Genomic DNA, 114,099 nt, shown 5'->3' on the forward strand with positions numbered 1-114,099 from the left:
ATCCACAAACCCATCGACCTTGGACGGCTCAAATTCGAAGTCCTTGAAAAAATGCGTGGCGATCTTCAAGAACGTGAACGCGTTCAGTTCGCTGCTGGTGGCGGCTGCGCGGGTGGGAGCCTGCAAATCGGCGGCGACATCGGTTGCGGGTTCGGCGGTTTCGTCGGGGGCCTGCAGCAGCTCGGCCGCAGTGGCATCGCGGATCTGGCGGAACTCGCGGTCGGCCAGCTCGAACAGGGCGGACAGCACGTTGATGCGCCGCTTGAGCTGGCCCGGGATGGATTTTTTGTACTTGATCTTGTGGTCCAGCACGCTCCACGAGTCCTGGATGATGGTGCGCACCTGCAGCTCGAAGGGCCACTCGGCATAGGCCGCGTGCTCCGGCAGGTCGCGTTCGGCCACGCTCAGCCGCAGGTCCAGGTGCAGCCCTTTGTAGCCAAAGGACGCCTCGGTGCTTTCCACCGCCGAGACCTTGTCGGTCACGTCGATCACGGCGAAATGGGCGCGCACGATCTGGGCAATCTTCTCCAGCTCGTCTTCATACAGGCACACCACCCGCACGCCAATCAGGTCGGTGATGTAAGTCTCTATGTCGTAGGGGGTGTTGCTCTCTTCCAGCGCCGGACGGTATTTGCGCACGAACTTGCGCACGCATTCGTCCACATCCTTCACGCGGCCCTCCACCTTGGTGATGTCCACGCCGCCCGCCTGGGTTACCACCGCCGCCACCCGCGCGGTCAGCGCTGCACAGGCGTCTTCCAGCGCAACCGCCTGCGCGGTGTACCAGCTGCGAAATTGGGATTCCTCCAGGTCGAAATCGAGCGATGCCATGCCAGGCCTTTGTGGTGGGTATTGCCAGGGTTGATACGGGAAGTGGGTGCGGGCGCATAGCCCTTGGCCCAGCGGGTGCGAGCATAAACGGCATGCAGGGACCCGGCCTGTGCAGTTTGCGCGCAAATGCCCCTTTTCGGCGCAGGACAGATGCTCATAATGAGGCAGCACCGCCGGTGCACGATGCCGGTGCATCGAAGTCACACCATCCACCATGACACCTCACCCAGCCCCCGACAACGATGACCTCGCCGCGCCAGGGCAGGCGGCATGGGGGTCTGAAGGGGTTGCGGGCACCAGCAACCACCGCTGGTTGCCCGTGGTGCTGCCCCCACTGATCGCGCTGCTGACCCTGGGGCTGACCTTCCTGTACTGGCAGAGCGAAGAAAAGAACACAAGGACCAAGCGCGAGCAGAACTTTGAGGTGGCGGCCGACCAGATTGCCTACAACCTCAAGGACCGCATGGCGACCTACGAGGTGGTGTTGCGCGGCGTCAAGGGCTACTTTGAGGGCTCGGAGCGCATCGATCGCGAGGAGTTTCAGGCCTATGTGAGCGCGCTGCAGCTGCAGGCAACCCGTCCTGGGCTGCAGGGGGTGTCGCTGATTCTGCAGTTTCCTGGCAAGGCGCTCGCTGCCCACCTGGAGGACATGCGCCAGCGCGGTTTTGACCAATATGCAGTGCGACCGCCCGGCGAGCGCGAGTGGCTGGCACCCATCACCCACATCGAGCCGCTGGAGGGCCCCAACCTCAAGGCGCTGGGACTGGATGTGTTGACCATTCCCCCCGCCAAGGAGGCGCTGGACCGGGCCCGTGACACCGGAGCGCTGGCGTTGTCCGGGCGACTGACCCTGATGCAAAACGCTGCCCCTGGGCTGGTCATGTACATGCCCCTGTACCGCGCCGACGCTGACAACAGCAAGGTGGAAGGGCGTCGGCAGGGACTGGCGGGCTGGGTGTCCGCTCCGTTTCGCATGGAGGACGTGATCCATGGCATGTCCCGGGAGTTTGACGCGGACATCGGCCTGCAGATCACCGACAGCACCCCGGACGCGGGTGCGGCATCCCCCGGCACCGGACCAGGAGATGCCGGTGCCGGAGCGGGCGCGCTGCTGTTCAGCAACCTGAAGACACCGGCCCAAGGCGCTGGCGCCCCGGCGTTGCAAGCGCGGCGCGAGCTGGAGCTGGGCGGGCGCCGCTGGACCTTGCACATGGCCCCACTACCGGGCTTTGCGCAGCGCTTTCAGGACGATGCACACCACCCGGTGGCGCTTTTGGGCACGGTGCTGAGCCTGATCCTTGCGTGGTTCACCTGGCTGCTGGCCACGGGGCGCGAGCGTGCGGTGGCACTGGCGCGCGACATGACGGCCGAACTGCGCGCCACCCGGGATGACCTGGAGAGCACGCTCAGCGCCATTCCTGATCTGTTGTTCGAACTGGGGCTGGACGGCTGCATCCACCACTACCGGTCGGCACGATCGGGAGAGCTGGCTGTGCCGCCAGAGATGTTTCTGGGCCGCCTGCTGCGCGATGTGGTCCCCCCCGAAGCCGCCGCCGGCTGCCATGCGGCGCTGCAAGCGGCCCACCAGACCGGGTACTCGTCAGGCCACCAGTTCCGGCTGGAGCTGGGCGGGGTGACCCACTGGTTTGAGTTGTCGATTGCGCGCAAGGAGAGCGCCGCCCCGGGCGACGAACCTCGGTTCATCGCGCTGTCGCGCGACATCACCGAACGCAAGCAGGCCGAGGCGCGGTCACACCAGCTGGCGTACTTTGACGCGCTCACCGGCCTGCCCAACCGGCGCATGCTGCTGGACCGCATGGAACACGCACTGGCCAATGCCCGGAAGGCCGCCCAGGTGGGGGCGGTGCTCTACATCGACCTGGACAACTTCAAGCAGATCAACGATGCACGGGGCCACACGGTGGGCGACATGCTGCTCATGCAGGTGGCCCAGCGGCTCACGCAGCTGCAACGCCCGGGCGACACCGTGGCGCGCCTGGGTGGGGACGAGTTTGTGGTGCTGGTGCACAACGTGGCGTCGGACATGGAGTCCGCCGGGCGCGCTGCGCTGCTGGTGGCCGAGGAGATGCGCGCCGCACTGGAAGCGCCTTACACCATCGACACCCACCTCTACAGCACCACCGGCAGCATCGGCATCACGCTCTTCCCCAAGCGGGGCGAGGGTGTGGAAGACCTTCTGCGGGAGGCCGACACGGCCATGTACCGCGCCAAGGACCTGGGTCGCAACCGCATCCGCTTTTACGAAGCCGCGATGCAGGCCGACGTGCAGGAGCGCCTGGCGCTGGAGCAGGACCTGAAAAAAGCGCAAACCTTGGGCCAGTTGGCCGCCTTTGTGCAAAACCAGGTGGACGCTGCGGGCAACGTCGTGGGCGGCGAGCTGCTGATGCGCTGGGACCACCCCGTGCGCGGCAATGTCCCGCCCAGCCGCTTCATCCCCATCGCCGAGGCCTCGGGCCTCATCCTGCGCATGGGCGACTGGATGATCCAGCAGGCCTGTGAGACCCTGGCACGCTTGCAGGTGGCAGGGCACGCGCTATCGCTGTCCGTCAACGTGAGCGAGCGGCAGTTCCGCCAGGACGACTTTGTGGAGCGCGTGCGCCACATCCTGGCCCACACCGGCGCCAACCCGGCCCATCTGATCCTGGAGGTAACCGAAAGCCTGCTCATCGAAGACCTGGACGACACCATCGCCCGCATGACCGAGATCGTGCAGCTGGGCGTGCGTTTCTCCATCGACGACTTTGGCACCGGCTATTCGAGCCTGGCCTACCTCAAGCGGCTCCCGCTCTACGAGCTCAAGATCGACAAGAGCTTTGTGGACGACACGCCCGACGACCCCAATGACACGGCCATCGTGCAGTCCATCATCTCGGTGGCCCGCCATCTCAACCTGCGCGTGGTGGCCGAGGGGGTGGAGACACGCGCACAGGCCGACTTTCTGGTCGAAAGCCAGTGCGAGTGCCTGCAGGGCTACCTCTTCGGACGGCCCGAGCCGCTGGCGGCCTGGGTGGGGCGGCTGACTAAGTAGTCACGGAGTCCAGTGTTGCGGGTTCAGCGCTGGGCTCCGACGCTCCACTGGCATAGGCCTGCATCGCCAACGCATGCACTTCCCGCGCGGGGCGGTCCTTGAGCAGATGGTTGCTCCACACCTGGCGCCAGATGCGGGCGCCGGGCAGGCTGTGGCGCAGGCCCAGCATGTGGCGGGCGATGTGGGGCCAGGGGGTGCCGTGCTGTGCGGCCTCACGCTCCATGTATTCCACCATCGCCAGCTCCACTTCCTCTCGGGTCAGGGGGCAGGGGGCGCCGCCGTAGTAGAGCTGGTCCCAGCGCGCCAGCCACCAGGGGTTGTGGTACGCCTCGCGGCCGATCATCACGCCGTCCAGGTGTTGCAGCTGTTCCTGCACCACCGCGTCGGCGGTGATACCGCCGTTGATGGCGATGGTGAACTGCGGAAACTCGGCCTTGAGGCGGTGGACCACCTCGTAGCGCAGCGGCGGGATGTCGCGGTTTTCCTTGGGGGAGAGGCCCTGCAGCCACGCGTTGCGCGCATGCACGATGAACACGGTGCACCCGGCCTCGGCCACAGTGCCGACGAAGTCGCGCACAAAGCCGTAGTCCTCCACCTTGTCGATGCCGATGCGGTGCTTGACGGTGACGGGCACGCTGACCACGTCCTTCATGGCCTTGACGCCGTCGGCCACCAGCTGGGGGGCCTTCATCAGGCTGGCGCCAAAGGCACCGCGCTGTACGCGGTCGCTGGGGCAACCGCAGTTCAGGTTGATTTCGTCGTAGCCCCATTCCTCACCCAGTCTGGCGGCCTGGGCGAGCTTGTCGGGCTCGTTGCCGCCCAGCTGCAGGGCTACGGGGTGCTCTTCGGCGTTGAAGCGCAGGTGGCGCTCGGTGCCGCCATACAGGATGCCGCCCGCGTTCACCATCTCGGTGTACAGCAGCGTCTGGCGCGTAAGCAGCCGGTGAAAGTAACGGCAGTGGCGGTCAGTCCAGTCCATCATGGGGGCGACGGACATGCGCCAGGGGCTCAGGGTGGTTTCCACGGGCAAACAGCGAAGGCGGGGAGGGGAATGTTCTGCAGCAGAACGCCCCTCTGGTCGGGGGCGCTGCGGGGCTGCAGGTGCGAAACCTGCATTATCCCACTGGCTGCGTGATGGGCGCCAGCGGAGGGTTTTGGGTCAGAACGGGCGCAGGTGCTAGTGCCGATTGTTCCGGGTGCTATCAATAGAGGAGTGCTGGAGGTGGCGGTTGTCGGCCCGCAGGGTGCCTGTGCCCAGTCGCCAGCGCATTCTCACTCGTTCTATCCCAGGTCCTGCAACCCGTATTTCCGCACGATCGCGGCCCGCTGGCGCGGGTCGATGTTGATGTGGGCGGCGTTGCGCCCCACCTGGGCCAGCAGGCGCGGGTCCATCACGCGGCGCCACAGGGGCGGCACATAGGCCAGCGTGAACATGCCGAAGTAGCCGAGGGGCAGCTGCGGCACATCGTCAAAGTGCCGCAGAGACTGGTAGCGGCGCAGCGGGTGCGCGTGGTGGTCGGAGTGCCGCTGCAGATGGAACAGGGCCCAGTTGGAGAACACGTGGTTGCTGTTCCACGAATGCTGGGGGCGGCAGGGTTCGTAGCGGCCGCTGGCGTCCTTTTGCCGCAGCAGCCCGTAGTGCTCGACATAGTTGGCCGAGGTGAGCTGAAAGTTGGCCCAGAACGATGCCAGCAGCAAAAACGGCAGGATGACCACGCCCAGCCACAGCGCCAGCCCTGTCCACAGCAGCACCGTGATGAGCGCTGGCTGCAGGATCTCGTTGTGCCACGACAGCAGCGGCAGGTGCTGGCGGGCCAGGCGGTCTTTTTCCAGCGCCCAGGCGCGGCGTGCGGCGCCGGGCATCTCGCGCAGCACAAAGCGGTAGATGGACTCGCCCATGCGCGACGAGGCTGGGTCGGCCGGGGTGGCCACATCGCGGTGGTGGCCCCGGTTGTGTTCGATGAAGAAGTGCCCATACGCCGTGGGCGCCAGCACCAGCTTGGCCAGCCAGCGCTCCAGCGGCGTGTTCTTGTGGCCCAGCTCGTGCCCCAGATTGATGCAGAACCCGCCCACCGTGCCCGTGGTCAGCACCATCGCCAGCACGCCATGCCAGGGCAGGGGCTGCGTGGCCACCCACCAGGCGCTGAAGATGAAGGCCGCCCATAGCACCGGCACCAGCAGGAAGGTGATGCGGCGGTAGTAGCGGTCGTTTTCCAGTGCAGGCACGGCGGATTCGGGCGGGTTGCTCTGGTCCACGCCCAGCATCCCGTCGAGCAACGGGGCGACGAGGTAGAAAAACGCCACCGGCGCCCACAGCACCAGCGGTTCGCCGGTCCATGCCATCAGTGCCGGGCCTACGCCCACGGTGCAGGGCACCACCAGGGACAGCAGCCATGCGTACCGCTTGCGGTCGCGGTAGGGCGGGGTGGTGGGCAATAGGGTTGGCAGCATGGGGCGGCAGCGACAACGCGGACCTGCTGGTGGTGCATTCTGGACCGGTGGAGATCCAACGCCAGTTTTATTTGGCGTGGCGCCTTTACTCCGGCACTTGGAGCAAAAATGGCTGGTAGCGCTAGTGTTGATTGTCCTGATTGCTATGAAATTGGGAGTAATCTGCAGGGGCGCATGCAAGCGGCGGCGGCTCCACTTTGCCTTGCGTCAAGGCGGGACATTGGCACCATCAGCGATACTCGCGGCGCTCTCGATGCCTGTGGAGCCAAGCACCCACTGCCTGTGTCAGCGCCCCGGGCTCCGTTCTGTCACCCGTTTTCCCATGCACCACACCATTTTTGACACGCCGGTTGTCAACACGCTCCTGCGCGCTTTTTCCCGCTTCACCCTGCGCATCACCGGCTGGAAGGTCGAGGGCGCCTTGCCAGCCCATGCCGCCAAAAGCGTGCTGATCGCCGCACCCCACACCAGCAACTGGGACTTGCCGTACACGCTGATGCTGGCGTTCTCGCTGCGCCTGCGCGTGTACTGGATGGGCAAGCACAGCCTGTTCAAGGCGCCGTTTGGCGGGGTGATGCGCTGGCTCGGGGGCATCCCGGTGGACCGCAGCCAGGCCAACAACCTGGTCGCCAACTCGGCCCAGGCCATGCGCGATGCCGACGGACCCATGCAGCTCATCGTGCCGCCCGAGGGCACGCGGGGCAAGACGCGGCACTGGAAGACGGGCTTTTACTTCATCGCCCAGCAGGCGGGCGTGCCCATCGTGCTCGCGTTTGTGGACTATGGCCGCAAGGTCGGCGGCCTGGGCCCGGTGTTTGAGCCCACGGGCGATGTGGATCGTGACATGGCGCGCATCAAGGCGTTTTATGCGCCGATCCGGGGCAAGAATCCGACGCAGTTCGAGGCCTGATTCACTGGTTGTAAAAATAGCCACTATCGCTTGATAAATAAGCGCTGGTAGCTTCAGTATCCATAGCATTCAGCGTTTGATTTTGAGCGCGCTGGTGGCTTTTGGCGCAGCGTACGCCAGGGCTGCCGAGCAAGGGCCCCCCCGCCGCGCTGGCAGCGTCCCCCGTCCCGAATCGCGCAGCGAGCCGAGAAAAGGGGGAAGCGGCGTAAGCCGCTCAGGGGGATGTCACCCTACCTGTCGTCGGTCGATCTTGCGGCTGAGCACGATGCTGGTCTGCGTCTGGTGCACGCCCTCCAGCTGGCCGACCTTGTCTAGCAGGGTGTCGAGCTGCTCGTGGCTGGCGCAGCGTAAGAACACCAGGTAGTCAAACGGTCCGCTCACGGCCGACACCTCTTCAACCTCGGGCATGGCCTCCAGCGCGCGCAGCACGGCGGGTGCTGCCTTGGGCAGCAGGCTGATGCTGCACCAGGCCCGCACGGTGGTGGCGTCAAGCCGTGTACCCAGCCGCACCCCGTAGCCAGCCACCACACCCGAACGTTCCAGCCGCGCGATCCGCGCCACCACGGTGGTGCGGGCCAGGCCAAGCTTGCGCGCCAGCGTGGCCGTGCCTTCGCGCGCATTGGCCTGCAGCAGGCTGAGCAGTTGCCGGTCGGTGTCATCCAGGGCCTGGGTCATGCGCATTTCCTCAATAAGTCATAACGCCCATCATATTCGCCGTTATGGCAAATCAAAGAGCAGCTTTCGACGTTTTGAGCACTACACATTGACAGCGCTGTTGCCTAGCATCAAGGCATCCACAACACCTCTCCGCCATGTGCGGAGAGCACTACCGGGAGCACTGCCATGACCACCTTCGACATTTCCTCGCACTCCACCTCACGCCGCCCCATCACCATCCTGGGGGCGGGCCACATCGGCTTTGCCATGGCGCTCTTGCTGCAGCGGTCGGGCGACTACGACATCCTGGTGGTGGACCGCGACCCGGTGCGGCTGGCCGAGGTGGCAACTCTGGGTATTTCCACCCGATTGGCCACAGACGACGCGAGCCTGCAGGCCGCCATTGACGGCCGTTTTGCCGTGCTGAACGCATTGCCGTTCCATCGCGCCGTGCCCGTGGCCACGTCGTGTGCACGCGCAGGTGTGCATTACTTTGACCTGACCGAGGACGTGGCCAGCACCCAGGCCATCCGCGCCCTGGCCGCCAAGGCCCGCCGCGTGCTCATGCCGCAATGTGGCCTCGCCCCGGGCTTCATCGGCATCGTGGGCAATGACCTGGCCCGGCGTTTTGACGCGCTGCACACGCTGCGCATGCGCGTGGGGGCGCTGCCCCGCTACCCACAGGGTGCCCTGCGCTACAACCTGACCTGGAGTACCGAGGGGCTCATCAACGAGTACTGCAACCCCTGCGAAGCCATTGTGGACGGCGTGCGCACCACGGTGCCCGCGCTGGAGGGGCTGGAAACCTTTGCGCTGGACGGCGTGGAGTACGAGGCCTTCAACACCTCGGGCGGGCTGGGCACGCTGACAGAAACCTTGGCGGGCAAGGCGCGGCAGGTGGACTACCAGTCCATCCGCTACCCGGGCCACAACGCCATCCTCAAGCTGTTGCTCAATGACCTGCGTCTGCGGGACCGGCGCGATCTGCTCAAGGACATTCTGGAAACCGCCATCCCCACCACGGACCAGGATGTGATCGTGGTGTTTGCCACCGCATCAGGCCTCAAGGGCAGGCGGCTGGTGCAGGACTCGTACTCGGCCCGTATCGTGGGCACGCAAGTGGCTGGGCACACGCTGAGCGCCATCCAGCTCACCACGGCCGCAGGCATCTGCACGGCGCTGGACCTGGTGGCGCAAGGCAAGTTGCCGCCGCAGGGCTTTGTCGGGCAGGAGTCCGTGGCGCTTGCGGACTTTCTGGCCAACCGCTTTGGTTCCGCCTACGCCCGGGAGGGCGAGCTGGTGTTGTAAGGAGCAAGCCGGGGCTCAGCGCCCCGGCTTCTGGTACATGCCCTCAATGGCTTCGGCAAAGTGCGCCATAAGGTTGTTGCGCTTGAGCTTGAGCGTGGGCGTCATGAAGGTGTTTTCAATCGTCCAAGGCGTGAGCGTCAGGTGCACCGTGCGCGGCACGGCATAGCGGGCAAAGCTGGCGGTGTTCTTTTCGATGCGCGCCAGCACAGCACGGTGCACGCTGGGGTGGTTCAGGCTGTCAGCGGCCTGGGGGTTCAGACCCAGGTCAGCGGCCAGCCGCTGCCACTCGCCCGGGTTCAGCACGGCCACACAGGCGATGAAGGGGCGGTTTTCGCCCACCACAAAGGCCTGCTCCAGCAGCGGGTCGGCCAGCAGGGCCAGCTCCAGGTCGCCCGGCGGGATCTTTTCGCCGGTGGATGTGACGATGATTTCCTTGATGCGGCCCTTGATGTAGATGCGGCCGTTCACGATGTCGGCCTGGTCGCCGGTGCCCAGCCAGCCGTCGGTGCTCAGGATGCGTGCGGTGTCTTCGGGGCGCTTCCAGTAGCCCTTCATCACGATGGGGCCGCGCACCTGCAGCTCGTGGTTGTCGCCGATACGCACTTCCACACCGGGCAGGGCCTTGCCCACACAGGCGGGGTCGTTGTCGTCCAGTGCGTTGACCGACACCACCGGTGCGGTCTCGGTCATGCCGTAGCCCTGCACCAGCGGCAGGCCCAGGCCCAAGAAGCATTTGGCAATGGTGGGCGACAGCGGTGCGCCGCCGCTCACCGCCACGCGCACGCGGCCACCAAACTGGGCCAGCAGCGGCTTGGCGACCAGCGCCTGCAGCAGGGGCCAGGGCAGGGCGGCCATCCAGCCTGCGGCCTGGCCTTCGCTGGCTGCCGGGGCGGGCAGGCTTTGCACGGCACAGAAGCGGGCCCAGCCCTTGTTCTGCGCGGCTTCGTACAGCTGCATCTTCCAGGGCGTGGGCGAGAGTTTTTCGAGCAGCTTGGCGTGGATGCGTTCGTAGATGCGCGGCACCGACACCAGCACGGTGGGTCGCACGGTCTTCAGGTCCTCGGCCAGTTGCGCCACCGAGCGTGCATAGGCCACGCAGCTGCCCGCCGCAATCGGCAGGTAGTAGCCGCCTGTGCGCTCGAAGGTGTGCGACAGCGGAAGGAATGACAGGAACACGTCGTCCACTGTGGGTGCAATGCGGTCGAGCACCGCCTTCACATCGCTGACCACGTTGCGGTGGGTCAGCATCACGCCCTTGGGTTTGCCGGTGGTGCCGGAGGTGTAGACGATGGCCGCCAGGTCGTCTGCACCGGGTGGTGTGGGCGCTGGGGCTGCACCGGCCCCCGCCAGCCACTGCGTTAGCGAGCCCACGGCGGGGCCATCGACCGAAGCGGCGGTGGGCGCGAAGGTTGAAGTGTCGTCGTCGGTGATCACCACCGCCCGCAGGGCCGGGAACGGCGTGCCCACGGCGCGGATCTTTTCCCACTGCTCGGCCTGGCCCACGATGAGCATCGAGGCTTCGCAGTCGGCCAGAATGTAGGCAATGCTGCCGGGGTTGTCGATGGCGTGCAGGGGCACGGGCGCGCAGCCCGTGGCCAGCGTGGCCTGGTCGGCGCACATGGCGTGCAGGCCATTGGGCAGCAGGATGGCCACGCGGGCGGCAGGGGGCAGTTGCAGCGCAACCAGGGCTTGCGTCCAGGTTGCGATGCGCCCTGCGGCTTGCTCCCAGGTCAGGCTCATCCAGGATTGGGTGGTGGGGTCGAAGGCGCGGTACGCCTCGGCATTTGGGGTGCGGGCAGCGCGGTAGGCGAGGAGCTGGGGCAGCGTTTGCACGCTGGCGATATCGGAGGGGATGGGAGACATGGAACCTGCGGTGAAGGCTGTGCGCGCCAAAGGCGCAAAGCCTCAGTGAAAACCCGCAGAATCATACCGATCGAACCTGCTGGAAACCCACGCGCCGAGACCTCTTATGTTGCAAATGGTGCGTTCCGATTTTCGGAATGCTCCGCGCCTGTGCTTTGGCGCAGCCCTCTGCCAGAGCCCGTACATTGGCGCGCTGCGGGGCGGGTCGCTGTGCTTTCTCCGCAGTGCGTTGGGTGACGCCAAGGGGTTAGGGCGCACCCCGGAGCCGGGCTGCCGAAGAGCATTCGCACGATGCGCGGGCTGATTGCAAGCCGGGTCGGCCACAATGTCCCACCTTCCGCCGATATGAAAAGGGGAGGCCACCTCGTCGTTCACCACCCCGCCGCAAACCGCCATTTCGCCCCCGCCGCCATGGATCCCGTCACCATCTTCATTGTTGCCACGCTGATGATGCTGGCCAACGGGTGGGTGCTGGGCCTGATGCGCAAGAGCTTCCCTGTGGCCTTGCGCAACTGCACCGAAACCTGGCGCATCGCTACGCTGCTGCTGGCCGGCAGTGCCGTGATGTACGCGTCGCGCGACCAGATGCCTCTGGGGCTGGCGTCGCCGCTGGCCAACGGGCTGGTGCTGCTGGGGTGCACGGGTTACTGGCGTGCGCTAAGGCAGTTTTATGGCTTGCCGGATCTGCGCTGGATGTTGGCCCCGGCTGCGGTGGGCATCCTGGGAATACTCTGGTTCGCGGTGCTCCGGCCGGACACGCGCATGCGTGTGTTCATTCTTTCGACCTGCTGCGTGTTCTTGCTGCTGGCAAGCTTTGTGTTGCTGGTGTCGCAGAAATCACCCGATGGTGCGCACAGCCGCCGTGTGATGGCAAGCCTGTTTGCCTTTGTGGTGGGGTTCACAGTGTTTCGGGCGGCTTATTTTTTGGGGCGTGGCATCAGTCCGTCCTTTGACATCACGGGCGATGGGGCCTGGATCAACATGGCCAGCCCCATGATCACCGCATTGCTGCCGGTGGTGGGGACGACGGCCTTTTTGCTCATGTGCTCCGAACGCATTGGCCGCCAGTGGGAGCTGGCAGCCTCCACCGACTACCTCACGGGCCTTCCCAACCGCCGCACGCTGGTCACGGTGGGGGAGCGGCGATTTGCCGAGAGGCCGCAGCAGGCAAGCGGTCTGGCCCTGGCTGTGATCGATATCGATCACTTCAAGGCCATCAACGACTGCCATGGACATGAAGTGGGGGATGTGGCGCTGCGGCATGTGGCCGTGCACCTGCGCACAGCATGCCGAGGCAGCGATCTGGCGGCACGCCATGGTGGCGAGGAGTTTGTGGTGCTATGGGAGGGGCTGGACACTACAGCCGCCCTGATGGCCGGTGAGCGCCTGCGTGCACTGGTGGCCGGGGAGCCTCTGAATGCGGGCGGGGTGTTCATCCCCATGACCATTTCCATGGGGGTGGCCGCGGCAAACGCAGGGGACCGGAGTTTTCACGACCTGCTGCGCCGGGCCGACGAGGCGCTCTATGCCGCCAAGGCCGGTGGGCGCAACCGCGTGGAGCAGGCCAAGAACTGAGCCGACACAGCTTAAGCCCGCGACAAGCGGGCTTGTGCTGGCGGCTTCCAATCAGGTCGCCGCTTCCAGCCCCTGCGCAAAATGCGCCTGCATGGCCTTCACCGTGCCCTTGGCATCGCGCCCCACCATCGCAGCCAGGATGGCGCGGTGTTCGCCCAGCGAATCCTCGATGCGCCCCTGCTTGAACAACGAGTTGTGCCGGTTGAGCTTCATAACCTTGCGCAGATCGGCCACCATCTGGCTGCGCCAGCGGTTGTCGGCCATCTCCAGCAAGCACATGTGAAAGCGTTCGTTGACGGCGAAGAATTTTTCGCGATCAGCCACGGCGGCTTCCAGCTCGGCGTGCAGGTCCTGCAGCGTTTTCAACTGCGCCTCGGTGGCGTGTTCGGCCACCACACCGGCGGCGTCGCTCTCGAGCAGGCTGAGCAGGTGGTACACGTCGCGCAGGTCTTTTTCGCTCATCTCCGTCACATAGGCGCCACGGCGCACTTTCATCGTGACCAAGCCTTCAGCGGCCAGCACCTTCAGCGCCTCGCGCAGGGGGGTGCGGCTGATGCCGAATTCCTCGGCAATCTTGAGTTCGTCAATCCAGCTGCCCGGCTCCAGTTCGCGCCGGAAGATGCGCTGGCGCAATTGCTCGGCCACTTCTTCGTAGAGCGCACGGGGAGTGAGGGTGAGGGCAGACATGGAGTGGATTGTAAGCTGGGCGGAATATTTTGAATCAATAATTATGAATGATGTAAACTCGCCACCACACCAGTGCACCTGTGCGGTCACCGCCTGTGCGCTGTGTTGGACGCCCCAACGCCATCTTCGGAGTAGCTTTTGCCATGAGTGACAACCCCACCAACAACGCCCCAGAGTTCGCCGCGTCTTCGCTGGAAGCCTGGGCCAAGGCCGCAGCCAAGTCGGCGCCGGGGGGCGATGTCAGCGCCCTCAACTGGGTCACGCCCGATGGCATCACCGTCAAGCCGCTGTACACCGCCGAAGACACGGCCAGCCTGCCGTACGCCAACACGCTGCCGGGTTTTGAACCCTACCTGCGCGGCCCCCAGGCCACCATGTATGCCGTGCGGCCCTGGACGATCCGCCAGTACGCTGGTTTTTCGACCGCTGAAGAATCCAATGCGTTCTACCGGAAGGCCCTGGCTGCAGGCGGGCAGGGCGTGAGTGTGGCGTTCGACCTGGCCACCCACCGGGGTTACGACAGCGACCACCCCCGCGTGACGGGCGATGTGGGCAAGGCCGGGGTGGCAATCGACTCGGTCGAGGACATGAAGATCCTGTTCGACCAGATCCCGCTGGACAAGGTCAGCGTATCGATGACCATGAACGGCGCGGTGTTGCCCGTGCTGGCGGGCTATGTGGTGGCGGCAGAAGAGCAGGGCGTCTCGCAAGACAAGCTCTCCGGAACCATTCAGAACGACATTCTGAAAGAGTTCATGGTGCGCAACACCTACATCTACCCGCCCAAGCCGTCGATGAAGATCATTGGCGACATCATCGAGTACACGGCCAAGAACATGCCGAAGTTCAACTCGATCTCGATCAGCGGCTACCACATGCAGGAAGCCGGGGCCAACCAGGCACTGGAGCTGGCCTTCACACTGGCCGATGGCAAGGAGTATGTGAAGACTGCCATCGCCAAGGGCATGGACGTGGACGAGTTCGCCGGGCGCCTGTCGTTCTTCTGGGCGATTGGCATGAACTTCTATCTCGAAGTCGCCAAGATGCGCGCCGCGCGCCTGCTGTGGTGCCGCATCATGAAGGCCACGGGCGCCAAGAACCCCAAGAGCCTCATGCTGCGCACGCACTGCCAGACCTCGGGCTGGAGCCTCACCGAGCAGGACCCCTACAACAACGTGGTGCGCACCACCATCGAGGCCATGGCGGCCGTGTTTGGCGGCACGCAGAGCCTGCACACCAACAGCTTTGACGAAGCCATTGCGCTGCCCACCGAGTTCAGCGCCCGCATTGCGCGCAACACGCAGCTCATCATCCAGGAAGAGACCCACATCACCAACGTGATCGACCCCTGGGCTGGCAGCTACATGATGGAAAAGCTGACCCAGGACATGGCCGACGCGGCCTGGAAGATCATCGAAGAGGTCGAGGCGATGGGTGGCATGACCCAGGCCGTGGACAGCGGCTGGGCCAAGCTCAAGATCGAAGCTGCTGCCGCCGAGAAGCAGGCGCGCATCGACAGTGGCAAGGACGTGATCGTGGGCGTCAACAAGTACAAGCTGGCGAAGGAAGACCCGGTCGACATCCTGCAGATCGACAACATGAAGGTGCGCGACGGCCAGATCGCTCGCCTGCAAAAAATCCGTGCAACGCGCGATGCCGCCAAGGTGCAGGCAGCGCTGGATGCGTTGACCGCCGCTGCAGAGAGTGGCGAGGGCAACCTGCTCGATTTGTCCATCCAGGCTGTGCGTCTGCGTGCCACCGTGGGCGAGATCAGCGATGCGCTGGAGAACGTTTTTGGGCGCCACCGCGCCGATACACAAAAGGTGACCGGTGTGTACGCAGCTGCCTATGACTCGGCCGAAGGCTGGGACAAACTCAAGACCGAAATCAACGCCTTTGCCGAAGAACAAGGCCGCCGCCCCCGCGTGATGATCGCCAAACTGGGTCAGGACGGCCACGACCGGGGCGCCAAGGTGGTGGCCACCGCGTTTGCTGACCTGGGCTTTGACGTGGACATGGGCCCGCTATTCCAGACCCCCGAGGAATGCGCTCGCCAGGCCATCGAAAACGACGTGCACGCCGTGGGCGTGAGCACGCTGGCTGCAGGCCACAAGACGCTGGTGCCCGCCATCATTCAGTCGCTCAAGGACCAGGGTGCGGACGACATCATCGTGTTCGTGGGCGGGGTGATCCCGGCGCAGGACTACGACTTCTTGTACGAGTCGGGCGTCAAGGGCGTGTACGGCCCCGGCACGCCGATTCCAGCCAGCGCCAAGGATGTGCTGGAGCAGATTCGCAAGGCGGTGGCGTGACACCTGCGGCGCTTCTTGACGGGGTGGTGCAGGGCACGGCGGCGGTGCAACGCCGCGCCATGTCCAAAGCCATCACGCTGCTCGAATCAACGCGGGTGGACCACCGCGCCCAGGCCGACGAGCTGCTGACCCAGCTGCTCCCGCACACCGGCAAGGCCTTCCGCCTGGGCATCAGCGGCGTGCCCGGCGTGGGCAAGTCCACCTTCATCGAAGCCCTGGGCCTTTACCTGATCGGTCAGGGTCACCGCGTGGCCGTGCTCACCATCGACCCCTCCAGCACCGTCTCGGGCGGCTCCATCCTGGGCGACAAGACGCGCATGGAACACCTGTCGGTGCACGAAAAGGCCTACATCCGCCCCAGCCCGTCGAGCGGCACGCTGGGCGGAGTCGCAGAGAAGACCCGCGAGGCCATGCTGGTCTGCGAGGCCGCAGGCTACGACGTGGTGATCGTCGAAACCGTGGGCGTGGGCCAGAACGAGATCGCGGTGGCGGGCATGACAGACATGTTTGTGCTGATGCAGCTGCCCAACGCGGGCGACGACCTGCAGGCCATCAAGAAGGGCGTGATGGAGATTGCCGACCTGGTGGTCATCAACAAGGCCGACATCGACAAGAACGCCGCCACGCGCGCCGAGGCGCAGATCACCTCCAGCCTGCGCCTGCTCAGCCAACACGGCAACCCCGAGAACGCTCACCACGACGAAACGCTGTGGCACCCGAAAGTAGTGCAAATCAGCGCGCTGCTGGGCCAGGGCGTAGACAGCTTCTGGGCCGCCGTCACGCAGTTCCGCCAGCTGCAATCCGCCAACGGCCGCCTGGCCACGCGGCGCGAGAAGCAGGCGCTGTCCTGGATGTGGGAGCGCATCGACGCGGGCCTCAAGCTCGCGTTTCGCCAGCACCCGCAGGTGCGCGAGCTGCTGCCCCAGATGCAGGCCGATGTGGCCGCGGGGCGCATTGCAGCATCCACTGCAGCACGAAATCTGCTGCTAGCGCAATCCCATCAAGCGCAAGCAGCTATCAAATAAATAGTAGACACCAACCCATTCACCAAAGGACGACCATGCAAGACATCCTGGATCAACTGGAGAAAAAGCGTGCGCTGGCACGCCTGGGCGGCGGGCAAAAGCGCATTGATGCGCAGCACGCCAAGGGCAAGCTCACGGCGCGCGAGCGCATCGAGCTGCTGCTGGACGACGGCACGTTCGAGGAATGGGACATGTTCGTCGAGCACCGCTGCACCGACTTTGGCATGGAGGACAACAAGATCCCCGGCGACGGTGTGGTGACGGGCTACGGCATGATCAACGGCCGCCTGGTGTTTGTTTTCAGCCAGGACTTCACCGTGTTCGGCGGCGCACTCAGCGAGACGCACGCCGAGAAGATCTGCAAGGTGATGGACCAGGCCATGAAGGTCGGCGCGCCTGTCATCGGCCTCAATGACTCGGGCGGTGCCCGCATCCAGGAAGGTGTGGCGTCCCTCGGCGGCTATGCCGACGTGTTCCAGAAGAACGTGCTGGCCAGCGGCGTGATTCCGCAGATCAGCATGATCATGGGCCCCAGCGCCGGTGGCGCCGTGTACTCGCCCGCCATGACGGACTTCATCTTCATGGTCAAGGATTCGAGCTACATGTTCGTCACCGGCCCCGAAGTGGTGAAGACCGTGACGCACGAAGAAGTGACGGCCGAAGAGCTGGGCGGCGCCGTGACGCACACCACCAAGAGCGGTGTGGCCGACATGGCGTTTGAGAACGACGTGGAGGCGCTGATGATGCTGCGCCGCCTGTACAACTACCTGCCGCTCAACAACCGCGAAAAAGCCCCGGTGCGCCCCAGCAACGACCCGGCTGACCGCATGGACCTGAGCCTGGACACCCTGGTGCCCGAGAACCCCAACAAGCCCTACGACATGAAGGAGCTGATCCTCAAGACGGTGGACGATGGGGACTTCTTCGAGCTGCAGCCCGAGTACGCCAAGAACATCCTCATCGGCTTTGCCCGCATGGAAGGCCAGACCGTGGGCATCGTGGCCAACCAGCCGCTGGTGCTGGCGGGCTGCCTGGACATCAAGTCGAGCATCAAGGCCGCGCGTTTTGTGCGCTTTTGCGATGCGTTCAACATCCCCGTGGTCACGTTTGTGGACGTTCCCGGCTTCATGCCCGGCACCAGCCAGGAGTACGGCGGCATCATCAAGCACGGCGCCAAGCTGCTGTACGCGTATGCCGAGTGCACCGTGCCCAAGATCACCGTCATCACCCGAAAGGCCTACGGCGGTGCGTACGACGTGATGAGCTCCAAGCACCTGCGCGGCGACGTGAACCTGGCCTGGCCCAACGCTGAAATTGCGGTGATGGGCGCCAAGGGCGCGGTGGAGATCATCTTCCGCGAGGACAAGAACGACCCCGTGAAGCTGGCTGCGCGCGAGGCCGAATACAAGCAGCGTTTTGCCAACCCGTTTGTGGCCGGTGCTCGCGGCTTTATCGACGACGTGATCCTGCCGCACGAGACACGCAAGCGCATCTGCCGCTCATTGGTGATGCTGCGCGACAAAAAGCTCGAAAACCCGTGGCGCAAGCACGGCAACATCCCACTGTGAGCGGACAAGGAGCATAAGAACATGTTTACGAAAATCCTGATCGCCAACCGTGGCGAAATCGCCTGCCGCGTCATCGCTACTGCCCACAAGATGGGCATCAAGACCGTCGCCGTCTACTCCGACGCCGACAAGGAAGCCCGCCACGTCAAGCTGGCCGACGAGGCCGTGCACATTGGCGCCGCGCCCTCGCGCGAGTCCTACCTCCTGGCCGACAAGATCATTGCGGCCTGCAAGCAGACCGGTGCGCAGGCCGTGCACCCCGGCTATGGCTTCCTCTCCGAGAACGAAGCCTTCGCCAAACGCTGCGAAGACGAAGGCATTGCCTTCATCGGCCCCAAGGCGCATTCGATTGCGGCCATGGGCGACAAGATCGCGTCCAAGAAGCTCGCCAACGAGGCCAAGGTCAACACGATTCCTGGCTACAACGACGCCATCTCGGGTCCCGAGCAGGCGGTGGAGATCGCCAAAGGCATTGGCTACCCCGTGATGATCAAGGCCTCGGCCGGCGGCGGCGGCAAGGGCCTGCGCGTGGCGTTCAACGACAAGGAAGCGTTTGAAGGCTTTGCCAGCTGCCAGAACGAGGCCCGCAACAGCTTTGGCGACGACCGCATCTTCATTGAGAAGTTCGTGCAGGAGCCGCGCCACATTGAGATCCAGGTGCTGGGCGACAGCCACGGCAACGTGATCTACCTGAACGAGCGCGAGTGCTCCATCCAGCGCCGCCATCAGAAGGTGATCGAAGAGGCACCATCGCCCTTCATCAGCGACGCCACCCGCAAGGCCATGGGCGAGCAAGCGGTGCAACTGGCCAAGGCCGTGAAGTACCAGAGCGCGGGCACGGTGGAGTTCGTGGTCGGCAAGGACCAGGACTTCTACTTCCTGGAGATGAACACCCGCCTGCAGGTGGAGCACCCGGTGACGGAATGCATCACCGGCCTGGACCTTGTGGAGCTGATGATCCGCGTGGCCGCAGGCGAGAAGCTGCCTTTGAGCCAAGCCGATGTGAAGCGCGACGGCTGGGCCATTGAGTGCCGCATCAACGCCGAAGACCCGTTCCGCAATTTCCTGCCGTCCACCGGCCGCCTGGTGCGCTTCCAGCCGCCGGAGGAGTCGATGTTCCAGTCCGATACGACCAAAAAATTGGGCGTGCGGGTGGACACGGGCGTGTACGAGGGCGGCGAGATCCCCATGTACTACGACTCGATGATCGCCAAGCTCATCGTGCACGGCACGGACCGCAACGATGCGATTGCCAAGATGCGCGCGGCGCTGAACGGCTTTGTGATTCGCGGTATCAGCAGCAACATCCCGTTCCAGGCCGCGTTGCTGGCGCACCCCAAGTTCGTGACGGGCGACTTCAACACCGGCTTCATCGCCGAGAACTACGGCAAGGGCTTCCACGCCGAAGACGTGCCGCACAGCGACCCGCTGTTCCTGGTGGCGCTGGCCGCGTTCATGAACCGCCGCTACCGTGCACGCGCCTCCGGCATCAGCGGCCAGCTGGCAGGCCACGAGGTGAAGGTGGGCGAGCAGTTTGTGGTGGTCACGCTGGGCGCCGAAGGGCAGAACCAGCACCACGAGGTGACGGTGTCCGACTTTGAAGACAAATCGGGCTCCAGCGCAATCAGCGTGGGCGGTAATAGCTATCAGATCAGTAGCACCGCCACGCTGGGCCAGATCCGCGTGCAGGGCGCATGCAACGGCCAGGGCTTCACGGCCCAGGTGGAACGCGGCGTGGGCAAGAACCCGCTGGCGCTGCGCATTGCGCACAACGGCACGCAGATCGATGCACTGGTGCTGTCGCCGCTGGGCGCGCGGCTGCACAAGCTCATGCCCTTCAAGGCGCCGCCAGATCTGTCCAAGTTCCTGCTCTCGCCCATGCCCGGCCTTCTGGTCGATGTGGCGGTGCAGCCCGGCCAGAAGGTGCAGGCCGGTGAAAAGCTGGCGGTGATCGAAGCCATGAAGATGGAGAACATCCTCTTTGCCGCCCAAGATGGTGTGGTGGGCAAGATCACGGCGGGCAAGGGTGAGTCGCTGGCGGTGGACCAGGTGATCCTGGAATTCCAGTGATCCCAAGGGCCCTACAACCCATCCGGAGGGGCCTTGCGCCCCTTTTTTAGTCTTTTTGGCCGCTAGCGCTAGAAGAATATGCGCTGGTAGCCATCAAATCAGGAGTAATCATGAGCACAACCCCACGCCCCTTCAAGGTCCTGGGCATCCAGCAGGTGGCCATTGGCGGCACCGACAAGCAGCGGATGAAGACGCTGTGGGTGGACATGCTGGGCCTCGAACAGACCGGCACTTTCCAGAGCGAGCGCGAAAACGTCGATGAAGACATCCTGGCCATGGGCAAAGGCGCCTTCAAGGTTGAGGTGGACATCATGCAGCCGCTGGACATCGACAAGAAGCCGGCCGTGCACACCACGCCGCTCAACCACATCGGCCTGTGGATCGATGACTTGCCCAAGGCGGTGGAATGGCTCACGGCCAAAGGCGTGCGTTTTGCGCCCGGCGGCATCCGCAAGGGGGCGGCGGGCTACGACATCACGTTTTTGCACCCCAAGAGCAATGACGAGTTTCCAATTGCGGGCGAAGGCGTGTTGATCGAACTGGTGCAGGCACCGGCGGATGTGATCGCCGCGCTGGGCTGAACCCCAACACCACCGCAGCCCGCTGTCGCCCCCATGGTTTCGCTCCCGCGTACGTTGCTGGCCGGCGCCAAGGTGAGCGCCTTGCTGGTCCTCGCACTGTCAGGGCAGGGCGGTGGGGCTGCAGGTGGCACGGGCGCCTATCCGCTCGACTGGGGCCGGCCGGGGGAAACCCTGCAGTACCGGTCCTGCGGCTGCGCGGACCGCTGCTGGGTGGCGGAAGTGAAACACCAGCGGTCCCGCAAGATGCTGGCCTCCCTGCGTTGTGACTGCGAGCGCCTGTTCGGTCGCGTCGGCAGTCGCGGCGCTGAGGTGGAGCACAGTTCGAGCTGTTCTGCCATCGACGACGCAGACAACAAGCCCCGCGCCATCCGCGAGGCGCTGGAGCAGATGCTGGGACGCTGAACAGCGCGGCGTCCATGACCTGGGGCGTCATGGTCACCGGACCCGGCGGGGGCTACAACGGCGGCACCTTGTCTTTGGTGTCGCCTGCCCATGCAAAAAATCGCTTCTCTGGCCTTGCTGCTCGCGGGTGCCATTCACCTGATTCCCTTGATCGACGTGCTCGGCGCAGAGTACTTGGCCAGACTCTACGGCGTGGCCCCTTCCGATCCGAACACGCTCATCCTGCTGCGGCACCGTGCCGTGCTGTTCGGCATCGTGGGTGGGCTCTGCCTGATGGCGGCGTTCAAGCCCGGCTACCAGTGGTTGGGCTTGCTTGTTGGCGCGGTCAGCACCCTTTCTTTCCTGCTGCTTGCATGGCTCACCGGTGGCTTCAATGCGCATTTGCAGCGCGTGGTGGTGGCTGATGGCCTGGCCCTGGTGTGCCTGATGGCGGGCGCTGGGGCCTTGACCTGGTCTGGCCGGGGTGCAACGAGCGGCTAACTTTCATGAACGTCGGAGCCTCCGAGGTGGCACGGGCTGCAAGATAGAAGCCAAAGCCGCCGGTTGTCAGCGCGTTGCGTAGGCGGTTTTGGTGGTGGTTTCAACGTGCTCTCTAAAGTGGTCAACAGTCGGCTTTTTTGCGGTTCTCGCACAGCGAGATGCCGGCCGTTGAGCACCGGAAAATAGTGGCACCTTTTGTGACCATGTTGAGAGCAGTTGTGCCGAAATCTCCTTCAAAATCATGGTGATAGCAATGCAGAGCGGTGCTCCGGAAGACTCTGGAGTGGCGCCTTGTGTGATCACTGACGCAATGCCTGGTGCTTGCAGCAGCAGGCTCTTGAAAGGACCCCACCCATGGCCAACGCAACCCTCTCCGCCCCGCAGCCCATCCAGGTCCATCGCCCCGTCCCTGCGCCGGTTGTGCAGGGAGAATGGTCGGTGGAGGCCATTCAGGCGCTGCTCGACAAGCCCCTGATGGACTTGCTGTTCGAGGCACAAACCGTGCACCGCCTGCATTGGCCTGCGGGCGACATCGAGCTGGCCACGCTGCTGTCGGTCAAGACCGGCGGCTGCCCAGAAAACTGCGGCTATTGCCCGCAGGCGGCTGAGTTCGACACCGGGGTAAAGGCCGACAAGCTCATGGAGGTGAATGAGGTGGTGCGCGCCGCCCAGGCCGCCAAGGACGCGGGCGCCACGCGCTTTTGCATGGGGGCCGCCTGGCGTGCGCCCAAAGACCGCGACATTGAAAAAGTCAGCGCCCTGATTGGCGCGGTGAAGGGCCTGGGCCTGCAGACCTGCGCCACGCTGGGAATGCTCGAATCGCACCAGGCGCAGGCGCTGAAAGACGCCGGACTGGACTACTACAACCACAACCTGGACACGGCCCCCGAGTACTACACCGACGTGGTCAGCACCCGCGCCTACCAGGACCGGCTGGACACGCTGCAGAATGTGCGCAGCGCAGGCATCAGCGTGTGCTGCGGCGGCATCGTGGGCATGGGCGAAGCGCCCGTGCACCGTGCGGGCCTGATTGCGCAGCTGGCCAACCTGCAGCCGTACCCTGAGTCGGTGCCCATCAACAGCCTGGTGCGCGTGCCTGGAACGCCTTTGGCCGACAGCGAGCCCATCGACCCGTTCGACTTTGTGCGCGTGATTGCCGTGGCCCGCATCACCATGCCCAAGGCGCGCGTGCGCCTGTCGGCGGGGCGCCAGCAACTGGGTGACGCCGTGCAGGCGCTGTGCTTCATGGCCGGGGCCAATTCCATCTTTTATGGCGACAAGCTGCTGGTGACGGGCAACCCCGACGTGGAGGCCGATGTGCAACTGCTGGCCAAGCTGGGGCTGAACGGCCACCGCACAACGACCACCACCCTGGACGGGCACAGCCACAGCGCTTGATGCCCCCGGCGCGGCGGCGTGCTTCTGCAGGAGCCCGCTGCGGCGCCACCGAATGCCGTGCCTCAGTGCTGCGCTACGGTAAGGCGCGGGGCACTGCCATTCAGAGCGGCTCTTCGCGCGAGGTCAGTTCGATGCGCTCCATGGGCAGATCGGCGGCCAGGCGGTCCACCTGGGCCAGCCGTGCAGGCTCGGCATCGGCAAACTGCTGGGCAATGCGCCGGAACTCCTCGGACAGGGTCAGGAAGGCGTCGACCATGTCGGGGTCGAAGTGGCTCCCCCGGCCGTCGCGAATGATCTCTACCGCCTGCTCGTGGGAGTACGCGGGCTTGTAGACGCGTTCGGAAATCAGTGCGTCGTACACGTCGGCCACGGCCATCAGCCGCGCTGACAGTGGAATGGTGTTGCCCACCAGGCCTTCGGGGTAGCCCGAGCCGTCCCATTTCTCCTGGTGGCTGTAGGCGATCTCCTTGGCATACCGGAAAAACGGGTTGTCCTGTGTGGTCCCCGTCTCGGCCGCGATGATGGCGTCGCGCCCCAGCGTGGTGTGCGTCTTCATGATCTCGAACTCTTCCGGCGTGAGCTTGCCGGGCTTGAGCAGGATGCGGTCGGGGATGCCCACCTTGCCGATGTCGTGCAACGGGGCGGACTTGAAGATGGTCTCGATGGCGGCGTCGGTCAGCTCGTCCTTGAAGCGCGGGTGGTTTTGCAGGTGGCGGGCCAGCGCTTCCATGTAGTGCTGCGTGCGCCGGATGTGGTTGCCCGTTTCGTTGTCGCGCGTTTCGGCCAGCGAGGCCATGGCGCGGATCGTGGCGTCCTGCAGCTCGGCCATCGCCCGGGTGCGGTTGGCGACCTCCTGCTCCAGAAAGTGGTTGTGCTGGGCCAGGAAGTCGCGCGCGCGCTTGAGCTGCAGGTGGTTGCGCACCCGGGCCATCACGATGGCCGGGTTGATGGGTTTGGTGATGTAGTCCACCGCACCCAGCTCCAGGCCAATGCTTTCGTCATCGGCCGCGCTCATGGCGGTGAGGAAGATGACAGGGATGTCTTCAGTGTCGGGGTTGAACTGCAGGCGGCGCAGCACCTCGTAGCCATCCATGTCCGGCATCATGATGTCCAGCAGGATCAGGTCGGGCTTGCTGTCGCCCGCCACGATCTGCAGGGCGCGCTCGCCACTGGGCGCAAGCTTGACCTTGTAGTCGGTGCGCAGGAGGTCGCTCATCAGCGAGAGGTTGTCGGGCGTGTCGTCTACGACCAGCACCGTGCATTTGCCGCTGGGTGCGAATGGGCTATTCATGGACCGGGTCCTCCTTGTTGTCATTGTGCGCCTCGGGGGCCTGGCGCAGTATGGCCAGTGCCTCCACAAAGTCGTAGCTGTCCAGCGACCGCTTCATCTGGCCATATGCCGGCCCCAGCAGGGCCTGCAGGGTGGGCGTGGATTGCCTGAAGATTTCGATGGCGTCGGAATCGTCGTCGGACAGCAGTGCTTCAAGCTGCGCCACCAGCGCATGCGCAGCGGAGGCGTCGATCTGCGGGCCAGGCGCAGCGTCCGTGCCCGCAACCTCCTCTGCGGGCAGGGCCTGCTGCAGCGCAGTGACCAGCGCCTGGCAAGCCGCTTCCACGGGCTCCAGCAGTGGCTCTGCCAGCTCGGGCGAGGCCTTCTGGGCGATGGCTTCTTCCGCACGCTGTGCCAGGGCTGCCAGTGCGGTGGCGCCAATGGTGCCGGCCGTGCCTTTGAGCGTGTGCATGGCGCGCTGGGCCTCGTCGTGTAGCCCGGCAGCCAGGGCAGTACGGGTGGCTTGGACCGCCTGCGCTTGCCCCGCCACAAACTTGCGCAGCAGGCCTTCGTAGGCAGGCCGTTTGTCCAGCACACGCCGCAGGCCGGCGGTCACGTCGAGCCCTGGGATGCGGCGCAGTGCGTCATCGGTGGGAAGCGCAGCTGTGGAGTGGGGCGCTGTGTCGGAGTTGGAAGGGGCGCTAGCTGGCTGCCCCTGAAGGTCTCCGCCTTCGCGGTCAGCCTCGTCCGCACCGGTGGATCGGGGTGCAATCCATTGCAGCAGGGCAGCAAACAGTTCGTCCGGGTCGATGGGTTTGGCCAGGTGACCGTTCATGCCCGCTTCCAGGCACAGGTCACGGTCGCGGCTCATGGCGTTGGCCGTCATGGCCAGCACGGGCAGCTGGGCCCAGGACGGGTTCTGGCGCAGGTGCCTGGTGGCGGTCAGGCCGTCCATCACGGGCATTTGCATGTCCATCAGTACCAGGTCGTAGGGGGCTTGGGCGAGCATGTCCAGCGCCACCTGTCCGTTCTGGGCCACATCCACCACCAGGCCAGCGCCGCTCAGCAGCTCGGCGCCCACCTGCTGGTTCAGGTCGTTGTCATCCACCAGCAGCACCCGTGCGCCAGCAATGGCGGAAAGGTGCGCAGCGCGCCGGGGTGTTTGTGTGCCACGCCCGTCGGACGACCGGACCTGCCCGCCCAGCGCCTGCATGGCGGCATCAAAAAGTTGCGAGGGGCTGACGGGTTTGGACAGCATCAGCTGCAGCCCGGCGCGTTCCAGTTCGCTTTGCACATCGTCGCGGCCTGCTGCGGTCACGATGACCGTGAGTGGCGGGTGCTGCAGGCGGGCAAGTGCGCGGTGGGTGTCAAACCCGTCCATGCCGGGCATCTTCCAGTCCACGAATGCGATCTCGCAGGGGCGACCGGCCTGTTCGGCGGCGCGGGCCCGGGTTACCGCCTCCTCGCCGGAAGAGGCCGTGGTGACGGCAAAGCTCATGCGGGCCAGCATCTCGCCCAGGATATGCCGGGCCTGCTCGCTGTCGTCCACCACCAAGACATGCCGCCCGCGCAGGTCGGGGGTGGGCAGCAGGGGGGCATGACTGGGGTTGCCCAGCCCGAGACGGGCGGTAAACCAGAAGGTGCTGCCCACCCCCGGCTGGCTTTGTACTCCCACTTCGCCGCCCATCAAGCCGGCCAGCTTCTTGGAAATGGCCAGCCCCAGCCCGGTGCCACCGTATTTGCGCGTAGTAGATGTGTCGGCCTGTTCGAACGAGCGAAACAGCCGCAACTGCTGCTCAGAGGTCAGGCCGATGCCGGTGTCTTGCACCTCAAAACGCAGCAGGACTCCGGTGTCGTCGCGCGACGTTTCGGTGACGCGCACGATGATTTCGCCCTTGTCGGTGAACTTGACGGCGTTGTTGGCGTAGTTGACCAGGATCTGCCCCAGGCGCAACGGGTCGCCGCGCAGGTCGTCGGGCAGGGCCGGGTCCACATCGAACAGCAGCTCCAGACCCTTGTGCGCGCATTTGTCGCTGACCAGGTTGGCCACGTTGTCCAGCACGCCGCGCAGGTCAAAGTCCACCACCTCCACTTCGAGCTTGCCCGCTTCGATCTTGCTGAAGTCCAGGATGTCGTTGATCAGGCCAAGCAGATGCTGGCCGGAGCGCTGGATCTTTTCGACATAGTCGCGCTGGCGCGGTGTGAGGTCGGTGCCCAGGGCCAGGTGGCTCATGCCGATCACCGCGTTCATGGGGGTGCGGATCTCGTGGCTCATGTTGGCCAGGAAGTCCGACTTCATCTGCGAGGCGTCCTCCGCACGGGCGCGGGCAATCTCCAGCTCGTCCTCATGTTCGCGCAGGGCTGCGTTGACTTTTTGCAGCTCCACGGTGCGCTCGGCCACGCGCGCTTCCAGCACCTCCTCGTTGCGCTTGAGGGCATCGACCAGCTCGTTCTGCGCCGCCATGGCCTGGGCCGTGGCCTTTTCGCGCTGAAGGAACTGCCGCGCCATCGCAAAAGCGAGCAAAAAGGTGAGCAGGGCCTGGAATGCAGTGAGCCCGGTGGTCAGCAAAGTCTGGTGTTTGACCTCGGCGTTGCGCGAGTCGCCCAGCAGGGCCGACACGCGCGACGCACTGAGCGACAGCTCTTGCACCGTTTCACGCAGGCCGTCCAGCTCGGTGCGCAGGCGCCGCATGTTGGTCTGGCTGGAGAGGGCATCCACACTGGCGCCAAAGTAGCTGTCGCCCGCCGCCACAAACCGCTGCAGGGCGGCCAGCGCATTGCTGTAGATGGGCTCGTCCTGCATCAGCGTGCGCGAGGTGCCGCTTTCCAAGGCGCTGAATCGGCTCAGGAACAGGTCATACCGCAGCTCCAGCCGGTCCATGGTGATGCTGGTGGGGTCCAGCTCGAACTGGTGCAGCGCATGGTCCAGCTTTTCATATTCCACATTGAGCTGCAAGAACGACCACAGCGCATTCACATCGCCGCGCCGCATGACGGCCTCCACACTGCGGTACTGGCTGTACTGCACCGCCGCAATAGCGACATAGGCCAACACCAGCCCGGCAATGATGAGCCGCAGGATGTGTTGGCTGCGCAGCATAGATGGGGCGGGAAGCGGGGAGGGCGGCTACCGGATGTGCAGTGCGTTGAGCTGCCAGGCCGCCCGGTTGTAGTACAGCTCGCTGCGCAGCTCGGCCTTGGTATCAAACGGGTACACGATGAACAGCGGGCCTTTTTCGCGGATGGGCATGGGCCGGTTGTTCATCAGGCGCGCCACGATCACGTCATGCCGCGTGGCGTCGTCTGCCGGAATCTCGGTCTTGTAGTCATTCAGGGCCACGGCAGTGATCTTGGTGCCCTTGGCTCCCACCGCCGCCAGCACATCGCGCAGCAGGGGGCCAGTGAACGTGACAGCGCTGGGGTACCAGGGTGTCTGGGTGGAGAAGCTGTGCTGCGGCAGCTTCTCCAGCATCTTCATGTCGAACTGCGCCTGCGGGCCCCGGTTGGTCTGCGTGATGGCGCCGTGGATGGTGAGGATGACAGGGCCGGTGGGTGGCTCCAGCGCCTGCACGTTGCTCGCGGCCAGCAAGGCCGCGCCAATGACCCCTGCGGCCCATGCCTTGGACAACACCCGTTCCAACCCATGACGACGATGAGATTGCATGGACACCCCCTCCTGTTTTGGTAACAGTCTCGCGGATAGATGCCCAAAATGTAAACCGATTTATCGCCGCCAGTCTGACGGACGGTACGCCGGGGTGTCGAGCGCGCGACGGCGGCGGACGGATGGCAGGGTTGCTGCGTCAGGCTGCGGCGGGTGCGCTGGCGGCGGCCATGGTGTCCCAGGCCTTCAGGGCCTCGGCCGTGTACATGAGTGCCGGGCCGCCGCCCATGTAAACGCACACGGCCAGCATCTCTTCCAGCTCTGCGCGGGTGGCACCGAGCTTTTGCAGTGCCTTGACATGAAAACCGATGCACCCGGAGCAGCGCTGGGTGACGCCAATGGCCAGGGCAATCAGCTCCTTGTGCTTGCTGGTCAACGCACCTTCCGCCATCGAGGCCTGCGCAAGCTGCGCAAAGCCCCGCATGGCGTCAGGCTGGGCCTTTCGGAAGGTAGCCAGGCTTTCGTTGATGCCCTGGATCAGGCTGGTGTGGTCGAACGTACTCATGGAATGGTTCCTTGCTGGGGCCTTGAGGGCACCGGACTCTGCGTGTGTCGGCGCCTGTCGGCGGCTTATTTCTTCATGGGACAGGTGTTGATGCCAAGCAGCGTGTAAGCCGGGCAGAAGCGGAACAGGCCGGTGGCCAGTGGCACCACGCCCAGCCATCCCCACCAGCCCACCGTCCCGGTGGCAGCCAGTGCGATCAGGACCAGGCCTGCCAAGACGCGCAGCACACGGTCCACGGTTCCTACGTTGATGTTCATGATGATTTCCTTGCTCTGAGGTTGTGGCCCGGGATGGGCCTGGCTTGCACAAGCGCAGCGAGCGCGTAATGCGCTCGCTGCCCGGTCAGTCGAATGAGGGAGACGCAGGCGCTGCCACGGGCTTGCCCGCCGCCACCCAGGCGTCAAAGCCGCCGGCGATGGACTGCACCTGCAGATAGCCCATGTCGTGCATGGCGCGCGCGGCCAGTGCGGCACGGCCGCTGGTCTTGCAGTACAGCACCACCTTGAGGTCGCGTGCGCTGAGTTCGGGCGTGCTGCTGAGCCGGAACTCCAGCACTCCGCGCGAGGCGTGAATTGCGCCGGGGATATGTCCGGCCTGGTACTCGTCGGCCTCCCGCACATCGATCAGCACGTCGGCGGTTCGGATGGCTTCGTCGGCCTGGTTCGGTGGTACCTCTTGCACCAGGGCCTTGGCAGCGGTGACGAGGTCGTGGGCTGTTTTCATGTGTGCGTTCCTGCGGTGGGTGTGGCGGTACGGATGTGGCAGTTGTGTCACAGCGCGTTGACGGGAATCTTGAGATAGGTCACGCCATTGGCTTCCGCTGGCGGCATTTCCCCTGCGCGGATGTTGACCTGCACCGAGGGCAGGATGAGCACGGGCATCTCCAGCGTCGCGTCGCGCTGGGTGCGCAGCGCCACAAAGGCGTCTTCGGTCACCCCGTCATGCACATGGATGTTCTTGGCACGCTGGTCGGCGACGGTGGTTTGCCAGGCCACGGCGCGCCCTGCGGGTGGGTAGTCGTGGCACATGAACAGGCGGGTTTCATCCGGCAGGCTCAGCAGTTTGCGCACCGACTGGTATAGCGTGTGGGCATTGCCCCCGGGAAAGTCGCAGCGCGCTGTGCCCACGTCGGGCATGAACAGGGTGTCGCCCACAAACACAGCGTCACCGACCTGGTAGGCCATGCAAGCGGGGGTGTGACCAGGCACTGCCAGCGCCTGGGCCTCCAGCTGGCCGATGTGGAAGACCTCGTTGTCGTGCAGCAGCTGGTCGAACTGGCTGCCATCGGGGTGGAATCCGGGCTCCAGATGAAACACCTTCTTGAATACGTCCTGCACCTGGGTGATGGACGCACCAATGGCGATTTTTCCACCCAACTTGTCGCGAAGGTAGTGCGCGGCCGACAGGTGGTCCGCATGGGCGTGGGTTTCCAGAATCCATTGCACCGTCAACCCCTGACTCTGTACGAACGCCACGATCTTGTCGGCTGACCGCGTGCGGGTGCGGCCCGACTTCGGATCGTAGTCGAGCACTGAATCGACCACCGCGCAGTGGCCGCCAGGTTGATCGAACACCACATAGGTCACCGTCCAGGTGGCGTCGTCGAAGAAGGCTTCTATCTGGGGTTTCATCGAAGGGCTCCGTTTTTAATTTCGATGCAGATAGTTTATTGACAAATAGATTGTTAGTCAATAGAATATCAACATCGAATTTGAAAAGGAGCGCGCGACCATGCACGCAGAAGCACAAATGGACCTGGAAACCTTGCGCAGGTCCGCCGACAGCGCTTGTCGCTTGATGAAGGTGTTGTCCAACCCCGACCGCCTGCTGCTGCTATGCCAGCTGACGCAGGGTGAAAAGCGTGTGGGTGAACTGGAAGAGTTGGTGGGCATCTCCCAGCCCACCTTGTCGCAGCAGCTGGGCGTATTGCGCGAGGAGGGCCTCGTCAACACGCGCCGTGACGGCAAAAACATCTATTACGAGATCGCCAGCCCCCAGGCCCTGGCGGTGATGAACGTGCTGTTTGAACAATTTTGTGGCCCCGCCCAGGAGAGCAAGCCATGCTGATCGACTGGACCCATTTCACCCCCTGGGCTGCGCTCGCTGGCGGTGTTTTGCTGGGCCTTGCCTCAGCGCTTTTTGTGCTTCTCAACGGGCGCATCCTGGGCATCAGCGGCATTGTGGGAGGGCTGCTGCGCCCCCGCGCGGGTGACATGGGCTGGCGCCTGGCTTTTGTGCTGGGCATGTTGGTGGCGCCTGGCCTTTACTGGCTGGTGGTCGGCCCCACGCAGCCGCGCATTGATGCGAACTGGGGCATGGTGGTGATCGCCGGCCTGCTGGTGGGTGTCGGCACCCGCTACGGATCGGGCTGCACCAGCGGCCACGGCGTGTGCGGACTCTCGCGCATGTCGCCTCGGTCCTTGGTAGCGACGCTGGCCTTCATGGGGGCAGGGTTCGTCACCGTCTTCCTAATCCGGCACGCGCTGGCCTGACCGCACCCCCATTCATCGGAGCATTGATCGCTATGAAAAATCGTATCTCGGAGTTTGTGGTGGGTCTGATCTTCGGGCTGGGCCTGATCGTCTCGGGCATGACCGACCCGGGCAAGGTGCTGGGTTTTCTGGACCTGGCTGGCTTGTGGGACCCATCGCTGGCGTTTGTGATGGGCGGAGCCATTGCGGTGGGCGTCTTTGCCTTCGCCGTAGCCAAGAAGCGGACCACCAGCTTCCTGGGTGGCGCCATGCACCTGCCCACGTCGCATGATATTGACCGCCGTCTGGTGGTTGGAAGCCTCATCTTTGGTGCGGGCTGGGGCATTGCAGGCTTTTGCCCGGGGCCAGCCATCGTTTCGGCGGGTGCAGGCCAGCCCAAAGCCATCGTGTTTGTGATCGCGATGCTGGCGGGCATGTGGCTGTTTGAACTGGCCGAACGCATGTCCCACCGCGCCCCACCTACCCAGACCGGAGCCCGCTGACATGCCGCTGCAGATCATTGCCCTGACCCCCGACTTTGCTGTGTCGCCGCAGCTGGCCACTACGGACTTTGCTGCTTTGGCCCAGCAGGGCTTCAAGACCATCATCAACAACCGGCCCGACGGGGAGGGCGGTGGCGCACAACCCACCAGCCCTGAAATGGAGCGCGCTGCCACAGTGGCCGGGCTGCACTATGTGTATCTGCCCGTGGTCAGTGGCTCCATCACGCCGGAACAGGTGCAGGCCATGCACAAGGTCCTGATCTCGGCCCCCAAGCCCATGTTGGCGTTTTGCCGTTCAGGCGCCCGGTCTGCACAGTTGTTCGGGCTGGCGCAGGACTTGGACGCCGAAGCGTCCTGAACACCCTGGAACCATAATGAACTTCATCCCCGGCTGGGTTCGCAACTACCAGAAGTCCTGGCTCTCCGGCGACATGGTCGCCGGCGTGATCGTGACGGTGATGCTGATCCCGCAGAGTCTGGCCTACGCACTGTTGGCGGGCTTGCCACCCGAGGTGGGCTTGTACGCCAGCATCCTGCCCATCATTGCCTACGCCATGCTGGGCTCCAGCATGACGCTGGCTGTGGGGCCCGTGGCGGTGGCCTCACTCATGACGGCGAGCGCCCTGCAGCCGCTAGCGGCGGCTGGCTCGCCCGACTACGTGGCGCTGGCCATGCTGCTGTCACTCCTGTCAGGAGGCATGTTGCTGCTATTTGGCGCATTGCGGCTGGGCTTCCTGGCCCATTTTCTGAGCCATCCGGTCATCAGCGGGTTTATCTCCGGCTCGGCAGTGCTCATCGCCGTGGGGCAGGTCAAGCACCTGCTGGGGGTAAGGGCCGGCGGTACCAACCTCTTTGACACCGTGGTGCAGCTCGCGCACGCGGCGCCCGGAACCAACCTGGTCACGCTGGGCATTGGTGCGGGCAGCGTGTTGTTTCTCGTGCTGGCGCGCAAGTCTTTGTCCCCTTGGCTGGTCCGCCTGGGCGCCAGCCCTCGGTTGGCAGACATCGCATCCAAACTGGCGCCGATGCTGGCGGTGATGGTGTCCACTGCCTTGGTGGCCGCCATGCGCTGGGACCAGACGGCAGGGGTCAGCATTGTCGGCACGGTGCCCCAGGGCCTGCCACAGCTTGGGCTGCCGGCAGTTTCTATGGCGTCTGTGGGCTCGCTGTGGCTGCCTGCGCTGCTGATCTCGCTGGTGGGCTTTGTGGAAAGTGTGTCGGTAGCGCAATCGCTGGCGCTCAAGCGGCAGCAGCGCATTCAGCCCAACCGGGAGCTGCTGGGCTTGGGAGCGGCCAATGTCGCCAGTGCGCTGTCGGGCGGTTTCCCCGTCACGGGCGGCTTTGCGCGCTCGGTCGTCAATTTTGCCGCCGGAGCCAACACGCCCCTGGCAGGTGTCATTTCTGCCGTGCTGATGGGTGTGGTGATTGCCGCGCTGACCGGGCTGTTTCACTATCTGCCCCATGCCGTACTGGCGGCCACCATCATCGTGGCGGTGGTGTCCCTGATTGACGTAGAGACACTGCGCGAGGCCTGGCATTACGACAAGGCGGATGCCATGGCCCTGCTGGCCACCGCAGGGGGCGTGATCGCTTTGGGCGTGGAAGTCGGCATCCTGACGGGGGTGGCGTTGTCGCTGGGCACGTTGGTGTGGCGCAGCAGCCATCCGCACATTGCGGTTGTGGGGCGCGTGCCAGGCACGGAGCATTTCCGCAACGTGACCCGTCATACGGTGAACACAGAGCCCGGCCTGATTGCCGTGCGGGTGGATGAAAGCCTGAATTTCGCCAACTCGGATGCCTTGCTGGACCGCGTGGAGGAATTGATAGCCAACCAACCAGACACTCGATGTGTGCTTCTTGTGTGCTCAGCCATCAACCAGATCGACACGACTGCGTTGGGCGTACTTACAGACCTGGAGCGAAGTCTGGCTCAGCGAGGGGCGGCGCTGCTGCTAGCCGAGGTGAAAGGTCCTGTACTCGACCGTTTGCGGGGCACGGCACTCAGCCAGCGGCTGGAGGGACGAATCTTTTTGAGTACTCATGCTGCCTTCGAATACGCAAGGCGGACCGGCAGCATGGTTGCTCGGTATGGCGATCCGGCGGCGGCTATCTAGCCAATGCGTAGCCCGTTGCCCCACGGGTTTTCCCCGGGATTTTTTTGAGCCCCGGACGCAACTTTGCATCTATTCTGAAATACGTCGCAAACCTCTTTTCGTTTGAGGGGGCGCATGCAATCACACCGCATTGCACTTGTTTAACAGTGCCCCAGGAGGAACGAGTATGAAGAGGCGAAGTTTTTTGTCCACATTGGGCACCAGCGCCGCCATCAGCGGAATATCGACCATGTCCCACGCCGCGGTTGCTGCTGATGCTGCTTCTTCGGCTGCAAACATCTCCGCTGCGGTCACGATCGACGGGAGCGCCAAGACATCCCGTATTCGTGTACGCCCCGCCGCACGCGGCGGGAAGTATCTTGGACATGATGCGGCAGATCCCAACAATCTCAGCGCACTGATCGCACTGCAAGATCCCCGCACCTCCAAAATCGTGGCCTACGGCTTCGCACAAGCCCCCACGCCACAAAGTGCTGGGCCAGAACAACTGATGAGCCCTGTCAGCCGAAGCCAGCCTTTCCCCAGTGATGAGCACAGCGTAGAGGTACAGCTCCAGGTCCCCGTTCAATCTCCCTCCCAGTTGCGCTTGCTGGTGTTTGGGCCGTTGAAACATCCTGAACAGGCACGCTTGGTGCAGACAGACATCAACCTACTGCCGGGGGTGGACATTGGCATGGGGCCCGAAACTCCCGAGGGAATGGTTATCGAAATCCCCGGGCTCTGTATCAGCAACGTTAGCGCCCAGTGGCAAACCTCGCAGCTCAACTGCACGGCCGAGATCACGATGATGTGCGGATGTCCCATCCACGACCAGCCAGGTTGGTTCTGGCCAGACACCGATTTTTCTATTCAGTTGGTTACCCACATGCAAAGCGGTGCGCAACATTCCTATCTCATGGCCTACGACAAGACAAAGGGGACTGTCAGCACATTCACGGGCAGCTGGGCTAGCCAGGCCCGCAAAGGCGACCGCATACGGCAAGTTTGGGTATATGCCATCCAGCCAAAGCTGGGGAATCTGGGGAAATTTCGAGTTTTTCCTCCGCTGCCGACCAGCCCTGAGCTGCCTCCGGAGGTGCGGGAGATTGTCAAATCGCGAGGCAAAAAGCTTCGGTCTTGATCTATTGGCGCCGATTGACACCGTACAGGGCGGGGCGGCGATAAGCACTTGGGCGACCTAAATTCAGCCGGGTTGCAGCTCCCAACCACAAATGGCTGGCGTACATCACGGAGTTCCAGATTCCGGCTGGGAAGGTTTGCCTGTCGCCGGTCATTGCTTGTTTTTACGGTGTGGTGGTAAGTTGTACCGCTGCAACGATGCCGGACGCACAACCGGTCAACACAATGCTGGAGGCAGCCATCGAGATACTGGCCGACACCACTGGCCAGCGTGTCGACATGGACGTGGAAACGTAAATTTTTTATTTTACATAATATACATCGTATCTAGTATTGATGATGTCATTCCAACGAAGCGCCAATGCGCCGTCGGCTCCGCATCCTGCCCAAGCCGCTACCATCACCGCCCATGAACCTTCCCACCCAAGCACCTTCTACATCGTCCATCCACTTCGGTCATCAGGGCCGCGTCTGCATCGTCACGGGTGGCGCCCAAGGCATTGGCGAGGCCTGCGTCCGCCGCTTTGCTGCCGAAGGCGCCAAGCCGGTGATCGTCGATGTGGACGATGCGCGTGGCCAGGCGCTGGCGCAGGAGCTGGGCGCGCTGTATGTGCGCTGCGATGTGGGCGATAAATCGCAAGTGGATGCACTGGTGGCCCAGACCCTGGCGGCCCATGGGCACATCGACGTTTTGGTGAACAACGCGGGCATCTTTCGCGCGGCAGACTTTCTGGAGGTAACCGAGGCCGACTTTGACGCGGTGCTGCGGGTCAACCTCAAGGGCTCGTTCCTGGTCGGCCAGGCGGTGGCGCGGGCCATGGTGGTATCGGGAGGCGGTTCGATCGTGAACATGAGCTCGGTCAACGGTGTGCTGACCATTCCCAATATCTCCAGCTACAACGTGAGCAAAGGCGGCGTGAACCAGCTCACGCGGGTGATGGCGCTGGCATTGGCCGACAAGAACATCCGCGTGAACGCGGTGGCGCCGGGCACCATCGCCACCGAGCTGGCCGCCAAGGCCGTGCTGACCAGCGATGAGGCCAAGAACAAGATCATGAGCCGCACGCCTATGAAGCGGCTGGGCGAGCCGTCCGAGATTGCCGATGTGGTGGCCTGGCTGGCCAGCGATGCGGCCAGCTATGTGACCGGCGAGATCGTGACTGTGGACGGTGGGCGCATGACGCTCAACTACACCGTGCCGGTCTGACGCACTTCTGACCACTCCTGTTTTGATAGCTGCCAGCGCATGATTCACTAGCGCTAGCAGCTATTTTTTCATCACTTTCAGACCTGTGGCATGCGCTGCAGCAGCCGGGTGGTACTGCGCGGCCAGCCCACCGGACCGAACCAGGCGCCGCCAGCAATCGCCCAGGCGTTGACCAAGCCGTAAAGCACCAGCGCCGCCCCCTGCGCTGCAAACACGGCGGCCAGTCCACCGCCCCAGCGCAGCGCCAGCCAGCCGCCGGTGACGGCCACCGCCAGGCGCACGATGTTGCCGATCACCGGCCAGAGCAGGCGCCCTGCCCCTTGCGAGGCAAAGTACAGCACCAGGCCCAGGCCGAAGAAGCCGTACACGGGGCCAACGGTGCGCAGATACAGCGCACCCGCTTCCAGCATGGCGGGGTCGCTGTTGAACAGGGACAGCCACGCGTTGGGAAAGGCTGCCGCCCACAGGCCAATCGCCTCGGCCATCACAAACGCCATGGCCGCGCCAATCCAGGTGGCGCGCAAGGCGCGCTCGCGCTGGCCAGCGCCGATGCATGTGCCGACCATGGCCACCAGCGGCGCGCCCAGGCCAAACACCAACGGAACCAGCAGGTATTCCAGCCGCGATGCGGTGCCGTAGCCCGCGATGGCCGCTGTGCCAAAACCACCCACCAATGCGGTCGTGACGCCAATCGCCAGATTGGTGGCGACGGTAGACACCGTGCCCACCAGACCCACCCGCAGGATGTCTTTGAACAGCACCCAACGAAACCGGATGTGCGCCAGCGACGGCCGCAGCAGGCTGCGCGGCGACCACAGGTATGCGGCCAGCACGGCGCTGCCGATCAGGTAATACGCCATCAGCGCAATGGCGCCACCGGCAATGCCCAGGCCCGGCATGGGGCCCCAGCCAAAGATGAACAGTGGCGACAGCGGCACCAGTACAAACGCGCCCAGCACCGTGACGTAGGCTGGCACAGCCATGTTGCCCGTGCCCCGGATCACGGCCGACAGCGTGTTGAACAGCCACACCAGAAACGCGCCCGCAAACACCCAGTTGGAATAGACCAGTGCCGCATTCAGTGCGCCGCCCGTGCCGCCCATGCGGGTGTAGAGCCAGCGCCCTCCGCCCACCACGCCCACGGTAAAGACCAGCGAAAACACCGCCGCAATGGCCAGCGCATGCAGCACCAGCGCGTCGGCATCGTCCCGCCGCCTTGCGCCCAGGGCGCGTGCAATGGCCGAAGCAATGCCGCCGCCCATGGCGCCCGCCGAGGTCATCTGCATCAGCATGACGACCGGAAACACCAGCGCCATGCCGGCCAGTGCATCGGTGCCCAGCTGGCCGACAAAGTAGGTCTCGATCAGCCCGACGCCCGCCTGCGCCAGCATCACCAGCACGTTGGGCGCGGCCAGCCGCAGCAAGGTGGGCGCAATGGGCGCCTCCAGCAGCATGCGGGTACGCGGGTTCAGGGCCTCGGTCACATCAGGCCCCTGCCCCACCGGCTGCAGGCCGGCGTGGCACCACGATGCGCACGGTAGACAACTGAAGCACATCGCCGTGCTGGTTGCGGGTCTCGCTGCGCACCGTGACCATGCCTCGGTCGGGCTTGGACTTGGAGGGCTGGATCTGCACCACCTCGCTCACCACATGCAGCACATCGGTGGCGCGTGTGGGCCGAGGCCAGCTCAGTTCGCCCCCCGCACCGATGATGCCGCCCGCAATCGGCAGCCCACTGGTCACTTGCAAGCGCATGGTCACGGCCGCCGTGTGCCAGCCGCTGGCGGCCAGACCGCCAAACAGCGTCTCGCGCGCAGCAGCGTCGTCCAGGTGAAAGGGCTGCGGGTCGAACTGCGCAGCAAAGGTGGTGATCTGCGCTTCGTCCATCGCGTGTTCGCCGCTTTGGAACTGGTCGCCGACAGACAGGTCGTCCAGGTAAATCGGGGACGTGGGGGCTGTCGAAACGTTGCTGGCGGGGGTCTGCGTCATGTCGATGGCTTTCGTGGAGAGAAGGTGGTTGGTCAGGCCGCCGTGGCGGCGGGGCGCGCCACGCGCGCTTCTCGGATCGACAGGTTGACCAGCGCTGCGCCTACGGCCAGCACGATGTCGATGTACCAGACCCAGTCATAGCTGCCGGTGGCCTGGAACACGCTGCCGCCGAGGTAGGCACCCAGGAATCCGCCAATCTGGTGCGACAGCATCACGATGCCGAACAGCATTGCCATGTTGGCCGTGCCAAACATCTTGGCGACCAGACCGGCCGTGGGTGGTACGGTGGACAAGAAGGTGATGCCCATGACGGCGGCAAAGACCAGCACCACGGCCGGCGTCTTGGGAGCAAACAGGAAAATCAGCACCGCCAGACCTCGCGTGGCGTACAGCAGCGACAGCAGCGACTTCATGCGCCAGCGCCCTACCGCCCAGCCCATGGCCAGGCTGCCCACAATGTTGAACAGCCCGATCACCGCCAGCGACCAGCCCCCTACTTCGGGCGCCAACCCGCACGCTGCGATCACGCCGGGCAAGTGCGTGGCCAGGAACGCCACGTGAAAGCCGCACACCAGAAAGCCTGCCGCCAGATACCGGTAGCTCGGTGTGGCCAGGGCCTGGGCAATGGCCTCGCGCGCGGTCAATGCCTTCTGGCCGGATACCGCTGCAGCCTGTGCCGCCAGGGCGTTGGAGTTGCCCTTGAGCACCCACACCGCCGGCAGCGCTAGCAGCACCAGCACGCCCAGCCACTGCATCGCACTGGCCCAGCCCACGGCGGCGGTCAGGCTGATGGCGACGGGCGCCATCAAAAACTGCCCGAACGAGCCGCCCGCGTTGACGATGCCGCTGGCCAGCCCGCGCTTTTGCACAGGCACCAGCCGGGCAGTGGCCGCCATCAGCACAGACGGCCCAGCCATGCCTGCGCCGCCTGCGGCCAACACGCCAATCGCAAAAATCAACCCGGCCGTGGTGGTCATATACGGCGTGATGAAGGTGCCCAGCGCCACCAGCGCCACACCTATCAGGATCACACGACCCGTGCCGATGCGGTCGGCCACAGCCCCGGCAAACGGCTGGGTCAGCCCCCACCACAGTTGGCCAAACGCAAACGCCAGGCTGATGCTGCCGATGCCCAGGCCCGTGGAGGTGTTGAGTGCGGACAGGAACAGACCCATGGTCTGGCGCGTGCCCATGGTCAGCGCAAAGGCGCCTGAGGCCGCCAGCAGCACCAGCCACAGGGCCAGCGGTGCGGCGGGCTTGGTGGCCGTCGCCTGCGGGGTGTGGTTATTCGTCATGCGCAGTCTCCTGCACTGGCAGTGCTGCCAGCAGATCGAGCGAGTCGTCCACCAACGCGTGCAAGGCCATCACGCGTTCCACGCCCAGTGCCTCGTTCAGCGCCAGTTGTGCGGCCTTCCAGTGGCGTTGCGCTTCCGCGCGCTTGTCGCGGCCTGCGTCGGTGATGTGCACCAGGCGGCTGCGTGCGTCCGTGCCCGCCCTCAGCGTCACCCAGCCCGCATCCACCAACGGGCGCAGGTTGCGGGTCAGCGTGGACGCATCCATCTTCATCTCCGTGGCCAGATCACCGGGGCGAATCGGGCCCAGCTTGAGCACATGCGACAGCAGCGAGTACTGCGTGGTCTTGAGTCCACATTTCGCCATTTCGGCGTCGTAGTGGTTGGCCACGCGGCGCATCAGCTGGCGCAGCTTGAAGTTGGTGCAGCCCTGCGGCAGCACAGGGGCCAGGGTGGATGGGTTGGCTTGCATGGATTTGATTGTATCTGCAATAATTGCATATGCAACTCATGCATTTCAACCCCGCCACCAACCAGGACACCCCATGACACAGCACAACCACCTTGAACACTGGCTGGCACAGGAGCGCGACATTCTGGCCACGCTGGATGCAGGCCCCGGCCCGGGCGTGGCCCGCCGCGAGCAGATCGCCCACCTGAACGGCCTGCAGCAGATGCAGGCCATGCTGCGCGGTGAGTTGCCCTACGCGGCCATTGCCAAGACGCTGGACTTCCTGATCGTCGAAGTGGGAGAAGGTACGGCCATCTTCCAGGGCACACCCCGCGCAGAGCACCTGAACCCCATGGGCACGGTGCATGGCGGCTGGTTTGCCACCCTGCTCGACTCCGCCCTGGGCTGCTCCATCCACACGCGCATGGAACCTGGGCGCGGCTACACCACGGCCGAGCTGGGCATCAACCTGGTAAAGGCCATCACGCCCAAGGTACAGCGCGTGCGCGCCGAGGGCCGGGTGATCCACAGCGGGCGCCAGCTGGCCACGGCCGAGGCGCGCCTGGTGGGGCCGGACGGCACGCTGTATGCCCACGCCACCACCACCTGCCTGGTTTTCGATCTGCCTGCACAATCGAAGGGATGAAATTCCTCCACACGATGCTGCGCGTTGGCAACCTTCAACGCTCGATTGATTTCTACACCCAGGTGCTGGGTATGCAACTGCTGCGCCAGTCCGAGAACCCCGAGTACAAATACTCGCTGGCCTTTCTGGGCTTCGAGGGCGGCAACCCCGGCCAGGCCGAGATCGAGTTGACCTACAACTGGGGCGTGGAAAGCTACGACATGGGCACGGCCTACGGCCACATCGCGCTGGGCGTGCACGATGCGTATGCCGCGTGCGAAAAGATCAAGGCCTCGGGTGGCAACGTGACGCGCGAAGCAGGTCCGGTCAAGGGCGGCACCACGGTGATCGCGTTTGTGACCGACCCCGATGGCTACAAGATCGAGTTGATCCAGCGCGCCGAAGGCGCAGGCGGCCAGGGTCTGCGGTAATATTCACTATCAAATAGATAGCTGCTGGCGCATATTCCACTAGCGCATGCGGCCATTTGGCCCAAAAAAACCCGGGAGCACCGGGTTTTTTGTTGGAGAAGCAGGCGGCGCTTACAGGGCGCCCAGCGTCACTTCCACGCGGCGGGCTTCGGCGTTGCTGCCGGTCGCGGTGGTTTCTTCTGGCTTCTTCAGCTCCACCTTGTCTTCGGCCACGCCCAGGGCCTTGAGCGCTTCGGCCACGGCCACTGCGCGCTGCTTGGCCAGTTCTGCATTCAGTGCGGCGTCGCCCGTGGCATCGTGGAAGCCGGAAATGACGGCCTTCTTGCCCTCAGCCACACCCTTGACCACGTCGGCCAGGGCTTCGTTGGCACCCACGGCCAGCTCGGCCTTGGCGGTGGCAAAGTAGAACTTCACCACACCGTTTTCCACGCGCACGCTGGCAATATCTTCTTCCACGGCTACGGCGGGTGCTGCGGGCGTGTTGCTGGCCGCAACGGCGGCAGGCTGGACCGGTGCCTTGGCGCCCAGACGCTTGACCACCACGGTGCCCACGACCACGGAGATCACCAACGCAATCAGTGCAAACAGAAAACCGAGGGCAAAACGTTGTTGGCTATCGTCGTCAGAGCTGGACATGGAAGATCCCTGTAGTGATGAATAAAGTGGTTGGACGGCCAATGCAGGCGTTGCGAAAACAAGGCCCCGGCCGCTTGCAGCAAAGCTTTCGATTGTAGAGTGAAGGCATGACGAATCTGCCCGCCCCACTGCGAGACCCGGCGCCGATGCTGGAGCGTGCCCTTCAGGAATGGGGTGGCCATCAGGACCTGTGGATTTTTGGCTATGGGTCGCTCATCTGGCGGCCGGATTTTGACTACGCCGAGCGCCGCCCGGCCAAGGTCCACGGCTGGCACAGGGCGCTCAAGATGTGGAGCCGTATCAACCGTGGCACGCCCGAGTGCCCGGGACTGGTGTTCGGCATGCTGTCGGGCGGAAGCTGCCGGGGCATGGTGTTCCGCGTGGACAAGGTGCATGCGCGGCAGGTGATGATCAACCTGTGGCAACGCGAGATGGTCACCGCTGTCTACGACCCGCGCTGGCTGGTGTGCCACACGCCCCATGGCCCGGTGCGGGCGCTGGCCTTTACCCTGTCGCGCAAAAGTCCCAACCACACGGGCGAGCTGCCAGACCACGAATACTGCCGCATTTTCGAGCAGGCCTGTGGACGCTACGGCACCACCCGCGACTACGCCCAGGCCACCTACGACGAGTTGCGCAAGCACGGCATCCACGACAGGGCTTTGGCTCGGTTGATCGCGTTGGCCCAAAAAGAGGCATAGTGCACATTTTTCTGGACTCTCGCGTGGTGGCTTGCGAGACTGCGCCTTTGTATCGGGTTCAATCCCGCGTTCATTCATTCGCACCGAGGAGTTTGAGTCATGAATATTCGTTTTGCTTTTGCCCTGTCTTCCCTGGCTGTTGTGGCGCTGGCGGGCTGTGCCTCCCACCTGTCTGGCAACCGCGCTACCGCCAAGCTGGAGCCCACCCGGGGCAACACAGCCACTGGTACGGTGACGTTTGTACAGACCGGCGATGGTGTGCAGGTGTCGGGTGAAATTCGTGGACTCAAACCTGACGCAGAACACGGCTTTCATGTGCATGAAAAGGGCGACTGCTCCAGCGGCGACGGCATGAGCACCGGCGGACATTTCAACCCCACGGCCAAACCGCACGGGTCCCACGGCGCGGGAGAACACCACACCGGTGATCTGCCCAGCCTCAAGGCCGACAAATACGGCGTCGCCGCATTCAGCTTTGTGTCGCGGTCCATCAGCGTGGGCGGCCCCACCACAGACATCGTCGGCAAGGGCCTGATCGTTCACCGCGACCCCGACGACTACAAGACCCAACCCACCGGCAACGCAGGACCACGCCTGGCTTGCGCGGTGATTGCTTCCAAATAAAGCGAAAGCGGCCTTCGCCGCCGTTACCCGCGCGCTGCCAGCAACTGCGCGGCGCGTTCCAGGTCTTGCACGGTGTCTATGTCGGTCACCGTGCCTTCGTCATCCACCTCCACCTGCCGTACCCTGCCCTGCTGCGCCTGCGCGCGCACTACGCTAGCGGCGCCCTGCTCGCCAGTCAGCGCCCGCAAGCTGGACAAGCATGCGGCCGAAAACCCCACAGGGTGACCGCGCTCGCCCTGGTACACCGGCATGACCACGGCGCAGTCCGGGTCCGCCAGCGCGGCGGCGATGGTGCGCAAGGTGTCGGGACGGATCAGCGGCAAATCCCCCGGCAACACCAGCCAACCGGGCGCCTGGGCCGTGGCGCGCACGGCTGCGGCGATCGAATCCCCCATGCCGGGGTGGCCTGCGTCTTCGAGGTGCCAGGGCAGGCCGCTGGCGCGCACGGCATCTAGGGTGTGTTCCAGCACGGTCTTTGCTCCCAGGGGCGCGCGCAGCTTGTGCACCGCACCGCCGGACGCAGCAAAACGCGCTCCCCGGCCCGAGGCCAGCACCAGAACGACGGGGAGCAAAGGCGATACGAGCATGGGGTTCCGCTTGAACAGGTTGCTGGGCCATCAACTGTGGCGTGCAGCGGGCGCGATTCTAGTGCTGCGATGCCGGGCCAGCAGTCTTCAGAACGCGCCACTCGCCACCGTGAAATCCGCATGCTGCGCTGCCAGCCCGTGCAGCATGCTCACCAGCGGCCGCAGGTCATCACGCCGACTGTGCAACGCATAGCCGAGCGACCCCAGCGGCACAGGGCTTGGCAACACCTGCAACACATCCCTGGCGTGCAGGGCTTGCGCCCAGCCCTCGGGCAGCAGGCCAATGCCGCTGCCCTGTGCCAGCAAGCCCACGATGGCGCCCCAGTGGTTGCACACCAATCTGCGCGCGGGGCGTGCATCGGCCTGCCGCAGCCAGTCGTCGATGAGGTGGGTCACCCCCGAGCCTTGCGGCAGCGTTATCAGCGGTTGCGACTGCATCGCATCGGCATCCATCTGGCGCAGGCCGTGCGCCACGCCAGGGCCAGCGCACCAGGCAAAGCGCGCATGCGCCAGCGGCACCGAGGTGAGCGCGCTGCGGCTGGCGGGGCCGGCGATCACGGCCACATCCAGCTCGCCCTTGTCCAACCGCCCTGCCAGGGCAGCGCCCACATCCACGTGCACCGACACCTCCAGTGCCGGGTGCGCCGCCGCCAGGGCTTCCACCAGGCGCGGCAGCCAGGTGATCGCCGTCAGCTCGCCCACCCCCAGGCGGCAGGGGCCGCGCAGGCCGGTGGTGCTACCCATGTCCTGCTGCAAACGGTCTGCCTGCTGCAGCAACGCGCCCGCCAGGGGCAGCAGTCGCGTGCCCGACTCCGTCAAAGCCGCGCGGTGCCCGGCGCGGTCAAAGAGCACCTGACCCAGCGATGCCTCCAGTTCGGCGATCCGCTTAGACAGGGAGGACACCGACAGGTGCACCCGCTCCGCAGCCATGGCAAAGCTGCTGCAGGTGGCGGCCCAGTAGAAGGCTTCGAGCTGCTTAAGGGTCATGTCGTGAATGTATTTTCAATTTGGAGAACAAATTATTAGCAATAAATTCGCTTTCTTGATTATTGCGGTTTCAGGACACTGCTTTCCAGCCCTCGTTAGCTCTTGCCTGGAGTCACGCTATGCCCACCCCCTCCACCACGCCCCAACAGCCCCCCACCAATGCCTGGAGCGCCTTCAACGGAACGCATCGCAGTGGCCGCACGTCCCATCTGCTGTCGCTGGACGACTTTGAAGCCGCTGCCCGCCGCGTGCTACCCCGCCCTATCTTTGGCTACGTCGCCGGGGCGGCGGAAGACAACCTGGCCCTGGACGACAACCGCCAGGCGTTCCGAGAGATCGCCCTCGTCCCCCGCGTGCTGCGCAACGTGGCCCAACGCGACCAGGGCGTAACCCTGTTTGGCCAGCGCTATGCCAGCCCCTTCGGCATCGCGCCCATGGGCATAGCGGCGCTGTCGGCCTACCGGGGCGACATCGTGCTCGCCCGTGCGGCGGCAGCGGCGGGCATCCCGGCCGTGCAAAGCGGCAGCTCGCTCATCCGGCTGGAAGAAGTGATGGCCGCCGCCCCCGGCACTTGGTTCCAGGCCTACCTGCCCGGCACCCCCGAACGCATCGACGCCTTGCTGTGGCGCGTGATTGCGGCAGGCGTACAGACCCTCGTAGTGACAGTGGACATCCCCGTGGCGGGCAACCGCGAGAACAACATCCGCGCGGGCTTCTCCACCCCGCTGCGCCCCAGCCTTCGCCTGGCGTGGGACGGCATGGTGCGCCCGCGCTGGCTGGCAGGCACACTGCTGCGCACGCTGGCACACCACGGCATGCCGCATTTTGAAAACTCGTTTGCCGAGCGCGGCGCGCCCATCCTGTCCTCACGTGTACAGCGCGACTTTGCCGCGCGTGACCACTTTGACTGGAGCCACATCGCCCACATCCGCCGCCAGTGGCGCGGCCCGCTGGTCGTCAAGGGCATCCTCAGCCCGCAGGATGCCGCCCTCGCCCGCCAGCACGGGGTGGACGGCATCATCGTCAGCAACCACGGCGGTCGCCAGCTCGATGGCGCCGTGGCCCCGCTGCGAGTGCTGCCCGCCATTGCCGAGCAGGCTGGCAGCGGCATGACCGTAATGTTGGACGGCGGCATCCGCCGGGGCACCGACGTGATCAAGGCCCTGGCGCTGGGCGCGCAGGCAGTGTTTGTGGGGCGGCCCTTCAACTACGCAGCAGCAGTGGACGGCGAGGCAGGCGTTACAGCGGCCATCGATCTATTGCGCGCCGAGGTGGACCGCAACTTGGCAATGCTGGGCGCCACCTCCTGCGCAGCGCTGGGGCCAGAGCATCTCATGGACCGCCGAGCACCGTAGAGGACTGCGGCGCACGCTTCACTGCGGGTGCCTGATCAAGCTGGGGAGCAAAGTGCAATCAGCGCAGTTTGAAATGAAGTGATGGCAGCGCCGCCAACGCTCCTCTGTCGATCACTTCAAAATTCATAGCTGCCAGCGCTTATCCACAAAGCGCTAGTAGCACTTTTCATTCAATAGGGTTGGTCTGCAGCGTCACGGACAGCCTCAGGCTGATTTCGAACTTTCACTCGACCACCATTGGCAGGCAGTTTTTGACCCGAACCGTTCCGTTTGCCGCGCACTATGGAACTGCCATGGGGGGCCCTTCAGTTAAAGTCCTCGCCCCGCGGGTGATTTTTGGCCGCTTCGTGCACCCCAGTGACTGGGTTTGAAAACAAAATCTGCGACTTTGGGTGGCACCAGGGATCCTCTGAACAAATCACCGCGCCGTGCGCATCTGCGGACTCGGGCGGTCTGCCGCGTTGCAAATGCTCGCAATAGCTACGGCTATTGCTGCGCTTTGCGCCTTGCAGCCCATCCCGATCCACAGCGCACACTTACCGCTCGATTCATGCAGAGGATCCCCAGCTGATTCGGCCAAGCAAACTGCAACTCGCGGAGATAAAAAAATATGCTGCTAATCGATATAGCCGTCGAGCACACTTTGGTGTCTAAAAAGGATGGCGTTCGTCAGGCTTTCTTGCTGCATCCTTTCACTGATACACAGCGCGATTCACTGGGCAAATTCGAGCTCGTTCGCGACGTCAGCCAGCCCGGACTCAAAGACGTGAAACGCTCCACCTTCGTATCGTTTCACCAATTGGCGGAGCTGTATGCAAAAGGCCTGCTCGAAGAATTCGGGTTTTCCGTTCGCATGTGTCCGGGTAAAGGCACCTACCCTGCCAAGCTTCCAGCCAAAAAGATACTGCCCACCAGCATCAAGCCAGGCTCTTCGTTCGATCTGGCGGTGCAAAAGGTGGATATTTCCAAACCGGCCACGCGCGAATTGAAAACGGCCTTGCTTCGCACCAACGTCCAAATTTAAGCGTGACGGCGCTGATTGATAAGGGAGCCGATGTGAATCCAACCATTGCGCATGCTGAACTGATTGCCACATTCAAGCGGGCCGAGGCAGATGCCGCTCACAAGTTCGGACTGATCCAAGCGGCTGCGAACAAGGGCCCCAAGGCGATACAAGCCGCCACAGAAACAGCGGCAAAGGCGGCAAAACGCAGGGACTCTTTTGCGAAAAAGCTGGGCGATCTGGGGGTGAATCTAAAGTATTGAACGCCGCCACGCACATGGCGCAACACCCACCATTGGCGACCGCGCACAACAGGCGATGATTGTCAAAACAATCTCCGCAATCTAAAAGCAGAATTGGCCACGGGTCCTGCCCCGATTTGCATGCTTTCCAAGCACGGCAATTGAAGCGTCTTCATTTTCTGGATTACAAAGGTGTTGAGAGAGATCGGATACCGCTGTAGGCTGATTGCGGACATAGGGCGTCCGCACGCGAATGAGTACTTTCGGCTAAGAGCAGACGTTCACCCATTCATTTAGGAGAAGGCATGGAGCGTTGGCAAGTTATGGAGCGTAGAGTTCTTATTGCAGTAGGCATCGTCTTGATCTCTCTCTCTGCCTGGCTTTTGATGGATGGGGAGAGAGCGTTCTTCGCAATACTGCTGGCTCCCATTATTTTCTGGGTCTTCTGGCAGGCGTTCTTTGAAGACAAGTTAGACTCTAACGAGCCTGTCTCTGGTGCAGAGCGCCTTATGTACGTGACATATCTTTGGGCGAGGCGCCTGCTGATTGGGGGCATTGCATTGGTACTTGCCGCGATGGCCTTCAAGTTGGCGCGAGATGGTATGGGTCTCGCGGCGATTCTTCTCCCCGCAGGGCTTTCCCTGTTTGCAGGCTGGGTTTCCATCTTTGGCGCCGGAAGGGCGAAATCGATGTCCGACGATCTGCAAATCCACCGCCAACGTCACAAGCGCTATCGGAAGCCCTAATGTCGGCTTAGGGCCCGAAACCGTCGGTTTACAAAACCACCCATAGCTGCCGGTGGGTCACTCCCCGCTGGTATGAAGTCCAAACCGCGCTGTCTAGGTTCATGTGCCTGCCTTTGACGAGCTATAGTTTGCCGAGTTAGTACCTGCAGCCTTCGGCGACCCCTCCAACTTGGGACAAGATGAGTCACAACATTCTTCGAGCGATCCTATTCATCGCGTTGATACCGGCCGCACTCAGCGCGCAGCCTAGTTCCGTCTTCTTGTTGGGCGAAGGCCGCGACAACGTCATGCAGAATTGGGAGGTAGCTCGCGAGAAGTGGGACGCACAGCCTAAGTGGACACCGTCGTCAGCCGGGCCACCGCCGCTGTCCGTCGGGAAGGCTGTAGAAGCCAGTGAGTTATGGCTGCGAAAGCGCCACCCTGAACTCACACAACTGGCAGTCAGTCAGATAGATCTGCGGATGCAGTCCGCAGCTGGCTCTGGTACCAAGGACGGTTGGTTTTACCGCGTTGAATTTCAGCCCATAGTCGCAGGAAAAAAGGTCTGGGGCGCAGATCTGGTAGCTGTGGTTCTGTTCGATGGAACGGTCGTCACGCCGAAGTCAGCGCCGCGTACCCCCCCGCGGAATTGATCGGAGGCGTCTATCCATGTGCGTTTTACCCTTCGTTGCAACGGACCGCCTGCTGTGACTGTTGAGCTCAAACATTGAGCGTCCGCTTTCAACTACGGTGACCGACGGCTTCTGGCCGAATTCTGCCCGACGGCGAAGGACGCTATCAGGCCCACGGCAGACACCAAAGCACCTCCAGATAGTGAGAACTAGATTGCAATTCAATCGTGCTGCTCTCTATGGCCCGTCCTAACGCAACTGATCAAGTTGTTCGCGCATTTCTCGAAGCTCACGGATGGCCTCTGCTATGGAGCGAGAAGAGTTGGGTGCCCCCTTGCCATAGAACTTGTTTTGGGTCTCTTCATACGCGGCAAGCAAGGTGTGAATCTCCGCGCACAGCAACTTAACTCCTTGACCCGTCGCCCCTACTTCGATGTCACACATAGCGGCGGCCAAGACTTTATCCAAGTGATGTAGATATCCCGCTCCTAAAACAATCGAGGGGCCATCCTGGCCGCGAATCGAGACGATTGCACCATCCTCGCCCTGATCTAGTACTGCGAGTTCTTCATATTGCTGCAGCATTGAAACCTCCTTGATCCACGACCCGCGAGCATTACGTGAAATGAGTCGTCTGAGCGACAGCTCCTGGCCGAAAGCTGCGTGCCAAAACACAACCAGAGCAATGCTATGGTCGGACACCGACCTGAAGCAGATGGATGGGTCGTAAAAAAAGCGCCGGGCTTTCCCAAACCCGGCGCTCTTATTCCAACAAGCTTTATCAAGCCAGCTTGAACGGCAGCTCGCGTGGCGTCTTGCCCGTGATCTGCGCGATGGCATTGGCAAACGCCGGTGCCAGCGGTGGCAGGCCAGGTTCGCCCATGCCCTTCGGCGGATCGGCGCTGGGCACGATGTGCACCGTCACCTGCGGCATGTCGGTGATGCGGGGCACGGCGTAGTCGCCGAAGTTGCTCTGCTCCACCACACCGTCCTTGAGCGTGATGGCTGCGCCGGGCAGGCAGGTGCCCAGGCCCATCAGCGCGGCGCCTTGTACCTGGGCTTCCACGCTTTTGGGGTTGACCACCAGGTTGCAATGCACGCCGGCCGTGATGCTGTGCAGCTTGGGCGTGCCGTCTTTGACGGAGGCCTCGACCACATAGGCCACCACCGACTCGAACGACTCGTGCACCGCCACGCCCCAGGCGCGGCCGGCGGCCAGCTTCTTCTTGCCGTAGCCCGACTGGGCGACGGCCAGCTGCAGCGCCGCCTTGTGGCGCGGGTGCTTGTCGCCCATCAGGGCCAGGCGGTACGCCACAGGGTCCTGCTTGGTGGTACGGGCCACTTCGTCGATCAGAGTCTCCATGGCGTAGGCCGTGTGGGTAGAACCCACGCTACGCCACCACAGCACCGGCACGTTCACGTCCGGGTGGTGTACCGACAGCTTCATGGGCACGTCGTAGGGCTCTTTCATGCCTTCGATGGCCGTGGCGTCAATGCCGTTCTTGATCATGAAGGCCTCGAACGGCGAGCCCTTGGTGATGGACTGGCCGACGATGGTGTGGTCCCACGCCAGGATCTTGCCCTTGGCGTCAAAGCCGATCTCGGCGCGGTGCACGTGCATGGGGCGGTAGTAGCCGCCCTTGATGTCGTCTTCGCGGCTCCACAGCGTGCGCACGGGCGCGGTGATACCGACGGTGTGGGCCGCCTTGGCCACGCCGCAGGCCTCCACCACGTAGTCGCTGGTGGGGATGGCGCGGCGGCCAAAGCCGCCACCGGCCATCTGCGTGTTGACCTTCACGTTCTGCGGCTGCAGGCCCAGTGTCTTGGCGGCGGCCATCGCGTCCAGGCCGGGCATCTGGGTGCCCATCCACAGTTCGGCCTTGTCGCCGTCCAGCTTCACGGTGCAGTTGAGCGGCTCCATGGGCGCGTGCGCCAGGTACGGGAAGACGAACTCGGCACTGATCTTGTGGGGTGCGCCCGCCAGCGGCGCCATGTCGGCCTGCATGGCCACATTGCCTGGCTTGGCGGCCAGTTCGCGGTACTGCGCCAGCAGCGCGGCGGTGTCGGGCTTGGTGACCGCGCTGGTGTCCCACTCCACCTTGAGGGCGTCGCGCCCCTGCTTGGCGGGCCAGTAGCCGTCGGCCACGATGGCAACGCCCTCGCCGCCCCGGTCGGTGGGCACGCGAAGCACGGCCTTCACGCCCTTGATGGCTTTGGCGGCGCTGTCGTCCAGGGACTTCACCTTGGCGCCAAACACGGGCGGGCGGGCCACCACGGCCGTCAACATGCCGGGCAGGCGCACGTCAATGCCGTAGTCCTGCTGGCCGCTCGACTTGGCCTTGGCATCCAGGCGCCCGGTGGGCTTGCCGATCAGGCGGAATTGCTTGGGGTCCTTGAGTGCGACCTTTTCAGGCACGGGCTGCTTCATGGCGGCTTCGGCCAGTGCACCGTAGCCCAGCTTCTTGCCACCGGGGCCGACCACAAAGCCGTTGCTGGTGCGCAGGGCCGACGCGTCCACGCCCCACTGGGCGGCCGCCGCCGAAACCAGCATGGCCCGGGTGCGCGCGCCCAGCTCGCGGTACTGGGTATACGAGTTCTTGATGGAGTTGGAGCCACCGGTGAGGTGCATTCCAAATGCGGGGTCGGCGTAGGCCGGGTTGGCGTCGCCGTGCACGCTGCGCACCTTGCTCCAGTCGGCATCCAGCTCCTCGGCCAGGATCATGGGCAGGCCGGTTTGCACGCCCTGGCCAAAGTCCAGGCGATTGATGGTGACGGTGACGGTGCCATCGGCATCGATGCGCACAAAGGCAGAGGGCTGTTCGTGCGGCTTGAGGCCAGCGGGGGCCGCAGCGGCTGCGCCCTGTGCAGCAGACACCAGGGGAAACGCGCCCAGCGCAAAGCCCGAGGCAGCCGACACCTTGAGGAAGGTGCGGCGAGCCACACCTTCCGAGGCATCAAAAGCTCCTGAATTCATAGCGCCCTGCGCTTTATCCACTAGCGCTTGGAGGTGTTTTGGCATGAAATGTTGTGCCTGGCCCTGCAGGGCATGGGGTTCGAAGTGCATGGTGGTCTCCTTCAATCAGGCCAGGGTCTTGGCAGCGTCGTGGATGGCGGCGCGGATGCGCACGTAGGTGCCGCAGCGGCACACGTTGCCGGCCATGGCAGCGTCGATGTCGGCGTCGGAGGGCTTATTCTTGCCCTTGAGCAGCGCGGTGGCGCTCATGATCTGGCCGCTCTGGCAGTAGCCGCACTGGGCCACATCGTGCTTGACCCAGGCGGCATGCACGGCCTTGCCCACCTTGTCGTCGGCGGCAATGGCTTCAATGGTGGTGATCTTCTGGCCTGCCGCCGCCGAGATGGGCGTGATGCAGGACCGCACCGGCGAGCCGTTCAGGTGCACGGTGCACGCACCGCACAGCGCCTGGCCGCAGCCAAACTTGGTGCCGGTCATGCCCAGCGTGTCGCGCAGGGCCCAGAGGATGGGGGTGGATTCGTCGGCATCCACGGCCGTGTCTTTGCCGTTGATATTGAGGGTGGGCATCGTGGGACTCCTTGGGGTGAAGGTCAGCGCTCAAAAGCACAGCGCAATCGGTAGGGCGGCGCGGGCAGACATCAAGCCGCTTTGTTGTTTTAAGAGAATAACTATTCGATTAAACCGCAAAATTCGAGTTTCTGCAGCGGCACGATTTACGCCTTGATGGCGTCCCAGCACAGGCCAAACGCCATTTGGTGCACGGCCTCGTCATCGGGCAGCACCTGGGTACGGATCAGGTTGCCGGTCTCCCGCACCGAGCCCACCAGGCTGGCCGTGAGCAGCGGAATGGGCACGGCCTTGAGGATCTCCTGCTGCTGGCCTTCTTCCATCAGCGCAAAAAAGCCCGCCATCAGCCGGGTCGAAAATTCGCGGTTGCCCTGGGTGAACCAGGGCGAGTTGTAGTACTGCTCCTGGAACACCACCTCGGCGTATTGGTCCAGCCGATGGCGCAGCAGATTACCCCAGGCGCGGCGCACCCGTGCGCGGTAGGGCATGCCAGGTTCTATCCCACTCATGATGCGCGCGGCCGTCACGGTCTTGGCATCCTGGTACAGCTGGCTGATCAGTTCGTCCTTGGACGGGTAGTACACGTACAGCGTGCTCGTGGCCACACCCGCTGCCCGGGCAATGTCGGCCAGGGTCAGGCCGCTCAGGCCGCGCTGGGCCACCAGTTCAAAGGTGGCCTGGGCAATGGCGCGCTGTTTCTCGTCATCTTTGGGTTTCATCGGAACCAGGAATATAAGCGAACACAAATTCGATCACCACCAAAGCCCGTGCGCATGACTACGGCGCCATGCCCTAGCGCAAAGCACCATGGTACGGGGGATGCACAATCGTGGCCATGACCACGAACTCCATCGCGGACCTCCGCAAGAGCTACGAGCGCGCCGAACTCAACGAAGACGCCTCGCACGCCGCCCCCCTGCAGCAGTTTGACCAGTGGCTCAAAGAAGCCATCAGCGCCGAAGTGCCCGAGCCCAACGCCATGACCCTGGCCACCGTGGGCAGCGACCTGCGACCCAGCACACGCATCGTGCTCATCAAGGGTTATGACGAGCGCGGCATTGTCTGGTTTACCAACTACGACAGCCGCAAGGGCCGCCAGATTGCGGGCAACCCGTTTGCAGCGCTGCAGTTTCACTGGGTGGAGCTGGAGCGTGTGGTGCGCATCGAAGGCGTGGTGGAGAAGGTCAGCGACGAGGAAAGCGACGAATACTTCAGCAGCCGCCCCCTGGATTCGCGCATCGGCGCCTGGGCCAGCCCCCAAAGCCAGGTCATTTCAGGCCGCAGCGTGCTGGTGGCCAACGCGGCCAAATACGGGGCGCAATTCATGCTGAAACCGCCCCGCCCTCCACACTGGGGCGGCTACCGACTCAAGCCCGACCAGTGGGAGTTCTGGCAGGGGCGCAAGAGCCGTCTGCATGACCGGCTGCGCTACCGCCTCGATGGCAGCGACTGGGTGCGGGAGCGGCTGGCGCCCTGACCTGAACTAGGGCCCTGGGCCGTTAGCTCAGCCCGCCACCCAGCGCGTCACCGCCACAATCACCACCGGCATCGTCACCAGCCCCAGCGCGGTAGACACCGCCACGCTGGCGGTCACCTCTTCTTCTGCCACGCGGTAGCGCTGGGAGAACAAGAAGACGTTGGCCCCCACGGGCAGCGATGCCGCCACGATCATCACGGCCAGCGGCATGCCCGACAGGCCCAGCGCCCAGCCCATGCTGGCCAGCACCAGCGGGTGCACCACACATTTCACCAGCGCAATGCGCAGCGCAGCCTTGAACTGGTGGCCCACCTTGGTGAACGCCAGCGTCACCCCCACCAGCAGCAGCGCAATCGGCCCCAGCGCCTGGCCCAGCAGCTGCAGGGGCTTGCCCACCACCTCGGGCACCACCAGTCCCGTCTGTGCAAACAGCAGACCCGCAATGATGGGCAGCGGCACGGGGTGCACGATGCCGTTGCGGATGGCCTGCAGCACGGTGCGCCACATGGGCTGCTGCACGCCGCCTGGGCGCCCGGCATGTTCGCGTGCAGCCGCCAGCTCGAACACCACCGTGGCCGCAGTCAGCAGGATGAGCGAGTGCACCGAGATCAGGGTGAACAGCGTGACCAGCCCCGCATCGCCAAACACCAGGCCCACCAGCGGCACGCCGATCATCAGCGTGTTGCTGAAGGTGTTGGCCAGCGCCCGGGCGGCGCCCAGTGTGTTGAAGCCCTGCACCGCCAGCGTGGCCGCGTAGACCACGCCAAACGCCACAAAGTAGATGCCCACGGGGCCGAAGTTGAGGTCTTCGATGTGCACCGTGCTCATGGTGCGAAACAGCAGCGCGGGCGTGAGCACCATGAACACCAGGTTGGCCAGGTCCTTGACGGATTCGGCACGAATCCAGCCACGCCGCCCCACATAAAAGCCAATGGCGATGAACAGGATGACGGGGATCAGCGAGGTGAAGACAGGAGAGTTCACGGAGAAAAGCGCGCCAGGTCGGCAAAGGTGGGCGCCGATTGTCTCCCATGATCCCTGTCGACTCGGCGTGCTGCGCCCACCGCACTCCCAATTCTTGCTACATATTCAATAGCTATTAGCGCATATTTCACTAGCGCTTGACGCCGATTTCATTCAATTCCCCGGCCTGGGCCCGCTGGGGGCGTATCTGCCGCGGCGCGGGGCGCATCCTCCGACAGCAGGGCCAGCAGCCCTTGCAGCCCCTCCACCCGGTGGTCGGCCAGAGGCCAGGGTTCGACCCCCGGCCGCACCGTCTGGACGGTGGTGGCCCCCAGGGCGCGCCCGGCCGACAGTTCGGACAAGGGGTTGTCGCCCACCACCAGCATCTGGCGGGGCGCGCAGCCCTCGCGGGCCAGGATCTGCTCAAAAATGGCCTGCTTGCCATGCGCGGCGTCGGTGGGTGGTGCGTCAATCGCGTCGATGAGCACCTGTTCGAACCACGGGCGGATTCCCAGCGCATCGATCTTGCTGTCCTGCAGGCGCCGAAAGCCGCTGGTGACCAGGTAGCGCCGCAGCGGGATGCGGGGCAGCAGTTCGATGTCGGCGTAGCCTCGCAACGGCGCCTTCGCCTCCATCTGGCTGAACTGCTGCCACCCCGCCGCGCGCATCGCGGGCGTGAAATGGTGGCGCTCAGCCACCAGGTCGAACGCGGTGAACCAGCAGGCCTGCAGCGCTTGCTCAAGGGCGTCCGGGCTCAACGCGCCCTGGTTGGCTTGCCGCACAGCCTCGAAAGCGGGCTCGAACAAGGGCCCCACCGCCCGGGCATCCATCAGGCAGTTGTCCAGATCAAAAACAGCAACGGTGTAGTCCAAGGGCATCGCTCATCAAAAAAGTATCAGTGAACGGCGTGGCGCGTGACGGGCAAACGTCGCCCGCCTCATCCGGCCACGACGGACACCCCGTGGTCTGCCAGCGTCAGGCTGACCGGGGCCCCCACATCCAGCGGCAACTCCACCAGGGGCGACACCACAAAAATGGCGCCCAGGGCGCTGGCAAAGGTGTATTCCATGACGCTGCCCAGATAGGTGCAGCGGGTGACCCGCGCGGCCAGGCCCGCCGATGTGGCCGGGCCGATCACCCAGGCCTCAGGCCGCACGGCGATCTTGACCGGGCCTGCGGACAGTGCGGCGGGTGACGGCACACGCAGCGGGCCCAGCTGCGCATACCCGGTGGCTGCATTGCTGCCCGGGCTGGGCGCGTGGTTCTGGGCCGCGAACAGCATGGCCTCGCCCATGAAGCCGGCCACAAACTCGGAGGTCGGTTGCTCGTACAGCGCGCTGGGCACGCCGCTTTGGGCGATGGCGCCCCGGTCCATCACCACGATCTGGTCGCTGACGGCCAGGGCCTCGGACTGGTCGTGGGTGACATAGGCCACGGTGAGCTTCAGGCGCTGTTGCAGGGCCCGGATTTCCTCGCGCATGGAACGGCGCAGGCGGGCGTCCAGGTTGGACAGGGGTTCGTCAAACAGCAGCACGGCAGGCTCCAGCGCCAGCGCGCGGGCCAGGGCCACGCGCTGCTGCTGCCCGCCCGACAACTCGTGCGGCCTGCGCTGGTCCAGACCGTGCAGGCCCACGGTGTCGAGCATGGCACGCGCCTTGTCGCGCACCTGCTGTTTGCCCAGGCCCGACAAATGCAGGCCGTAGACCACGTTGTCGATGACATTCATGTGCGGAAACAGCGCGTAGTTCTGGAACACCAGGCTCACGTTGCGCTGCGCCGGGCCGAGGGGGGTCACGTCATGCCCGTCGATGAAGATGCGGCCCGATGTGGGAGATTCGAGCCCGGCAATCAGGCGCAGCGTGGTCGTCTTGCCGCAGCCCGACGGCCCAAGGATGGTGGTGAGCGTGCCGCGCGGCACGCTGAAGCTGATGTGGTCCACCACCAGCGGGGCGCCGGGCGATGCTCCATACCGCTTGCACACATCCCTGAATTCAATGCCGTGATGGCCCGCAGAGTTCGTCATGGTGCGTACGTTTTGGCGACTGCCATGTCTAAGGCCGATGGGAAGCTCAATGAACGACAACGGGCCCCATGAAACCGGCGCGCCCTGCGCCAGAGCAGCCGAGCAAGGGCCGCCCCGCAGCGAGGGCTGCGTCCCCCAGGGGGGAAGGCGCCGCAGGCGACACAGAGGGGCTTCATATCAACTTTCCCAGGCCACCACGGCATCCACGCCGATGACATGCCCCGCGTCCATGCGGTTGAACAGCGTGACCTGGGCGCCCATCGCCTCGGCAATCTGCCGGCAGATGGACAACCCCAGCCCCACCCCGCCCTTCCCCGCCGAAAACGGCTGGAACAGTCGCTGCCGCACGGCGTCGTCGATGCCGGGGCCCTCGTCCCACACCAGCACCTCGCGCCGCCCGGTGCTGTCGCGCAGCAGCACACCCAGCCGCCCATGGGTGGGCGTGTGGTGGATGGCGTTGGCCAGCAGGTTGCGCATCAGCTCGCCCAGCAGCGCTGCGTCGCCGGGTGCCCACAGCGTGTCAGGGCCCTCCAGCGCAAAGTCGAGCCGTTTGGCCGCAATCAGCGGTGCCAGCTCCATCACGGCCTCGCGGGCAATCGCGTTCAGGTCCACGATGGGCAGCTCGCCCATGCGCTTGAGCTGCTCCACCTTGCTCAGGCTAAGCAACTGGTTGGCCAGGCCCGAGGCGCGGTCCACGGTATGCAGCATCTGCTGCAGCGCATCGCCCACCAGCATGTCACCCGCCATGGCGGCCTGCAGCTGGGTGCGCAGCACGGCCATGGGGGTGCGCAGCTGGTGGGTGGCATCCGCCAGAAAGCGCCGCTGCTCCTCGATCCAGCGGCTCTGACTGTGTTGGAGCTCGGCAAAATGCTGCACGGCCGGAGCGAGTTCCGACGGGCCTTCGTAGATGCGGCCTGCGGTGCCCACAACGTCGCCGCTGGGCGGCCGCATCAGCGACACATCCGCATGCCGCAACCAGCCCGATGCCGCCCGCGCCAGCAGCACCGCCACGGTGGTCATCGCCAGTGCCAGCAGGACCACCCACCACAGGCCCGAGCCACCGCCCAGCAGGCGGCGCGCACCCGGCAGGCGCTCGCCCAGCGGGCGCGCCGCCTGGCGCACCACGGGCGCAGCCACGGCTTGCCCCTCCTTCACCCCGGTGGGCTGGTACAGGGTCACTGCCACCCGCACCAGTTGGTCCCCGACCTGCGCCAGGTAGAAGTGCACGGCACCGGGGTCACGCACCACCTCGGTGGGAGGCACGCGCGGCAGATCGGCGCTGCCAGCCAGGCGTTCGCCGTCCAGATTGCTCTCGCGGTACCAGACACCGGGCACGGGTTGGGCACGCAGGGAGGCGGCGGGCTCTGCTGATAGATCTGCAGGCCAGTGCGCCAGCGCCTGGCGCAAGGCCTCATCTTGTGCGGTGGCGTCATGCTGCACCTGATAGGTCCATTGCACCACGCAGATCACGGCCACCAGCCCCCACAGCGGCACCAGCCAGCCCACCAGCAGCACCCGCTGCAATGAGCCGCCCCGCGGCCGCCAGGGCCGCCGCTGCCACCACCGCAGCGTCACCGGGCCACCCCGCCCTTATCGGACTTGTCGGCTTTGTCCGTCTTGTGGGCGGCCATGCTGTCGGCATCGCACAGCAGGTAACCCACGCCGCGCAAGGTCACGATCTCGGCGTTGGTGCCCACCAGCTTCTTGCGCAGCCGGTGCACCACCACTTCCACCGCGTCGGCTTGCACCTGCTCGTCCGTGTTGGCAAACACCTGGGTGCGCAGCTCTTCCTTGCTGACCACCCGGTCCACGCGCGACATCAGCAGCCGCAGCAGCTCGGACTCCCGCTGCGACAGCTCCAGCGGCAAGGCATCGTTGTAGAACACGCCACTGCCCGGCTCGCGGTATAGCGCCCCGCAGCGCAACTGCCCGTCGCGCCCCACGCGGCGCGTCAGGGCCCGCAGCCGCGCCACCAGCTCATCCAGGTCAAAGGGCTTGGCCAGGTAGTCATCGGCCCCGGCCTCCAGTCCTGCCACCCGGTCCGTGACGGCAGCGCGGGCCGTCAACGCCAGTACCGGTGTGGTGCTGCCGCCATCGCGCAGGCGCCGCAGCACCTCCAGCCCGTCCAGGCCCGGCAGCGACAGGTCGAGCGTGATCACGTCAAACGCGGTGCGCCGCGCAGCCGCCAGGGCCTCCTTGCCATCGGCGCAGCACAACACCTCAAACCCACGGGCCACCAGACTGCGGCTCAGGGCCCCGGCCAGATCAAAATCGTCTTCGACCAACAGCAGTTTCATCCCCCGATCATGCCGCCTGTGGCGGGCTGGGGCCACTGTGCTTCTACGGACAGGCGATGAAAGCGAAGCGAAAGGCGGTGCACACCCCTCCACGGCTGTGCCGCTGTACAGTAATGCGCAGTATTTTCGAAACCGCCTCCATGAGATACCTCCGGAACCAGACAGCGCTGCCAGGCCTTCATCAAAGGACCTTGCAGCTGGTGGCAACCGCACTGGCCTTGTGCACGGTGCTGCCGGCCCAGGCCTCGCAGTCCCTGCGCTGCAATGGATCACTGGTGGGCAAAGGCGACTCTCCCGTGACGCTGCTGCAAAAATGTGGTGACCCCATCTACCGCCAGGGCGTGTGCGTTTCCATGCTGCAGCTGGGCTGGGTGGTGACGCCCTACCGCCCGGGCAGTCCCGCAGCGGTGCTGGCCAACCAGTGTGTGCCCATGGAAGAGTGGACGTACGACCGGGGGCCAGGCACCTTCCTGGGGGTGGTTCGCATCTACAACGGCACGATCGAATCCGTGCGCGACGGCGATCGCAGCAGGTAGCGGGGCGTGCTGGCCCGCCTGTCCAATGCGCTGGAAGGCCCTCAACCCTCAGGAAGCCGCGGCGATGACGATGCTGGATTCGTCAAAAACCGCCGTGGCTTGCTGGCCCGCTCGAACCTTGGCTCCTTCAGCGGCAAAGCCCACCAGCTGGATGCCGCTGGGCAGCTGTAGCACCACCTCGGGGGCGGCGCCGCGAGCGACGCTCCGCACCACCCCGGCCATGGCATTGCCTGCGGGACTGCCAGGGGCCGGGGCCACCTGAACCGCCGTCGCCTTGCACAGCGCCAGCACACCAACCCCTGCCTTCAAACCCAGCAACTGGGCGCTGACCCGCGTGATGGACGCATGCAGCGCCTGCCCATCCGCCAGCAGCAGCTGCACACGCACCTGCCCTCCCACGGCCCGCACCTTGCCCACGGTGCAAGGAAACTGGTTGCGCATGCTGGTGCGCAGCGCCAGTGCGGCGCGGCCGGTCGCTGCGTCGTCGTCGCTCTTCAATCGGCCCAGTACCTGCTGGCGTGCATCCGCCAGCGCATGGGCCGCCTGCAGTACCCGCTGGCCGGCTGGGGTGAGCGCGGCCCCGCCGCCGCCGCTGCCGCCCACCACCTTCTCCACCAGCGGCACCCCGGCCAGGTTGGTCAGCGTCTCCAGTGCCTGCCAGGCGGCCTTGTAGCTCACGCCCGCGCCCCGCGCCGCCTCGGAAATGGAGCCCACCTCGCCAATGCGGCGCAGGATGTCGATGCGCTTGTCCGTGGCCTCGTGGCCCAGCACCTCGGCCAGTGGCAGTGAAGAATTGCTCATGCGGGCATGTTAACTGGGTGGTACAGACGCTTGAGGCATCGCTGTTCATCAATGGAATAGCGCAGTAGCTGACATGCTACAGTCCCGCTATTCCAATGAAGAATAGCGAGATTGTCGTGAAGCGTTTCCTGTTGTCCCTGGCCGCCTCGTTGGCGGTGGCGGTTTCGGCCCAAGCGGGTGAGGTGTCGGTGGCCGTGGCCGCCAACTTCACAGCCCCGATGCAAAAGATGGCCCGCCTGTTCGAGCAGGACACCGGCCACAAAGCCACGCTGGCTTTTGGCTCCACCGGGCGGTTCTATGCGCAGATCAAGAACGGTGCGCCGTTTGACCTGCTGCTGTCCGCCGATGATGAAACCCCGGCCAGGCTCGCCAAGGAAGGCCTGGCGGTGGATGCCAGCCGTTTCACCTATGCCATTGGCAAGCTGGCCCTTTGGAGCAAGCAGCCCAGCCTGGTAGATGCACAGGGCCAGGTGCTCCAATCCGGCACCTTCGACAAGATCGCGCTGGCCGACCCCAAGCTCGCCCCCTACGGTGCTGCCGCAGTGGAGGTAATGACCCATCTGGGCGTGCTGAACACCCTGCGGCCCAAATTTGTACAGGGCGAGAACATTGCCCAGACCCACCAGTTCGTTGCCACCCAGAATGCACAGCTCGGCTTTGTCGCCCTATCGCAGGTGATGACCGATGGCCGCCTGGTGGAGGGCTCGGTGTGGGCCGTCCCTGCAGCGCTCTACACACCGCTGCGCCAGGACGCCGTGCTGCTGACCAAGGGCCAGGGCAACGCCGCAGCGGCAGCATTGCTGCAATACCTTAAGGGAGACAAGGCGCGCGCGGTCATTCGCGGCTTTGGCTACGAGCACTGAGATACTCACACCCCATCCCCGCCACCGCCCTTTTCCTTTATGCCCCTCGGCCCTGAAGCACTGCAAGCCATCTGGCTGACCCTGCAGCTTGCCACCCTCACCACCATAGCGCTACTGTTGATCGCCACGCCACTGGCTTGGTGGCTGTCGCAAACCGAGTCGTGGTGGAAGGGGCCCGTGGGCGCCTTTGTGACCCTGCCGCTGGTGCTGCCGCCCTCGGTGCTCGGCTTTTACCTGCTGGTTGCCATGGGGCCTGCCGGGCCGTTGGGGCAGTTCACGCAGGCCATGGGCTGGGGCCTGCTGTCGTTCACCTTCACGGGCTTGGTGATCGGGTCGGTGGTGTTCTCCATGCCGTTTGCGGTGCAGCCGCTGCAGCATGCCTTCGAGTCGATGGGCCGCCGCCCGATGGAAGTGGCCGCCACCCTGCGGGCCAGCCCGGTGGATGCGTTTTTCACGGTGGCCTTGCCGCAGGCCCGCACCGGTCTGCTCACCGCAGCCATCCTGAGTTTTGCCCACACCGTGGGCGAGTTTGGCGTGGTGCTGATGATTGGCGGCAACATCCCGGGCAAGACACGGGTGGTCTCCACCCAGATCTACGGCCATGTGGAAGCCATGGAATACGCCCAGGCGCACTGGCTGGCGGGCGGCATGGTGCTGTTCTCGTTCGTGGTGCTGCTGTGCCTGGCGCTGCTCAAGAACCGTGGCTCGCGGGTGCTGCCATGAGTGCGCCCGGCGACCTGCGCATCCGGCTTGCGCTGCCGCGTGCCGACTTTGAACTGGCCGTGGACCTGCACCTGCCCGGCAGCGGCATCACGGTGCTGTTTGGTGTCTCGGGCTCGGGCAAGACCAGCGTGCTGCGCTGCGTGGCGGGGCTGGAGCGCGCGCACCCCGGCCTGGTGGTGGTGGCTGGCGAGGTGTGGCAGGACGATGCCACCCAGGTGTTTCTGCCCACCCACCAGCGGGCGCTGGGCTACGTGTTCCAGGAGGCCAGCCTGTTCGAGCACCTGGACGTGCTGGGCAACCTGCGGTATGGCCTGAAGCGCGCCCGGTCTGCGCAGGCCGAGGCCACGCTGCAGACGGCCATCGAACTGCTGGGAATCGGCCGTCTGTTGCAGCGCCGGCCCGGCCAGCTCTCGGGCGGCGAGCGCCAGCGGGTGGCCATTGCCCGTGCCTTGGCAACTTCCCCCCGCCTGCTGCTGCTGGACGAGCCCATGGCCGCACTCGACCTGGCGCGGCGCCAGGAGATCATGCCCTGGCTGGAGCGCCTGCGCGACGAGCTGCACATCCCCATGCTGTATGTCACGCACTCTGCCGACGAACTGGCACGGCTGGCCGACCACCTGGTGGTGCTGGAGGGCGGCCAGGTCAAGGCCGCCGGGCCGGTGGACCAGGTGCTGTCGTCGGTGCACCTGCCCATGGTGCTGGGCGACGACGCGGGCGCGCTGCTGCGCGGCCAGGTGCTGGAGCGGGACACGGCCTGGCACCTGGCGCGCGTGGGCTTTGCCGGTGGCGCCATGTGGCTGCGCGACAGCGGCCTGCCCGTTGGCCAGGCGGTGCGGCTGCGGGTGCTGGCCCGCGACGTGAGCCTGACGGTGCAGGAGCCCACGCAGACCAGCATCCAGAACCACCTGCCCTGCGTGATCGACTCGGTCGCGCCCGACGCCCACCCCTCGCAGGCGCTGGTGCGGCTGCGCTGTGGGGAGTCTTTTCTGCTCGCGCGGGTCACCCGCCGGTCCCTGCATGCGCTGGGTGTGGTGCCCGGCAGCGCGGTGTGGGCCCAGGTCAAATCGGTGGCGATTGTTCCTTGAGGTGCCCACCTGCGGCCCTGCAGCCCGGATCCGCACGCCCTCGCAGGGCGTGGCCACGACGCCTTATGGGGCCACGCACACGCCCAATGACTGACTTTTGGCCTGGTACATGGCGGTGTCTGCCGCGCGCAGGTAGTCGTCGACCGTCGCCAGCCTGGATGCGCTGGTGGCCAAGCCAACACTCGCGCCACTGATCACGGTGTGTTCGCCGATCACATAGGGCGCGGCAAGGGCGGCGGCGATCTGCTCTGCCCGTTGGCTGGCTTCAGCGGGGTCAATGGACTCCAGCAGCACATTGAACTCGTCGCCACTCATGCGGGCGACCAGATCCACCGCCCGCACGCAGGATTCGAGCCGCCGCGCCACCTGTTGCAATAGCTGGTCGCCCACATGGTGTCCGTAGCAGTCATTGACGGCCTTGAACCCGTTGAGGTCCAGCAGCAGCACGGCAAACATCGTGGCCCCAGCGCGTATTGGCTCGCCATCACCGTTCACCCCATCGTTCTGGTGCAGCGCGATGAGTTGTGCGAGGCGATCGCGGAACAACGGCCGGCCGGGCAAGTTGGTCAGTGCGTCGTAGGAGCTGCCACGCTCGGCCAGATCGCTCAACGATCCCGCCATGCGCATGGGAACACCGTCTTCAAACTCGGCGAGCCCGCGCCAATTGACCCACACCAGCCGCCCAGCCCCGTGGAACGCTCGGAAGTCCACCGAAAAGTTCGCGCTGTTTCCGGACAGATGTCTGCGGTAGGCCTCCTGCACGCGAGCGCGATCCTCGCGATCGATCAGTTGCTCGAGAAAGCGCCAGCCTCCGTCGTACACATGATCGCGGCTACCCAGCCCGACGATCTGGAGAAAGCGCCCGGACACATGCAGGGCGTCCGTTCGCAAGTCCCAATACCAGATGCCGTCATTGGATCCGCGGGTCGCCAGCGAATAGCGGTTTTCCGAACGCAACAGATCGAGTTCGGTGTTCTTCTGCTGGGTGACATCGATCATCAGGCCGATCATGCGGTTCGGGCGACCCGGTTCGACCACTGCGCGGCACAGGTCACGCACCCACACGACCTTGCCCGACTTGGCAATCAGCCGGTAGCTCATCTCGTAGGCATGGCTGTGCGTGGCGTTGTAGGCGGCATCGTCGATCACCAAGGCCTCCTCCAGATCATCGGGATGCACATGCGCCCTCCAGAAGCCCGGGTCAGCCCGCCACTCCTCGACGAAGTAGCCGAACAAGCGTTCGACCTGAGGGCTCAGAAAGGTATTGCCCACCCCGATTTCAGCCTCCCACACCACGCCATCAATGGTTTCCAGCAAGCGCAGAAAGCGCTGGCGAATTTCCACCAGCACCTGCTCGGTGACCTCGGTGATCTCGATCAGGACACCCTGGCGGCTGATCACCCGCTCTGCCGCATCCGTCTCCGGGTGGAACTGCAAACGCACCCAGCGGTAGTCCGCGTCGGCAAAGCGCAAGCGGAACACCGGCATGCCCGAGCGCATGGTGCCAATGTCGTCGGGATGCACGAACTCCAGCAAAGACCTGCCAAGCGCCGCTGCCACCGAGTGGCCGGTGAGCTTGTGCCACGCCGGGTTCAGATACGTGATCTCCCACAGCGCATCGGTCTGCACCACCGCCTCAGGAAGCAGTTGCAACAGGTTTGCGGACGGCGTGGGAGTGATGGGCATGCAGGGCTATTGCAAATGGGTCAGATTCATGCAGGGACGCGCCGAACAAGTCCTTCGCGCGTCGCGCAACCCGGCGTTGGGCGGCCTGCTGCGGTGCCAATCCCATTTCCGAATCGGTTGCGCGCCATCACCGGGACTGAGACAGCGTCGCCTTGACGGATCGAAATATCAACCACGTCAAAGCGAGTATGGCATGCATCCAAGTCACCTTTGGACTCGGTGGTTTGGGGCCGGGAGGTGGGCGAGCCAGCAACGCCCTCCCCGCCGCTGGCTCGCTGACATCACGACGGCATCACCCGTCAGAACGCTACCTTCACCCCCACCGTCAGATTGCGCCCCATCAGCGGCGCTGCGTTCTTGATGAACGAGGTGTGTGCGTACGCAAGGCGGTCCGTCAGGTTGTTGGCCTTCAGGTACACCTGCCAGGGGGTGCCGCTGCTGAACTGGCCGTTGTAGCTCACGCCCAGGTTCAGCATGCCGTAGCCGGGCGTGGCGGTTTCAAAGTCGGCCACGCGGTTCTGGCGGGCCACCTGCACCCATTCCACCTGGCCTTCCCAGGCCTGCCAGTTGGCGTCCAGCCGCACACCGGCGCGGGTGGCCGGGATGCGCGGCAGCAATCCACCGCCATCCAGCCTGGCGCGCACGGTGTCGCCAAACAGTGTGATGCCCAGATTGCGCGTGAGGCGCTGGCGCACCTGGCCTTCGATGCCGGTGAAGGTGGCGTCGGCCTGGCTGTACTGCAGCAGTTGCAGGCCGTCCAGCGCGTCGAGCGTGCGGCCATAGATGTAGTTCTGGATGCGGTTGCGGAACACGCTCACGCCGAAGGTGGTGTCGCCGCTGGTCTTCTTCAGGCTCACATCGATGTTCTGCGAGATTTCGGAGCGCAGGTCGGCATTGCCCCGTTCGTACGTGCTGGTGGCCATGTGCAGGCCCTGGGCGTACAGCTCTTCGGCCGACGGGGCGCGGCTGGCGCGGGTGAAAGAGGTGCCCACCTGGTAGCCCGGCGTGAACTTCCACACCGCGCCCAGCGACGCCGAGGTACCGTTGTGGCTGCGCTCGATGCCGCTGGTCTGGGCCTCGGCCGTCTGGCGGTCATGGCGCAGGGCGGCTTCAAAGCGCCAGTCGTTCCAGCGGTACTCTTCCAGCACGAAAAGGCCCGTCTTGCGGGTCACAGTGGGCTGCACATAGGCCTCCTCGCCCTCGGCGCTGAACTTGCGCTGCGAGGTCTGCAGGCCGATCACGCCCTTGAAGCCGCCGATGGGCTCGTGCTGCAGCTCGACGCGCGTGTCGTAGGCCTTGTTCTTGAAGGTGGTGCTGATAGCACCGTCTTCGACCTCGTCGTGTTTGTAGTCGGTGACACCCGCGCGCAGCCGCAGTGCCGAGACGCCCGTAAACGGGTTGCGCAGCTCGCCCCGCACGTCAAAGCGCTCGCTGCGCAGGTCCACCACCGGCACATCGCCTGCTGCGGCGTCGTGGTCATGGTCGTCGGCTTCGTCATCCGCGTGGGCGCCGCAGTGCAGGTGGTCGCCATGGGTGTGGCAGCCGTCAAAGCTGTGGTTGTGGCCGGGCAGACCGTACTTGGCGGTCTGGCGGGTGTAGGCCGCACCCAGGTAGCCCTGGTCGCCCACCCACGACAGGCCCACGCTGCCAGTGTCCGTGCGGTTGAAGCTGCCCAGCACCTTGCTGCCGCCCGACCAGCCCTTGCCCACGCGGTAGTCGCCCGCATCCCGCGCCACACCCTCCACATGCACGGCCAGGTTGCCCGCCCCACCCGTCAGCGAAAAGGCCCCGGCGCCCTCGCCCGCCCCCGAGTTGGCGCGCAGCTCGGCGCTGCCTTCGTAACCCTTTTGCGGAATGGCGGTGGGCACCTTGCCGTCCAGCACGTTGACCACGCCGCCCACGGCGCCGTTGCCATAGACCAGGGCCGAGGGGCCACGCAGCACCTCGATCTGCGTGGCCAGCAACGGCTCGGACACCACGGCGTGGTCGGGGCTGATGGTGGAGGCGTCGTGCAGCTCGGCGCCATCGCTCAGCACCTTGACGCGCGGGCCGTCCATGCCGCGGATGATGGGCCGGCTGGCGCCCGCACCAAAGTGGCTGCTGGTGATGCCGGGCTCGCTGTTCAGCGTTTCGCCCAGCGTGGCCTCGCGGCGGCGCACCAGTTCATCCCCTTCCAGCACGGTGGCGGGGGTGGTCATGTCGCTGGCGCCCAGTTGCAGGCCGCTGGCCGACACGGTGACCGCGGGCAGACTGGGTGCAGCGTCTGCCGCCGCAGCGGGCGCGGGTGCAGTCTGCGCCTGGGTGGCAACGCTGGTGCCAGACAGCGCCAGCAGGGTCGCCAGGGCCACAGGGTGGAGCGCCGGGTGTGCACGGCGGGAAGCAAAGCGGTGGGTAGAAAAGGTGTGGGTCATGGTGGTGGCCTGCAACAAGGCATGCGCGGCGCTGGCGGTGCCAACGCGCCTGCGCATGCCGAGCCGCGCCCAGGGCGCGGGTTGATGAATAAAAACCGCTGCAAGCGCTAGTGAAATATGCGCTAGCAGCTATGAAAACAGGAGTAATGATGGGCGGCGCGCCGTGGTACGGCCGCTGGCAGCCGCCAAATCGGCCTGCATACAGCGGCTTGCATACCGCGCCCCACGCCAGCAGGCACAACACCGCGGCGTTGCCCTGCAAGGCACACAGCGGGGACGCCGGCTGAGAAGGTGGGGCTAGGGACCCTCTGCACAAATCAGCGCGCCGTGTGCATCAGCGGGCTCGGGCGGTCTGCCGCGTTGCAAATACTCGCAATAGCTACCGCTATTGCTGCGTTTTGCGCCTTGCAGCCCTTCCCGATCCGCTGCGCCCACTTGCCGCTTGATTCGTGCAGAGGGTCCCTAGAGGTGCGCTTCGCGTCAGGCGACCGGTGGGCCGCGCGCGTGGAACAGCGCAATGTGGGGTGTGCTCGCCCGCCCTGCCGCATGCACGGGCGGCGGCAGCGGCGCATCGGCCGCAGGCAGCGCCAGCGGGGCGGCATGCAATGCGTCGCCCAGCGCCAGTTGGTCGAGCAACAGGCAGTCCACCGGCGCGTGGTGGGCCAGCAGATAGGGCAGCCACAGACCGTGGCCGGGTGTGGCAGCGAGTCGCGCAGTGGGGGCCGGGTCCCACCCCGGCTGCCCGGGCAACGAAGAGGGCGCGGCCAGCACCCCGGCATGCGCCTGGTCCAGCGCGCCGCCGTGCACCACCTGGTGCAGCCGACCCAGCGTGGGCACCACCACCAATGCCAGCAGCAGCCACGCCAATGCCACGCGCCGCACCGCTGCGCCGCGCAGCGCGGCGGACGGCAGGTGCAAAGGGCGAAGGAAGGCGCGGGTCACGTCAGGCAAAAAGGGAAAGGATTGCGGCAGAGGCTGCAGCGGCAAAAGCCGTGGATTATTTCACCGGCACCGCATCCACCACGCGGTAGTACAGGCCATATTGGTCATTGGGGAGCACGGTGAACTTGCCTTCCACCACCACGGGCTCCAGCGAATAGCGCACGGGTGTCTTGGCCTTGACCTCAACCATGCTCTCGGGCCCGCCCGGTGTGCAGAACGAGCAGGTCAGCGGCACGGAGGTGAGGATGAAGTGCGTCTGCGTCGGCTTGGCGTCCAGCGGCACCATGAAGCCCTGAATGCGCTGCGTGGTCCTGTCCATGCCCTTCTGGGCGTCGTTGAACACGGGCAGGATGCCGTCCTTAGTGGTCTTTTTGCTCAGGTCGGTCAGCACCGACCAGGGCACCACGTCGTTGCGCTGGGGCAGCGGGGCAATCGGGCTGTTGGGGCTGTGGTAGCCCGCACCCGACCCCGATGGCACGACGGTGCCAGCGCCCGCAGGCAGTGGCGACGACAGCACTGGCGCTGCGGCAGCTCCTTCTTTGGCGCGCTCAAAGGCGCCCGGCGCGGGCTTGGTGGCGCCGCCTTGCTGCGCGTGCGCACCGCTTGCCAGAACCAGCGTGGCGGCCAGACAAGCCACGCGAGCCATCAGGCCGGGGATGGGCAAGGGTTTCAAGGTGCAGGACATGGCGGGGACTCCGGGCGAACGAGCATCAAAAAAACAGGCGCTCAGTGTGCGTGTTTCATGCCGCAGTATTTTCCAATGGCCAGGTTCTTGCACGCCGCCTGCAGGTCTTTCTGGCACTGGTCGTGGCCCTTGCCGGACTCCAGGCACTTGGCGGCGGCCTCGTGGGCGGCAGCCATGGCACGGTGGCGGGCGACGTCTTCCTGGGTGTCCTTGTCGTTGTGGGCTTGCGCATTGGCCAGGGCACCGGCGAGCAGCATGGGGGCCAGGGCGAGAGCAGCGAAAAGTTTTTTCATGGAAAGACTTTCAGGTGGAGTGGCTAGAGGGTTTATGGAGGTCAGAACTCGGGGGCCGCATCAGGGCTGGCTCAACAAGTCGGCCACATCGGTGCGGTAGGCCTGCATGGCCGGCAGCAGCGCCGCCAAGGCCGCCACGCCTGCGGCCAGCAGCGGCACCCCGGCTTCGGCGGGCAGCCAGATCCAGCCCGTCACCGGTAGCAAGCCCTGCGCCTGCAAGGCCCAGCCCAGGGCCTGCGTCAGGCCGTGGCCCAGCAGCAGCCCCAGCATGGACGCGAGCGCGGCCAGCCACAGCGCCTCCCACAGCACCAGCCCGGCCACCCGGCCCGGCGGCGCGCCCAGCATGCGCAGCATGGCCAGGTCGGCGCGGCGCTCGCGCACGGCATTCCACAGCGCGATGAACACGCTGAGCGCGGCCACGGCCAGCAGCACGCCGCCAAAGGCGCGCAGCACATCGGCACCCACGCCCAGCAGACGCAGCAGGCGCGTGACCTCGATGGCGGGCGCCGCCGCCTGCATCGAGGTGCCGCCGTTGATCAGGCGTGGCAGCGTGATGGCCGCCATGGGCGTGCGGTAGCGCACCAGGGCCACGGTCACCTCACGCTCTTCCTTCATGATTTCCAGGTCTTCGGCATCGTTGGCCGTGGCGGTCTCGTGCACCATCCAGACGGATTCGGTACTGGTCAGGATCAATCGGTCCAGCACACAGCCGCAGGGCGCCAGCACCCCGCTCACACGGTAGGGGTGGTTGCCATGGGCGTGCCCTCCTCCCCCCAGGCCGTGGCTGCCAATGAAGGTGGCCCCCACCAGCGGCGCGCCCTGATGGCTGGCTTTGACAATGCCCCGCGCCACGCTGGCGCCCAGCACCGCGTCCATGGGCTGCTGCCACAGCGCGCCTTCGGCCAACTGGGCCTCATAGTGCGCCACGTAGTCGGGCGTGGTGCCCACGATGCGAAAGCCCTGGTAGCTGTCGCCCAGGCTCAGCGGGATGACCTGCGCCACCAGCGGGTTCTTCTGCAGCGCCTGCACTTCTTGCAGGGGGATGTTGCCCGTGGGTACGTCGATGTGGAACACGCCCGCCAGGATGAGCTGCAGCGGGCTGCCCTTGGCGCCTACTACCAGGTCGATACCGCTCAGATCACGCTCAAACGCCTTGTCGAGCTGCGTGGCCACCAGCAGCACCAAAGTGATGGCGGCCAGGCCCAGCGTGAGCACCAGCAGGTTGAGCACGGCGGCCAGCGGTCGGGACCACAGGTAGCGCCAGGACAGGCGGGCGAGTTTGAACACTCCTGAATTCATAGCTGCTCAGGCATATTCAACCGGCGCTCCGTGCCGATTTCATTCAAATTGAGGGTCTGGACACCTGCCAGGGCGGACACCACACGCTGGTCATGCGTGGCAATCACCAGGCTGGCATCGCAGGCAGCGGCACTGTGCTGCAGCAGGGCCAATGCATCGGCCGCCGCCTCGTCGTCCAAGCTGGCCGTGGGCTCGTCAGCTAGCAGCACCTGCGGCGCCAGCAGCACGGCCCGCGCCAGCGCCACGCGCTGCGCCTGCCCGCCGGAGAGCTGGTGTGGCTTGCGGGCGGCCAGTTCGGCCACGCCCACTTGGGTGAGTGCGCGGTGGATGGCCGCATCGTCACGCGGCAGCCCGGCTGCAAAGTACGCCAGCGCCAGGTTGTCCGCCACGGTGAGTGCGCTGCTGAGGTACAGCTTTTGCGGCAAGAAGCCAATGGTGCGCGCGCGCCAGGCATCGATCTCGGCCCCCCGCTGCGTGCCCAGCTGGGTGCCCGCCACAAACAGGTCGCCGCCACTGGCGCCGCGCAAGCCCGCCATCAGCGCCAGCCAGGTGGACTTGCCGGTGCCCGAGCGCCCGCGCAGCAGCAGCGTGCCGCCTTGGCGCAGATCCACATCCGGAAAGCGCAGCGGCGCGGCGCCACCCGTGGCATAGGTGTAGGAAAGCCCCCGGGTGCGGATCATGCGGCAGCGCCCTCTGCCGGGTGCGCGCAGTCGGCACAGCGCCCGTGCACTGCAATGTCCACCGCCAGGCTCTCGTGTCCTGCGGTGGCCAGCGCCTGCAGCACCTGCTTGAGGGCGGTCTGCACCTTGGCCGAGCCCTGCGACAGGCGGAACTGGCGGTGGCAGTCGTCGCATTCAAAACGTGGGGCGGCGCCCTCCTCCCCTTGTGGCGCCAGCGCATACCGCGTCACGCGGGCGGCATCGACTTGCTTGTGCAGCAGGCCGGCGGCGGCAAAACGATCGAGCATGCGGTAGACCGTGACCTTGTTGACCGCAACACCCGCTGCAGCTAAGGCCGCTTCAACCTCGGGCTCTGACAGGGCTGCGTCCGGCCGGGCTTCGTACACTGCCGCCAACGCCCGTGTGGCGCGGGTGGCACGCATGCCGGGGGGAAGCGACCAAGGCTGGAGACGTTGAGGGGACGGGGAAGACATGGGTGGTGCGGATGAACTGCGCATAACGCAATCGGGTTGCATTATGCCTGCCTGCAGCCTCGCTCTGAACGAATTTGCTCCCTCCAAGCATTGAACCCAGAGCGCAAGACCCGGATCCCGCCCCTCTGGCAGCCGCCAGCGCGTCAGCGTCCGCCCTTCAAATACCGCGCAAACGTCTTGCGAAACTTCTCCACCTTCGGCCCCACCACAAACGCGCAGTACCCCGCGTTGGGGTGGTTGGCAAAGTAGTCCTGGTGGTAGGCCTCGGCCGTGCTGTAGTTCGAGAGCGGCTTCACCTCGGTGGTGACGGGCGCGCCAAACAGCTTGTCTTGCGACATCTGGCGGATCATGGCGTTGGCGATCTCGCCGTGCTCGGGGGTGTCGTAGTAGATGCCGCTGCGGTACTGCGTGCCCACGTCATTGCCCTGGCGGTTGAGGGTGGTCGGGTCGTGGGTGTGGAAGAAGATTTCCAGGATCTCTTCCAGGCTGATCTCGTCGGCATCGAACGTCAGCCGCACCACCTCGGCATGGCCGGTGTCGCCCTGGCAGATCTGCTCGTACGTGGGGTTGATGGTGTGGCCGTTGGTGTAGCCGCTTTCCACATCGGTGATGCCGCGCACGCGGTCGAACACGGCTTCGGTGCACCAGAAGCAGCCGCCGCCCAGGGTGATGGTTTGTGGGTTGTGGGCCATGTGGGAGGTCTCCATGCAGTTTCGGGGGAAAAACGTTCACGGCATGGTACGCGCCCTCACCCGCCGCAGTGCGGGCGGGGGCATTGGCCTTTACCCCTTGGGGGGGCTACTCGTACTGGCGACCCTGTGCCATCAGTTCGGGCGTGCCGATCAGCGCATTCAGGCCGTCAAAGTCCATCATCCGGTCCTTGAATGGCGCGGTGGTCTGGTGCGTGTGCAGGCTGGCGTAGTAGCCCTGCAGCGTGTGCGCCACCGCGCGGGCGGTGCCGCCGGGGAAGATCACGATGCGAAAGCCGCGCTGCTGCAGCTCGGCCGCGCTCTGGATCGGTGTCTTGCCGCCTTCGACCATGTTGGCCAGCAGCGGGATGCGGTGGGCAAAGCGCTGGCAGGCCGCGTCCATCTGCTCGGGGGTACGCAGGGCTTCGATGAAAAGCGCATCCACACCACATTCCAGGTACGCCTCGGCGCGGTCGAAGGCGGCGTCGATGCCCTCCACGGCCAGCGCGTCGGTGCGGGCCAGGATCAGGGTGTGGGCGCTGCGGCGTGCGTCCAGCGCGGCCTTAAGCTTGCCGCACATCTCGCCCACCGGCACCACCGTCTTGCCGTCCAGGTGCCCGCAGCGCTTGGGAAAGCCCTGGTCCTCGATCTGCACCATGGCCGCGCCCGCGCGCTCAAAGCCGCGCACGGTGCGCTGGGTGTTGAGCGCGTTGCCAAAGCCGGTGTCGGCATCGACGACGACCGGCGTGCGTACGCGCTCGGTGATGCGTGCCAGGGTGTCTTCCACCTCGGTGTAGGTGGTCAGGCCCACGTCGGAGCGGCCCAGACGGGTGTAGGCAATCGATGCGCCCGAGAGGTACAGCGCCTCGAAGCCAGCCTGCTCGGCCACCAGGGCGCTCAGGGCGTCGTAGACGCCAGGGGCCAGGATGGCGCGGGGTTCATGGAGGCGTTCTTTGAACGATGAAGGGGTCATGTCTTCACACTTTCTGACGGTTCAGCCCGGCCGCCGTGTTCGCAGCGATGTAGCCCCCGGCCACGGCGCTGAGCAGGCCGTTGCCGGAGAGATATCCCCACACCGCATCGCCCGACACGCCACGGGCTGCGCCGCCTGCGGCCAAAAGATTGGGAAATGGCTGGCCGGTCTGCCCCAGCACACGGCACTGGGCGTCGATGTCCAGCCCGCCCTGGGTATGGAACAGCGCGCCGGTCACCTTGACCGCGCAGAACGGCGCCTGCAATGGGCGGGCAAACACACGTCGGTTGTTGTCGTTCTGGCCGCTAGCGCTAGTGGTACTTGCCAGGGCTGCTATCAATTTTGATTCATCGCAGCCGATCAACGCCGCCAGCGCCTGCACGCTGTCACAGTGCTTTACCGCACCGGCTGCCTCGGCATCGACAAAGTCCGGAAAGCCACGCGCCAGTGCGAGGATGGGCGCATCGAACACATTCCACGCCACGCCGCCCGGCTGCGCCAGCACATGCACCGAGGCCTCGGAGTAGCCCTGCGTCTCGTCGTGAAAGCGCTCGCCCAGCGCATTGACCTGGATGCCGCCTTCCATCATCAGCGCCCACGAGATCAGCGCGCCCTGCGGAATGGCCCAGGAGCCGTGGCCCTGGTAGCCGCCCAGGTCTGCCAGCCGTGCCCCCAGCGCCTGGCCCCAGGCGATGGCGCTACCGTCGTTGCCTGTGTGGCCGGCGAAGAGGGCGTCGCGCATCTCGGGCAGCAGCTCGCGCACCATGGACGGGTTGCCGCCAAAGCCGTTGCAGGCCAGGATGAGTGCGTCGCAGGCCAGGTGCTCCAGGGTGCCATCAGGCCGCTCGTAGCCCACGCCGATCACGCGCTGCTGGGCATTGACCCACAGCTCGCGCACGGTGGCTTCGGTGATCAGCGGGATGTCGACCGCCGTCACCGCGTTGGCCAGGCGGCCCATCAGGCCCACGCCGGTTTTCTCGGGCGTGGCGTGCATGCGGCGCACGCTGTGGCCGGGGTACAAAAATCCATCGAGCACCTGCCACTGCAGGCCATGGCGCGCTTGCAGTGCATCGAGCGCCGGGCCGATGGCCTGGGCATAGGCCTGCACCAAATGGGGCGCTGCCCTGCCCTTGGCCTTGGCACTGATGTCGGCGGCAAACCGCTTCGGGCTGTCATCAATGCCCGCCGCGCGCTGCGCCTGCGTGCCGGGCGCGGGGATAAAGCCGGATGAGAGGGCCGAAGAGCCCAGCGGGGTGGCATCGCGCTCCAGCACCGCGCAGTCCACACCGGCGTCGTGCAGCATCAGCGCCGCCGTGAGGCCACAGGCACCGCCGCCCACGATGAGCGCCGGCACATGCGCGTCCTGCGCCACGGTGCCGGGTAGGTGCTCGGCATGGCAGATGCGGGGTGTGCTCATGGGCGCATTCATGCGGAAGGGGCGGCCACAGCGGCAGCAAAGTCGGCGCAGGTCAGCACCTGGGCCACGTTGGCCATGTCGGCCACCGAGGTGTCGTGCACTGCCTGCTTGAAGGCCGCGCAGCCGTCGGACAGCACCAGGGTTTGGTAGTCGCGCATGTGCGCATCGCGCACCGTGCTGGCCACGCCCCCGTTGGTGACGATGCCGCACACCGCCACGGTGGTGATGCCCGCGCGGCGCAGCACCCAGTCGAGCTGGGTGTTGAAGAAGGCCGAATACGCCACCTTGCACACCGACACATCCACCCACGGTGCGATCTCGGCCACATGCGCCTGGCCTGTGCTGCCGGGCGCAAAGTCGCCGCGCCGTAGAAACGGGCGCAAGGCCTTGAGGTGCGGCGACACCATGGGCTCACCTTGCGCGTCAGGCCACAGGGTGAACTGGCTGCCCACCACCATGCCGCCCGCCGCCTTGAGTGCCTTGGCCACCGCTGCCACCCGGGGTGGCAAGGCCTGGGCGGCTGCGCTCACCGCGCCACCGCGCGCGTAGGCGCCGTCCGGGGCCAAAAAGTCGTTTTGCAGGTCGATGATGACCAGCGCGGCGTGGTGCGGGTTGATGCTCGGGTTAGTTGCGCCGTGGCTCATGCTGCGCCCTCCCCGTCGGCCCGCACCAGCAGATTGCCCAGCGGGTCCACCGTGGCGCTGAAGCCAGGCTCCAGCCACACCGTGGTGTCGGGCTGCTCCAGGATGGCCGGGCCGTCGACGCGGGTGCCAACGGGCAGGTCCAGCCGTGCGTGGCGCACGGCGTCCCACCAGCGGCCAGCGTGGAACACACGCTGCACGCCCAGCGACGGGTTCACGGTAGTGGTCTGCGGTGCCAGCACCGTCAGGTCGAACTTGGGGCGCACGCCCACGCGGGCGTAGCGCAGGTTCATCACCCGCACGGCAATGCCGTCAAGCACACGGCCAAAAGCGGCGCGGTAGGCGGTTTCGAACGCGGCACGGATGCCATCGTGGCTCAGCGCGTCGGCTGCTACTGGCACCTGCACGGTGTGGGTCTGCCCGGCGTAGAGCATGTCGAGCGCAATGATTTCCTGCACTTCCACAAACTTCACGCCCGCTGAATCCAGGCGCTGCTGGCAGGTGGCTGCGAGTGTGGCCACGCGCTGGCGCAGGTCGGCCACGTCCAGGTCGACCAGGGGTTTGTTCAGCGTCTGCACCGCGTCGTGGCGCATGTCAGCCATCACACAGCCCAGGGCGGAGGTGACGCCGGGGTAGCGCGGCACGATGCCCGTGCCCACGCCCACCTCGCGCATCATGGCGCACACATGCAGTGCGCCGCCGCCGCCAAAGGGCATGTAGGCAAACTGGCGCGGGTCGTGCCCGCGCTCGATGGACACCACGCGCACAGCGCCCGCCATCTTGGCGTTGGCCACCGTGAGGATGGCTTCGGCGGCTGCCATCACATCCAGGCCCAGGGGTCGGGCCACATGGGTCTCGATGGCGTCGCGCGACTTTTGCGCGTCCATGGCGGCCAGCAGGCCACCGCCCAGGGGCCGGTCGGCGGCGATACGGCCCAGCAGCACGTTGGCATCGGTGACCGTGGGCCGGGTGTTGCCCCGGCCATAGCAGGCCGGGCCGGGGATGCTACCGGCCGACTCGGGGCCCACCTGCAGCATGCCGCTGGCGTCCACCGAGGCAATCGAGCCACCACCCGCGCCAATGGTCTCAATCTGGATCATGGGCGAGCGCACCACCATGCCAAATTCAATGGCCGTCTGTGCGGCCAACGCCGCCTCGCCCTTGGCCACCAGCGACACGTCGAACGAGGTGCCGCCCATGTCGCCCGTGATCACATCGGGGAAACCTGCCGCACGCGCAATCGCCGCGCAGGCAATCACGCCCGCCGCCGGGCCCGAGAGCGCGGTGCGCACGGGCACATCGCAAGCCGTCTGGCGCGACATCACGCCGCCGTTGCTTTGCACGATGAGCAGCTCGCCGCCAAAGCCCTGCGTGCGCAGGTCGCCCTCCAGCCGCTCCAGGTAGCTGCCCACCACGGGCTGGAGGGCAGCGTTGAGCGTGGCGGTGGAGCAGCGCTCGAACTCGCGGATTTCGGGCAGCACCTCGCTGGCGGCCGTCACATGTGGGTTGGGCCACACGCTGCGCACGGCGGCCACGGCGGCCTGCTCGTTGGTGGGGTTGGCGTAGGTGTTGATGAAGAACACGCAGACGGCCTCGCAGCCTGCCTCCAGCAGCGCGCGCGCCTGGGCCTTGACCTGTTCGATGTCCACGGGCGTGTGCACCGTGCCATCGGCCAACACACGCTCGTCCACCTCCAGGCGCAGGTTGCGCGGCACGATGGGCTCGAAGCTGCCGCGCAGGCCCCAGGTCTGCGGCCGGTCGCGGCGGCGCATCTCCAGCACATCCCGAAAGCCGCGGGTGGTGATGATGCCGGTGCGCGCCACTTTGCGCTCCAGCAGCGCATTGGTGCCCACGGTGGTGCCGTGCACGATGGTGGCGATCTGCGCGGCCGAGTCGGCCACGCGCGCCACGCCGTTCATGAAACCTCGCGCCTCCTCGCCCCGGGTGCTGGGCACCTTGACGATGCGGGCGCTGCCATCGCGCTCGTCCAGTACAAACAGGTCGGTGAACGTGCCGCCCACGTCCACACCCACCACATACGAAGCCTGATCCGAAACCTTGTCGCTGCTCATGCCTTGCCTTTCGCTGTGGCGGGGGCAGTGACGTAGCCCATCGCCAAATCTTTCTCACGCGCTGCTGCGGCCCGTGCGGCCGGTACACCGTAGCCCCCGCCACCGGGGGTTTCCAGCCGCACGCGCTCGCCCTGCTTCAGGCGGATGCCGATCATCTTGGAGCGCATGGGTGGCTGCTTCCATTCACTATTATTTTCATAGCTGAAGACGTTCATGGAACCAGCGCCACCGCCCGAAATGCCTTGGGGGGCAGCCTTGCCGCGCTCGCCAAAGATGAACACCTCGGCGTCCTGCTCCAGCAGCTCGATTTCATAGATCGCACCCAGGCCGCCCCGGTGCTCGCCATCACCGCCCGAATCAGGGCGCAGTGCCCATTGCGTGAAGCGCACGGGGTACGCAGCCTCCAGAATTTCGAGCGGCGGGATGGTGGCGGTGGAGATGGGTGCATTGCCATGGCTCAGGCCATCGCCATCGCTGTGCCCGCCGTGGCCGCCGCCAAAAAAGCTGAACATGACCCAGCGCTGGCCCTTGCGCGCGGCGTCGGTGCGCAGCCCGGCGATGGACAGTGCGTTTATGGTGCCGTAGGCCTGGGCCATGGCGCGCTTGGGGTCGGCCTGCGCAGTGGCGCTGAAGATCACATCGATCATGCGCAGGATGGTCTCGGTGTAGCCACCCACCGGGCGTGGCCGTGCGGCGCTGATGACCAGCCCCTCGGGCAATACAAAGTCCACCGCGTCCAGCACACCGGCATTGGCCGGCACATCGGGAAACAAATGCTTGAGCGCCACGTAGCACGCCGCAATCGCCGTGGCGCGCGAGATGTTGACGGGCCCGGCGCATTGCGGCGAGGTGCGCGAGAAGTCGAGCGTGAGGCGCTCGCCCTGCACCGTCATGTCGAGGGCGATGGTCAACGCCTCATCCTTCACTCCGTCGTTATCCAGGATGTCGCTGAAGCTGTAGCGCCCGTCGGGCAGCGCCGCGATGTGCGACTGCATGAGCTTGACGGCGCGCATGCGTAGCTCGCCCATGGCCTGCTGCACCAGGGCATCGCCGTACTGGTCCAACAGGTCGTGCAGGCGGCGCTCGCCCAGGTCCAGGGCGGCCAGCTGACCGTTCAGGTCGCCCCACAGACTGTCGGGCAGGCGGGTGTTGGCCTTGAGGATGGCGAGCACATCGTCGTCGAATACGCCGCCGCGCACGATGCGCACGGGCGGGATCTGCACGGCCTCCTGCCAGCATTCGGTGGCGGCCGGGTTGTAGTTGCCGGGCACGTTGCCGCCCACATCGTGCCAGTGCGCGGCCGATGCCAGAAAGCAGTACAGCTTGCCACCGCGAAAGAAGGGCCGCACCAGCTTGAAGTCGTTGGCGTGCGTGCCACCCTCGTAGGGGTCGTTGAACAACCAGGTGTCGCCCGCCGTGATGCCACCGCGCTCGCCCGCTGCCCGCATGGCAGCGCGCACGGCGAAAGCCATCGCCCCCACAAACACGGGCAGGCCCGATTTGCCCTGCACCAGCGTGTCGCCACTGACGGCGTCGTACAGGCCGTGGCAGGCATCGTGCGCCTCGGCAATGATGGGGTTGAACGCGCTGCGGTACAGCGTGGCGTCCATCTCGTCGGCGATCTGCTCCAGGCGGCCGCGCAAGACGGCCAGGGTGACGGGGTCCATAGCGGGCGGTGCGGTGGTGGTGTTGTTGTGTTCAGCCATTGACGGCCTCCTTGCCAAAGCGGGTGCGCAGCTGGTTCAGCAGACCGCCAGCGCGCACCATGTCCATGAGAAACGGGGGAATCGGGTCGCAGGCCAGCGCGCGGCCCTGGGGTGTGATGACGGCGGGCGCTTGCCAGTTGAGCGTGACGACATCGCCTTCACCCAGTGCACCGGCCTCGGCGCAGGTCAGCAGCAGCAGGCCCAGGTTGAAGGCGTTGCGAAAGTAGAGACCGCTGAACGACGGCGCGATGACCGCGACGATGCCCAGCCGCACCAGCACGGCGGCCGCCTGCTCGCGCGAGGAGCCAATACCGAAGTTGGGCCCGGCCACGATCACATCGCCCTTGCGCACGCCGCCCACGAAGTCGGGCCGCACCGATTCGAGGCAGTGGCGCGCCAGCACGTCCAGGCCGTGCTTCATGGCATGGCCGGGGGCGAGTACATCCGTGTCGATGTCAGCGCCAAGGCGCCATACCCTGTGAATATTCGTCATGTCGTTCATCCAACGCGCGGTGTATGAAACCGGCAAGGCCCAGACCGGTGCCACCGTGGAACTGGCTTTGCCAGGCCACCGGTGGCGTCCCCCTCCCGCGCAGCGAGAGAGGGGGAAGGCGCGAAGCGACTCAGGGGGTGAATCATGCTCATGCGAGTACCTCGCGGGGGTCGGTGATGCAACCGCGCACGGCCGATGCCGCCACGGTGTACGGCGACGCCAGATACACCTGCGCGGTGGCCGAGCCCATGCGGCCCTTGAAGTTGCGGGCGGTGCTGGAGATGACGGTGGTGTTATCGCCCACCGTGTCGCCATAGCCTGCGCAGGCACCGCAAGTGGTAGGGAACAGTTCGGCCCCCGCGTCCTGCAGCACCTGCAGAACGCCCTCTTCGCGCGCAGCGGCCTGGTCCTGCTGGCTGGCAGGGGCCACCATCAGGCGCACTCCACTGGCCACACGTTTGCCACGCAGCACCGAGGCGGCAGCGCGCAGGTCGTCCAGCTTGGCGCCCGTGCAGGCGCCGATGTAGGCCACGTCGATGCCCTGCCCTGCGTGCTGCGCCACGGGGGCGGCGTTGGCCGGGCTGTGGGGCGCGGCGACCTGCGGCGTGAGCGTGGTGGCGTCGAAGGTGTGGCGCGTGAGGGCTGCGCCTTCATCCGTGCGCCAGGCATCCAGCCCCTGAAGGTCTGCGTCGGGCACGCCCGCCGCCCGCAACCACTCGCGTGTGGTGGCGTCGGGGGCAATCAGACCGGCCTGGGCGCCCAGCTCGGCGCTCATGTTCGAGAGCGTCATGCGCTCCTGCATGCGCAGCGCCTGCACGGCGGGGCCGGCAAACTCCACGGCCTGGTACTGGCCGCCGTTCATGCCAAAGCGGCCAATCATGTGCAGCATCATGTCCTTGGCGGTCACACCGGGGGCCAGCTGTCCGCTCCAATGCATCTGCAAGGTGTGGGGCACGCGCAGCCAGATTTCGCCGGTCACCACCACGCCCAGCATTTCGGTGCTGCCGATGCCAAACATGTAGGCACCAAAGGCACCGCCTGTGGGCGAATGCGAGTCGCCGCCCACGCAGAACATGCCGGGCCGGATGTGGCCGTGCTGGGGCACCACCACATGGCAGATGCCCTGGCCGTCATACACATGGGGCAAAGCCTGCTCGCGCGCCCAGTCGCGGGCGATGCGCACGATGCGGCGGGATTCTTCGTCGCGCTCGGGCAGGTAGTGGTCCATGACAAGGACCACGCGCGATTTGTCCCAGATCTGCGCGCCCAGTTCGTCGAGCATGGGCTTGAGGCGCCGGGGGCCGGACGAGTCGTGGAACATGGCCAGATCCACCCGGCAGTTCACGATTTCACCGGGTGTGACGCTGGCGCGGCCGCTGGCGCGGGCCACCAGCTTCTGGGCCAGGGTGCTGGCCACAACATCAGGGGTGGCGGTCATTCGGGTTTGGCTCCGGCAAACTTCACCACCTTGGCCCAGCGCGGGATTTCGGCCTGCACAAAACGCGCAAACTCGTCCGGGCTGTTGCCCACGGGCACGGCGCCCTCCAGCTCCAGGCGCTTTTTCACGTCGGGGGTAGCAATGGCCTGGCGTGCGGCATCGCTCAGGCGCTTGGCCAGCTCGGGGTTCATCTGCCCCGGGCCAAACAGGCCAAACCAGGCGCTGGATTCGTAGCCCGGCAGCACCTCGGCAATCGCAGGCACATCCGGAAAGGCGGGCAGGCGCTTGGCACTGGTCACGCCCAACGCCTTGAGCTTGCCCGCGCGGATCTGCGCCTGTGCATTGCCGACGGCGGCGAACATCAGGTCGACCTGCCCGGCCAGCACATCCTGCAACGCGGGCGCAGTGCCCCGGTACGGAATGTTGACGATGTAGGCGCCCGACTGCATCTTGAAGGCATCGCCCGCCAGATGCAGCGATGAACCCACCGCGCCAATCGCAAAGTTGAGCTTGCCAGGCTTGGCCTTGGCCAGTGCGATCAGCTCACGCACATCTTTGGCAGGCAGCGAGGGGTGGGCCACCAGCACCGAGGGCGAGGTGGCCACACAGGTCAGCGGGGTGAAGTCCTTGACAGGGTCGAACGGCAGCGACGGGTAGAGGCTGGCGTTGATGGCATGGCTGGTGAAGCTCATGAGCAGCGTGTTGCCATCGGGTGCGGCTTTGGCCACCGCATCGGCCGCGATGTTGCCGCCCGCACCGGGCCGGTTCTCGACAATCACGGTGCGGCCCAGCAGGCGGCCCATTTCGATGGACAGGGTGCGCGCCAGGGTGTCGGTGGAGCCGCCGGCCGGGGCGCCGACCAGGATGCGGATGGGTGTGGACTGGGCAAAGGCCCGCACACCCATCAGCATGGCCGGCACAGGGGCAAAAGCTTGGAGGATTCTGCGGCGTTGGATCATGGTGTGGTGTCTCCTTCTACGGTCACAGCGCAGGCATCACCCTGCCTTGGTCAAACAGGATGGCATGGGCGAGGAGCATGGGATTCAAAGGCCCAGATAGGCGCGACGCAGGTCGTCGCTGCGCAGCAGTTCGTCGGGCGCGCCGGAAAAGCGGATGCTGCCGTTTTCCATCACGTAGGCACGGTCCGCAATCTCCAGCGACTGGCCCACGTTCTGCTCGACCAGCAACACCGCCAGCCCGGTGGCACGCAGCTGGCGAATCAGGCCGAACATCTCCTCGACCAGCAGGGGCGACAGGCCCAGCGAGGGCTCGTCCAGGATCAGCAGGCGGGGTTCGGCCATCAGGCCCCGGCCAATGGCCAGCATCTGCTGCTCGCCGCCGCTCATGGTGCCCGCGAGCTGGGTGGTGCGCTCCTTCAGGCGTGGAAAGGTGGCAAACACCTTGTCGATGTTGTCGGCCCGGCGCTCCCGTGCGCGGGTGAAGCTGCCCAGCGCGAGGTTTTCGAGCACGCTGAGGTTCGGGAAAATTTTGCGCCCTTCGGGTACCTGGATCAGCCCGGCCTTGACGACCTCGGTGTAGTGCGCGCCGCTCAGGTCCGCACCGCCAAAAGCGACAGTACCGTCCCAGGCCTTGTAAATGCCACACACGACGTTGTTGAAGGTGGATTTGCCCGCGCCGTTGCTGCCCAGCAGGGCCACGGTCTCGCCAGGCTGGACCTGCAGGTCCACGCCCCGCAGGACCTCGACGCGGCCGTAGCCGCCGCGCAAGCCCGCCACGCTGAGCAAGGGGCTGGATGCGGACGATGGGACGGCGCTGCTCATGCGGCCTCCTTCGCTGCAGCGGCACGCAGGCGCGCCGCCGTGCCGTGGCCCAGGTAGGCCTCGATCACGCGCTCGTCGGACGTCACCACGCCCGGGCTGCCCTCGGCAATCAACTGGCCCTGCGCCAGCACCCACACATGCTCGGCCAGGTTCATCACGGCCTGCATCACGTGCTCGATCATCAACACGGTCACGCCACCATCGGCAATGCCGCGCACCACGGGAATCATCTCGGCAATCTCCTGGGGGTTGAGGCCCGCCAGCACTTCATCGAGCAGCAGCAGGCGCGGTTGTGTCGCCAGCGCGCGCGCCAGCTCCAGCCGCTTGCGGCCCGCCACTGTGAGGTCGGCTGCAGGCTTGTCCAGCTGGGGCGAAAGGCCCACGCGGGCCGCTACGTCGCTGGCCAGCGCCAGCGCCGCGCGGCGGTTTGGCTCCTTCAGGTGAGCGCCCACGGCAATGTTTTCACGCACGGTTTGTGCCGCAAACGGCTGCACGATCTGGAAGGTGCGCGTCATGCCCAGCCGGGCATTGAGATGGGGCGCCTGGGCGGTGATGTCCTGGCCTGCGAAGCGCACCGTGCCTGCGTCGGGCCGTACAAAGCCCGACATCAGGGCAAACAGCGTGGTCTTGCCTGCGCCATTGGGGCCAATCAGCGCCGTTAACGAACCTTCTGGCACCGCCAGGCTCACGTTTTGCACGGCTTTCAGGCCGCCGAAGGATTTGCTCAGGCCACTGAGCTGCAACAGGTCATTGGCCATGGCGGCCTCCCGAACGTTTCCACACCGCCACCACCGACTGCCCAATGCCTGCGATACCACGCGGCAGGAACATCACGATGAGCACCAGCACCACGCCGTAGATCACCATGTTGATGCCCGGCAGCTGCCCGAACAGGTTGCGCGTGATGTCGGCCAGGATGTGCAGCACCAGGGCGCCCAGCACGGGCCCCCAAACGGTGCCGATGCCGCCCACGATGGCGGCCACCAGGGCCTCTACCGATGTGACGGAGCCGTAGGCAATGCCCGGGTCGATGTACTGGAACACCTGCACATAAAACGCACCGGCAGCGCCCATGAAACCGCCCGACAGTGCAATCGCGCCCATCTTCACGTTGAAAGGATTCACGCCAATGGCGCGCGCCGCGTCTTCGTTGTCGCGCACGGCCTGCAGCCAGGCTCCAAAGCGCGAGTTCTTGAGCCAGCAGCTCACCAGCAGCGCCAGCGTGACCAGCGCGAGGATCAGAAATACATAGCCCTTGCGCGAGCCGAACTGCATGTTGCCCAGCGACTCCTTGAGCGGCAGCATCAGGCCCACACCCGCCCCGGTGAACGGCACCGACAGCGCCAGGATGCGGAACACCTCGGCAAAGGCCAGCGTGACCAGCGCAAAGTACGAACCCTTGAGCCCGTAGCGGAACGACAGCCCGCCCACGAACAACCCCACCAGCGCACTGCCCGCCACGGCCATGGGCAAGGCCACCCAGGGGTTGATGCCGCCTTGCATCTGCGCAATAGCCTGTATGTAGGCGCCCGTGCCAAAGAACAGTGCATGGCCAAACGAGAACTGCCCGCCAAAGCCGCCCAGAATGTTCCAGGCCTGGGCCAGCAAGGCAGCGTAGAGCGCCATCATCACGAAGTTGAGCAGCACGCCGGAGTCCGACACGCCCGTCACGGCCGCCACGATGGCCGCGAACACTCCAATGGTCCAGAGTTGCTTCATGCCTTGGCTCCAAACAAGCCCTGCGGGCGGAACAGCAACACCGCGATGAAGATGGCAAAGATGCCGATCTGCCCCAGCGATTCGCCCAGATACAGGCCGCCCAGCGACTCCACCACCCCAATCAGCAGCCCTCCCACCAGCGCGCCACTAAAGCTGCCCATGCCGCCCAGCACCACGATGGTGAAAGCCACCAGCACAAAGCCGCTGCCGACCTGCGGGTTCACGTAGTAAGCCGGCAGCAGAAAGCACGCGGCCGCCCCCAGGCAAGCCAGGCCGATGCCAAAGCTCATCGCGTACACGTGGTCCACGTTGATGCCCATGAGCTTGGCGCCATGCTTTTCCTTGGCCACAGCACGGATGGCGCGGCCCAGGTCGGTCTTGCCGACGATCCAGAGCAAGACGCCCGACACCACCAGCGCCCCGGCGAAGGCCACCAGCTTCGGAAGCGCAATCATGGCCGGGCCTACAGCGACGGTGGTCAGCGTGTAGGCCGTTTCGATGGTGCGCGTGTCGGACTTGAAGAACAGCAGAGCGAGGTTCTCCATCACGATGGAGATGCCCAGCGTGACCAGCAGGATGTTCTCGTCCTTGCCGTGGCTGGCGCGGTTGATCACCAGGCGCTGCAGGCCATAGCCCAGGGCGAACATGCCAGGCACCAGGATGGGCAGCGCCAGGTAGGGGTCGAGCCCGAAGTGCTGCTTGAGCAGGTACACGGCGTACAGCGCCAACATCAGCGACGCGCCATGCGCGAAGTTGATGATGTGCAGCACGCCGTAGATCAGCGTGAGCCCGAGCGCGATCAGTGCATAGACCGCGCCCGTCGTCAGGCCGTTCAGGAGGGAGGGAAAGAGGATGCTGAGCTCGAACATGGGTGTGGAGTCCGGCGTTGAGGCAAAGGCGCGGCCTGGCGCTCCGCGTGGGAGCGCCCCGCAGCCCCTGCATTCAGGGCCGAAAATTGGTGGGTGTCAGGCCTTCAGCGGGAAGAGCGGGTCCGCTTCGCGATAGTCGCGCGGGATGATGACCTTGATGTCCTTGTTCAGCACCTGGGTCATGAGCGGCTGGGCACCCTGGTTCTGTCCATTGACGAATTTGGTCGGGCCGTACGGCATGATGTGATCGGCAAAGGTGCTCTTTTCCAGTGCGTCGATGAGGGCGGCACGGTCCATTGACTTGGCGCGCTCCAGCGCATCGGCCAGCAGCCACATCGAGGTGTAGGTCATGAACAGCTCGTAGCTGAAGAACAGGCCCTTGGCCTCGACCCGCTTCTTCAGGTCCTGCGCGCGCTTGTCCTTGGGATTGAACCAGTGGTTGCAGTCGATGATGCCGTTGGCTGCGTCCGGAAACTCCTTGACGAACTTGTAGCTCGATGCCGCCCCACCCAACACCGAGTAGATGGCCTTGGGCGTGACCTTTTGCTGCTGCATGGTGCGCACCAGCAATGCGTATTCGTTGTAATAGTTGGCGGGTATGACGATGTCGGGGTTGATCGCCTTCATGCGCAGCACGATGTTGTTGAAGTCGCGCGTGGGGTTGGCGTGCTTGACGATTTCCTTGACCTCGTAACCGTAGCCGGGCAGCTCACGCGCCAGCAGCTGCGCAGTGCCGGTGCCGAACAGCGATTCTTCATGGATGATCATCACTGTTTTGGCGGGCTTGCCTGCCGCCGTGTTCAGCACATGCAGGTTGGCCACGGCGGTCTCGGCACACTTCTTGTAGCCGGGGCCAAAGCGGAAGGTGTTCTTGAGGCCGCGCTCCACGATCTGGTCGGCCACGCCCACATCCACGATGTGCGGCAGGTTGTACTTGGCGGCGGCCTGCGTAGTGGCCAGGCAGATGGCCGAGGCAAACGCCCCCACCACGGCGGACACGCCCGCTTCATTCATCTTCTCGACCTCGGCGGCACCGGCCTGAGGCTGTGACTGCGCATCGCCCAGCAGGGCTTCGAGCTTGGCGCCGCCCAGAGCCTTGATGCCACCAGCCTTGTTGATGTCTTCAATGGCCATCATCGCGCCTTCGCGGCATTGCTGGCCCGAATAGGCCAGTGCGCCGGTCACAGGGTGCAGCACCCCCACCTTGACGGACTTGGCCTGCGCCCCGCCCACCAGTGGGAAGGCCAGCGCCGACGCGGCGGCAGCCGACTGGGACATGAAATGGCGGCGAGTACTCATGGGCATTCTCCTGGCAGGTGGGTCGGATTGAGGTTGGAGGAACGGATTCAGTGGAACTGGGCCGACAGCTCTTTGCTGACCCAGACCTTGGCGTCGATGCTGCCCACACGGGACAGCTGCATTTCGTATTCGTAGCGGTCCGGCCGGTAGAGGCCGTGCAGCCACTGCACGGGGCGCTCCTGGTCGTCATAGATGAGACGGCGCACAGCCAGCAGTGCCGAGCCCACCGAGACATCCAGGTGGCGGGCCACGACAGCGTCAGCCAGCTTGGCCGAGATGGTCTGGTGCGCGCGGCCCACCTTGACGCCCGACTCTTCGAGCAGCACCAGGATGGGCTTGCGCGCCAGCTCGCGCCGTCCGAACTGGCGGGCAATGTCGGCGGGCACATAGGTGGTGATGTGCGACAGCGGCCCCTCTTTGGTGCTCCGCACCCGGACCGCCTTTTGCACGGCGTCGCCCACTGCAATATTCAGTGCACCGGCCACGGCACGCGATGCTGTGACCGTATCCACATCCAGCACCTTGACGGAGGTGCGCAGGCCCATGCTGACCAGGTTCTCCAGAAGGCCGGTGAGATGCGCGCGGCTGCTTTCGCCTTCGCCGCCCGCGCCGTTGGCGGTGGCTGGGGCGGGAGCCAAAGGGCGGGTGCCCCGGCCGGGCTCGCGGGAGATCATGCCCTCGCCTTCCAGCAGCTCCAGCGCGCGGCGCACCGTGACACGCGCCACCGCGAACTGCCGCATCAGCGCCAGTTCGCCCGGCAGACCATCGGCAAACCGACCCTCTTGCAACTGCTCGCGCAGCACCAGATAGATCTGGTGGTACTTGGGGAGCGGCAGGTTGTTGGACGACATGGAGGTCATATTAGGAATAGTTCTAATGTCCTGTCAATAAGACATTTAGGAGCGAAATTTGTCTTGCTGCAGACATTTGCGGCACCGGTGCACTGCACCGAGTGCACGCAACCACCGTGCCAGCAAGGAGAGATGTGCACCGCAGCAATGCGAAACCGCGCGCCTTTTGGCAGCTTGTGACAAGGCCGCATTGACGCGCCCACAGGCACTGGCTACATTACTAACCAGTCAGTCATTAAAAATAGCCGGTTTGACCACTCCCCCCCCACCCTCCTCTGCCACGACCAGCACCAAACGCGAGCGCCGCAAGGAAGCCCGCCCGGGAGAGCTGCTGGAGGCTGCGCTCGACCTGTTTGTCGAGAAGGGGTTTGCCGCCACAAGGGTGGATGAGGTGGCGGCGCGCGCCGGGGTATCCAAGGGCACGCTGTTTTTGTACTTCCCCAGCAAGGAAGAGCTCTTCAAGGCGGTGGTGCGCGAAAACATCGCCGGCCGCTTTGCCGAGTGGAACAGCGAGCTGGAGACCTTTGTGGGAACCACCAGCGAGGTCCTGCGCTATTGCTACCAGGTCTGGTGGGAACGCATCGGGTGCACCAAGGCCTCAGGCATTACCAAGCTCATGCTCAGCGAGGCACAGAACTTCCCCGAGATTGCGCAGTTCTACCAGCACGAAGTCATTCTGCCCGGCCAGGCGCTGATTCGCCGCATCCTGGAGCGTGGCATTGCGCGGGGCGAATTCCGCCCCGTGAACCTCGACTACGCCGTGTACCTGGTGCTGGCCCCCATGATCTTCCTCATGATGTGGAAGCACTCAGTGGGCGCCTGCGTGCCTGATGCCCAGGAGCTGACACCTGAGCAATACATCGAGACGCAGATCGACAACATCCTGCACGGCCTGTGTGTGCGCCCCGAGGCGCCTGCAGCTTCCGGCGCAGCAGGCACATTGCCGTCTGACAAGCCGTCCCCTCCCCCTTCTTTCACGCGCTCGCGCACACCCTGACCATGAAACGCTGGATTCCCTGGATGGCTGCGGCCGTCGTTGTCGTGCTGCTCGGTGGCGGTGTCTGGCGTGCCATGGCGGCGCGGCAGGCGCAGCAGAAGGCTTTGGCCGAGGCGTCCACACAACGGGCCGAGGCACCGCTGCAGCTGGCGGCCGACGAAGTGATCACCGTGCAATCGTCCCAACTCTCGCTGGGGGTACCGGTATCAGGATCGTTGCGTGCCGTGGACTCGGCCATGGTCAAAGCACGCGTGGCCGGCGAGCTGCAGGGCCTGACTTTGCGCGAGGGCGACAGCGTCAAGGCGGGACAGGAAGTGGCCCGCATCGACCCGACCGAAGCCCGTGCACGCCTGCGCCAGGCCCAGCAACAGGCCGATGCAGCCAAATCGCAGGTGGACATCAACCAGCGGCAGTACAACAACAACCGTGCACTGGTAGACCAGGGCTTTATCTCTGCCACGGCGCTGGTCACCTCGCAGGCCAGCCTGGAAGCGGCCCAATCCAGCTACCAGGCCGCCGTATCGGCCGCCGATGTCGCCCGCAAGGCGCTGGAAGACACCGTCCTCAAAAGCCCCATCAGCGGCCTGGTGGCGCAGCGGCTGGCCCAGCCGGGAGAGCGGGTGCCCATCGACGCCCGCATCATCGAAGTGGTGGACCTCTCCCGCCTGGAACTCGAAGCCCTGCTCACCCCGGCTGACTCCGTCGGCGTGCGTGTGGGTCAGAAGGCCCAGCTCACGGTCGAAGGCGCCTCGGCGCCGGTACAAGCCACCGTCGTGCGCATCAACCCCAGCGCCCAGGCGGGCAGCCGCACCGTGCCAGTCTATTTGCGGGTGGACCAGGCACCCCACAACGCCAGCCTGCGCCAGGGCCTGTTTGTGCAAGGCCTTCTGGCCACGGGCAGTGCGCAGGTACTGACCGTTCCATTGGATGCCGTGCGCACCGACAAACCGGCACCCTACCTCCAGACGATCAAGGAGGGCCGCGTGGCCTATGCGCCGGTACAGACGGGAGCGCGCGCCGTGGTCAATGGGCAGACCCTGGTCGCGGTGGACGGCGTACCCGTGGGCACGACGGTCATTGCGGGCCGCATGGGTTCGCTGCGCGAGGGCACGCCCGTGGCGGCGGCAACTGCTGCGCCGCAAGCCGCTCCCGCCTCGCGCACTGCGCCCTGACCAGCTGACGCGCCATGTGGTTCACCAAAGTCAGTCTTAAAAACCCCGTGTTCGCCACGATGGTGATGCTCGCCATCGTCGTGCTGGGCCTGTTCTCGTACCAGCGCCTCAAGGTCGATCAGTTTCCCAACATCGACTTCCCGGTGGTGGTGGTCACCGTGGACTACCCCGGTGCGTCGCCTGAAATCGTCGAGAGCGAGGTCACCAAGAAGATCGAGGAAGGTGTCAACTCGATTGCGGGCATCAACGCCCTCACCTCGCGCAGCTATGAGGGCACGGCGGTTGTCATCATCGAGTTCCAGCTCCACATCGACGGCCGCAAGGCCGCCGAAGACGTGCGCGAAAAGGTCGCCACCGTGCGCCCCTTGCTGCGCACCGAGGTCAAGGAGCCACGCGTGCTGCGCTTTGACCCCGCCAGCCGCGCCGTATGGTCGCTGGCCGTGTTGCCCGACGAAAAATCGGGTCGCAGCGCGGTGGAACTGACAACCTGGGCCGAACAGATCCTGAAGAAGCGCCTGGAAAACGTGCGCGGCGTGGGCGCGGTGAACCTGGTGGGTGCTACCAAGCGCGAAATCAACATCTACCTCAACCCGCAGGCCCTGGAAGCCTTTGGCGTGACCCCCGACCAAGTGGCCAATGCCGTGCGCAACGAGAACCAGGACCTGCCCGTGGGTGCGATCCGCTCGCTGGCGCAGGAGCGCGTGGTGCAGATCGACGCGCGCATGGAGCGGCCCGAGGATTTCGGCAAGATCATCGTCGCCCGCAAGAACGGGGCGCCCGTTCGCCTGGACCAGGTGGCCCGCGTCAACGACGGCGCGCAGGAAGTGGAAAGCCTGGCGCTCTACAACGGCCAGCGCACGCTGCTGCTGTCGGTGCAAAAATCGCAGGGCGAGAACACCATTGAGGTGGTCGATGGCCTGAACGCCGCCGTGGTGGAACTGAAGAACCAGCTGCCACCCGGGGTGCGGCTCGAAACCATTGGCGATAGCGCCCGCCCGATCCGCGTGGCGGTCAACAACGTGCGCCAGACGCTGATCGAGGGGGCCATCCTCACGGTGCTCATCGTCTTTCTGTTCCTGAACTCCTGGCGCTCCACCGTGATCACCGGGTTGACGCTGCCCATCGCGCTGATCGGCACGTTCCTGTTCATGAACATGTTTGGCTTCACCATCAATATGATCACGCTCATGGCGCTGAGCCTGTGCGTGGGGCTGCTGATCGACGACGCCATCGTGGTGCGCGAGAACATCGTGCGCCACGTGCAGATGGGCAAAGGCGCCTACGCGGCCGCCATGGACGGCACGCAGGAGATCGGCCTGGCGGTGCTGGCCACCACGCTGTCCATCGTGGCAGTGTTCATGCCCATCGGCTTCATGGGCGGGATCATCGGCAAGTTCTTCCACGAGTTCGGCATCACCATCGTCGCGGCGGTGATGATTTCGATGTTTGTGAGCTTCACGCTCGACCCGATGCTGTCGAGCATCTGGCACGACCCGAGCATTCATGCGCACGGCCAAAAGACGGCGCCCGTCACCTTCTATGACAAGACCATTGGCCGCGTCACCGGCTGGTTTGACTGCGCCACCGATGCGCTGGCAGAGGGCTATCAGCACATCCTGCGGTGGTCGCTGGTGCACAAACTGGCCACCATGGTCATCGCCCTGGCGGTGTTCGTGCTGAGCGTGGTCATGGTGCCGCTGCTGGGCACCGAGTTTGTGCCCAAGGCCGATTTTTCAGAGACCTCCCTCAATTTCTACACCCCCGTGGGTTCGTCGCTCGAGGCCACCGAGACCAAGGCCAGGCAGGTGGAAGGCATCCTGCGCGAGATGCCGGAAGTGCGCTACACACTGGCCACCATCAACACCGGCAACGCCCAGGGCAAGATGTACGCCAGCATCTACGTGCGGCTTGTAGACCGCAAGGACCGCAGCCGCAGCGTGGACCAGATGTCCGACGTGCTGCGCGAGCGCCTCAAGACCGTGCCCGGCATCACCGTGACCCATGTGGGCCTGCTGGACGCGGTGGGCGGCCAGAAGCAGGTGGAGTTCTCGCTGCAGGGGCCCGACCTGCGCGAACTGGAGCGCCTGACCAAAATCGTCACCGAGAAGATCCGCGACATTCCCGGCCTGGTGGACCTGGACACCAGCGCCAAGCCTGACAAGCCCGTGATTGCGCTGGATGTGAAGCGTGAAGTGGCGTCGGACCTGGGCCTGTCGGTGGCGCCCATGGCGGCCTCGCTGCGCACGCTGGTGGCAGGTACCACGGTGGGCAACTGGCGTGCGCCCGACGACCAGACCTATGACGTGAATGTGCGCCTGGCGCCCGAGGCGCGCACCACCCCGGCCGACCTGGAGCGCCTGCCCTTTGCCCTGGCCGCCACCGATGGTACGACCCGCATCGTGCGCCTGAACCAGGTCGCCAGCGTCACCGAATCCACCGGCGCCAACCAGATCAACCGCCGCGACCTGACCCGCGAAGTGGCGGTGAACGCCAACGTGTCCCAACGCTCGGCCGGTGAAGTGTCGAACGACATCAAGAAGGCGCTGGAGACCGTGACCTTCCCGCCGGGTTACCGCTACCAGTTTGGCGGCTCCACCAAGAACATGGCCGAATCGTTTGGCTATGCCATCTCGGCACTGGCCATGGCCATCATCTTCATCTACATGATCCTGGCGAGCCAGTTCAAGAGCTTTTTGCAGCCGCTGGCGCTGATGACCTCGCTGCCACTCACGCTGATCGGTGTGGTGCTGGCGCTGCTGATGTTCCGCTCCACGCTGTCGATGTTCTCCATCATCGGCGTGGTCATGCTGATGGGGCTGGTGACCAAGAACGCCATCCTGCTGGTGGACTTTGCGATCCGTGCCCGCGAGGAACACGTGAATGACCAGGGCCAGACCGTGCCCGGCCTGCCCCGCGCTGACGCACTGCTGCTGGCCGCCCGGGTGCGGCTGCGCCCCATCCTCATGACCACGCTGGCCATGATTTTTGGCATGGTGCCATTGGCGTTCGCGTTGTCCGAAGGGTCCGAGCAGCGCGCGCCCATGGGCCAGGCCGTGATCGGCGGGGTCATTACCTCTTCTCTCTTGACCCTGGTGGTGGTGCCAGTGGTGTATTGCTACATGGACGACTTGGCCCAGTGGGCGCTTCGCAAGATGGGACGCGCCCCGGCAGCGCCTAAAATCGAAGGTTTGTCCTGATCGCCCCGATCGGCCTTGCATCTGCCCCACGGAGAAATCCCATGAACCTGCCCCTGAACACGTCCGCCAACATCAGCGATCCCATCGCCCAGGCCCGCTACAACATGATCGAGCAGCAGATCCGCCCCTGGAATGTGCTCGACGCCGACGTGCTGGACCTGCTGGCCGTGGTGCGCCGCGAAGACTTTGTCCCCCCTGCCTACCGCAGCCTGGCCTTCATGGACATTGAAGTGCCCTTGCTGGGCAACGACGCTGAAGAAGCCGTGCGCAAAGGCCACAGCATGCTGCAACCCCGCGTGGAAGCGCGCGTCCTGCAAGACCTGCGGATTTTGCCCACCGACCGCGTGCTCGAAATCGGCGCCGGCTCGGGCTACATGGCCGCCCTGCTGGCCGCCCGCGCCGAGCGTGTGGTGTCCCTCGAAATCCACCCCGAGCTGGCCGAAATGGCCCGCGAGAACCTGCGCGACGCGGGCGTGCAGAACGCCGACGTTCGCCAGGCCGATGGCGCCCGCGATGCCATCCCTGACGGCCCGTTTGACGTGATTGTGCTCAGCGGCTCCGTGGCCGAGGTGCCCAGCCACCTGCTGTCCCTGCTGCGCGATGGGGGCCGCCTGGGCGCCATCGTGGGTGGCGAGCCCGTGATGCGTTTCACCCTGACCCGCCGCACCGGCGACCGCTTTGAGACCACATCGCCGTGGGACACCATCGCGCCGCGCCTGGTGAACTTCCCCGAGCCCTCTGGCTTCACGTTCTGACCCCCTGCCCTTCGGTTGCCTTCGGAGTTTTGCATGATCGATCACGTCCGCCCCGCCCAGCTGTCTGCCTGGTTTGCCGCTGCACCTGAAGGCAGCCAGCCCCTGGTGCTGGACGTGCGTGAGCCCTGGGAGCTGCAGACCGCCAGCGTGCGCGCCGACGGGTTTGAGCTGGTGGCCATCCCCATGGGCGAGTTGCCCGCGCGGCTGGCCGAGCTGGAGCCCGCCCGCCAGGCGCAACGCCCTATTGCCTGCCTATGCCACCACGGCGCCCGCAGCCTGCGCGTGGCCTCGTTCTTGCAGCACCACGGGTTCGAGCATCTGGCCAACATCACCGGCGGTATTGACGCCTGGTCGCACGAAAGCGATCCGGCAGTGCCGCGCTACTGACGCCCTTTGTGGTTGATGGACCGTTGTTGATGGACCGCACTTGCCGCGCCCATGCCCCAGTGCTGCCCGCCGCTGCCCACCCCGATTCGATTCGCAGACTCTTCCGAAGGACCCCCAATGACACCGTTTAGGCCCCTGTCCCTGTCCATCCTGTCCCTGGCGCTGGGCGCAGCGCTGTGTGCGCCGGCCCAGGCCCAAAGCCTGCTGCAGCTGGTGGAATCGGCCCGCACCTATGACACGGCCTGGCAGTCGGCGCGCGCACAGCTGGACGCCGCAGCCCGCAAGGCCGACCAGGCCCGCGCCGGCCTGCTGCCTTCCGCCGCACTCACCGGGGGCCTCACCCGCTCCAACGTGGAGCTGAGCAAACCCAAGATCGAGAACACCGGCACGGCACAGACCGTGGGTGTCAATGCCTCCCAGCCGCTGTACCGGCCTGCCAATCGCATCACGCTGGAACAAGGTCAGCGCGGCGTGGATGTGGCCCAGGCCCAGCTGGATGCCGCCACCCAAGACCTGCTGGTGCGGGTGAGCCAGGCTTACTTCGACGTGCTGGCTGCGCAAGACACCCTGACCTTTGTGCAGGCCCAGAAGGCCGCCGTGTCCGAGCAACTGGCCGCCGCCAAGCGCAATTTCGAGGTCGGCACCACCACGGTGACCGATTCGCGTGAAGCCCAGGCCCGCTACGACCTGGTGATTGCCCAGGAGATCGCCGCCGAGAACGACCTGCGCGTCAAGCGCCTGGCGCTGGACCAGCTGGTCGGCATCGCCGGCACCAAGCCGCAGCCCCTGGCACTGCCGGTGCAACTGCCTGGCGTAGTGCCGGACAACCTTGCCACCTGGGTGGACACCGCCCGCGACCAGCAGCCCGGCGTGCGCCAGGCCGCCATTGCGCTGGACATTGCGCGGCTGGAGACCAAAAAAGCCGAAACCGGGCACCTGCCCACGGTGGACCTGCAGGCGGGCTACAACGTCACGCGCAACCTGCACGGCACCATCACCTCGCCCGGCGTCACGGCCCGCAGCAATGCCGCCAGCGTGGGCGTGGCACTGAACCTCCCCCTGTTTGCAGGCTTTGCCGTGCAAAACCGCGTGAAGGAAACCCTGGCCCTCGAAACCAAGGCCGAGGCCGACCTCGAAACCGCCCGCCGCAACGTGGCCCAGGCCACGCGCGCGGCGTTCTACGGCGTGCAGTCCGGCCAGGGCCAGGTGCAGGCCCTGGAAGCGGCCGAAGCCTCCAGCCAGAGCGCGCTGGACGCCAACAAGCTGGGCTACCAGGTGGGTGTGCGCATCAACATCGACGTGCTCAACGCCCAAAGCCAGCTCTACCAGACCAAGCGTGACCTGGCCCAGGCCCGCTACAACGTGCTTCTGGGCGGGCTCAAGCTGCGCCAGGCGGCAGGCACGCTGTCGCAGCAGGACATCGAAGCGGTCAACGCACTGCTGGCCAAGTAGTTGATCCTTGCACCCCGCGCCGGGGTGCATCCCGTGCCCGAATTGCTGAGGCCTAGTGCAGGCCGCCCTCGGGCTGCACCAGCGCCACAATCGCACGCGCCGTGGCCTGCGCAGCCCCTCGGTGCGTGGCGGCAAACCGGGTGGCCCGCTCGCTGGCCTGTTCATGGGCGCGGGCGTCCCCCGCCAGCGCTGCAGCCTGTGCCATTCCTTGTGCCAGGTCGGGCACCCGCTGTGCCGCCCCCGCCGCGCACGCCAGTTCGGCCGCCTCGGCAAAGTTGAAGGTGTGCGGGCCCAGCACCACCGGGCAACCGCAGGCGGCGGCCTCGATCAGGTTCTGGCCGCCCAGTGGGGCGAAACTCCCGCCCAGCAAAGCCACATCGGCCAGGCCGTAATACAACGCCATTTCGCCGATCGAGTCCCCCAGCCACACGTCAGCGGCCGCAGGTGCCGCCGCCCAGGTGCTGCGGCGCGACACCGACAGGCCGGCCCGCTGCAGCAGCTGGTGGACCTCGTCAAACCGCTGCGGGTGGCGCGGCACGATGAGCCATTGCACGGGGGGAAAATCGTCGCCAGATGCTTCACTATTGATAGCTGCCAAGGCATGATCCACTAGCGCTTGGGGCGATTTTTGCCGTATTTCCTGGATCTGCTCCAGCCACATGGCCTCCTCGCCCTCGCGGCTGCTGGCCAGCAAGACCACCGGGCGGCCGGTGCGCGCGCGCCACTCGCGGCCCCGCTCCAGCAGCTGTGCGTCGGGCACCACGTCAAACTTGAGGTTGCCCAGCACACCACGCACCGGCGCGCCCATGGCCGCGAGCCGCGTGGCGTCTTCCTGCGTCTGGGCCCAGACTGCCGTCAGGCCGCCATACGCAGGACGTGCCAGGGCTGACAGGCGCTGCGCCTTGCGCAGCGATATCTCGTTGAAGCGCGCATTGGCCAGCACCAGCGGAATGCGCCGCTGTCGGCAGCCCGCCACCAGGTTGGGCCACACCTCGGTTTCCATCAGGATGCCGATGGCAGGGCGGAACTTGCGCAAAAACCGACCCACGGCGCCCGGCGTGTCCCAGGGCTGCCACACCTGCACATCGCCCGGCAGCAGCAGCTTTTCGCCCTCGGCCCGCCCTGTGGCGGTGCCGTGGGTGAGCAACAGGCGCATGCCCGGCAGCTGTTCACGCAACTGGGCCAGCAAGATGGCGGCGGCCCGGGTTTCGCCCAGCGACACGGCATGCACCCACACAAACCGCCCCAGCGGGTCGGTGCTGCTATGGGGCATCAGGCTGTCGATGGGTGCCGGGTAGCGGCCAAAGCGCTCTCCCACCGCGTAGGCGTAGCCCGGCTCGGCCACTGCACGGCGGCGCAGCTTGCGGCGCAGCAGCGGCTGCGCGCTCCAGGTCAGCAGCGAATACAGGGCCCGCGCGGCGTTCATGCGGGCACAGACAGGCTCAGCACACCACCCGCCCAGCCGCTGTCGCTGCGCTGTGCCCAGACGATGGAGGGCGCGTCACCCGGCGCCGCCACCACACAGCGGCCACCGGGCGCCCAGAAGGCGCTGCGCCCCGCACTCACGTAGCCACCGGACGTGCCGCTGTAGTTGGCCGCGAGTACGGCCATGTCGTGGTCGCGCGCGTAGCCTTCCAGCATGGCCGATTCGGCCGCATAGGCCTTTTCGGAGATCAGCACGCCCGCCGCATACAGGGCCGCGCCCGCCCCACGGGCCGCCTGGGCATGCTCGGAATGGGTGATGTCGGCGCACACAGCCAGTGCCGTGGGCTCGCCGGCCACCAGTTGCACCTGCGCGTCGTCCGTGCCCGCGCTGGCAAATTGCTCTTCGCTGTCGTGCAGATGGCGCTTGCGGTACAGCGCCACGCTGCCGTCCGGCCCCAGCAGCCAGGCACCAATGGCGGGCAATGCGCCCTGCTCCACAGGCTCAGCCGGAGCACCCACCACCAGGGCCATGCCATGGCTTTGGGCGGCCTGGCGCAGGGCCAGCAGCACGGGGTGGTCGGCCGTCAGTACATGGTCTGCCATGAGCGCGGGCTCATAGCCCATGAGCGACAGCTCCGGGAACTGCAGCAGTTGCACGCCCTGGTGGGCGGCAGCCCGCACGCAGGCCAGGTGCGTTTGCAGATTGCGCTCCAAGTCGCCCGGCGCCGACGGCGTCTGGGCGGCAGCGACACACAAAGGGGTGGAGAGCGACAGCATCGGGCGTGCGGCAGGCAATATCAGTGGCTGGCTGCGCCCACATGGGCGTCGGGCTTGACCCGGTGCAGCAGAGCCAGCATGGCGGCCTCGATGCGGGCCAGGGCTTCGGGCGTGTGGCCCTCAAAGCGCAGCACCAGCACGGGGGTGGTGTTGCTGGCGCGGATCAAGCCAAAGCCATCGGGCCAGTCCACGCGCAAGCCATCGATGCTGCTGATGGCGGCGGGCGCGGCAAAGGTTTCTGCGGCCAGGGCCTGCAGCTCGGCCGTCAGGCGGTGCGGCTCGCCCTCGGCACAGGCCACGTTCAGCTCAGGGGTCGAGAAGCTGGTGGGCAGCGCGTTCAGCACGGCGCTCGGGTCGCTGCTGCGGCTCAGGATCTCCAGCAGGCGGCAGCCGGCATAGGTGCCGTCGTCAAAGCCGTACCAGCGTTCCTTGAAGAAGATGTGGCCGCTCATCTCGCCACCCAGGGGAGAGTTCGTCTCCTTCATGCGGGCCTTGATCAGCGAGTGGCCGGTCTTGAACATCACCGGCACGCCACCGGCCGCTGCAATGGCGGGCGCCAGGCGCTGGGTGCACTTCACGTCGAAGATGATGTCGCCGCCGGGCACGCGCGAAAGCACGTCTTGCGCAAACAGCATCATCTGGCGGTCGGGGAAGATGTTGGTGCCGTCCTTGGTCACAATGCCCAGGCGGTCGCCGTCGCCGTCAAAGGCCAGGCCCAGTTCGGCATCGCTGGCCTTCAGGGCATCGATCAGGTCACGCAGGTTTTCAGGTTTGCTCGGGTCGGGGTGGTGGTTGGGGAAGTTGCCGTCCACCTCCGAGAACAGCTCGATCACCTCGCAGCCCAGCGCACGGAAGATGGCCGGGGCCGACGCGCCGGCAATGCCGTTGCCGCAGTCCACCACGATCTTGAGCGGCCGGGCCAGCTTCACGTCACCCACAATGCGTTCGCGGTACGCGGGCAGCACATCCACGTGGCGGACCGAGCCACCGGCCACCAACTGCCAGCTTTCCTGCTCCATGGTGCGGCGCAGGCCCTGGATCTCATCACCATAGATGGCGCGGCCGTTCAGCACCATCTTGAAGCCGTTGTAGTCCTTGGGGTTGTGGCTGCCGGTGACCTGGATACCACTGGTGCACAGCGTGCTGGCCGCAAAGTAGAGCAGCGGCGTGGTGACCAGGCCCACGTCGATCACCTCGATGCCCGCCTCCACCAGCCCCCGGATCAGCGCCGCCGACATGGCGGGGCCGGACAGGCGCCCATCGCGCCCCACCGCCACGGTGGTCTGCCCTTCCGCACGTGCTGCGGTGCCAAAGGCCCGGCCCAGGCCCAGGGCCACGTCTTCGTTCAGGGTGGACGGCACGATGCCGCGGATGTCATAGGCTTTGAAGATGGCGGGGGTCGGTTGCACGCAGGGGGGCCTTTCGTGATGGGGTTGAAAAGTCCGCTGCATTGTAGGCGGCGGCCCTGGGGGTGTTTGTCAGTCGATGCCTCAGGCGTGCGCCCTGCCCTTGCCAAAGGCACAGGTCCGAAAACGGCTAGTGGTGCGAAGCCAGGCTCCTATGATCTGGCCCATGACCCCGACCGCCCCCCCCTCGTACACCGCCACGGATGTGGCATCCGACGAAGGCCGCTACCTGGCGCTGCAGGCGCGCGACGCGCGGTTTGACGGGCATTTTTTCACCGGAGTGACCTCCACCGGCATCTACTGCCGCCCCGTCTGCGCCGTGCGCACACCCCGGCGCGAGAACTGCCGGTTTTTTGCGCTGGCGGCGCAGGCCGAAAGCGCCGGGTTTCGCCCCTGCCTGCGCTGCCGGCCGGAGCTGGCCCCCCAGGCGATGGTGTGGTCGGTGCAGGACGCCAGCGGCATTCTGGTGCAGCAAGCCGTGCGCCTGCTGGACGCGCCCGACCTCTGGCCCACACCGGCCGCACCCGGCGAGGGCAGCGCCACCGTGGCCCGCCTGGCCGAGCGACTGGGCGTGAGCGACCGGCATCTGCGCCGCATTTTTGAGGCGGCCCTGGGCGTATCGCCGCTGCAATATCTGCAGACACGGCGGTTGCTCACGGCCAAGCAGCTGCTCACCGACACCGCCATGCCCGTGACGCAGGTCGCACTGGCCAGCGGGTTCGCCAGCGTGCGCCGCTTCAATGCCGCCTTTGTGGGGCATTACGGGCTCAACCCCACCCAGCTGCGGCGCAACGGGGGTGGCAGCGCCGCATCGGGCGCGGGGCGCACCAGCGCTGTGCGCCTGGCGTGGCGCCCGCCACTGGACGTGGCGGCGTTGCTGGCCTTTTTTGAAAAGCGGCAGTTCCATGGCGTGGAGTGCGTGGTGCATGGTGTGGACGGCCCCGGCCTGCGCCGCACCGTGCGGCTGGCCAGGACCTGCACCGGCCTGCCGCAGGAGACCACCGGCTGGCTGAGTGCCCGTTTTGACCTGGCGCGCCACCAGGTGCTGCTGCAGACCAGCGACAGCCTGTACCCCGTGCTGCCGCTCGTCATCCGCCGCGTGCGCGCCATGCTCGACCTGGACGCCGACCCCGCGGCCATCAACGCCGTGCTGCACCCGCGCTTTCCGGACGGTGATGGCCTGCGTGTGCCCGGAGCGTTTGACGGCTTTGAGCTGGCCGTGCGCGCCGTGCTGGGCCAGCAGATCACCGTGGCGGCCGCGCGCACGCTGGGCCAGCGGCTGGTGGAGCGGCTGGGTGAACCCATCGCCACGCCCTGGCCCGGGCTGCACCGGCTGTTTCCCACCGCAGCCACCCTGGCCTGCGCCGATGGCGACACGCTGGGCCAGCTGGGCATTGTGCGCCAGCGTCAAGCGGCGATCGTGGCGCTGGCCCGCGCGGTGGACAGCAGCGCCCTGCCCCTGCACGCGGGTGCCGACGTGCCGAGCACCACTGCCGCCCTGTGCGCCCTGCCCGGCATTGGTGACTGGACGGCGCAGTACATCGCCATGCGGGTGCTGCGCTGGCCCGACGCCTTCCCGGCGGGGGACGTGGCGCTGCACAAGGCGCTGGGGGTGCAGCAGCACAAGAACCCCGCACGCGCCGCGCAAGAGGCCTCGCAAGCCTGGCGCCCCTGGCGCAGCTACGCGGTGCTGCGCGCATGGGCTGCCGGTGGCAGCAGTGCCGGAGCGGCTCAGCCTACAGATGCTCAAACACTATCAAAACAGTAGCAAACCAGGCAATAAACACTAGCGCATGGTGCCAATTTCGCCCCAAAACGGCCTCTATCACTCTTTCAAGACCTCTCAGCATGCAGTTCCACGCTTTCACCGTGCAGGCACGGGCCGACACCCCGCTGGGGCCCGTGCGGCTGGCCGCTTCCCCCAACGGCTTGTCGGGCGTCTGGTTTGAAGGCCAGCGCCACGAGCCCAGCGCCTACTTGCACGGTTCCGAGGCCTGGGCGTTGGCCCCTGGCGACCATCCTGTGCTGCAAGAAGCCGCCCACCAGCTGCAGCAATACCTGGGCGGGCAGCGCCAGCATTTCGACCTGCCGCTGGACCTGTCGGGGGGCACGGCATTCCAGCAATCGGTGTGGCGCGCGCTGCTGCAGATTGGCCGGGGCCAGACCATCAGCTACGGCACGCTGGGCCGCCAGCTGGGCAACCCCAGCGCCGTGCGGGCCGTGGGTGCCGCCGTGGGTCGCAACCCACTGAGCGTGGTGGTGCCCTGCCACCGTGTGCTGGGTGCCGATGGCAGCCTGACGGGCTATGCAGGCGGCCTCGATCGCAAGAGGGCTTTGCTGACGCTGGAGAATGCACCCCTTTTGGCCGCCGCAGCCCATCCCATGAAAGCCACCGCATGAACAGCCCCGCCACCCGGCCCGTCTCCACCTGGATCGGCGAATTCATCCTGCTGGCCGCACTCTGGGGCGCGTCGTTCCTGTTCATGCGCCTGGGCGCGTCCGACTTTGGTCCCCTGCCCACCGCCGGCCTGCGGGTGGCGTTGGCCACGGTGTTCCTGTGGCCCATCATGCTGCGCCAGGGCCACTGGCCTGCGCTGCGCCAGCACTGGCGGCCCATCCTGTTTGCGGGGGTCATCAATTCGGCGATTCCGTTCTCGCTGTTTTCCTGGGCGGTGCTGCACATCGCCACGGGCCTGACCTCGATCCTCAACGCCACGGTGCCGCTCTTTGGTGCGCTGATCGCCTGGGTGTGGCTGGGCGACCGCATCAACCGCCTGCGCTGGGTGGGGCTGGCCCTGGGTTTTGTGGGCGTGGCCCTGCTGGCCTGGCGCGCACCCGCCGGCACCGGGTTCAAGACCGACCACGCCCACTGGGCGATTGCGGCCTGCCTGCTCGCGTCGGCGTTCTATGGCGTGTCGGCCAGTTTTGCGCGGCGCCACCTCACGGGGCTGCCGCCGCTGGCCACGGCCGCAGGCAGCCAGCTGGGTGCCGCGCTGGGCCTGGCCTTGCCCACGCTGTGGCTGTGGCCGGCGCAGATGCCCGGTGTACGCGCCTGGGCGGCCATCCTGGCCATTGCCGTGCTGTGCACCGGCATTGCCTACATCCTGTACTTTCGCCTGATCGAGCACGCGGGCCCCAGCCGCGCGCTGGCCGTGACCTTCATCACCCCGGTGTTCGCCGTGCTGTATGGCACGCTGTTCCTGGGCGAGACCATCACGCCGTGGATGGTGGGCTGCGCGCTGGTGATCGTGTGCGGCACCTTGTTGTCAACCGGACTTATCAGGACGCTGCGGCCCGCCCGGCCCACCTCAGAACAGGCCTAAACTTGGCGGATGGTTTTTTTATCGGGTGCATGCCTTCTGAGCAAGGCCACATGCGGCACAGGTCGCGACATGCACCCGCTCCTTCTTTTGGCTTGTTCGCCACTTTTCAGACCCGCAGCCGCCCGCTTCAGCGACCAGACCACCCAAGGAAAACACCATGGGTAACAACACGCTGCTGGCGGGCACTGCCCTCATGCTGCTGCTGCTGGTGCCGGTCTGGCTGTCGCCGCAGGAGTCTCTGCACCCGTCCCGGCGCACCCTGATCCTGCTCGGTGTGGCTGGCGGGCTGGTCTCCATCGCAGCTTTCGAGGCGCTGCGATGGAATGCGCCGGAGCTCCATATCGTGGCCTACCCCACCGCCACGGCGTTCGTGGCGCTGTTTTTTGGCGTGCCGGCGGCGGCCATCACCGCCCTGCTGGCCTTGCAGGCCGCGCTCTGGACAGACACCTCGGCCGTCTGGCCCGCCACCACCGTTCTGGGCGGCGCGCTGGCTACCGGCTGGACGTGGCGCAGCCTGGGCCAGCGCTGGGCCTGGCCCGACTGGGCGCCACTGGCCGGACTGACCCTCACACTGCCGCTCGTGGTTTCGCTGGTCACAACGGCCACCAGCACGGCCCCTGAAGGCGCCAGCAACATGCACTGGCACCACGGCGCGGGCGTGCTGATGCTCGGGATTGGCTGGCTGGTGATTGCCAGCCGGGCCCGCGCCGAGCTGGCGCGCAACGAGATCCAGCAGACGCTGGGCCAGCAGGAGCACCAGCTGCGCCTGGCGCTGGATGCCCTGGGCGGCGGCCGCTGGGAATGGGATGTGGTCGAACGCCGGTTCTTCTGTGATGGCCGGTTTTACGAGGCCTATGGCATTACCAGTGCCGACTTGAAGTCGCCCGACCTCTGGCAGCGCTGGTACGCCCGGCGCCACCCGTTGGACGCTGAACGCAATGCCTCCAAGCTGGCCCGTGCCATGGACGGCCTGGAAGAAAGCTACGAGGCCGAGTTCCGCGTGATGGACACCCAGGGCCGATGGCGCTGGCTGATGTCCCGTGGCACCGTCGCCCGGCGCGATGCGCAGGGGCGCCCGGCCAGCCTGATCGGCATGGACGTGGACATCTCCGCCCACCGCGAGGCCGAGGAGGCCCTTCAGTCTGCCGAGGCCAAATACACCACCTTCTACCAGACGCTGCCCGACCCGGCAGGCATCACCCGCATAGCCGACGGGCGCTACATCGATGTGAACCCGGCGTTCTGCGAGCTGCTGGGCTTCACACGCGATGAGGTCCTGGGCCGCACCTCGTCGGAGCTGCACATCTGGGCCAACGAGCACGAGCGCAAGCGGCTGCTGGACACCTATCAGCGAGAAGGCAAGGTGGACCGGTTGCCCCTGGTTGCGCAAAGCAAGGGGGTACAGGTTCCGGGCCTGATGTCGGCACGCTCTGTGCTTGTGAATGGCGAAAACTGCTTTGTTTTCGTTTTCCACGACATGACCGAAGCCCAACGCACCAGCGACGAACTTCGGGCGCTCTACAACCAGCTGCAGCAAGCCGGCCGACTGGCCCGGCTGGGCGCATGGGAGGACGAGCGTGGCCGCGGCCTGGTGTACTGGTCGGACGTGTGTTTTGACATCCACGGCCTGTCACCCAACCAGCCGCCCCCCAGCGACTACATCGACCGCCATGTGGCCCCGCAGTACCGCGAGCCGCTGCGCGAAAAGTTCCGCCAGAGCATCCGTTCACGCGCTGAGTGGAGCATGGAGATGGAGGTCTATCACGCCGACGGCCATCTTTTTTGGGTGCGCGCCCGGGGCGAGCCGGTGATCGAGAACGGCCGCGTGGTCAGGGTGCGCGGCGTGATGCAGGACATCGACGAGGCCAAGCGTGCCGAGCAGCGCCTTCGCCAGTCCGAGGAGCGCTTCTCGCGCATCTTCCATCTCATGCCCTACCCCATGGGCCTGTCGCACCGCAGCGATGGCCGCTATGTGGACCTCAACCCTGCCTGGGTCGAGATGCTGGGCATTCCCCGTGAGGAAGCCATTGGCCGCACCGCAGTGGAGCTGGGCATCTTCACCGCCGAAGACCGCCAGCGCCTGATGGAGCAGGTCAGCCAGACCGGCCACCTCAGCGACTACGAAGTGACGCTGAACGTGCGCAATGGTCCCCGGCGCACCGTGCTGCAGTCCATGCGCGCCACCGAGTTCGATGGCGAGCCCTGCTGGTTGTTCTCGGTGCACGACATCACTGACCGCAAGCGCAACGAGGTGCAGGTGCGTGAACGCGAGGCCCTGCTGTCGCTCACCATCTCCGCCGCATCGCTGGGACTGTGGGACTGGGACCTGCAGACCGGCCTGGTCACGGGCGACCGCCGCTGGCGTGCCATGCGCGGGCTGCCGGTGACCGGCGACACCTCGGCGGCCGTGCAATGGACCACGGCCATTGCGCCAGACGACATCGACCGCATCACCACCGAGCTGTCGCGCCACACCGCCCACCTGGGCACACCGTTTGACGCCACCTGGCGGCTGAACCAGCCCAACGAGCCGGTGCGCTGGGTGCGCAACCTGGGCAAGATCGTGGGCTTTGACGAGCAAGGCCGCCCGGCCCGCATGCTCGGTGTGGCCATCGACGTGACCCCCCAGCGCGAGCAGGAGGTCATGCTGCAGCGCCTGGCGTTGTACGACGCCCTCACCGGACTGCCCAACCGGGTGTTGCTGGCGCGCAAGCTGCAGGAATGCATGGCCCAGGCCCGTGACACCGGCAAGCAGCTGGGTGTGGCCTACCTCGACCTGGACGGCTTCAAGCCCGTCAACGACCGCCTGGGCCACGGGGCGGGCGACCGCCTGCTGGTGGTGGTGGCCGGGCGGCTCACGCGCGCGCTGCAGCCGCTGGACACGGTGGCCCGGCTGGGTGGCGACGAGTTCGTGATCCTCATGCCTGGCCTCGGCTCGGTGAGCGACTGCGAACGCATGCTGGAACGCGTGATGGAAAGCGTCTCGGCCCCCTACACGCTGGACACCGAGCGCGTGGTCGTCACGGCCAGCATCGGCTACACCATCTTTCCGCAGGACGACGCCGACGCCGACACCCTGCTGCGCCATGCCGACCAGGCCATGTATGCCGCCAAGCAGGCGGGGCGCAACCGCTTCCACCAGTTTGACGCCGCCCAGGAGCGCGCCCTGCAGCTGCTGCGCGCGCAGGGGCACTACCTGCGCGAGGCACTGGCGCAAGCCCAGTTCATCCTGTACCTGCAGCCCAAGGTGGACATGCGCAGTGGCACGGTGGTGGGCGCCGAAGTGCTCTCACGCTGGCAGCACCCCGAGCGCGGCCTGGTGTCCCCCGGCGAATTTTTGCCGCTGCTGGAGGGCACCGATCTGGAGATCGGCTTTGGCGAATGGGTTGCCGAGGCCGCGCTCACGGTGCTGGAGCAGCTGCAGGACCGGGGCATGCCCATGCCGCTGAGCATCAACATTGCTGCCCAGCACCTGCAGCAACCAGACTTTGCCGACTGGGTGGCCGGCTGTCTGGCGCGCCACCCCCGGGTGCCCGCGCACCTGGTCGAGATCGAGATCACCGAAAGCGCCGCCCTGTACGACCTGAGCGCCGTCGCCGACACCCTGAACGCCCTGCGCGCCATGGGCGTGACGGTGGCGCTGGACGACTTTGGCACCGGCTATTCGTCGCTGACCTACCTGCGCCGCCTGCCCATGGACACGCTCAAGATCGATCAGAGCTTTGTGCACGGCATGATGGGTGACCCGGGGGACCTGGCCATCGTGCAGGGTGTGATCGGCCTGGCACGCTCGTTCGGCTACCGGGTGATCGCCGAAGGGGTGGAAACCGTCGAACAGGGGCAGATGCTGCTGCAGCTGGGCTGCCTGCAGGCGCAGGGTTACTGCATTGCCCGACCCATGCCGCTGGAGGATTTCATCGGCTGGACGCCCACCTGGCAGCCGCCTGCGGGGTGGCAGCGGAACCGGCCGGTTTTGTAGCATTAAAACCTTGCCATGCGCTAGCATCGTATGCGCCAGCAGCTATGATTTTGGTAGCAACCAAGCATATTCTTCGCCCCCTGGAGGCTGGCCTTGAACATCCGTGAGCTCAGCGTCGAAGACCTGGCCCCCCTGCTCAGTCTGTACACCCACCTGCACGCGCAGGACGACCCGCTGCCCCCACTCCCCGAGGTGCAGACCGTGTGGGCCGAGGCGCTCGCCAACCCACGCATTCGGTACTTTGGTGGGTGGGATGAGGGTGTGCTGGTCTCGTCCTGCACGCTGACCGTCATCCCCAACCTCACGCGTGCATGCCGTCCCTACGGCGTCATCGAGAACGTCGTGACGCACTCGTCCCATCGCGGCCGGGGCTGGGGGCATGCGCTGCTGCAGCACGCCCTGGCCCATGCCTGGCGGGAGCACTGCTACAAGGTCATGCTGATGACGGGCCGCAAGGACGAAAACACCCTGCGCTTTTACGAGCAGGCGGGGTTCGACCGGCAGGGTAAACAGGCATTTGTTGCCAGGCCACTGCAGTGACCCCCCGGCCCGGGCGGGCCTGAACTCAGCCCACCAGGTCCTTCACCTGCTGCAGCGCCGCCGGGTCTTCCATCGTTGTCAGGTCGCCCGGATCGCGCCGCTCGGCCACGGCCTGCAGGGCGCGGCGCAGCAGCTTGCCGCTGCGGGTCTTGGGCAGCACGGTCACAAAGTACACGCGCGATGGCCGCGCCACGGCGCCGAGCTGGTGGTCCACCTGCTTCATGACCTCGCCTTCGAGCTTGAGGCGCGCGGCATCATCGGTCAGGCCTGAGGCATCACGCGCCACGGCAAACGCCATCGCCACCTGGCCTTTCAGGCTGTCGGCCACGCCCACCACAGCCACTTCGGCAATGTTGGGGTGGGAGGCAATGCTCTCCTCGATCTCGCGCGTGCCCAGGCGGTGGCCGGCCACGTTGATCACATCGTCCGTGCGGCCCAGGATGAAGTGGTAGCCGTCGGCATCGCGGATGCCCCAGTCAAACGTGCTGTAGATCAGGCGGCCCGGGATGCTCTTCCAATAAGTGTTTACAAACCGTGCATCGTCACGCCACACCGTCTGCATGCAGCCGGGGGGCAGCGGGCCTTCGATGGCGACCACACCCTTCTGGTTGGCACCGGTCAGTTCTTCGCCCGTGGCCTCGTCGATCAGCTTCACGCCATAGCCATACATGGCTTTGCCGGGGCTGCCGAAGCGTGTGGTCTGCTGATGCACGCCGTTGGCAAGGGTCAGGATGGGCCAGCCGGTTTCGGTCTGCCAGTAGTTGTCGATGATGGGCACGGCCAGCGCGTCGCTGATCCACTGGGCCGTGGGCTCGTCCAGCGGCTCGCCCGCCAGCCACAGGGCCTTGAGGCTTTTCACGTTGTACTTGGCCAGATAGGCCGGGTCCTGCTTCTTCAGCACCCGCACCGCCGTGGGGGCCGAGAACATGTGCGTGACCTGGTACTTCTCGACGATGCTCCACCACACGCCCGCATCGGGCCGCGTGGGCAGGCCTTCGTACATGATGGTGGTCATGCCTGCGATCAGCGGGCCGTAAACGATGTAGCTGTGGCCCACCACCCAGCCGATGTCGCTGGTCGCAAAGTACACATCGCCCGCCTTGGCGTCAAAGATGTGCTTCATGCTTGCCGCCAGCGCCACCGTGTAGCCGCCGGTATCGCGCTGCACCCCCTTGGGCTTGCCGGTGGTGCCGCTGGTGTACAGCGTGTAGCTGGGGTGGGTGGATTCCACCCATTCGCAGGGCACCACGGTGTTCAGGTACTGCTCTCGCAGCGGCGCCCATTCGTGGTCGCGGCCTGCCTGCAGGTGCATGGGGGCCAGGCCCCGGTTCACCATCAGCACGGCGCTGGGCTTGTGTTTGGACAGCGCAATGGCCTCGTCCAGCAGCGGCTTGTACGGCACCACCTTGCCACCCCGCGACCCGGCATCGGCGCTGACCACGGCCACCGGCTCGGCATCTTCGATTCGCGAGGCCAGCGAGCCCGAGGCAAAGCCGCCAAACACCACCGAATGCAGAGCGCCAATGCGCACGCAGGCCAGCATGGCAAACGCGGCCTCGGCAATCATGGGCATGTAGATGAGTACGCGGTCTCCCTTCTTCACGCCCAGGCCTTGCAGCACCGCCGCCATGCGCTGCACCTCGGCATGCAATTCGGCAAAGCTGTAGCTGCGTTCGGTGTCGGTTTCTGTAGAGATCGCCACCAGCGCGGCCTGGCTGCCGCGCGTGGCCAGGTGCCGGTCTACCGCGTTGTGGCACAGGTTGGTGGTGCCGCCCACAAACCATTTCGCAAACGGCGGGTTGCTGTAGTCGCACACCTGCTGCGGGGGCGTCTTCCAGTCGATCAACTTCGCCTGCTCGCTCCAGAAGGCGTCGCGGTGGTCGATGGACTGGCGGTAGAAGTCGGCGTAGGTGCTGTGTGCGGTCATTGTGGGTGTCTCCTCGGCATCTCTCTCGCCCTGCCAGGACAGCAGGTTTTGAATTCATAATTATTCATGACGGGCTTGCGGCAAACTGACGCAACCAACCCTCTGCCTAATCATCCATGGCTCCAGATGCAGCAGGCATATTGATATGTCGGCAAACGTCATACCGGCCTGTCACACTCCCGGACCATGCACCCAGCACCGTCCCCTGCCCCCACGTCCGTCCCGTTCCGCGACGCCTTTCTGTTCTGGCTGAAGCTCGGATTCATCAGCTTCGGCGGGCCGGCAGGCCAGATCGCCATCATGCACGCCGAGCTGGTGGAACGCCGCCGCTGGATCAGCGAAAACCGCTTCTTGCACGCCCTCAACTACTGCATGCTTCTGCCTGGCCCCGAGGCGCAGCAGCTGGCCACCTACATCGGCTGGCTCATGCACCGCACCTGGGGCGGCATCGTGGCGGGGGCACTGTTTGTGCTGCCCTCGTTGTTCATCCTGATCGGGCTGTCGTGGGTGTATCTGCGTTTTGGCGATGTGCCGGTGGTGGCGGGCATCTTCTACGGCATCAAGCCCGCAGTGACGGCGCTGGTGCTGCATGCCGCGCACCGCATCGGCACCCGCGCGCTCAAGAACGGCTGGATGTGGGGCATCGCTGCCGCATCGTTTGTGGCGATCTTCGCGTTCGACACGCCCTTCCCCGCCATCGTGCTGGCGGCCGGGCTCATCGGCTACTTTGGCGCGCAGCGCTGGCCCGCCGTGTTTGCATTGGGGGGCGGCCATGCCGATGCCCACAAGGGCTATGGCCCCGCGCTGATCGATGACGACACGCCAACGCCTGCCCATGCGCGCTTTTCTCGCGTCCACCTGGTCAAGGTGCTGGCGGCGGGGCTGGCGCTGTGGCTCGCCGCCATGGGCCTGCTGGTGGCCACCCAGGGCTGGCAAGGCACGCTCACGCAGATGGGATGGTTCTTCACCAAGGCAGCCATGCTCACCTTTGGGGGCGCCTATGCCGTGCTGCCCTATGTGTACCAGGGCGCGGTGGAGCACTACCAGTGGCTCAGCGGCCCGCAGATGATTGACGGCCTGGCCCTGGGCGAGACCACCCCTGGCCCGTTGATCATGGTGGTGGCGTTTGTGGGTTTTGTGGGCGGCTGGCTGCAACAGGTGTGGGGGGCAGACGCGCTGTTTGCCGGCGCCGCAGCGGCAGCCGCCGTGGTGACGTTTGTGACCTTTTTGCCCTCATTCATCTTCATCCTGGCAGGCGGCCCGCTGGTGGAGGCCACGCACGGCAAGCTGGGCTTTACGGCGCCGCTGTCGGCCATCACCGCCGCCGTGGTGGGCGTGATCCTGAATCTGGCGCTGTTTTTTGCCTACCACCTGCTGTGGCCACAAGGATTTGGCGGCCACTTCGATGCCGTGTCGGCGGTGATCGCCGTGGGTGCACTGGTGGCACTGTTCCGCTTCAAGCTGGGCGTCATGCCGCTGCTGGGCGGCTGTGCCCTGGTGGGCCTGGCAGTGAAGCTGGCAACGCCCTACTTCGCCTGACCGGAATCTGCATCAGTCACTATTATTTTGATAGCTGCCAGCGCATAAAAATCATGCGCTAGCAGCCAATTTGGCTTGAAAAGCGCTATTTGATCAGCCCGAGCACGTCCTTGAACGCCGGGTGCTCGCAGCTGCCCAGCCATTCAAACGCCACCATCTCGGTGGTCACCAGCTCGGCGCCTGCGCCGGCCAGGCGGTCAAAGGCGGCGTCGCGGTTGCGTTCGGTGCGCGAGCCGCAGGCGTCGGTCACCACCCACACTTCAAACTCGTCGTCGAGCAGGTCCAGCGCGGTTTGCAGCAGGCAGACATGGGCTTCGCACCCGGCAATGACGATGGTGCCGCGCTCTGAAGCCAGCGGGGCAGGCTTTTGCAGGTGCTTGGGCAGGCTGCGCGCGTTGCCGCCCTGGGGCTTGGCGGGAGGGCGCAGCCATTCGCCCAGGCCTTCTTCGGCGGCGCTGAAGTGCATCTTGGCCAGGGTCTTCTGGCACAGGGCGCGCAGCGCGGCGTCGTTGGCACCCAGTCGCGAGGGGTTTTGCTCGGTGCCCCACACGGGCACATCCAGCATGCGGGCGATCTCGGCCAGGCGGCGGGCGTTGGCCAGCACGGCGGGGCCTTCGTGGATGGCGGGCATCAGGCGATCCTGGTAATCGACCAGGACGAGTTGGGATTCGGTGGCGTCAAGCAGCATGGTGGGACCGTTTCTGTGTTCGTTGAATCGCTGTGCGGGCGCAGCGAGGAAGGCAATGGCACATTGTCGCAGCCCGAGCCCAGGGTTTTCAGGTGCGAAGGACGGACTGCAGCGCCGTGGCCAGCGGCCCGGCCATGGCCACGGCGTTGCTCGGGTGCGGGATGCAGTCCGTGCTCCACACCTCCTCCACCCCGGCTTCATGCAGCACCTGCAGCGCATCGCCCGCAAACAGCGCATGCGTCACCGCCACATCCACCGAGGCGGCACCCGCCTGCAGCAGCAGCCGCGCGGCCAGCGCCAGCGTGCGGCCGGTGCTGGCCATGTCGTCCAGCAGCACCACCGCCCTCCCCTGGGCGTTGAGCGCGGGCAGTTCGATGGCCACATGGCGGTCGCCATGGCGCACCTTGGTGCACACGGCATGGTCAAAGCCGTGGCGCGCGGCGGCCTGGGCGATCCACTGGGCGGATTCGCCATCGGGCCCCACCAGCAAAGCACTCGGGCGGCGTTCAGCAATCAGATCGGCCAGCGGCTCGGCGCCGCTGAGCACCACGGCCTGCGGCACGGGGATGGCCTGCTCCAGCCGTTCGATGCGGTGCAGGTGCGGGTCCACGGTGATGACGGCATCGAACAGCCCGGCCAAAAACCCACCCACCACCTGCTGGCTCACGGCCTCACCGGGATGGAAGGCGATGTCTTGCCGCATATAGGCCAGGTACGGCGCCACCAGCGTGAGGTGGTGTACACCCAGGCTGCGGGCCGTGCGTGCGGCCAGCAGCAGCTCCACCAGCTTTTCATTGGGCTGGTGCAGGCTGCGCAGCAACAGGGCGTGGCGTGGGAGGCGGCCAGTGGTCTCGTTCACCGGCAGGCGCAGCTTGAGTTCGCCATCGGGAAAACGGTGGCGTTCGATGGCCTGGGCAGGCAAACCGGCGGCCTGCGCCAGGCGCAGCGCAGGCGCGGCTTCGTCGTCGAAATACAGCAAACAGGCGGCTTCAGGTGCGGACATGCTCAGAACTCCACAAACACGCGTGGCACCTCGTCGGCCGTGCCCAGGCGGAAGCCGCTGTCCCGCTCGCACGCATGGCGCGCAAACTCCAGGTCCGCCGGGTAGCTGGCGTGCACGCGGTACAGCAAGTCCCCCGCCGCCACGGTGTCGCCCAGCTTCTGCATCAGGTCCACCCCGGCGCCCGGCACCTTGGGCGCCCCGGCCAGCCGGGCCACGCGGGCGATCTGGTAGTTGTCGATGCCCGCCACCACGCCGCTGGCGGGCGCCACCACGTCCAGCGTCAGCACACCCAGTGCCGGGTGGTTATGGTCAAACCCCGTGCTGCCCTGAGCGGCGATGATCGCGTTCATGCGCGCCAGCGCCCGGCCGGAGTCAAGGATGTCGCGCGCAATCGCGTAGCCGTCGCCGCCGCGCACATCAGGGTCGCACTCGATCAGGCGTCCGGCCAGGCGCAGCGCCTTCTGCCGCAGGTCGTCAGGCGCGCGCGGGTCGTTCTGCAGCACGCGCATCACATCGCGCGCCTCCAGCACCGGGCCCACGCCGTTGCCCACGGGCTGGCGGCCGTCGGTGATGACCACGTCCAGCGACAGGCCCATGCGCCGCGCCACATATTCAAACAGGCGGCGCAGGCGCTGTGCGTCGGGCATGGAGCGCACCTTGGCCGTGGGACCGATGGGAATGTCAAGCACCAGGTGCGTGGCACCGGCAGCCACTTTTTTGGACAGGATGGACGCCACCATCTGCCCGGCAGAGTCGATGGACAGCGGCCGCTCCACCGAGATCAGCACATCGTCGGCGGGCGACAGGTTGGCCGTGCCGCCCCAGGCCAGGCAGCCCCGGTAGTCGCGCACGATGTCGGCCAGCTGCTCCAGCGGCAGCTCCACCTTGGCCAGCACCTCCATGGTGTCGGCCGTGCCGGCAGGGGATGTGATGGCGCGCGATGACGTCTTGGGGCACAACATGCCGTGCGCCGCCACGATGGGCACGACCAGCATGGTCGTGCGGTTGCCGGGGATGCCGCCAATGCAGTGCTTGTCCACCACCAGCGGTTCGTGCCAGTCCAGGCGCCGGCCACTGGCCACCATGGCATCGGTCAGGAAGAAGACCTCCTCCCGGTCCAGCTCGTTGCGGTGGCAAGCCACCACAAAGGCTGTGAGTTCGATCTTGGAATACCGGTGGTCGGCAATGTCACGCACGATGGCGCCAAAGTCCTCCCGCGTGAGGCGCTCGCTGGCGATCTTGCGGAACAGCGCGCCCATGGACTCGGGTGGCTCTGCCTGGGCCACCGACACGGTATGGCCGTTGTCCACGCCGAGCTGGGCAAACGCGTCTTCCGACAGGCCCAGCTCGTGGCAGCCCACGATGGCAGGGTCGTCCACCACGTTCACCGTGGCCAGGATGCGGCGGCCGTTGGCGCGCACCTCGATCTTGGAAAGCGCCTGGAAGCCCTCGGCCCGGTACACGGCGCAGTCACGGTGCAGGTAGGCGACGTTTTCTCGCCAGGTGTCGATCGCCACACGGCGCAGGGCCAGCTTGGACCGGGCGGGCGTGCTCGCCAGATCGTCGGGCGCGGTGCCCGGATTGACCGAGGCCGCAGGAGGAGCGGAGGGCGTGGCAGGGGAAGAGGTGGTGGGCTCAGCATGCATCGCGCCAGCCTATACCGAAAATACGCGCCCAGCCTGCGGGATCACCCCGGGTCCGCCGGATCGGTCACCCATCTCCGGGCTTGCTTGACCTGCATCAAGCAAAACCGGTCATGGGGCCGCAGCGGGCTGCAAGCGCAGCAACCGTCCCTGCGGGCTGTCGGTCAGCAGGTACAACAAGCCGTCTGGCCCCTGGCGTACGTCGCGGATGCGCTCGCCATTGCCTTGCAACAGCCGCTCCTCCTTTTGCACCTTGCCGCCAGACACTTCCAGCCGGTGCAGGGTGCCGAACTTGAGCGACCCGACGAACAAACTGCCCTGCCACGCCGCGCCGTAGCGCGTGCTGGTCAGAAACGCCATGCCCGAGGGGGCGATGGACGGTGTCCAGTGGTGCAGTGGCTGTTCCATGCCGGAGCGGGCCGTGCCCTCGCCCATCTTTCCGCCGCCGTAGTTCTCGCCGTAGGTGATGACGGGCCAGCCGTAGTTGCGCCCGGGCTGGGGCAGATTGATTTCGTCACCGCCCTGCGGGCCATGTTCGTGCATCCACAGCTTGCCGTCGGGGCCCATCGTGGCGCCCTGGGGGTTGCGGTGGCCGTAGCTCCAGATCTCGGGCAAGGCGCCGGGCTGCTTCACGTAAGGGTTGTCGGGCGGCGCTGCTCCGTCGGGCGTGATGCGGATGACCTTGCCGTGGTGGTTGTCGAGCTTTTGGGCGTCGTCCTTGCGGTGGTAGCGCTCGCCCAGCGCCACAAACAGGTTGCCGTCGCTGGCCTGGGCAATGCGGCAGCCAAAGTGCAGCGCGCTCTCCACCTTGGGCCGCTGGCTGAAGATGACGCGCACCTCCTGAAGGCTGCTGGCGTCGGCCG

Annotated in this window: 105 protein-coding genes and 1 pseudogene (2 of these 106 running past the window's edge); 45 read left to right on the plus strand and 61 right to left on the minus strand. The window is 65.8% G+C overall.

Annotated elements, in window-relative coordinates:
- Positions 1-831, minus strand: partial view of a GTP pyrophosphokinase family protein gene (locus IB236_RS15090; protein ID WP_099730208.1) — the 5' portion only. The gene continues 258 nt to the left of window position 1, outside the view; only the first 831 of its 1,089 coding nucleotides appear in the window; the start codon lies at positions 829-831; the stop codon falls past the left edge of the window.
- A gap of 214 nt (positions 832-1,045) precedes the next feature.
- Between IB236_RS15090 and IB236_RS24515 the strand changes: the two genes are divergently transcribed.
- On the plus strand, positions 1,046-3,880 hold the full coding sequence (locus IB236_RS24515) for an EAL domain-containing protein (RefSeq protein WP_192421354.1): 2,835 nt from the start codon (positions 1,046-1,048) through the stop codon (positions 3,878-3,880).
- On the opposite strand, the gene dusA is transcribed toward IB236_RS24515, so the two are convergent.
- Together dusA and IB236_RS15105 are read right to left on the minus strand one after the other, a co-directional pair.
- On the minus strand, positions 3,873-4,877 hold the full coding sequence (dusA, locus tag IB236_RS15100; protein WP_233193741.1) for a tRNA dihydrouridine(20/20a) synthase DusA: 1,005 nt from the start codon (positions 4,875-4,877) through the stop codon (positions 3,873-3,875). The two genes, IB236_RS24515 and dusA, sit on opposite strands and share 8 nt — an antisense overlap.
- Positions 4,878-5,161: 284 nt before the next feature.
- A complete protein-coding gene (locus tag IB236_RS15105) occupies positions 5,162-6,331 on the minus strand; it encodes an alkane 1-monooxygenase (RefSeq protein WP_099730211.1) in 1,170 nt (389 codons plus the stop codon).
- Between the two features lie 322 nt (positions 6,332-6,653).
- On the opposite strand from IB236_RS15105, the gene IB236_RS15110 reads away from it, so the two are divergent.
- A complete protein-coding gene (locus IB236_RS15110) occupies positions 6,654-7,241 on the plus strand; it encodes a lysophospholipid acyltransferase family protein (protein WP_099730212.1) in 588 nt (195 codons plus the stop codon).
- Positions 7,242-7,466: 225 nt separating this feature from the next.
- Here IB236_RS15110 and IB236_RS15115 read toward each other — a convergent pair whose 3' ends face one another.
- The gene (locus IB236_RS15115; protein ID WP_099730213.1) at positions 7,467-7,916 is read right to left on the minus strand and encodes an Lrp/AsnC family transcriptional regulator; all 450 of its coding nucleotides are present in this window, start codon (positions 7,914-7,916) and stop codon (positions 7,467-7,469) included.
- A gap of 168 nt (positions 7,917-8,084) precedes the next feature.
- Between IB236_RS15115 and IB236_RS15120 the strand changes: the two genes are divergently transcribed.
- A complete protein-coding gene (locus IB236_RS15120) occupies positions 8,085-9,206 on the plus strand; it encodes a saccharopine dehydrogenase family protein (RefSeq protein ID WP_099730214.1) in 1,122 nt (373 codons plus the stop codon).
- Between the two features lie 15 nt (positions 9,207-9,221).
- Here IB236_RS15120 and IB236_RS15125 read toward each other — a convergent pair whose 3' ends face one another.
- Entirely contained in the window at positions 9,222-11,069 is a 1,848-nt protein-coding gene (locus IB236_RS15125; protein ID WP_099732102.1) for a long-chain fatty acid--CoA ligase, read from the minus strand.
- 411 nt (positions 11,070-11,480) lie between these two features.
- Here IB236_RS15125 and IB236_RS15130 point away from each other — a divergent pair, with 411 nt between their 5' ends.
- Positions 11,481-12,644 carry a diguanylate cyclase gene (locus IB236_RS15130; RefSeq protein WP_099730215.1) on the plus strand — a complete coding sequence of 388 codons (1,164 nt, stop codon included), beginning with the start codon at positions 11,481-11,483 and terminating at the stop codon, positions 12,642-12,644.
- A 51-nt stretch (positions 12,645-12,695) separates the two neighbouring features.
- Here the strand turns inward: IB236_RS15130 and IB236_RS15135 are convergent, their stop codons facing one another.
- A complete protein-coding gene (locus IB236_RS15135) occupies positions 12,696-13,331 on the minus strand; it encodes a GntR family transcriptional regulator (protein WP_099730216.1) in 636 nt (211 codons plus the stop codon).
- Between the two features lie 143 nt (positions 13,332-13,474).
- Between IB236_RS15135 and scpA the strand changes: the two genes are divergently transcribed.
- From scpA to bioB, 8 genes are all read left to right on the plus strand, one after another.
- The gene (gene scpA, locus IB236_RS15140) at positions 13,475-15,643 is read left to right on the plus strand and encodes a methylmalonyl-CoA mutase (RefSeq protein ID WP_099730217.1); all 2,169 of its coding nucleotides are present in this window, start codon (positions 13,475-13,477) and stop codon (positions 15,641-15,643) included.
- Positions 15,640-16,668 (plus strand): methylmalonyl Co-A mutase-associated GTPase MeaB, encoded by a 1,029-nt coding sequence (meaB, locus tag IB236_RS15145; protein WP_192421355.1) that lies wholly within the window; start codon positions 15,640-15,642, stop codon positions 16,666-16,668. The genes scpA and meaB overlap by 4 nt, the downstream gene beginning before the upstream one ends.
- Before the next feature lie 35 nt (positions 16,669-16,703).
- Positions 16,704-18,236: an acyl-CoA carboxylase subunit beta gene (locus tag IB236_RS15150; protein WP_056062687.1), complete on the plus strand. Its 1,533-nt coding sequence runs from the start codon at positions 16,704-16,706 to the stop codon at positions 18,234-18,236.
- Between the two features lie 21 nt (positions 18,237-18,257).
- Complete coding sequence (locus tag IB236_RS15155) at positions 18,258-20,306, plus strand: acetyl/propionyl/methylcrotonyl-CoA carboxylase subunit alpha (RefSeq protein ID WP_192421356.1); 2,049 nt, start codon at positions 18,258-18,260, stop codon at positions 20,304-20,306.
- Positions 20,307-20,416: 110 nt separating this feature from the next.
- Complete coding sequence (locus tag IB236_RS15160) at positions 20,417-20,887, plus strand: VOC family protein (protein ID WP_056744910.1); 471 nt, start codon at positions 20,417-20,419, stop codon at positions 20,885-20,887.
- A 33-nt stretch (positions 20,888-20,920) separates the two neighbouring features.
- The gene (locus tag IB236_RS15165) at positions 20,921-21,289 is read left to right on the plus strand and encodes a hypothetical protein (RefSeq protein WP_192421357.1); all 369 of its coding nucleotides are present in this window, start codon (positions 20,921-20,923) and stop codon (positions 21,287-21,289) included.
- A gap of 90 nt (positions 21,290-21,379) precedes the next feature.
- Positions 21,380-21,769: a phosphopantetheine adenylyltransferase gene (locus tag IB236_RS15170; protein ID WP_192421358.1), complete on the plus strand. Its 390-nt coding sequence runs from the start codon at positions 21,380-21,382 to the stop codon at positions 21,767-21,769.
- Positions 21,770-22,123: 354 nt separating this feature from the next.
- On the plus strand, positions 22,124-23,167 hold the full coding sequence (bioB, locus tag IB236_RS15175) for a biotin synthase BioB (protein WP_192421359.1): 1,044 nt from the start codon (positions 22,124-22,126) through the stop codon (positions 23,165-23,167).
- A gap of 100 nt (positions 23,168-23,267) precedes the next feature.
- Here bioB and IB236_RS15180 read toward each other — a convergent pair whose 3' ends face one another.
- The 7 genes from IB236_RS15180 to IB236_RS15210 form a co-directional block, all read right to left on the minus strand.
- Positions 23,268-24,458 (minus strand): two-component system response regulator, encoded by a 1,191-nt coding sequence (locus IB236_RS15180; RefSeq protein ID WP_056062707.1) that lies wholly within the window; start codon positions 24,456-24,458, stop codon positions 23,268-23,270.
- Complete coding sequence (locus IB236_RS15185) at positions 24,451-27,537, minus strand: response regulator (protein WP_192421360.1); 3,087 nt, start codon at positions 27,535-27,537, stop codon at positions 24,451-24,453. Before IB236_RS15185 ends, IB236_RS15180 begins: the two co-directional genes overlap by 8 nt.
- Before the next feature lie 27 nt (positions 27,538-27,564).
- Positions 27,565-28,101: a molybdopterin-dependent oxidoreductase gene (locus IB236_RS15190; protein WP_099730225.1), complete on the minus strand. Its 537-nt coding sequence runs from the start codon at positions 28,099-28,101 to the stop codon at positions 27,565-27,567.
- 139 nt (positions 28,102-28,240) lie between these two features.
- Positions 28,241-28,606 carry a carboxymuconolactone decarboxylase family protein gene (locus IB236_RS15195; protein ID WP_015014125.1) on the minus strand — a complete coding sequence of 122 codons (366 nt, stop codon included), beginning with the start codon at positions 28,604-28,606 and terminating at the stop codon, positions 28,241-28,243.
- A 65-nt stretch (positions 28,607-28,671) separates the two neighbouring features.
- Positions 28,672-28,863 (minus strand): DUF2892 domain-containing protein, encoded by a 192-nt coding sequence (locus tag IB236_RS15200; RefSeq protein ID WP_015014124.1) that lies wholly within the window; start codon positions 28,861-28,863, stop codon positions 28,672-28,674.
- Positions 28,864-28,948: 85 nt separating this feature from the next.
- Positions 28,949-29,329, minus strand: a complete 381-nt coding sequence (locus IB236_RS15205; protein ID WP_099730255.1) for a rhodanese-like domain-containing protein — start codon at positions 29,327-29,329, stop codon at positions 28,949-28,951.
- Positions 29,330-29,376: 47 nt separating this feature from the next.
- Positions 29,377-30,237 carry an MBL fold metallo-hydrolase gene (locus IB236_RS15210; RefSeq protein WP_099730256.1) on the minus strand — a complete coding sequence of 287 codons (861 nt, stop codon included), beginning with the start codon at positions 30,235-30,237 and terminating at the stop codon, positions 29,377-29,379.
- A 100-nt stretch (positions 30,238-30,337) separates the two neighbouring features.
- On the opposite strand from IB236_RS15210, the gene IB236_RS15215 reads away from it, so the two are divergent.
- The 8 genes and pseudogenes from IB236_RS15215 (at position 30,338) to IB236_RS15250 (ending at position 36,020) form a co-directional block, all read left to right on the plus strand.
- Positions 30,338-30,673, plus strand: coding sequence for a helix-turn-helix transcriptional regulator (locus IB236_RS15215; protein WP_056062726.1), 336 nt, complete (start codon positions 30,338-30,340; stop codon positions 30,671-30,673).
- Complete coding sequence (locus IB236_RS15220) at positions 30,667-31,098, plus strand: YeeE/YedE family protein (RefSeq protein WP_056644586.1); 432 nt, start codon at positions 30,667-30,669, stop codon at positions 31,096-31,098. The genes IB236_RS15215 and IB236_RS15220 overlap by 7 nt, the downstream gene beginning before the upstream one ends.
- Positions 31,099-31,130: 32 nt before the next feature.
- Entirely contained in the window at positions 31,131-31,580 is a 450-nt protein-coding gene (locus IB236_RS15225) for a YeeE/YedE family protein (RefSeq protein WP_099730257.1), read from the plus strand.
- 1 nt (position 31,581) lies between these two features.
- On the plus strand, positions 31,582-31,938 hold the full coding sequence (locus tag IB236_RS15230; RefSeq protein WP_099730258.1) for a TIGR01244 family sulfur transferase: 357 nt from the start codon (positions 31,582-31,584) through the stop codon (positions 31,936-31,938).
- 16 nt (positions 31,939-31,954) lie between these two features.
- Complete coding sequence (locus IB236_RS15235) at positions 31,955-33,694, plus strand: SulP family inorganic anion transporter (protein ID WP_192421361.1); 1,740 nt, start codon at positions 31,955-31,957, stop codon at positions 33,692-33,694.
- 229 nt (positions 33,695-33,923) lie between these two features.
- Positions 33,924-34,814, plus strand: a complete 891-nt coding sequence (locus tag IB236_RS15240; protein WP_192421362.1) for a hypothetical protein — start codon at positions 33,924-33,926, stop codon at positions 34,812-34,814.
- 74 nt (positions 34,815-34,888) lie between these two features.
- A pseudogene (locus tag IB236_RS15245) lies at positions 34,889-35,071 on the plus strand (IS3 family transposase); the annotation flags it as partial.
- Positions 35,072-35,222: 151 nt separating this feature from the next.
- On the plus strand, positions 35,223-36,020 hold the full coding sequence (locus tag IB236_RS15250) for an SDR family NAD(P)-dependent oxidoreductase (protein ID WP_192421363.1): 798 nt from the start codon (positions 35,223-35,225) through the stop codon (positions 36,018-36,020).
- A 77-nt stretch (positions 36,021-36,097) separates the two neighbouring features.
- Here IB236_RS15250 and IB236_RS15255 read toward each other — a convergent pair whose 3' ends face one another.
- The 4 genes from IB236_RS15255 to IB236_RS15270 are packed head-to-tail and all read right to left on the minus strand — an operon-like array spanning position 36,098 to position 39,773.
- The gene (locus tag IB236_RS15255) at positions 36,098-37,474 is read right to left on the minus strand and encodes an MATE family efflux transporter (RefSeq protein WP_056064997.1); all 1,377 of its coding nucleotides are present in this window, start codon (positions 37,472-37,474) and stop codon (positions 36,098-36,100) included.
- 31 nt (positions 37,475-37,505) lie between these two features.
- Positions 37,506-38,009 (minus strand): MaoC family dehydratase, encoded by a 504-nt coding sequence (locus IB236_RS15260; RefSeq protein WP_146870899.1) that lies wholly within the window; start codon positions 38,007-38,009, stop codon positions 37,506-37,508.
- Positions 38,010-38,041: 32 nt separating this feature from the next.
- On the minus strand, positions 38,042-39,304 hold the full coding sequence (locus IB236_RS15265) for an MFS transporter (RefSeq protein WP_192421364.1): 1,263 nt from the start codon (positions 39,302-39,304) through the stop codon (positions 38,042-38,044).
- Positions 39,294-39,773 carry a MarR family winged helix-turn-helix transcriptional regulator gene (locus IB236_RS15270; RefSeq protein WP_099730267.1) on the minus strand — a complete coding sequence of 160 codons (480 nt, stop codon included), beginning with the start codon at positions 39,771-39,773 and terminating at the stop codon, positions 39,294-39,296. The genes IB236_RS15265 and IB236_RS15270 overlap by 11 nt, the downstream gene beginning before the upstream one ends.
- A 73-nt stretch (positions 39,774-39,846) precedes the next feature.
- Between IB236_RS15270 and IB236_RS15275 the strand changes: the two genes are divergently transcribed.
- Together IB236_RS15275 and gloA are read left to right on the plus strand one after the other, a co-directional pair.
- Positions 39,847-40,398, plus strand: a complete 552-nt coding sequence (locus tag IB236_RS15275; protein ID WP_099730268.1) for a PaaI family thioesterase — start codon at positions 39,847-39,849, stop codon at positions 40,396-40,398.
- Positions 40,395-40,808 (plus strand): lactoylglutathione lyase, encoded by a 414-nt coding sequence (gene gloA, locus IB236_RS15280; protein WP_192421365.1) that lies wholly within the window; start codon positions 40,395-40,397, stop codon positions 40,806-40,808. The genes IB236_RS15275 and gloA overlap by 4 nt, the downstream gene beginning before the upstream one ends.
- Before the next feature lie 111 nt (positions 40,809-40,919).
- Here the strand turns inward: gloA and IB236_RS15285 are convergent, their stop codons facing one another.
- A complete protein-coding gene (locus IB236_RS15285) occupies positions 40,920-41,444 on the minus strand; it encodes an OmpA family protein (RefSeq protein ID WP_192421366.1) in 525 nt (174 codons plus the stop codon).
- Positions 41,445-41,551: 107 nt separating this feature from the next.
- On the opposite strand from IB236_RS15285, the gene IB236_RS15290 reads away from it, so the two are divergent.
- Entirely contained in the window at positions 41,552-42,145 is a 594-nt protein-coding gene (locus tag IB236_RS15290) for a gamma-glutamylcyclotransferase (RefSeq protein ID WP_099730270.1), read from the plus strand.
- A gap of 99 nt (positions 42,146-42,244) precedes the next feature.
- Positions 42,245-42,769, plus strand: a complete 525-nt coding sequence (locus tag IB236_RS15295) for a superoxide dismutase family protein (protein WP_192421367.1) — start codon at positions 42,245-42,247, stop codon at positions 42,767-42,769.
- A 23-nt stretch (positions 42,770-42,792) separates the two neighbouring features.
- Here the strand turns inward: IB236_RS15295 and IB236_RS15300 are convergent, their stop codons facing one another.
- Positions 42,793-43,356 (minus strand): NTP transferase domain-containing protein, encoded by a 564-nt coding sequence (locus IB236_RS15300; protein ID WP_192421368.1) that lies wholly within the window; start codon positions 43,354-43,356, stop codon positions 42,793-42,795.
- A gap of 87 nt (positions 43,357-43,443) precedes the next feature.
- On the minus strand, positions 43,444-44,343 hold the full coding sequence (locus IB236_RS15305; protein ID WP_192421369.1) for a LysR family transcriptional regulator: 900 nt from the start codon (positions 44,341-44,343) through the stop codon (positions 43,444-43,446).
- Between the two features lie 119 nt (positions 44,344-44,462).
- Between IB236_RS15305 and IB236_RS15310 the strand changes: the two genes are divergently transcribed.
- The 4 genes from IB236_RS15310 to IB236_RS15325 all read left to right on the plus strand — a co-directional run bounded on the left by IB236_RS15310 (position 44,463) and on the right by IB236_RS15325 (position 47,689).
- On the plus strand, positions 44,463-45,698 hold the full coding sequence (locus IB236_RS15310; protein WP_192421370.1) for an alpha-hydroxy acid oxidase: 1,236 nt from the start codon (positions 44,463-44,465) through the stop codon (positions 45,696-45,698).
- 610 nt (positions 45,699-46,308) lie between these two features.
- Positions 46,309-46,722 (plus strand): hypothetical protein, encoded by a 414-nt coding sequence (locus IB236_RS15315; protein ID WP_056744850.1) that lies wholly within the window; start codon positions 46,309-46,311, stop codon positions 46,720-46,722.
- A 2-nt stretch (positions 46,723-46,724) separates the two neighbouring features.
- Positions 46,725-46,964: a hypothetical protein gene (locus IB236_RS15320; RefSeq protein ID WP_353937056.1), complete on the plus strand. Its 240-nt coding sequence runs from the start codon at positions 46,725-46,727 to the stop codon at positions 46,962-46,964.
- A gap of 284 nt (positions 46,965-47,248) precedes the next feature.
- Positions 47,249-47,689, plus strand: coding sequence for a hypothetical protein (locus IB236_RS15325; RefSeq protein ID WP_056744848.1), 441 nt, complete (start codon positions 47,249-47,251; stop codon positions 47,687-47,689).
- An 860-nt stretch (positions 47,690-48,549) separates the two neighbouring features.
- Here the strand turns inward: IB236_RS15325 and IB236_RS15330 are convergent.
- From IB236_RS15330 to IB236_RS15345, 4 genes are all read right to left on the minus strand, one after another.
- Positions 48,550-48,885 (minus strand): hypothetical protein, encoded by a 336-nt coding sequence (locus IB236_RS15330; protein WP_056744843.1) that lies wholly within the window; start codon positions 48,883-48,885, stop codon positions 48,550-48,552.
- 196 nt (positions 48,886-49,081) lie between these two features.
- Positions 49,082-51,364 carry a xanthine dehydrogenase family protein molybdopterin-binding subunit gene (locus IB236_RS15335; RefSeq protein WP_192421371.1) on the minus strand — a complete coding sequence of 761 codons (2,283 nt, stop codon included), beginning with the start codon at positions 51,362-51,364 and terminating at the stop codon, positions 49,082-49,084.
- Positions 51,365-51,379: 15 nt separating this feature from the next.
- Entirely contained in the window at positions 51,380-51,841 is a 462-nt protein-coding gene (locus tag IB236_RS15340) for a (2Fe-2S)-binding protein (RefSeq protein ID WP_192421372.1), read from the minus strand.
- 146 nt (positions 51,842-51,987) lie between these two features.
- Positions 51,988-52,560 (minus strand): TetR/AcrR family transcriptional regulator, encoded by a 573-nt coding sequence (locus IB236_RS15345; RefSeq protein WP_056744837.1) that lies wholly within the window; start codon positions 52,558-52,560, stop codon positions 51,988-51,990.
- Positions 52,561-52,676: 116 nt separating this feature from the next.
- On the opposite strand from IB236_RS15345, the gene pdxH reads away from it, so the two are divergent.
- Positions 52,677-53,318, plus strand: a complete 642-nt coding sequence (pdxH, locus tag IB236_RS15350) for a pyridoxamine 5'-phosphate oxidase (RefSeq protein WP_192421373.1) — start codon at positions 52,677-52,679, stop codon at positions 53,316-53,318.
- A 27-nt stretch (positions 53,319-53,345) separates the two neighbouring features.
- Here pdxH and IB236_RS15355 read toward each other — a convergent pair whose 3' ends face one another.
- The 5 genes from IB236_RS15355 to IB236_RS15375 all read right to left on the minus strand — a co-directional run bounded on the left by IB236_RS15355 (position 53,346) and on the right by IB236_RS15375 (position 58,601).
- Complete coding sequence (locus tag IB236_RS15355) at positions 53,346-54,302, minus strand: AEC family transporter (RefSeq protein ID WP_056744833.1); 957 nt, start codon at positions 54,300-54,302, stop codon at positions 53,346-53,348.
- Between the two features lie 149 nt (positions 54,303-54,451).
- Entirely contained in the window at positions 54,452-55,159 is a 708-nt protein-coding gene (locus IB236_RS15360) for an HAD family hydrolase (RefSeq protein WP_056744831.1), read from the minus strand.
- Between the two features lie 59 nt (positions 55,160-55,218).
- On the minus strand, positions 55,219-56,304 hold the full coding sequence (locus IB236_RS15365; protein WP_099730279.1) for an ABC transporter ATP-binding protein: 1,086 nt from the start codon (positions 56,302-56,304) through the stop codon (positions 55,219-55,221).
- 177 nt (positions 56,305-56,481) lie between these two features.
- Positions 56,482-57,819, minus strand: coding sequence for an ATP-binding protein (locus IB236_RS15370; protein ID WP_244303714.1), 1,338 nt, complete (start codon positions 57,817-57,819; stop codon positions 56,482-56,484).
- Between the two features lie 56 nt (positions 57,820-57,875).
- A complete protein-coding gene (locus IB236_RS15375) occupies positions 57,876-58,601 on the minus strand; it encodes a response regulator transcription factor (RefSeq protein ID WP_056744825.1) in 726 nt (241 codons plus the stop codon).
- 200 nt (positions 58,602-58,801) lie between these two features.
- Between IB236_RS15375 and IB236_RS15380 the strand changes: the two genes are divergently transcribed.
- Positions 58,802-59,137, plus strand: a complete 336-nt coding sequence (locus tag IB236_RS15380) for a DUF2845 domain-containing protein (RefSeq protein WP_233193749.1) — start codon at positions 58,802-58,804, stop codon at positions 59,135-59,137.
- 48 nt (positions 59,138-59,185) lie between these two features.
- On the opposite strand, the gene IB236_RS15385 is transcribed toward IB236_RS15380, so the two are convergent.
- Positions 59,186-59,938: a TOBE domain-containing protein gene (locus IB236_RS15385; protein ID WP_099730281.1), complete on the minus strand. Its 753-nt coding sequence runs from the start codon at positions 59,936-59,938 to the stop codon at positions 59,186-59,188.
- Between the two features lie 95 nt (positions 59,939-60,033).
- On the opposite strand from IB236_RS15385, the gene modA reads away from it, so the two are divergent.
- The 3 genes from modA to modC are packed head-to-tail and all read left to right on the plus strand — an operon-like array spanning position 60,034 to position 62,609.
- Positions 60,034-60,801 carry a molybdate ABC transporter substrate-binding protein gene (gene modA, locus IB236_RS15390; RefSeq protein ID WP_192421374.1) on the plus strand — a complete coding sequence of 256 codons (768 nt, stop codon included), beginning with the start codon at positions 60,034-60,036 and terminating at the stop codon, positions 60,799-60,801.
- Between the two features lie 39 nt (positions 60,802-60,840).
- The gene (gene modB / locus IB236_RS15395) at positions 60,841-61,524 is read left to right on the plus strand and encodes a molybdate ABC transporter permease subunit (RefSeq protein ID WP_192421375.1); all 684 of its coding nucleotides are present in this window, start codon (positions 60,841-60,843) and stop codon (positions 61,522-61,524) included.
- The gene (modC, locus tag IB236_RS15400) at positions 61,521-62,609 is read left to right on the plus strand and encodes a molybdenum ABC transporter ATP-binding protein (protein WP_192421376.1); all 1,089 of its coding nucleotides are present in this window, start codon (positions 61,521-61,523) and stop codon (positions 62,607-62,609) included. Before modB ends, modC begins: the two co-directional genes overlap by 4 nt.
- 63 nt (positions 62,610-62,672) lie before the next feature.
- On the opposite strand, the gene IB236_RS15405 is transcribed toward modC, so the two are convergent.
- From IB236_RS15405 to IB236_RS15515, 23 genes are all read right to left on the minus strand, one after another.
- Complete coding sequence (locus tag IB236_RS15405) at positions 62,673-64,295, minus strand: sensor domain-containing diguanylate cyclase (protein ID WP_192421377.1); 1,623 nt, start codon at positions 64,293-64,295, stop codon at positions 62,673-62,675.
- Between the two features lie 299 nt (positions 64,296-64,594).
- Positions 64,595-66,706 carry a TonB-dependent receptor domain-containing protein gene (locus IB236_RS15410; RefSeq protein ID WP_192421378.1) on the minus strand — a complete coding sequence of 704 codons (2,112 nt, stop codon included), beginning with the start codon at positions 66,704-66,706 and terminating at the stop codon, positions 64,595-64,597.
- A gap of 480 nt (positions 66,707-67,186) precedes the next feature.
- On the minus strand, positions 67,187-67,648 hold the full coding sequence (locus tag IB236_RS15415; RefSeq protein WP_370539921.1) for a hypothetical protein: 462 nt from the start codon (positions 67,646-67,648) through the stop codon (positions 67,187-67,189).
- Positions 67,649-67,703: 55 nt separating this feature from the next.
- Entirely contained in the window at positions 67,704-68,333 is a 630-nt protein-coding gene (locus IB236_RS15420) for a DUF3299 domain-containing protein (protein WP_192421379.1), read from the minus strand.
- A 41-nt stretch (positions 68,334-68,374) separates the two neighbouring features.
- A complete protein-coding gene (locus IB236_RS15425; protein WP_192421380.1) occupies positions 68,375-68,626 on the minus strand; it encodes a hypothetical protein in 252 nt (83 codons plus the stop codon).
- A gap of 60 nt (positions 68,627-68,686) precedes the next feature.
- Positions 68,687-69,925 carry an FtsX-like permease family protein gene (locus tag IB236_RS15430; protein ID WP_192421381.1) on the minus strand — a complete coding sequence of 413 codons (1,239 nt, stop codon included), beginning with the start codon at positions 69,923-69,925 and terminating at the stop codon, positions 68,687-68,689.
- A complete protein-coding gene (locus tag IB236_RS15435; protein ID WP_146870874.1) occupies positions 69,922-70,605 on the minus strand; it encodes an ABC transporter ATP-binding protein in 684 nt (227 codons plus the stop codon). Before IB236_RS15435 ends, IB236_RS15430 begins: the two co-directional genes overlap by 4 nt.
- Positions 70,602-71,027 carry a Fur family transcriptional regulator gene (locus IB236_RS15440; protein ID WP_121942906.1) on the minus strand — a complete coding sequence of 142 codons (426 nt, stop codon included), beginning with the start codon at positions 71,025-71,027 and terminating at the stop codon, positions 70,602-70,604. Before IB236_RS15440 ends, IB236_RS15435 begins: the two co-directional genes overlap by 4 nt.
- 194 nt (positions 71,028-71,221) lie before the next feature.
- Positions 71,222-71,770: a peptide-methionine (S)-S-oxide reductase MsrA gene (msrA, locus tag IB236_RS15445; protein WP_192421507.1), complete on the minus strand. Its 549-nt coding sequence runs from the start codon at positions 71,768-71,770 to the stop codon at positions 71,222-71,224.
- Positions 71,771-71,876: 106 nt separating this feature from the next.
- Positions 71,877-72,740, minus strand: coding sequence for an oxaloacetate decarboxylase (locus tag IB236_RS15450; RefSeq protein WP_192421382.1), 864 nt, complete (start codon positions 72,738-72,740; stop codon positions 71,877-71,879).
- Between the two features lie 4 nt (positions 72,741-72,744).
- Positions 72,745-74,157: an FAD-dependent oxidoreductase gene (locus IB236_RS15455; RefSeq protein ID WP_192421383.1), complete on the minus strand. Its 1,413-nt coding sequence runs from the start codon at positions 74,155-74,157 to the stop codon at positions 72,745-72,747.
- An 8-nt stretch (positions 74,158-74,165) separates the two neighbouring features.
- Positions 74,166-74,801 (minus strand): cysteine hydrolase family protein, encoded by a 636-nt coding sequence (locus tag IB236_RS15460; protein WP_056744798.1) that lies wholly within the window; start codon positions 74,799-74,801, stop codon positions 74,166-74,168.
- Complete coding sequence (locus IB236_RS15465) at positions 74,798-76,870, minus strand: hydantoinase/oxoprolinase family protein (RefSeq protein WP_192421384.1); 2,073 nt, start codon at positions 76,868-76,870, stop codon at positions 74,798-74,800. Before IB236_RS15465 ends, IB236_RS15460 begins: the two co-directional genes overlap by 4 nt.
- Positions 76,867-78,576 (minus strand): hydantoinase B/oxoprolinase family protein, encoded by a 1,710-nt coding sequence (locus IB236_RS15470; protein ID WP_192421385.1) that lies wholly within the window; start codon positions 78,574-78,576, stop codon positions 76,867-76,869. The genes IB236_RS15465 and IB236_RS15470 overlap by 4 nt, the downstream gene beginning before the upstream one ends.
- Positions 78,569-79,078, minus strand: coding sequence for a 3-isopropylmalate dehydratase (locus tag IB236_RS15475; protein WP_192421386.1), 510 nt, complete (start codon positions 79,076-79,078; stop codon positions 78,569-78,571). Before IB236_RS15475 ends, IB236_RS15470 begins: the two co-directional genes overlap by 8 nt.
- Positions 79,079-79,217: 139 nt before the next feature.
- The gene (locus tag IB236_RS15480) at positions 79,218-80,507 is read right to left on the minus strand and encodes a 3-isopropylmalate dehydratase large subunit (protein WP_192421387.1); all 1,290 of its coding nucleotides are present in this window, start codon (positions 80,505-80,507) and stop codon (positions 79,218-79,220) included.
- Positions 80,504-81,418: a tripartite tricarboxylate transporter substrate binding protein gene (locus IB236_RS15485; protein WP_116750399.1), complete on the minus strand. Its 915-nt coding sequence runs from the start codon at positions 81,416-81,418 to the stop codon at positions 80,504-80,506. Before IB236_RS15485 ends, IB236_RS15480 begins: the two co-directional genes overlap by 4 nt.
- 132 nt (positions 81,419-81,550) lie before the next feature.
- On the minus strand, positions 81,551-82,288 hold the full coding sequence (locus tag IB236_RS15490; protein WP_056744789.1) for an ABC transporter ATP-binding protein: 738 nt from the start codon (positions 82,286-82,288) through the stop codon (positions 81,551-81,553).
- Entirely contained in the window at positions 82,285-83,046 is a 762-nt protein-coding gene (locus tag IB236_RS15495; RefSeq protein ID WP_056744787.1) for an ABC transporter ATP-binding protein, read from the minus strand. The genes IB236_RS15490 and IB236_RS15495 overlap by 4 nt, the downstream gene beginning before the upstream one ends.
- Positions 83,036-84,007 (minus strand): branched-chain amino acid ABC transporter permease, encoded by a 972-nt coding sequence (locus IB236_RS15500; protein ID WP_099730297.1) that lies wholly within the window; start codon positions 84,005-84,007, stop codon positions 83,036-83,038. Before IB236_RS15500 ends, IB236_RS15495 begins: the two co-directional genes overlap by 11 nt.
- The gene (locus IB236_RS15505; RefSeq protein ID WP_056062878.1) at positions 84,004-84,876 is read right to left on the minus strand and encodes a branched-chain amino acid ABC transporter permease; all 873 of its coding nucleotides are present in this window, start codon (positions 84,874-84,876) and stop codon (positions 84,004-84,006) included. The genes IB236_RS15500 and IB236_RS15505 overlap by 4 nt, the downstream gene beginning before the upstream one ends.
- 96 nt (positions 84,877-84,972) lie before the next feature.
- Entirely contained in the window at positions 84,973-86,175 is a 1,203-nt protein-coding gene (locus IB236_RS15510) for an ABC transporter substrate-binding protein (protein WP_192421388.1), read from the minus strand.
- A gap of 47 nt (positions 86,176-86,222) precedes the next feature.
- Complete coding sequence (locus IB236_RS15515; protein WP_192421389.1) at positions 86,223-87,035, minus strand: GntR family transcriptional regulator; 813 nt, start codon at positions 87,033-87,035, stop codon at positions 86,223-86,225.
- Between the two features lie 241 nt (positions 87,036-87,276).
- On the opposite strand from IB236_RS15515, the gene IB236_RS15520 reads away from it, so the two are divergent.
- The 6 genes from IB236_RS15520 (at position 87,277) to IB236_RS15545 (ending at position 94,986) form a co-directional block, all read left to right on the plus strand.
- A complete protein-coding gene (locus IB236_RS15520; protein ID WP_116749892.1) occupies positions 87,277-88,023 on the plus strand; it encodes a TetR/AcrR family transcriptional regulator in 747 nt (248 codons plus the stop codon).
- Between the two features lie 2 nt (positions 88,024-88,025).
- On the plus strand, positions 88,026-89,195 hold the full coding sequence (locus tag IB236_RS15525) for an efflux RND transporter periplasmic adaptor subunit (protein WP_121942895.1): 1,170 nt from the start codon (positions 88,026-88,028) through the stop codon (positions 89,193-89,195).
- Between the two features lie 14 nt (positions 89,196-89,209).
- A complete protein-coding gene (locus IB236_RS15530) occupies positions 89,210-92,392 on the plus strand; it encodes an efflux RND transporter permease subunit (RefSeq protein ID WP_099730301.1) in 3,183 nt (1,060 codons plus the stop codon).
- 41 nt (positions 92,393-92,433) lie between these two features.
- Complete coding sequence (locus IB236_RS15535) at positions 92,434-93,147, plus strand: protein-L-isoaspartate O-methyltransferase (protein ID WP_056744775.1); 714 nt, start codon at positions 92,434-92,436, stop codon at positions 93,145-93,147.
- A gap of 33 nt (positions 93,148-93,180) precedes the next feature.
- Positions 93,181-93,534, plus strand: a complete 354-nt coding sequence (locus tag IB236_RS15540) for a rhodanese-like domain-containing protein (protein ID WP_055401749.1) — start codon at positions 93,181-93,183, stop codon at positions 93,532-93,534.
- 117 nt (positions 93,535-93,651) lie between these two features.
- Positions 93,652-94,986, plus strand: a complete 1,335-nt coding sequence (locus IB236_RS15545) for a TolC family outer membrane protein (protein WP_056744773.1) — start codon at positions 93,652-93,654, stop codon at positions 94,984-94,986.
- Positions 94,987-95,038: 52 nt separating this feature from the next.
- Here the strand turns inward: IB236_RS15545 and IB236_RS15550 are convergent, their stop codons facing one another.
- Genes IB236_RS15550 through IB236_RS15560 form a run of 3 tightly spaced genes read right to left on the minus strand, consistent with a single transcriptional unit; the run spans position 95,039 to position 98,597 of the window.
- Positions 95,039-96,412: a 3-deoxy-D-manno-octulosonic acid transferase gene (locus tag IB236_RS15550; protein WP_192421390.1), complete on the minus strand. Its 1,374-nt coding sequence runs from the start codon at positions 96,410-96,412 to the stop codon at positions 95,039-95,041.
- Positions 96,409-97,188: a carbon-nitrogen hydrolase family protein gene (locus tag IB236_RS15555; RefSeq protein WP_099730305.1), complete on the minus strand. Its 780-nt coding sequence runs from the start codon at positions 97,186-97,188 to the stop codon at positions 96,409-96,411. The genes IB236_RS15550 and IB236_RS15555 overlap by 4 nt, the downstream gene beginning before the upstream one ends.
- Before the next feature lie 20 nt (positions 97,189-97,208).
- A complete protein-coding gene (locus IB236_RS15560; protein WP_192421391.1) occupies positions 97,209-98,597 on the minus strand; it encodes a phosphomannomutase/phosphoglucomutase in 1,389 nt (462 codons plus the stop codon).
- Between the two features lie 163 nt (positions 98,598-98,760).
- Between IB236_RS15560 and IB236_RS15565 the strand changes: the two genes are divergently transcribed.
- The 5 genes from IB236_RS15565 (at position 98,761) to IB236_RS15585 (ending at position 106,436) form a co-directional block, all read left to right on the plus strand.
- A complete protein-coding gene (locus tag IB236_RS15565) occupies positions 98,761-100,362 on the plus strand; it encodes a DNA-3-methyladenine glycosylase 2 family protein (protein WP_225581181.1) in 1,602 nt (533 codons plus the stop codon).
- Between the two features lie 80 nt (positions 100,363-100,442).
- A complete protein-coding gene (locus IB236_RS15570; RefSeq protein ID WP_099730308.1) occupies positions 100,443-100,994 on the plus strand; it encodes a methylated-DNA--[protein]-cysteine S-methyltransferase in 552 nt (183 codons plus the stop codon).
- Positions 100,991-101,917: a DMT family transporter gene (locus IB236_RS15575; protein ID WP_099730309.1), complete on the plus strand. Its 927-nt coding sequence runs from the start codon at positions 100,991-100,993 to the stop codon at positions 101,915-101,917. The genes IB236_RS15570 and IB236_RS15575 overlap by 4 nt, the downstream gene beginning before the upstream one ends.
- Before the next feature lie 157 nt (positions 101,918-102,074).
- Positions 102,075-105,896 (plus strand): EAL domain-containing protein, encoded by a 3,822-nt coding sequence (locus IB236_RS15580; protein WP_192421392.1) that lies wholly within the window; start codon positions 102,075-102,077, stop codon positions 105,894-105,896.
- A gap of 93 nt (positions 105,897-105,989) precedes the next feature.
- On the plus strand, positions 105,990-106,436 hold the full coding sequence (locus tag IB236_RS15585; protein WP_192421393.1) for a GNAT family N-acetyltransferase: 447 nt from the start codon (positions 105,990-105,992) through the stop codon (positions 106,434-106,436).
- A 25-nt stretch (positions 106,437-106,461) separates the two neighbouring features.
- Here the strand turns inward: IB236_RS15585 and IB236_RS15590 are convergent, their stop codons facing one another.
- Entirely contained in the window at positions 106,462-108,363 is a 1,902-nt protein-coding gene (locus tag IB236_RS15590) for a propionate--CoA ligase (RefSeq protein WP_192421394.1), read from the minus strand.
- A 186-nt stretch (positions 108,364-108,549) separates the two neighbouring features.
- Here IB236_RS15590 and chrA point away from each other — a divergent pair, with 186 nt between their 5' ends.
- Positions 108,550-109,902 carry a chromate efflux transporter gene (gene chrA / locus IB236_RS15595; RefSeq protein ID WP_192421395.1) on the plus strand — a complete coding sequence of 451 codons (1,353 nt, stop codon included), beginning with the start codon at positions 108,550-108,552 and terminating at the stop codon, positions 109,900-109,902.
- An 85-nt stretch (positions 109,903-109,987) separates the two neighbouring features.
- Here chrA and IB236_RS15600 read toward each other — a convergent pair whose 3' ends face one another.
- The 4 genes from IB236_RS15600 to IB236_RS15615 form a co-directional block, all read right to left on the minus strand.
- The gene (locus IB236_RS15600) at positions 109,988-110,590 is read right to left on the minus strand and encodes an isochorismatase family protein (protein ID WP_192421396.1); all 603 of its coding nucleotides are present in this window, start codon (positions 110,588-110,590) and stop codon (positions 109,988-109,990) included.
- Between the two features lie 88 nt (positions 110,591-110,678).
- The gene (locus IB236_RS15605) at positions 110,679-111,593 is read right to left on the minus strand and encodes a ribose-phosphate diphosphokinase (protein WP_192421397.1); all 915 of its coding nucleotides are present in this window, start codon (positions 111,591-111,593) and stop codon (positions 110,679-110,681) included.
- 2 nt (positions 111,594-111,595) lie between these two features.
- Complete coding sequence (locus IB236_RS15610) at positions 111,596-113,125, minus strand: thymidine phosphorylase family protein (protein WP_192421508.1); 1,530 nt, start codon at positions 113,123-113,125, stop codon at positions 111,596-111,598.
- A 222-nt stretch (positions 113,126-113,347) separates the two neighbouring features.
- A protein-coding gene (locus IB236_RS15615; RefSeq protein WP_225581182.1) for a PQQ-dependent sugar dehydrogenase crosses the window boundary here: on the minus strand, positions 113,348-114,099 show its 3' portion. It continues 421 nt past the right edge of the window; 752 of the gene's 1,173 nt are visible here — the last part of the coding sequence; its start codon lies off the right edge, out of view; the stop codon is at positions 113,348-113,350.

Origin of the sequence: Acidovorax sp. ACV02, from assembly GCF_014851475.1 — a bacterium.
Classification (GTDB): domain Bacteria; phylum Pseudomonadota; class Gammaproteobacteria; order Burkholderiales; family Burkholderiaceae_C; genus Acidovorax; species Acidovorax delafieldii.

Coding starts and splice junctions, on each gene's coding strand:
- IB236_RS24515 (WP_192421354.1), top strand. CDS start 1,046: ATGACACCTCACCCAGCCCCCGACAACGATGACCTCGCCGCGCCAGGG.
- dusA (WP_233193741.1), bottom strand. CDS start 4,877: ATGTCCGTCGCCCCCATGATGGACTGGACTGACCGCCACTGCCGTTAC.
- IB236_RS15105 (WP_099730211.1), bottom strand. CDS start 6,331: ATGCTGCCAACCCTATTGCCCACCACCCCGCCCTACCGCGACCGCAAG.
- IB236_RS15110 (WP_099730212.1), top strand. CDS start 6,654: ATGCACCACACCATTTTTGACACGCCGGTTGTCAACACGCTCCTGCGC.
- IB236_RS15115 (WP_099730213.1), bottom strand. CDS start 7,916: ATGACCCAGGCCCTGGATGACACCGACCGGCAACTGCTCAGCCTGCTG.
- IB236_RS15120 (WP_099730214.1), top strand. CDS start 8,085: ATGACCACCTTCGACATTTCCTCGCACTCCACCTCACGCCGCCCCATC.
- IB236_RS15125 (WP_099732102.1), bottom strand. CDS start 11,069: ATGTCTCCCATCCCCTCCGATATCGCCAGCGTGCAAACGCTGCCCCAG.
- IB236_RS15130 (WP_099730215.1), top strand. CDS start 11,481: ATGGATCCCGTCACCATCTTCATTGTTGCCACGCTGATGATGCTGGCC.
- IB236_RS15135 (WP_099730216.1), bottom strand. CDS start 13,331: ATGTCTGCCCTCACCCTCACTCCCCGTGCGCTCTACGAAGAAGTGGCC.
- scpA (WP_099730217.1), top strand. CDS start 13,475: ATGAGTGACAACCCCACCAACAACGCCCCAGAGTTCGCCGCGTCTTCG.
- IB236_RS15150 (WP_056062687.1), top strand. CDS start 16,704: ATGCAAGACATCCTGGATCAACTGGAGAAAAAGCGTGCGCTGGCACGC.
- IB236_RS15155 (WP_192421356.1), top strand. CDS start 18,258: ATGTTTACGAAAATCCTGATCGCCAACCGTGGCGAAATCGCCTGCCGC.
- IB236_RS15160 (WP_056744910.1), top strand. CDS start 20,417: ATGAGCACAACCCCACGCCCCTTCAAGGTCCTGGGCATCCAGCAGGTG.
- IB236_RS15165 (WP_192421357.1), top strand. CDS start 20,921: ATGGTTTCGCTCCCGCGTACGTTGCTGGCCGGCGCCAAGGTGAGCGCC.
- IB236_RS15170 (WP_192421358.1), top strand. CDS start 21,380: ATGCAAAAAATCGCTTCTCTGGCCTTGCTGCTCGCGGGTGCCATTCAC.
- bioB (WP_192421359.1), top strand. CDS start 22,124: ATGGCCAACGCAACCCTCTCCGCCCCGCAGCCCATCCAGGTCCATCGC.
- IB236_RS15180 (WP_056062707.1), bottom strand. CDS start 24,458: ATGAATAGCCCATTCGCACCCAGCGGCAAATGCACGGTGCTGGTCGTA.
- IB236_RS15185 (WP_192421360.1), bottom strand. CDS start 27,537: ATGCTGCGCAGCCAACACATCCTGCGGCTCATCATTGCCGGGCTGGTG.
- IB236_RS15190 (WP_099730225.1), bottom strand. CDS start 28,101: ATGCAATCTCATCGTCGTCATGGGTTGGAACGGGTGTTGTCCAAGGCA.
- IB236_RS15195 (WP_015014125.1), bottom strand. CDS start 28,606: ATGAGTACGTTCGACCACACCAGCCTGATCCAGGGCATCAACGAAAGC.
- IB236_RS15200 (WP_015014124.1), bottom strand. CDS start 28,863: ATGAACATCAACGTAGGAACCGTGGACCGTGTGCTGCGCGTCTTGGCA.
- IB236_RS15205 (WP_099730255.1), bottom strand. CDS start 29,329: ATGAAAACAGCCCACGACCTCGTCACCGCTGCCAAGGCCCTGGTGCAA.
- IB236_RS15210 (WP_099730256.1), bottom strand. CDS start 30,237: ATGAAACCCCAGATAGAAGCCTTCTTCGACGACGCCACCTGGACGGTG.
- IB236_RS15215 (WP_056062726.1), top strand. CDS start 30,338: ATGCACGCAGAAGCACAAATGGACCTGGAAACCTTGCGCAGGTCCGCC.
- IB236_RS15220 (WP_056644586.1), top strand. CDS start 30,667: ATGCTGATCGACTGGACCCATTTCACCCCCTGGGCTGCGCTCGCTGGC.
- IB236_RS15225 (WP_099730257.1), top strand. CDS start 31,131: ATGAAAAATCGTATCTCGGAGTTTGTGGTGGGTCTGATCTTCGGGCTG.
- IB236_RS15230 (WP_099730258.1), top strand. CDS start 31,582: ATGCCGCTGCAGATCATTGCCCTGACCCCCGACTTTGCTGTGTCGCCG.
- IB236_RS15235 (WP_192421361.1), top strand. CDS start 31,955: ATGAACTTCATCCCCGGCTGGGTTCGCAACTACCAGAAGTCCTGGCTC.
- IB236_RS15240 (WP_192421362.1), top strand. CDS start 33,924: ATGTCCCACGCCGCGGTTGCTGCTGATGCTGCTTCTTCGGCTGCAAAC.
- IB236_RS15250 (WP_192421363.1), top strand. CDS start 35,223: ATGAACCTTCCCACCCAAGCACCTTCTACATCGTCCATCCACTTCGGT.
- IB236_RS15255 (WP_056064997.1), bottom strand. CDS start 37,474: ATGCTGCTGGAGGCGCCCATTGCGCCCACCTTGCTGCGGCTGGCCGCG.
- IB236_RS15260 (WP_146870899.1), bottom strand. CDS start 38,009: ATGACGCAGACCCCCGCCAGCAACGTTTCGACAGCCCCCACGTCCCCG.
- IB236_RS15265 (WP_192421364.1), bottom strand. CDS start 39,304: ATGACGAATAACCACACCCCGCAGGCGACGGCCACCAAGCCCGCCGCA.
- IB236_RS15270 (WP_099730267.1), bottom strand. CDS start 39,773: ATGCAAGCCAACCCATCCACCCTGGCCCCTGTGCTGCCGCAGGGCTGC.
- IB236_RS15275 (WP_099730268.1), top strand. CDS start 39,847: ATGACACAGCACAACCACCTTGAACACTGGCTGGCACAGGAGCGCGAC.
- gloA (WP_192421365.1), top strand. CDS start 40,395: ATGAAATTCCTCCACACGATGCTGCGCGTTGGCAACCTTCAACGCTCG.
- IB236_RS15285 (WP_192421366.1), bottom strand. CDS start 41,444: ATGTCCAGCTCTGACGACGATAGCCAACAACGTTTTGCCCTCGGTTTT.
- IB236_RS15290 (WP_099730270.1), top strand. CDS start 41,552: ATGACGAATCTGCCCGCCCCACTGCGAGACCCGGCGCCGATGCTGGAG.
- IB236_RS15295 (WP_192421367.1), top strand. CDS start 42,245: ATGAATATTCGTTTTGCTTTTGCCCTGTCTTCCCTGGCTGTTGTGGCG.
- IB236_RS15300 (WP_192421368.1), bottom strand. CDS start 43,356: ATGCTCGTATCGCCTTTGCTCCCCGTCGTTCTGGTGCTGGCCTCGGGC.
- IB236_RS15305 (WP_192421369.1), bottom strand. CDS start 44,343: ATGACCCTTAAGCAGCTCGAAGCCTTCTACTGGGCCGCCACCTGCAGC.
- IB236_RS15310 (WP_192421370.1), top strand. CDS start 44,463: ATGCCCACCCCCTCCACCACGCCCCAACAGCCCCCCACCAATGCCTGG.
- IB236_RS15315 (WP_056744850.1), top strand. CDS start 46,309: ATGCTGCTAATCGATATAGCCGTCGAGCACACTTTGGTGTCTAAAAAG.
- IB236_RS15325 (WP_056744848.1), top strand. CDS start 47,249: ATGGAGCGTTGGCAAGTTATGGAGCGTAGAGTTCTTATTGCAGTAGGC.
- IB236_RS15330 (WP_056744843.1), bottom strand. CDS start 48,885: ATGCTGCAGCAATATGAAGAACTCGCAGTACTAGATCAGGGCGAGGAT.
- IB236_RS15335 (WP_192421371.1), bottom strand. CDS start 51,364: ATGCACTTCGAACCCCATGCCCTGCAGGGCCAGGCACAACATTTCATG.
- IB236_RS15340 (WP_192421372.1), bottom strand. CDS start 51,841: ATGCCCACCCTCAATATCAACGGCAAAGACACGGCCGTGGATGCCGAC.
- IB236_RS15345 (WP_056744837.1), bottom strand. CDS start 52,560: ATGAAACCCAAAGATGACGAGAAACAGCGCGCCATTGCCCAGGCCACC.
- pdxH (WP_192421373.1), top strand. CDS start 52,677: ATGACCACGAACTCCATCGCGGACCTCCGCAAGAGCTACGAGCGCGCC.
- IB236_RS15360 (WP_056744831.1), bottom strand. CDS start 55,159: ATGCCCTTGGACTACACCGTTGCTGTTTTTGATCTGGACAACTGCCTG.
- IB236_RS15365 (WP_099730279.1), bottom strand. CDS start 56,304: ATGACGAACTCTGCGGGCCATCACGGCATTGAATTCAGGGATGTGTGC.
- IB236_RS15375 (WP_056744825.1), bottom strand. CDS start 58,601: ATGAAACTGCTGTTGGTCGAAGACGATTTTGATCTGGCCGGGGCCCTG.
- IB236_RS15385 (WP_099730281.1), bottom strand. CDS start 59,938: ATGAGCAATTCTTCACTGCCACTGGCCGAGGTGCTGGGCCACGAGGCC.
- modA (WP_192421374.1), top strand. CDS start 60,034: ATGAAGAATAGCGAGATTGTCGTGAAGCGTTTCCTGTTGTCCCTGGCC.
- modB (WP_192421375.1), top strand. CDS start 60,841: ATGCCCCTCGGCCCTGAAGCACTGCAAGCCATCTGGCTGACCCTGCAG.
- modC (WP_192421376.1), top strand. CDS start 61,521: ATGAGTGCGCCCGGCGACCTGCGCATCCGGCTTGCGCTGCCGCGTGCC.
- IB236_RS15405 (WP_192421377.1), bottom strand. CDS start 64,295: ATGCCCATCACTCCCACGCCGTCCGCAAACCTGTTGCAACTGCTTCCT.
- IB236_RS15410 (WP_192421378.1), bottom strand. CDS start 66,706: ATGACCCACACCTTTTCTACCCACCGCTTTGCTTCCCGCCGTGCACAC.
- IB236_RS15420 (WP_192421379.1), bottom strand. CDS start 68,333: ATGTCCTGCACCTTGAAACCCTTGCCCATCCCCGGCCTGATGGCTCGC.
- IB236_RS15425 (WP_192421380.1), bottom strand. CDS start 68,626: ATGAAAAAACTTTTCGCTGCTCTCGCCCTGGCCCCCATGCTGCTCGCC.
- IB236_RS15430 (WP_192421381.1), bottom strand. CDS start 69,925: ATGAATTCAGGAGTGTTCAAACTCGCCCGCCTGTCCTGGCGCTACCTG.
- IB236_RS15435 (WP_146870874.1), bottom strand. CDS start 70,605: ATGATCCGCACCCGGGGGCTTTCCTACACCTATGCCACGGGTGGCGCC.
- IB236_RS15440 (WP_121942906.1), bottom strand. CDS start 71,027: ATGCGTGCCACCCGCGCCACACGGGCGTTGGCGGCAGTGTACGAAGCC.
- msrA (WP_192421507.1), bottom strand. CDS start 71,770: ATGGCCCACAACCCACAAACCATCACCCTGGGCGGCGGCTGCTTCTGG.
- IB236_RS15450 (WP_192421382.1), bottom strand. CDS start 72,740: ATGACCCCTTCATCGTTCAAAGAACGCCTCCATGAACCCCGCGCCATC.
- IB236_RS15455 (WP_192421383.1), bottom strand. CDS start 74,157: ATGAGCACACCCCGCATCTGCCATGCCGAGCACCTACCCGGCACCGTG.
- IB236_RS15460 (WP_056744798.1), bottom strand. CDS start 74,801: ATGAGCCACGGCGCAACTAACCCGAGCATCAACCCGCACCACGCCGCG.
- IB236_RS15465 (WP_192421384.1), bottom strand. CDS start 76,870: ATGAGCAGCGACAAGGTTTCGGATCAGGCTTCGTATGTGGTGGGTGTG.
- IB236_RS15470 (WP_192421385.1), bottom strand. CDS start 78,576: ATGGCTGAACACAACAACACCACCACCGCACCGCCCGCTATGGACCCC.
- IB236_RS15475 (WP_192421386.1), bottom strand. CDS start 79,078: ATGAACGACATGACGAATATTCACAGGGTATGGCGCCTTGGCGCTGAC.
- IB236_RS15480 (WP_192421387.1), bottom strand. CDS start 80,507: ATGACCGCCACCCCTGATGTTGTGGCCAGCACCCTGGCCCAGAAGCTG.
- IB236_RS15485 (WP_116750399.1), bottom strand. CDS start 81,418: ATGCTGATGGGTGTGCGGGCCTTTGCCCAGTCCACACCCATCCGCATC.
- IB236_RS15490 (WP_056744789.1), bottom strand. CDS start 82,288: ATGAGCAGCGCCGTCCCATCGTCCGCATCCAGCCCCTTGCTCAGCGTG.
- IB236_RS15495 (WP_056744787.1), bottom strand. CDS start 83,046: ATGGCCAATGACCTGTTGCAGCTCAGTGGCCTGAGCAAATCCTTCGGC.
- IB236_RS15500 (WP_099730297.1), bottom strand. CDS start 84,007: ATGAAGCAACTCTGGACCATTGGAGTGTTCGCGGCCATCGTGGCGGCC.
- IB236_RS15505 (WP_056062878.1), bottom strand. CDS start 84,876: ATGTTCGAGCTCAGCATCCTCTTTCCCTCCCTCCTGAACGGCCTGACG.
- IB236_RS15510 (WP_192421388.1), bottom strand. CDS start 86,175: ATGAGTACTCGCCGCCATTTCATGTCCCAGTCGGCTGCCGCCGCGTCG.
- IB236_RS15515 (WP_192421389.1), bottom strand. CDS start 87,035: ATGACCTCCATGTCGTCCAACAACCTGCCGCTCCCCAAGTACCACCAG.
- IB236_RS15525 (WP_121942895.1), top strand. CDS start 88,026: ATGAAACGCTGGATTCCCTGGATGGCTGCGGCCGTCGTTGTCGTGCTG.
- IB236_RS15530 (WP_099730301.1), top strand. CDS start 89,210: ATGTGGTTCACCAAAGTCAGTCTTAAAAACCCCGTGTTCGCCACGATG.
- IB236_RS15535 (WP_056744775.1), top strand. CDS start 92,434: ATGAACCTGCCCCTGAACACGTCCGCCAACATCAGCGATCCCATCGCC.
- IB236_RS15540 (WP_055401749.1), top strand. CDS start 93,181: ATGATCGATCACGTCCGCCCCGCCCAGCTGTCTGCCTGGTTTGCCGCT.
- IB236_RS15545 (WP_056744773.1), top strand. CDS start 93,652: ATGACACCGTTTAGGCCCCTGTCCCTGTCCATCCTGTCCCTGGCGCTG.
- IB236_RS15550 (WP_192421390.1), bottom strand. CDS start 96,412: ATGAACGCCGCGCGGGCCCTGTATTCGCTGCTGACCTGGAGCGCGCAG.
- IB236_RS15555 (WP_099730305.1), bottom strand. CDS start 97,188: ATGCTGTCGCTCTCCACCCCTTTGTGTGTCGCTGCCGCCCAGACGCCG.
- IB236_RS15565 (WP_225581181.1), top strand. CDS start 98,761: ATGACCCCGACCGCCCCCCCCTCGTACACCGCCACGGATGTGGCATCC.
- IB236_RS15570 (WP_099730308.1), top strand. CDS start 100,443: ATGCAGTTCCACGCTTTCACCGTGCAGGCACGGGCCGACACCCCGCTG.
- IB236_RS15575 (WP_099730309.1), top strand. CDS start 100,991: ATGAACAGCCCCGCCACCCGGCCCGTCTCCACCTGGATCGGCGAATTC.
- IB236_RS15580 (WP_192421392.1), top strand. CDS start 102,075: ATGGGTAACAACACGCTGCTGGCGGGCACTGCCCTCATGCTGCTGCTG.
- IB236_RS15590 (WP_192421394.1), bottom strand. CDS start 108,363: ATGACCGCACACAGCACCTACGCCGACTTCTACCGCCAGTCCATCGAC.
- chrA (WP_192421395.1), top strand. CDS start 108,550: ATGCACCCAGCACCGTCCCCTGCCCCCACGTCCGTCCCGTTCCGCGAC.
- IB236_RS15600 (WP_192421396.1), bottom strand. CDS start 110,590: ATGCTGCTTGACGCCACCGAATCCCAACTCGTCCTGGTCGATTACCAG.
- IB236_RS15605 (WP_192421397.1), bottom strand. CDS start 111,593: ATGTCCGCACCTGAAGCCGCCTGTTTGCTGTATTTCGACGACGAAGCC.